Below are 83383 nucleotides of genomic sequence, written 5' to 3' on the forward strand. Positions count from 1 at the left end.
GCACCTCGAGCCGGCTCTTCCAGGAGGTGCGGGAGCACCGCGGCCTCGCCTACTCGGTCTACTCGTTCGCCAGCCACCACGCCGACTCCGGCCTGGTCGGGGTCTCGGTGGGCTGCCTGCCCAGCAAGCTCGACGACGTGCTTGCCGTGGTCCGTGCCGAGCTCGCGAAGGTGGCGGCCGACGGGATCAGCGCCGAGGAGCTGTCCCGGGGCAAGGGCATGCTGCGCGGCGGGCTCGTGCTGGGCCTGGAGGACTCCGGCTCCCGGATGTCACGGATCGGCAAGGCCGAGCTGGTCTACGACGAGCTGCTGAGCATCGACGAGGTGATCGCACGGATCGACGGGGTAACCCTGGAGGACATCCGCGAGATCGCCGCCGAGGTCTTCTCCCGGTCCGAGGTGCTCGCCGTGGTCGGACCCCGCTGACCGGGGGTCACACGACCAGGACGACGACGCCGGCGCAGGCGGCGGCCCAGAGGACACTGGTGAAGGTGCCGATGATGAACCGCTCGGCGGCGCCGGTGCGGACGCCGTCCTCGGCGGCCCGCAGCTCGGGGTAGCGGCCCAGGCCCTTGAGGGCCAGCACCACGGCCAGCCCCTCGGGCCAGCCGCCGACGAGCGAGGCGAAGATCGCGGCGCGCTCCAGCGCCCCGATCCAGGCCCCACCCCGGAGCACCTGGCCCGCGCGGTCCATCGACTGCGCGGCCGTCTCGCCGCGGTCGACGAGCGCGAAGACCCGGGCGGTGACCGGGCCGCCGCCGACGACGGCCAGCGCTCCGGCCACGGTCGCGAGGGCGGCGCGTCCGCCGCGGCCGTCCAGGGCCACCTCGGCCGGCACGGCGGCGACCGCGGCGGCCGCCGCGAGCAGGGCGAGGGCGGCCGGTGTCCAGACCCGGGCCCCGAGCCGCGACCAGCCCCAGGACGCCGCCACCAGGGCGGCCGCGAGGAGCGCGACCACGAGCTGCCCGTAGTTGTCGGCGCTCACGCCGGGGCCTCCGCACCGTCGAGCAGGCCGGAGGCCAGGTGCGTGACCAGCTCGCGGGCGCGCCGGCCCTCGACGATCCCGGCGGCCTGGGCGCGCTGGCTGACCGCCGACTGGCTGATGCCCAGGCGCCGACCCGCCTCCTCGTAGGACAGCCCCTGGTCGACGAGGTCGGCCACCTCCCAGCCCCGGGCGGTCCGTCTCGCCAGCACGGCCGCCCACAGCCACAGCGCCGTCTCCAGGGCCCGGACGCCCGCGGCGTCACCGACCACGCGCAAGCGCCAGGGGCTGTTCTTGGCTGCGGTCACCGCGTCGCGGGCCCGGAGGTACGCCGCGCCGCGGCCCGCCCGGGCATGGGCCGGCAGCGGCTCCTCGACCTCGCCGACGCCGATGCCGATGTTCCAGGCGTCCTCGCGCAGCAGCGCCTCCACGACCGGGGCCAGGGCTCCCGGCTCGGCCAGGACGCCCTGGAACTCGTCGCCGGCCGTGCGCTCGAAGGGGCGCAGCAGCGTGGCGCCGGCGAGCGCCTCGAGGGTGGCCGGGACCCGGTCGTCGCTGGTGCGGCTGCCGCGCTGGTCCACGGTCAGGACGGCAACGGGCACGGCGGTCTCCTCGGTCTCGATCTGATGCCGACCGTACATTAGGGAATGGCCTAATGCAATCCCGACCTAAGGGAATAGCCTCAGCGTCGGCCGATGATGCCGACCACGGCCGGGGCCTTCTGCTCCACGACCGAGACCCGGAAGCCGCCACCGGAGAGGGCCGCGGAGGCCTTCTGGACGATCGTGGGGACGAGCTCGGCGCGGTTGGCCTCGTAGAACAGGAAGACCGCACCGCCCGGCAGCACCCGCTCGTGCAGGAGGGCGATCTCGTCGGGGCACTCGCGGACCCAGAACAGGTTCACGTTGAAGGCGAACACCTTGTTCAGGCGCTTCACGGGCACCCGCAGCGTGGCCAGGTCGATCTGGCGCACCGTCAGCCGGCCGGCCTCGACGAACTTCGCGTTGCGCCGCTTGGTCCGGTCCACGCCGGACTCCGAGCGGTCGATCGCGAACATCTTGCCGGTCTGCAGCCGGCTGCAGATCAGCTCCGCGCCGGCCCCGGGGCCACACCCGATCTCGAGCACGTGGTCCGCGGGCTGGACGTCCATGAGATCGACTGCCCAGCGGATCCGTGCCGGAATCGTCTGCACCACCATGGGTCACAGCCTGCCAGAAGGTCCGCGGCGCAGTCACCGACCCTCGCCGCGACGGGGGATGGCCTAGGTTGTGGCGGGTGAGTGCGAAGCAGAACGTGGCGAAGGTGGGCGTGCTGGGCGCCCGCGGCAAGGTGGGCTCCGAGGTGTGCCGGGCGGTCGAGGCCGCCGAGGACCTCGAGCTGGTGGCGCGGATCGACGCGGACGACGCGATCGAGGACCTGGTCTCCGCGGGTGCCGACGCCGTCGTCGACTTCACCCATCCCGACGTGGTGATGGACAACCTGGAGTTCTGCGTGCGGCACGGAGTCCACGCGGTGGTCGGCACCACCGGCTTCGACGACGGGCGACTCGACACCCTGCGCGGCTGGCTCGCGGACTCCCCGGGGACCGGCGTGCTGATCGCCCCCAACTTCTCCATCGGCGCGATCCTGATGATGCGCTTCGCCGCCGTCGCGGCCCCGTTCTACGAGTCCGTGGAGGTCGTCGAGCTCCACCACCCGGACAAGGCCGACGCGCCCTCCGGCACCGCGCGGCGTACGGCGGAGCTCATCGCCGCGGCCCGGGCCGCGGCGGGCTGCGGCCCGGTCCCCGACGCGACGAGCACGGCCCTGGACGGCGCCCGGGGCGCGGACGTCGCGGGCATCCGGGTGCACGGCCTGCGGATCCGCGGCCTGGTGGCCCACCAGGAGGTCATCCTCGGTGGCGTGGGGGAGACCCTCACCATCCGGCACGACTCGATGGACCGCGCCTCCTTCACCCCCGGCGTGCTGACCGGGCTGCGCGCGATCGCGGCGCACCCCGGCCTCACGGTCGGCCTCGAGAACTTCTTGGATCTGGGCTGAGCCTCGACCTGGACTGATCGCCCCTCGGTACCTGCAGGTTCCTGCGTTGCACGAACCTGCAGGTGACGCTTCGTTCCCTCCGTCGTTGTGCCCTTGCAAGGCTCTGCAGGCCCTTCGCCCCCCGGGGGCGGGGCCAGTCAACTTCGGGTACGACGAGAGGGATCTACATGCGCAGGACTTTGGGGCTCGCCACCGCCGCGGTGCTGGCCGCCGGCACCATCGGGGTGCAGGCCGGGACCGCCAGCGGTGAGACCGCCCGCACGCCGGGAACGGCGGCGGAGGCGGTCGCGGCACTCCAGCAGCACCCCGTGGCCGCCCGAGACACCGCGGGGCAGGACTTCCGGGTCACCGACACCATCACCGACCCCGACGGCAGCACGCACGTGCGGATGCAGCGCACGCTGGACGGCGTGCCGGTGCTCGGCGGGGACCTCGTCGTCCACCGTGGCGCCCAGGCAGGCTGGCGGGGCGTCAGCCAGACGCTGCCGGCCCCGCTGCACCTCTCCACGACCCCGGCCGTGACCGCCGTCCGGGCCTCCGCGGTGGCCCTCGCCCCGGCGAGGGCCACGCGGACGATCGCGAACATGCGGGCCGCCGGCGACCCGCGGCTCGTGGTCGACGCGACCGGCGGCACCCCCCGGCTCGCCTGGGAGGTGCTCACCGGTGGCGTGCAGGAGGACGGCACGCCCAGCCGGCTCGCCACCTACGTCGACGCGCGCACCGGCTCGGTCCTGGGTCGTGAGGAGCAGATCGAGACCGTCGACGGCTCCGGGCAGTCGCTGTACGGCGGCACGGTGCCGCTGCAGCTGACGCTCTCGGGCTCGACGTACCAGCTCAAGGACCCGACCCGGGGCAACACCTACACGACCGACATGAACAACAAGTCCGACTCCTACCTGTGCCAGCTCTTCGGCAGCGGCTGCGCCACCGGCACCCTGTTCACCAGCCCCGACAACCAGTTCGGCAACGGCGCCACGAGCAGCCGGGAGTCCGCCGCGGTCGACGCGCAGTACGGCACCGACATGACGTGGGACTTCTACAAGTCCACCTACGGTCGCAACGGGATCTTCGGCAACGGCACCGGCTCCTACAACCGGGTCCACTACGGCTCGGGCTACGTCAACGCCTTCTGGGACGGCACCAAGATGACCTACGGCGATGGTGACGGCGTCGACTACGGCCCGCTCACCTCGCTCGACGTGGCCGGCCACGAGATGTCGCACGGCGTCACCGAGAACACCGCCGGCCTGACCTACTCGGGCGAGTCCGGCGGCCTCAACGAGTCCACCTCCGACATCTTCGGCACGATGGTCGAGTTCTACGCCGCCAACAGCAACGACCCCGGCGACTACCTGATCGGCGAGGAGTTCGACCTCACGAACCACTCCGGCTTCCGCCGGATGGACAAGCCGAGCAGTGACGGTGCGTCGTACGACTGCTGGTCCACGCTGGTCGGCCAGGACGACGTGCACTACTCCTCCGGGGTGGGCAACCACTTCTTCTACCTGCTCGCCGAGGGGTCGGGGGCGAAGACCCTCAACGGGGTGTCCTACAACAGCCCGACCTGCAACGGCTTGACGGTGACCGGGATCGGCCGCACCGCCGCATCGGACATCTGGTACCGCGCGCTGACGGTCTACATGACCTCCAGCACCGACTACTCCGGGGCTCGCACCGCGACCCTGAATGCGGCCAAGGACCTGTACGGCGCCGGCAGCACGCAGTACAACGCGGTCGCCGCCGCATGGAGTGCGGTCAACGTCAGCTGACCCGCTCCACCCCACGAACGGGGGGAGGGCCCGCACCCGCCACACGGGTGCGGGCCCTCGTCCTTGCCCGGGGCGCTCAGAGCCGCAGCAGGGCGGCCGTGAGGGCGGCCCCGAAGACCACCACGAGGAACGGTGCCCGCAGCACCAGCAGCCCCACCGCGACCGCGAGCCCGGCGGCCCGGGCGTCGAGCACCAGGTGCGGGCCCTGCGCGAAGACCTGGACGGCCACCAGCGCGGCCAGCAGCGCCACCGGGATCAGGTCGGCGACCCGCTCGGCCGCCGGCCGCTGGAGGACGCGCGGGGGCACCGACAGTCCGGCGAGCTTGAGCAGGTAGCACCCGGCGCCGGCGAGCAGGATGGCAGCCCAGGTCATCGTGGCGGCTCCGGGAACTCGGTCGGGTCCGGCTGACGGGTCAGCACCCCGGCCAGCAGCGCCACCCCGGCCGCGGCCAGCACCGGCACGCCGGCGGGGGAGACCGGGACGATGCCGAGGGCGACAGCGGCCGCCGCGAGGGCGACGAGGCGGTTGCGCAGATCGGTGAGACGGGGCCAGAGCAGGGCGAGGAACGCCGCACCGACGGCTGCGTCGAGGCCGTAGCTGCGGGGGTCACCCAGCGTGCGGCCGGCGATGGCGCCGAGGAAGGTCGCGAGGTTCCAGAGCACGAAGATCGACACCCCGGTGCCGAGGAAGCCGACCCGGGCCGCGGCGGTCGTCGGCCGGGTCATCGACATCGCGGTCGACTCGTCGATCAGCACCTGGGCGGCCAGCAGGCGGCGGACGCCTCGCCAGCGGAGCAGGGGAGCGAGCCGCAGGCCGTAGAGCGTGTTGCGGGTGCCGAGCAGCAGGGCGGTGAGCCCGCCGGACAACGGCGTCCCCCCGGCGGCGAGCACGCCGACGAAGGCGAACTGGGAGGCCCCGGTGAACATCACCAGTGAGAGCGCGCAGGTCTGCGCGACCGAGAGCCCGGCGGCGACCGAGACGGCGCCGAAGGACACGCCGTACGCGCCGGTGGCGAGCCCGACGCCGAGGCTGTCGCGGAGGATCGCCGTGCGCTCGGCGGCGCTCAGGGTCTCCTCGGACACGGGCCGACCGTAACAACGCCCCGCGCCGGTGGCGGCGCCGGCGTCAGTGCCGGCGCACCCGGAGCGGCCGTGCGCGGGCGTGGAAGTCGTGGACCAGCGCGTAGGCGAGCAGGACCCCGGCGACGGCGCCCACCAGCGCGCCGACGGACGCCGCGACCGGCAGCGGCGTGAAGTGCGCGACCCAGGCGCCGGACGCGATGCCGACCAGGAGCGCGGCGGCGACCAGCAGGAGTCGGTGGAGCTGTGGCAGTGGACCGAACACGAGAACCCCGTTCCAGGCGGGCCGCGGCGCCCTGGGATGGGTGCCGCGGCGGCCGACCTCCATCGTCGCCCCCGGCGCCGAAAAATCAAGGGGCAGAATGGGGGAAATCGCCGTGGTTCAGTCCAGGGCCGTGTGCAGACGCACCTCGCGGACGAGGGTGGCCCCGTCGCCGTCGAGGTCCAGCTCGCGGTGCGCCCCGTCGGCGGCCCAACCGGCACCGGTGAGGAATCCCCTCAGCGCGTCGTCCGTGGAGATCGCCCACAGGACCGACCGGGTGAAGCGGTCGGCCCGCATGGTGTCGACGGCCGCCTGGAGCAGCCGCGAGCCGTGGCCACGGCCGCGCTCCGTCGGGTCGACGGTCAGCTCCTGGATCTCGGCGTCGGCGACGGGGTCGCAGTCCGGGTCGCCCGCGGGGGAGGTGATCGCGAACCCGACGACCCGGTTGCGCTCCAGCGCTACCAGCACCCGGTTGCGGGCGTCGCCGGGCTTCGACATCGACGCGCGCCACGCGGCCGCGGCGGCCTCCACGTCGTCCGGCAGGGCCTCGGGGGGCACCAGCCCGGCGTACTTGTGGCGCCAGGCGCGCAGCTGCAGCTCGGCGATCGCGGGGGCGTCGTCGGCCCAGGCCACGCGCACGGAGACGTCGGAGGTCGGGCTGCTCATGGGGCCATCCAACCAGCGCCCGGCACCCTGCCGGTCGAGCGGGTTCCCGGCATTGGGGACGCGACCTAGGGTCGGGGCCATGGAGATTCGCAACCTCGGAGCGAGCGGCCTGAAGATCTCGGCCATCGCCTACGGCAACTGGCTCACCCACGGTTCCCAGGTCGAGGAGGATGCCGCGACGGCGTGCGTTCGACAGGCCCTGGACGAAGGCATCACGACGTTCGACACCGCGGACGTCTACGCCAACACCAAGGCCGAGAGCGTCCTGGGCAAGGCGCTGGCGGGAGAACGCCGCGAGGGCCTGGAGATCTTCACGAAGGTCTACTGGCCGACCGGCCCGGGCCGGCACAACGACCACGGCCTGTCCCGCAAGCACATCATGGAGTCGATCGACGGCTCGCTCTCGCGGCTCGGCACCGACTACGTCGACCTCTACCAGGCGCATCGCTACGACTACGAGACCCCGCTCGAGGAGACGATGGAGGCCTTCGCCGACGTCGTGCGGCAGGGCAAGGCGCTCTACATCGGCGTCTCGGAGTGGCGGGCGGAAGAGATCCGCGCCGCGCACGCCCTGGCCCGCGAGCTCCGGATCCCGCTGGTCTCGAACCAGCCGCAGTACAACATGCTGTGGCGGGTGATCGAGGCCGAGGTGGTGCCCACCTGCGAGGACCTCGGCATCGGCCAGATCGTCTGGTCGCCGATCGCCCAGGGCGTGCTCACCGGCAAGTACCGGCCGGGGGAGCAGCCGCCGGCCGGCTCGCGCGCCACCGACGCGAGCGGCGGCGCCGACATGATCAAGCGGTGGATGTCCGACGACGTGCTGGAGCGCGTCCAGCGGCTCCGGCCGATCGCGGACGAGGCCGGGCTCGGCCTGGCCGAGCTCGCGGTGGCGTGGGTGCTGCAGAACCACAACGTCTCCGCCGCGATCATCGGGGCCAGCCGGCCCGAGCAGGTCACGCAGAACGTGAAGGCCGCCGGGGTGCGGCTCGACGCCGCCACGCTCACGGCCATCGACGACGTGCTCGGCGGGGCCGTCGAGCGCGACCCGGCCAGGACGCAGTCGCCGAGGCACCGCGACTTCTGAGCGGTCCGGCAGACGAGTGAGGGCCACCCCGTCCGGGGTGGCCCTCACTGTCAGGCTCGCGGCGTCACCTGTACTGCTCGGGCAGCTTCTGACCGATCTTGACCTTGGACTTCGGCAGCCGCATGAACTTCATCTGCAGCGCGCGGGTGACGGCGTAGTACGTCGTGCCCTTCACCGACTCGTCGGGGAAGCGTCGGGCGAGCTCGCGACGCAGCCGGAAGCGGAGGTACAGCATGTCGCCGATGACGAGCAGGATCGTGCCCATCAGGATCGTGTTGCCGATCGCCGCCAGCTTCGAGTTGCCGGAGTAGCCCAGGATCATGGTGACCACGAGCAGGGGCACCATCAGCTCGATGAACGAGAACCTGCTGTCGACGAAGTCGCGGACGAAGCGGCGGACCGGCCCCTGGTCGCGGGGGAGGTAGTAGCGCTCGTCGCCTGCCTTCATGGCCGCCCGCACGTGCTGGCTGGACTCGGCGCGGGTGGAGCGCTGGGCGCGGGCCAGCTCCTTGCGGGTGCGGGGTGCCTTGGCGCGCGCCTTCGCGGCGGCCTCGGCCTCGCGGCGCGACGGCGTGGGACGCCCCTTGCCCCCGTTCTGGGCGGGCGTCGGCTCGGTGGTCGGGGTGGCGGACTCGGTCTTGCTGCGACGGAACAACGCGGGGCCTTCTCGGGTGCTTCGAAACGGGTCGGACCAACCCTACCGGCGTTCGTGCGCCACCTTGCGTTTGCGCCTAGGGTTGACGCACACCGTGAACCGAAGCTGGGAGAGGGACCGCACCCCATGAGCCTCATGAAGCGCATCAGCCTGATCTTCCGGTCGAAGGCCAACAAGGCCCTCGACCGCGCCGAGGACCCCCGCGAGACCCTCGACTACTCCTACCAGCGCCAGCTCGACCTGCTCTCCAAGGTACGCCGGGGCGTCGCCGACGTCGCGACCAGCCGCAAGCGCGTCGAGCTCCAGGTCAACCAGCTCGAGCAGCAGTCCGCGAAGCTGAGCGACCAGGCCCAGAAGGCGATCTCGATGGGCCGCGAGGACCTCGCCCGCGAGGCGCTGACCCGCAAGTCCGGGCTGACCAGCCAGATCGGCGACCTCAAGGCCCAGCACGCCCAGCTCCAGGGCGAGGAGGAGAAGCTCACCCTCGCCCAGCAGCGGCTGCAGGCCAAGGTCGAGTCCTTCCGCACGCGCAAGGAGACGATCAAGGCGACCTACACCGCCGCCGAGGCGCAGACCCGCATCAACGAGGCGATGTCCGGCATCGGCGAGGAGATGGGCGACGTCGGGATGGCCATCCAGCGCGCGGAGGACAAGACCGCGCAGATGCAGGCGCGGGCCGGCGCCATCGACGAGCTGATCGCCTCCGGCGCGCTCGAGGACGTCAGCGCCCCCCAGGGCGGTGACGACATCGCCCGCGAGCTCGACTCCATGAGCTCCCAGGCCGACGTCGAGGCCGAGCTGGCGCGGCTGAAGGCCGGCGCGCAGCCCCAGGCCATCGAGCCGGGGGAGGACGGCGGCGAGATCCTCAGGGCCGAGGCGCAGAAGAACACCACCGAGGGCGGTGCCCAGTGATCATCCGCATCCTCGGTGAGGGGCAGTACGACCTCTCCGAGGACGCGCTGCCCCGGCTCAACGAGCTCGACTCCGCGGTCGAGGCAGCCGTCGAGAGCGGCGACGAGCAGGCCTTCGCCACCGCCCTGGCGGACCTCCTCGACGGCGTCCGCACCGCCGGCGTACCCCATGCCGCGGACGCGCTGGACGAGTCCGACCTGATCCTGCCGCCGGCTGACGCGAGCCTCGAGGAGGTCCGCGAGCTGCTCTCCGACGAGGGCCTGATCCCGGGCTGACCACGTCGGTTGGCACCCCCTGCTTGACTTTGTGACATGGCGCATTCGCGGTTCATCAAGGACACCGGCCTCACGGCCCGGATGACGCTGGTCATGTTCCTGCTGGGAGCCCTGTTCGTCTCGCTGATCGTGGTGCTCATGGGTGTCTTCGCCCAGAGCTCGCCCGGCATCGCGGTGCTGATCGGGGTCGCCGGCCTCGGCATCGCCTGGTGGCAGTGGTACTCCTCCGACAAGCTGGCCATGCGCGCCATGCGCGCCCGCGAGGTCTCGCCGCAGGAGGCGCCGGAGCTGCACGGCATGATCGACCGGCTCTGTGCGTTGGCGGACATGCCCAAGCCCCGGGTCGGGATCGCCGACATGGCGATCCCCAACGCGTTCGCGACCGGTCGCTCCCCGGACCGGTCGGTCGTCTGCGTCACCACCGGCATCCTGCACACGCTCGACGCCGAGGAGCTCGAGGCGGTGCTCGCGCACGAGCTCTCGCACGTGGCCCACCGCGACGTGCTGGTGATGACCGTGGCCTCCTCGGCGGGCATCGTGGCCGGCATGGTGACGCGGGGCGCCCAGTACGGCGGCCTCGGGCTCTTCGGCGGCCGCCGCAGCAACGACAACAACGGGCTGCCGGTCTGGCTGGTCGTCCTGGTGGTCAGCCTGGTCGTCTACGCCATCAGCTTCTTCCTGCTCAAGCTGCTGTCGCGCTACCGCGAGCTGTCCGCCGACCGGGCGGGCGCCTACCTGACCATGAAGCCCGCGGCGCTGGCCTCGGCGCTGCAGAAGATCACCGGCGAGATGAACACCATCCCGCAGCGTGACCTGCGCGCCTCCAACGCCATGAACGCGTTCTTCATCGCCCCCGCCGTCCGTGGCGTCTCGCTGAGGACGCTGACCTCGACGCACCCGACCCTGGAGCAGCGCCTCGAGCAGCTCGCCCGCATCCAGGCAGAGCTCGGGCGCCCCGAGGCATGAGCCCCGGGGCAAGGCGCTGATGGGGTTCTGGGACGTCGTGACCGGTCGGTCACGGCCGAAGGCCGCCAACCTCGACTCGCTGTTCCTGGTGCCGAGCGCGGCCGTCACGCTGCAGACCTCGCTCGGCCTCACGCCCACCGGCGAGGGGTCCGTCTGCTACCGCGCCGCGGCGGGCGCGGCGTTCCAGCAGACCCAGGACGAGGTCGTCACGCTGCTCAACGAGGACCCGACCGCCCCCGACGTGGCCGTCTCGCGCGACGAGTTCGGCTTCACCTGGCTGGTGGCGCACCGGGACCCGGCCGACACCGGCGGGCTGTGCACCGACCTGCACGCGGTGAACACCGCCCTCGAGGCCCAGGGCTTCGGCGCCGGGCTGCTCTGCTCCGTGGTGCCGTTCGCGGACCCCTCCGGTCGACGGGTCGGCCTGGTCTACCTCTACAAGCAGGGCACGTTCTACCCGTTTGCGCCCACCAGCCGTCAGGCCCGCGACAACCTGCTGGAGATCCAGGTGCGCGACCAGCTGGCCGACGAGCTGCCGATGGAGCGCGACCTCGGTCGCTGGCTGGCACTCTGGGGCGCGCCCGGCCTGTGAGCCGGACGAGCGGGCCGGCGCTGCTGTCCTCGCGGGCGACCGCCGCGCCAGGACGTGCTCGAGCTGGAGCTGCGCACCCGTGAGCTGAGCGCCACCCTGGCCGAGCGGGAGCGGCTGCCCGGGGTGGACCGCATGGAGGCGCTCATCGACGGTCTGCTCGCCTACGCCCGGCTCGGCGGCGAGCTCTCCCGGGCGTCGGTCGACCTGTCCGCGGCGATGGCCGAGGTCACCGAGGACCTCGCACCCGCGCTCGCGGGGGCCACCCTCACCGTGGGCCCGCTGCCGACCGTGGGCGACCCGCAGGATGGCGGGTCGAGGTCGTCGACCACGGCCTGGGCGTCCCGGCCGACCAGCGGCAGCGGGTCTTCGAGCCGTTCATGCGCGTGCACGCGAAGGTCCCCGGCTCCGGGATCGGCCTCGCGACAGTTCGCCGTCGTCGAGGCCCACGAGGCCTGGCGGAGACCGACGGCGGCGGCACCACCGCGTGGTTCGAGCTGCCGGACTGAGCCTGGTTCGGGCTGAGGCCCGCGGTCAGTCCTTGTGGGACCGGCCCGGCAGGTCCAGCATCCGCTGCAGCGCCACCTTGGCCTGCACCTCGGTCTCGGGGTCGACCTCGATCCGGTTGACCACCGTCCCGTCGACCAGCGACTCCAGCGCCCACACGAGGTGCGGCAGGTCGATCCGGTTCATGGTGGAGCAGTAGCAGACCGTCTTGTCGAGGAAGGCGATGTGCTTGTCGGGATGGGCGGCCGCCAGCCGCTTGACGAGGTTCAGCTCGGTGCCGATGGCCCAGCTCGACCCGGACGGGGCCGCCTCGATGGTCTTGATGATGAACTCCGTCGAGCCCACCAGGTCGGCCTTCAGCACGACCTCGTGCTGGCACTCGGGGTGCACCAGGATCTGCACGCCGGGGATGGTCTCCCGCAGCTCGTCGACCACCGCGGGGGAGAAGCGGCCGTGCACCGAGCAGTGGCCCTTCCACAGGATCACCCGGGCGTCCCGGAGCTCCTCGTCCGTGAGCCCGCCGTTGGGCCGGCGGGGGTCCCACACGACGCAGTCGTCCAGCGTCATGCCCATCTTCAGCACCGCGGTGTTGCGGCCGAGGTGCTGGTCGGGGAGGAACAGGACCTTGGCGTCCGGCTTCTGCCCGAACGCCCACTCCAGGGCCACCTCGGCGTTGGAGGAGGTGCACACCGCGCCACCGTGGCGGCCGCAGAACGCCTTGATGTCGGCCGAGGAGTTCATGTAGGTCACGGGGACGACCGAGTCGGCGACGCCCGCCTCGGCGAGGGCGTCCCAGGCGTCCTCGACCTGCGCCAGCCGCGCCATGTCGGCCATCGAGCACCCGGCGGCCAGGTCCGGGAGGACCACCTGCTGCTCGGGGCCGGTGAGGATGTCGGCCGACTCGGCCATGAAGTGCACGCCGCAGAAGACGATGTACTCGGCCTCGGGCCGCGCCGCGGCGTCGCGCGCCAGCTTGAAGGAGTCACCGGTGACGTCGGCGAACTGGATGACCTCGTCGCGCTGGTAGTGGTGGCCCAGGACGAACACCTTGTCGCCGAGCGCCTCCTTGGCTGCGCGCGCCCGCGCCACCAGCGCCGGGTCGGAGGCGGCAGGCAGCTCGCCGGGGCACTCGACGCCACGCTCGGCGGAGAGGTCGCGGCCGTGTCCGAGCGGCAGCAGCGGGAGGTCGACAGTGGTCATGGCCACAGTCTAGTGAGCGTCACAGGAGCGCCCCGTTGTGGAGGTAGGGCGTGGGCAACGCCATGTTGCGCAGGCCGAGGTAGCCGTCCTGGTGCAGGTCCAGCCGGGCGGCCATGCCCACGTCGATCGCCCACTCATTGGCAGCGGTGACGTGGTGGATCCCGACCTCGACGTCCGCGTCGGCCAGGGCGGCCCACAGCAGCCGCGTCGCGGTACGCCGGTTGTCGGCGGCCAGCAGCGCGACGTTGCCCCTCTGGTCGACGTAGGCGTAGCCCGAACCGGTCGTGGTGTCGGAGACCAGCAACCGCCAGAAGCCCAGCATCACCTCGTGGTCGGCGCCGTGCGCGGCACCGCGGGTGCGCCGGTCGATCGAGTCCATCAGGTCGATGTCGCCGGCGCTGCCCTCGCGCACCTTCTCGACGACCGGCAGGGCGGAGCGGTCGACGGTGCCGGACAGGAACATCTGCGGGTGCAGCGAGAACCCCGCCAACCGGTAGCGCCGCGCTGCCCTCGGGTCCGAGGACGAGGAGAGCATCCCGCGCAGGGATCCGCGGCCGTGGTGCAGCGCGGCCACGAGCAGCGACTTGCCGATGCCCCGGCCCTGCAGCCCCGGCCGTACGGCGTACGTCGCCAGGCACCACAGCTTCTCGCGGTTGAAGGAGGTGACGATGCCCAGCATCCCGGTCTGGTCCTCGGCCACCCAGCAGCCGTCCGGGTCGGTGGCGAGGAAGTGCCGCGTCCGGGCGATCCAGTGGGCCCCCCGGTCGGCCGGACGCAGCTGGGGCTCCGGCCACGACCGGCGGAACATGCGGGTGTCGAGCTCGTGGAAGCCCTCGGCGCTCAGCCGCTCGGCGACCGGCAGGTCCGCGGCGCACATCCGCCGGATCACCACGTCGGGGGTCGACTCGTCCACGGGAGAACCGTAGACGTGCGCGACAATGCCCCGCATGCGCATCCTCGTGGCCCCCGACAAGTTCGCCGGCACGCTCACCGCGGTCGAGGCTGCCGACGCCGTCGCGGCGGGCTGGCGTCGCCGGTCGCCCGACGACGAGCTCGACCTGGCGCCGATGTCCGACGGTGGGCCGGGCTTCGTCGACGTGCTGCACGCCGCCCTCGGTGGCGAGCTGCTCGCCGTCACGGTCTCGGGCCCCTTCGGCGGACCGGTCCCGGCGTCGGTCCTGCTGGCCGGGGACACGGCGTACGTCGAGAGCGCACAGGCGTGCGGCATCCACCTGACCGGCGCCGAGGGCGCCGACCTGGCGACCACGCTCGGGGTGGGGGAGCTGGTGGCGGCCGCGCTCGACACCGGGGCGAGGACCGTGGTGGTCGGGCTGGGTGGCAGCGGCACCAACGACGGTGGGGCCGGCCTGCTCGCGGCGCTGGGCGCCACCTCCGACGCGCGGCTCGACGTCGGTGCGGCCGGGCTGGACGGGATCCGCGAGGTCGACCTGACGGCGGCCCGGGCCCGGGTCGGCGACGTCCGGCTGGTGGCCGCCAGCGACGTCGACAACCCGCTGACCGGGCTGTTCGGCGCGACCAAGGTCTTCGGCCCGCAAAAGGGCCTCGCCGAGGACGCGCTGATGACGGTCGACGGGTGGCTGGAACAGCTCGCCGTGGCCGTGGACCGGCGCACCGCCCTGGAGAAGGGGGCCGGCGCCGCCGGCGGGCTCGGGTTCGCGCTGCTCGCCCTGGGAGCCACGCGCGAGCCCGGGATCGGGCTGGTGGCCGACGCGGTGCGGCTCGACGAGCGCGCCCGCGCGGCAGACCTCGTGATCACCGGGGAGGGTGCCTTCGACTACTCCAGCCGGGCCGGCAAGGTGCCGTACGGCGTGGCCTCGGTGGCGGGGGAGGCGCTGCGGCCGTGCATCGCCCTGGCCGGGAGGGTGCTGGTCGGGGCCCGAGAGATGCGCGCGCTAGGCGTGGAGTCGGCGTACTCCCTGGTCGACATGGTGGGCGAGGAGCGTGCCCTCGGCGACCCCGCGGGGGCGTTGGCCGACGTGGCGGAGCGGGTCGCCCGCACCTGGTCGCGCCCGGATGGTCGCTGAGCGAGAGGAATATCCGGCGGTGTGCGACCATTGAAGCCAGTACCAACCCCTCAGCCAACTTGGGAGCACGCGACATGACCGAGCAGGTCGAGACCAGCACCGAGCGCCGTACCGACCAGATCAACCTGAGCCCGGTCGCCGCCGCCAAGGTGAAGAACCTCCTCGAGCAGGAAGGCCGTGACGACCTTTCCCTGCGCATCTCCGTGCAGCCGGGCGGTTGCTCCGGTCTGCGCTACCAGCTCTTCTTCGACGAGCGCAGCCTCGACGGTGACGTCGTCACCGACTTCGACGGCGTGTCCGTCGTCGTGGACCGGATGAGCGTCCCCTACCTCAACGGCGCGATGATCGACTTCGTCGACTCCATCGAGAAGCAGGGCTTCACGATCGACAACCCCAACGCCACGGGCTCCTGCGCCTGCGGAGACAGCTTCCACTGATCTGCCGCGCGGAGCCGAGCCTGCGAGGCTCCGCTCAGCGGCGAGGTCGAGCAAGGCCCGCGACCGACGAGGTCGCGACGGCCGCGTCGAGACCCGGTGACCCGACAAGCAGCACGCGGCGAGCCGACAAGCAGTCAGAATCACGAAGGCCCCCGCCAACCGGCGGGGGCCTTCGTGTGTGTCGAGGGACGCGATCAGTCGAGGTGCAGGTGCAGCGCGTCGGCCAACCGGGCGGCGGCCTCGGAGATCTCGATCTCGCCGCGCTTGCCGACCTCGCGCGGGTAGTCCTCGAAGTGCAGGCTGGGCGCCGGCGCCACGGCGGCCCGGGCCGCGCGCTCGAGGTGCAGGTTCTTCCCCGCGGCACGGCAGTCTGCGGACATCTCGGCGGGCGTGGAGGCGTCGTCGTAGGCGAGACGGTGCGAAGGCTTGGCAGCGGTCATGTCTTCGAAGGTATTGGCTACTGCCGGGTACTCCTAGGAGTACGCACGGGTAGGGTTCCGTGGCATGTCGCTGCTGATCGCCGGCTCCATCGCCACCGACCACCTGATGACCTTCGGGGGCAAGTTCGCCGACTCGCTGGTCGTCGAGCAGCTGGACAAGCTGTCGGTGTCGTTCCTCGTCGAGGATCTCGAGATCCGGCGCGGGGGAGTGGCCCCGAACATGTGCTTCGGCCTCGGCCGGCTGGGCCTGCGCCCGGTGCTCGTCGGGGCGGCCGGCGAGGACTTCGCCGACTACCGCTCCTGGCTCGAGCGGCACGGGGTCGACTGCGAGTCGGTGCACATCTCCGAGAACCGGCACACCGCCCGGTTCGTGTGCACCAGCGACTCCACGATGGCGCAGTTCGCGTCGTTCTACCCCGGCGCGATGAGCGAGGCCCGGCTGATCGAGCTGGCCCCGATCGTGGCGCGGGTCGGCGACCCGACCTACGTCCTCGTCGGCGCCGACGACCCCGACGCGATGCTGAGCCACACCGAGGAGTGCCGCCAGCGCGGGTACCCCTTCATCGCCGACCCCAGCCAGCAGCTGGCCTTCGGCGAGGGCGACCTGATCCGCAAGCTGATCGACGGCGCCGCGATCCTGTTCTCGAACGAGTACGAGTCGCACATGATCCAGTCGAAGACCGGCTGGACGCAGGACGACATCCTGGCCCGGGTGGGCATCCAGGTGACCACGCTCGGAGCGGACGGGGTGCGCATCCACCAGCGGGGCGAGGAGACCATCGAGCTGCCGGCGGCCAAGAACGTCGCGGCGCTGGAGCCGACCGGGGTCGGCGACGCGTTCCGGGCCGGTTTCCTCGGTGCGATGACCTGGGGCGTGGGCCTGGAGCGGTCCGCGCAGGTCGGCTGCGTCCTCGCGGCGTACGTCGTGGAGACGGTCGGCACGCAGGAGTACTCCTTCACCGCCGCGCAGTTCGTCGCCCGGGTCGAGGAGTCGTACGGCACCGACGCCGCGGCCGACATCGAGCCGCACCTCGCGGGTGTCCGCTGACCTCTCCGCTCGCTGGTCGAGCCGGTCGGGATCAGGACACCCGGCGCACCACGTAGCGGGGCGTGCCGTCCTCGGCGACGCCCTCCCCGACGTACTCCTGCTCGCGCATCCGGCACCAGGCCGGCACGTCGACCCGCGCGGCCACGTCCGTCGCCACGACCGCGATGGTCCCGCCGACCGCGACGTCGGTGAGGCGGCGGCCGAGCTCGATGACCGGCAGCGGGCACAGCATCCCGCGGCAGTCGAGCTCGAGGTTGACGTCCGGGGTGCTCATGCGGGGTCCCCGGGCGAAGCGGAGCGAAGCGAGCATTCGTCTGGGGCGTTCATAGCCCGATCTCCGCGCGGATGCCGCGCACCACGTCGGGCAGCTCGGCCAGGAACCGCTCCACGTCGGCCGCGGTCGTGTCCCGGGTCAGCGAGACCCGGACGTTGCCGTGGGTGAGCACGCCCATGGCGGTCAGCACGTGGCTCGGCTCCAGCGTCGAGGCGGTGCAGGCCGAGCCGCTGGCGACGCCGAGGCCGCGCCGGTCGAGCTCGGTGACCAGCGCCTCGCCGTCGACGTAGAGGCACGAGAACGTGACCAGGTGGGGGAGCCGGTCCTCCGTGTCGCCCACCACCTCGACGTCGGGGACCGCCGCCACGCCGGCGCGGATCCGGTCGATCAGCGCGGACTGCCGCGCGCCGACCATGTCGTGCTCGGCGACCACCGCCTGCAGGGCGGCCGCGGCCGCCAGGGCGGCGGGCACGTTCTCGAAGCCGGAGGCCCGCTCGTCGACCCGGTCGTCCGCGGGGAACGGGTTGCGCCACCGGGCGCCCTTGCGCACCAGGAGCACGCCCACGCCGGCCGGCCCGCCCCACTTGTGCGCCGAGGCGGCGGCGGCCGCCCAGCCCCCGGGGAGGGGGACCCGCCCCGTGGAGGCGCAGGCGTCGACGAAGAGCGGGACCTCGCCCAGCGCCTCCGCCACCGCGGCCACCGGCTGCACGGTGCCGACCTCGTGGTTGGCCGACTGGACGGCGGCCACCGTGGCCCCGCCCGGGGCCCGGTGGCACGCCCGGGCGACCTCGTCGGGCGCGACCCGGCCCAGCCGGTCCACGGCCACGGCCACGGGCTCGCCCGCGGTCCAGTGGGCGGCGTGGAGGACCGCGGAGTGCTCGACCGCGGTGTGGACGATCGTGGCGCCCCGGCGGGCTCGTCCCGCGTGCAGCCCCAGGAGGCCCCGGTGCACGGCGTCCGTGCCCGAGGCCGTGAACGTGACCTCGTCCGGCCGCACGGCCAGGCAGCCGGCGACCGCCTCGCGGGCGTTGTCGAGCAGCAGCCGCGCCGACCGCGCCGGGCCGTGCAGGCGCCGCGGATCGGCGTACCCCTGGTCGAGCGCAGCGAGCAGGACCTCGCGCGCAGCGGGGTGCAGCGGCTCCGAGGAGGCGGAGTCGAGGTAGACGGGAGACGCCGCTCCCGGGCCCGGGTGGGGCGTCCCCGAGGCATTTGTCACAGGCCGAACCTAGTCCACGCATCGGAGCACGCGCCCCGGGTGACCCACCCGTTTGCCCAGGGTCCGATTCCGATAGTGTTCGGCCTATCCGTGATCGTTGAGAGAGAGGCTCGTTCGTGGGTCTGCAACTCCCCAAGCGTGCGGCCGGGAACCTTCGTCGGGTGGCCCTGCCGGCGGCGCTGGGCACCAGCCTTTTGTTGCTGAGCAGCTGCTCGTCCGAGACCAGGGGTGAGTGGGAGCGCGGCGCCATGCCGGACCCCGCCTCCACGCAGGGTGAGCACATCCTGAACCTGTGGCAGGGAGCCTGGATCGCCGCGCTCATCACCGGCGTCGTGGTCTGGGGCCTGATCTTCTACGCCGTGTTCCGCTACCGGCGACGCAGCGAGGACGAGGTCCCGATCCAGACCCGGTACAACCTGCCGCTCGAGATCTTCTACACGATCGCCCCCATCATCATGGTGATCGTCTTCTTCCAGCACACCGTGAACGTCCAGAACACCGTCCTGGACGACGACCTGCCGGTGGACAACACCATCGAGGTCACCGGCCAGCAGTGGTCGTGGACGTTCAACTACGGCGTCGGTGAGATGGATGCGGCGGCCAACGACGACGCCGCGGACACGGAGTACCCGTACTCGTCGTACGTCTACGAGGCCGGCACCGGGTCGCACATCCCGACGCTGGTGCTGCCGGTCGACCTGACCACCCGGTTCAACCTGCACTCACCCGACGTCATCCACGACTTCGGCGTCCCCGGCTTCCTGATGAAGATGGACGTCGTCCCCGGCCGCGTGAACCACTACGAGATCACGCCGACCCGGACCGGCGAGTACGCCGGCAAGTGCTACGAGCTCTGCGGTGTCTACCACTCGCGGATGCTCTTCAAGGTCCAGGTCGTCAGCCAGGCCGACTACGAGCAGTACGTCCAGGACCTCCAGGATGCTGGCAGGGAGTCCCAGACGCCGCTGATCGGTGCGGCCGACGCCTACACCCAGGCCGGACTGGGGTCCGGCACCGAGTCCGACGGAGGCGCGGAGTGACCGCGACAGCTGCACACCCCACGACCGTGACCGGTCGCAAGTCCCTCGGCCAGCAGGTCGTCCGGGTCCTCACCACGACCGACCACAAGCTGATCGGCAAGCTCTACCTCGGCACCTCGTTCGCGTGGTTCCTCATCGGTGGCGTCATGGCGCTGCTGATCCGGTCCGAGCTGGCCTACCCGGGCATGCAGGTCGTCAACGACGAGCTCTACAACCAGCTCTTCACCATGCACGGCACGATCATGCTGCTGCTGTTCGCGACGCCGCTGTTCTTCGGGTTCGGCAACGTGATCATGCCGCTGCAGATCGGCTCCCCGGACGTCGCGTTCCCCCGCCTGAACATGTTCAGCTACTGGCTGTTCCTGTTCGGCGGGTTGATCGCCGCCTCCGGCTTCCTGACCCCGCAGGGCGCGGCCGACTTCGGCTGGTTCGCCTACACCCCGCTCTCGGACGCCGTCCGTTCGCCGGGTGTGGGTGGTGACCTGTGGATCATGGGCCTGTGGATGGCCGGTCTGGGCACCATCCTCGGTGCGGTCAACTTCATCACCACGATCATCTGCATGCGTGCCCCCGGCATGACCATGTTCCGGATGCCGATCTTCGTCTGGAACACCCTGGTCACCAGCCTGCTGGTGCTCATCGCGTTCCCGGTGCTCGCCGGTGCGCTGCTCTCGCTCGAGGCCGACCGCCAGCTCGGCGCCCACGTCTTCGACGCGGCGCACGGCGGCGCGATCCTGTGGCAGCACCTGTTCTGGTTCTTCGGCCACCCGGAGGTGTACATCATCGCGCTGCCGTTCTTCGGCATCGTGACCGAGATCCTCCCGGTGTTCAGCCGCAAGCCGATCTTCGGGTACGTCGGCCTGGTCGGCGCGACCCTCGGCATCGCGATCCTGTCGGTGGCCGTGTGGGCCCACCACATGTTCGTGACCGGCGCCGTTGACCTGCCGTTCTTCTCCGGCATGACGTTCCTGATCGCGGTGCCGACCGGCGTGAAGTTCTTCAACTGGATCGGCACGATGTGGGGCGGGTCACTGTCGTTCGACACACCGATGCTGTGGTCGATCGGCTTCCTCACGACGTTCCTCTTCGGTGGCCTGACCGGCGTCATCCTGGCCAGCCCGCCGCTGGACTTCCACGTCTCGGACTCCTACTTCGTGGTGGCCCACTTCCACTACGTGGTGTTCGGCACCGTGGTGTTCGCGATGTTCGCCGGCTTCTACTACTGGTGGCCGAAGATGACCGGCCGGATGCTCGACGAGCGCCTCGGCAAGCTCCACTTCTGGCTGCTGTTCGTCGGCTTCCACACCACCTTCCTGGTGCAGCACTGGCTCGGCGTCGAGGGCATGCCCCGTCGCTACGCCGACTACCTGCCCGAGGACGGCTTCACCACGCTCAACCAGGTCTCCACGGTGGGCGCGTTCCTGCTCGCGTCCTCGACGCTCCCGTTCTTCTGGAACGTCTACATCTCGCGGCGCGCACCGCTGGTCGAGACCGACGACCCGTGGGGCTGGGGCCGGTCCCTGGAGTGGGCGACGTCCTGCCCGCCGCCTCGCCACAACTTCGTGACGATCCCGCGCATCCGCTCGGAGTCGCCTGCCTTCGACCTGCACCACCCGGAGATCGCGGCGATCGAGCTGGAGCAGAACGAGGCCGCCCGGGACGGTGACCTGGCCGACGCGCCCGACATGGAGGGCCGTCACGACCACGTCACCGGCCACGACACCGATCCCCGCCACTCGGGGGAGGAGAACGCCTGATGAAGTCTGAGGCCTGGATCTTCGGGATCTGCACCGCCTTCTTCCTGCTGGTGAGCCCGGCGTACTGGCTCATCACGGGGGACTGGACCGGTACCTCCGCCCTGACCATGACGCTGCTGCTGTCGGCGATGGTCACGACGTACCTCGGCTTCCACGCCAACAAGATGGACCCGCGTCCGGAGGACCGGAAGGACGCCGAGATCGCCGACGGTGCCGGCGAGCTGGGCTTCTTCCCGCCCTACTCGTGGTGGCCGCTGTGGTGCGGCGCCACCCTGGCCGTGTGTGTCTTCGGCATCGCGGCCGGCGCCTGGTGGATGTTCATCATCGGCGGCGTGCTGGGGGCCCTGGCCCTCTCCGGCTGGATCTTCGAGTACTACCGCGGCGAACACGCGCACTGACCCGTCGTTCGCCCGTCCAGACCCCGCGTGAGCGTTCACACGCCGCGCGGGGTCTGTGCATTCCGGGGTAGCGGTTACTCTGGTAACGCCATCTGATCCATCTGCACGGGGAGTTCCTGCATGTCCGAGAGTCGTTTTCGCGCCCAGAAGCGGGGGTGGCGCCTGCGCCGCACCCTGGCCGGCGCAACGACCCTGGTCCTGGCGAGTCTCGCGCTGGCGGCCTGCCAGTCCGACACGCCGTCCTCCTCCGACGCGGCTCCGGAGCCCGGCGCCGCGTCGACCTCGGCAGCGCCCGACCCGGTGGAGCTGACCACGAACGCCGGCCGCGACGGCTCCGGTCTCGCGATCGACAAGCCGGTCAGGCTGGCGGCGAGCGGCGGCAGCCTGAGCTCGGTGAAGGTCACCTCCAAGGTGGGGGAGCTGCCCGGGCAGCTGGCCAAGAACCACGAGTCCTGGACCTCGACCGGGCGCCTCGAGCCGGGCACCGTCTACCGCGTCACGGCCGAGGCGAAGCGCAGCGACGGCAAGCAGGTCACCAAGACCACGCGCTTCCGGACCGAGAACCTCACCCTCGACCAGCAGACCTACGCCTCGGTGGCGCCGCTGCAGGACGAGACCGTCGGCGTCGGCATGCCGGTCATCGTCACCTTCGACGTGCCCGTGACCGACAAGGCGTCGATCGAGAAGCACATGACCGTGACGGCCACGCCGCGCCAGCAGGGCTCGTGGCACTGGCTCAGCGACACCGAGGCCCACTGGCGTCCGAAGACCTACTGGAGGGCCGGCTCGGACGTCTCGGTCGACGTGGACATCAACTCGATCCCCGCCGGGGCGGGCATCTACGGCCAGGAGAGCCGGCACGTCGACTTCCACATCGGCGACGCCAACGTCTACAAGGTCAACGCGCAGACCGACCAGATGCAGGTCTTCCAGAACGGCACGCTGCTGCGCACCATCCCGATCACGACCGGCAAGCAGGGCTTCACGACCCGCTCGGGCACGAAGGTCATCATCGAGAAGTTCGAGACCAAGCGGATGAACTCCGAGACCATCGGCATCGGCAAGAACAACCCGGAGCACTACGACCTCGATGACGTGAAGTACGCCATGCGGGTCACCTACTCCGGCGAGTTCCTCCACGCCGCTCCGTGGTCGGTGTCCTCCCAGGGCCACGAGAACGTCTCCCACGGCTGCACCGGCATGAGCACCGCCAACGCGCAGTGGCTCTACAACATGTCCCGCCGCGGCGACGTCGTCGAGTACACCGGCACCGACCGTCCGATGACCCTCACCAACGGCTACGGCGACTGGAACGAGTCCTTCGCCGACTACAGCGCCGGCTCCGCCCTCTCCTGACGGCGACCCGTCGCTCGTTCGGGCGGCCGGTACGTCGGCCCCGTCGCTTGCTGAGCAGCGGCTCCGCCGACCGTACGTCCACAGGTGAGCCCTCGGTCGGTCCCCAGCACAGGCGCATGCCCCGGAGGGGTGCCGCCGGCGAGGCGGAGCACGCCGGTCACCATGACCAGCGAACCTGTGAGCGGTCCCTTCCTGGACAGCACGGACCGCGTACCCGACCTCGCCCCACCGGTCGATCCGAGGCTGCAGTCCTCGAGCGGTACGCCGCGGAGCACGACGGGGCGCGCTGGCACGGGCCCGAGCAACAGCTTCACGACCGCGACCGCCGGGCCTGGCTCGCCGAGACCGACGCGTGGCGCTTCGACGTCTTCGTCGGCCACCACCTCTGCGGCCCGGTCCGGTGTGTCGGGGCGCGTCTGCAGGCGGGGGTCGCCGAGGCCAGGCGGCCGGTGGGTCGCCGGGCGGGGAGCGGCCAGGACCGGGGCCCGGATCGTCGGCGATTCCTCCAGCTCGCGACGGGTCGGCGTCGGACGCGGTGACCAGGCGACGGGTCGGCGTGGGGGAGGGATGAGGGCTGCGAAATGACGCCGACCCGCCCGAGAGGACTCGGACGGGTCGGCGTCGGTGGTGCGGGTGCTCAGTGGGAGCGGAGGTGCTCCTCGTCCACGAGGTGGTGGCCGTCGAACTGGTGGCCGTCGGCCGGGTGGTCGAGGCCCGCCTGGAGCTCGTTCTCGTGCTCGACGTGGTGGTGGGCCTCCTCGAGCTCCTCGCGGGTCGGCTTCTGCACGTTGTCGGCGTACATCAGCGTCCCGAGCTTGCTGCGCAGCTTCTGCCCGCGGGTAGCCGGTGCCGGCACGCCGTTGGCGTCGGTCTCCGCCTCCAGCGCCGGCATCTCGTCACGCTCCCGGGCCGTCATCGTGTAGGCACGGGCCGGGGAGATCGGCAGGTGCCGCTCGCTGTAGCCGCCCTCGGGCGAGCGCATGATGATGCCGGTCTCGTAGCCGTGCAGCAGCGTCTCGTTGTCGTGACGCTGGAGCGAGATGCACCAGCGGCGCGTGATGAAGAACGCGATCGCAGGACCGATGAAGACCGCAGCGCGCATGAAGTACGTGATCTGGTTGATGCTGGCGTGCAGCTTGATCGCGATGATGTCGTTGCCACCCGCGGCCCACATCAGGCCGTAGAAGGTCATCAGCGACACCATCACCGCGGTGCGGGTCGGGGCGTTGCGCGGCCGCTGGAGCAGGTGGTGGTCGCGCTTGTCACCGGTGATCCAGGACTCGATGAACGGCAGCAGCATCAGGATCGTGAACATCAGGCCCGGCAGCACGATGATCGGGAGGAAGACGTTGAAGGGGAACGTGTGGCCCCAGAACGCGAACTCCCAGCCGGGCATGATGCGCAGGGCGCCGTCCGGCCAGCCCATGTACCAGTCGGGCTGCGAGCCCGCCGTCACCTTGCTCGGGTCGTAGGGCCCGAACTTCCACACCGGGTTGATCGTCAGCAGCCCACCCATGAGCGCGGTGACGCCGAAGACGATGAAGAAGAACCCGCCGGCCTTGGCGGCGTACACCGGCAGCATCGGGAAGCCGACGACGTTCTGCTCGGTGCGGCCGGGGCCAGGCCACTGCGTGTGCTTGTGGTAGACGAGCAGCAGCATGTGGGCGGCGATCAGGGCGAGGAGCAGGCCCGGGATCAGCAGCACGTGGATGGTGAACAGGCGCGGGATGATCGACTCACCCGGGAACTCGCCACCGAAGAGGAAGAACGACATGTAGGTGCCGACCAGCGGCATCGACTTCATGAAGCCGTCCGCGGCGCGGATACCGGTGCCGGAGAGCAGGTCGTCGGGCAGCGAGTAGCCGGTGAAGCCCTCGAGCGTGCCGAGGAGCAGCAGCAGGGAGCCGATGACCCAGTTCAGCTCGCGGGGCTTGCGGAACGCGCCCGTGAAGTACACCCGCAGCAGGTGGATCATCATCGAGGCGACGAACAGCATCGCGGCCCAGTGGTGCATCTGCCGCATGAGCAGACCACCACGGACGTCGAAGGACAGGTTCAGGCTCGAGGCGTAGGCCTCGGACATGGTGACGCCGCGCAGCGGGTCGTAGGAGCCTTCGTACTGGACCTCGCCCATGCTGGGTGTGAACCACAGGGTGAGGAACACGCCGCTGAGGAGGAGCACCACGAAGCTCCACAGCGCGATCTCACCGAGCATGAAGGACCAGTGGTCGGGGAAGACCTTGCGCAGGTTCTTCTTCATGGCCGTGGCCAGGCCGAGGCGGTCGTCGGCCCACGCGGCGGCAGCACCGGCCTTGCTCGGCTTGCCGGCCGTCGCGGCGGTGGTGGCGTTGGTCGTGGCGACCTTGCTCGTGTCGATGCTCACTGCGGGTCACGCTCCCAGTAACTCGGTCCCACGGGTTCGGTGAAGTCACTCTGGGCGATCAGGTAGCCCTCATCATCCACCGCCATCGGCAGCTGGGGAAGGGCGTGGCCGGCGGGCCCGAAGATCACCTTGCCGGAGTCGGTCAGGTCGAAGGTCGACTGGTGGCAGGGGCAGAGCAGGTGGTGGGTGGTCCGCTCGTTCAGCGAGATCGGACACCCCACGTGCGTGCAGATCTTGGAGTAGGCGACGATGCCGTCCACGGACCAGTTGAGGGTCTGCTCGGAGACGATGTCGTCGGGCTCCATGCGGTGCACGATCACGGCGCACTTCGACTTGGCGATCTGCACCTCGACGCCCTCGAGGACCGGCTCGCCCTCCGCGTCGGTGGCGAAGAGGATCTCCGGCTCGGCGTTGACCAGGTCGCCGATCTCGAGGTCGGACACCTTGATCGGGGTGCCGACGACGTCGCGGACGATGCGCATGCCCTTGCGCCACAGGGTGTGCTCGAGCTTGTCGCCGGGCAGCGGGCCGAGGTCGCGGAGCATCACGATGGCCGGCAGGCCGAGGATGCCCACCGCGCCGAGCAGCGAGTTGCGCACCAGCGGACGGCGGCCGATGCCGGACTCCTCGAGGCCGGCGCTCAGCGCGGCGAGGGTGGCCTCGCGGTCCTCGTCGGAGGACTTGGCCGGGTGTCGGTACTCGACCATCTCGTGGTCACCCATGAGCTTGCGGGCCCACTGGATGACGCCGATGCCGATGAAGAGCAGGGCACCGCCGAGGAAGACGCCGAGCGCGACGTTGGACGCGCCCAGGCCGCCGACGGTGTCCCACTGGTCGCCCACGTCGAAGACGAAGTAGGAGACCAGGAACAGCACGGCGCAGACCATCGACAGCCCGAACATGGCTGCCACCTGGCGCTCCGCGCGCTTCTCCGCCTTGGCGTCGACGTCGGTCGGCCGCCAGGTGTGGGCCGGCAGGCCCGGGTTGGCGACCGGCTCGTCCTCGAACGTCGAGGGGACGTGGTCGTGGTCGTGGGAGTTCTGGTCGCTCACGCTTCCACCTTCTTCTTCTGCGAGCGCGTGGTGTGGGCGGCGATCCAGACGGCGAAGCCGACCAGCGAGCCGAGCCCGACCAGCCAGGCGAACAGGCCCTCGCTCACGGGGCCGAGGCCGCCGAGACCGAAGCCGCCGTAGCCGGGGGCCTCCTCGAGCGAGCCGAGGTAGGCGATGACGTCACGCTTCTCCTCGGGGGACAGGTTGCCGTTGGAGAAGTTGTCCATGGCCTGGGGCCCGGTCAGCATCGCCTCGTAGATGTACTTGGGCTCGACGCCACGGATCTTGGGCGCGTAGCCGCCGCGGGGCATGGCTCCGCCCGAGCCCTCGAAGTTGTGGCAGGCGGTGCAGTTGGTCAGGAAGATCTGGCCGCCGCGGGTGATGGCCTCCTCGCGCTCGGAGGCGCTGAGACCCTCGATGCTGTAGTCCTCCGAGGTGGGGATGGAGGGGCCGGGGCCGAGCGAGGCGACGTACGCCGCGAGCTGGGCGATCTCCTCGTCGGTGTAGACCGGCTTCTTCCGCGGGGCCTGGGCGCCGGGCTGCGCCATCGGCATCCGGCCGGTGCCGACCTGGAAGTCGACGGCAGCGGCACCCACACCGACCAGCGAGGGGCCGATCTGGTTGCCGTTCTGGGTCTTGACGCCCTCGCCGTTCTGCCCGTGGCAGAAGGCGCAGCCGACGAGGAAGAGCTCGCGGCCCTTGGCGGCCTGGTCGGCATCACTCTCGCCCTGCTGGGCCTGGGCGGGCGCGAACGCGGCGTACAGGGTGCCGGTCATCAGCAGCCCGAGCAGCAGCACCACGAAGCCGGCGAGCGGTCCGCGTCGGTGCCGTGAGAGTCGACCTGCGGAGCGGTTCAGGAGACGCACATTGAGTCCTTGCTGGAGGTCCTGGAGGGGTCCGACGTGGGGCTACTTGATCAGGTAGATGGTCGCGAACAGACCGATCCACACGACGTCGACGAAGTGCCAGTAGTAGGAGACGACGATCGCGCTGACCGCCTGCTCGTGGGTGAACCGTCGTGCCAGGAACGTGCGCCCCAGCACGAAGAGGAACGCGATCAGGCCGCCGGTCACGTGCAGGCCGTGGAAGCCGGTGGTGAGGTAGAACATCGTGCCGTAGGCGGAGTCCTGGATCGTGACGCCCTCCTTGACCAGGGAGGCGTACTCGGTGGCCTGGCCACCGATGAAGACCGCGCCCATGACGTAGGTCAGCACGAACCACTCGCGCAGGCCCCAGCCCTTGACGTTGAGGACCGAGCCGGTGCGTCCGACCTGGCCGCGCTCCGCGGCGAAGACGCCGAGCTGGCAGGTCAGCGAGGAGAGCACGAGGATCGTCGTGTTGACGGCCGCGAACGGGATGTTGAGCTTCTCGGTGTTCGCAGCCCACAGGTCCGGGCTCACGGCCCGGATCGTGAAGTACGACGCGAACAGGGCCGCGAAGAACATCAGCTCACTGGAGAGCCAGATGATCGTCCCGACGCTGACCATGCTCGGCCGGTCGTGGTGCCCGTGCAGTCGGGATGCCGGAATCGCGGTAGTTGCTGTCGCCACGGGCGCCATTATGTCGTGACCTGTCGGGGAGGGCACCCCGACCCCCTCCTGTTGCGGCGTCATATTCTTCACAGCGTGCTGGTGTCCTCGCTCTTCGTCTCCTGGGACGCCTCCGCGACCCTCCCGAGGTTCACGCTGGGGCGGGTGTTCAGCGAGTGGTCGCTGGAGCCGATCCCCTTCGTGATCACGGTCTGGGTGGCCGGTCTCTACCTGCTCGGGGTCCACACCCTGCGCCGCCGCGGTGACCGCTGGCCGGCGGGGCGGACGCTCTCCTTCGTGGTCGTCGGGATGGGCGCCTTCTACTTCGCCACCGCCTCCGGGCTGGGCACCTACGACCTGACCCTGCTCAGCGTCCACATGGTCCAGCACATGCTGCTGTCGATGCTGGTGCCGCTCGCGCTCGCGCTCGGCGCCCCGGTCACGCTCGCGCTGCGGACCCTGCCCACCCGGCCCCGCGGCTGGCTGCTGGTGGTGCTGCACTCCCGGGTCGCCCGCGTGCTGTCCTTCCCGCCGCTGACGCTGGCGCTCTACGTCATCTCGCCCTGGGCGCTCTACTTCTCCGGCTGGTACGACGCGTCGCTGCACTCGGCGTACGTCCACGAGATGATGCACCTGCACCTGGTGCTCGTCGGTGCCCTGTTCTTCTGGCCGTTGATGGGCATCGACCCGGTGCCCGGGCGGGTCGGCTACCCGGCGCGGATGTTGCTGGTGGTGCTGACGCTGCCCTTCCACGCCTTCCTCGGCGTCACGATCATGGGCCAGGACACCCTGATCGGGCACGACTGGTACCCCTCGCTCCACGACGGGCCGATGGGCTCCTGGCTGCCCGACCCGCACGACGACCAGCACCTCGCCGGCGGGATCCTGTGGGGCTCCGGCGACCTGATCGGGCTGGTCTTCTTCGGCGTGCTGTTCGCGCAGTGGGTGCGCTCCTCGATGAAGGAGGCGGCGCGGGAGGACCGGCGGCTGGACCTGCTCGAGGCCCGTGCCGCGGCCCGGTCCGCCGGCGCGTCGGCGACCAGCCCCGGCGAGGCCGGCCGGGACGGGTAGCATCGCCGCCGTGAACGCCTCGACCTCGACCAGGACCGCGCCGCTGAAGGTGCTCGTCTACAGCGACGACGTCAACACGCGACAGCAGGTCCTCCTCGCCCTCGGCCGCCGCCCGCACCCGGACCTGCCGGAGGTGGAGTACGTCGAGGTCGCGACCGAGCCCGTCGTGCTCCAGAACATGGACGCGGGCAGCATCGACCTCGCGATCCTCGACGGCGAGGCCGTCCCCGCCGGCGGGATGGGGATCGCCAAGCAGCTCAAGGACGAGATCTACGGCTGCCCGCCGGTGCTGGTGCTCACCGGCCGGCCGCAGGACGCCTGGCTGGCGACCTGGTCGCGGGCGGACGCGGCGGTGCCGCACCCGCTGGACCCGATCCAGCTCGCCGAGACCGTGGTGACGTTGCTGCGCTCGCGCGTGCCCGCCACCGCCTGATGGCCCGACGGGCTGTCCGCGGGGCTCCGCGATGACCGGCTGGCCCGAGGTCCTCGGCGCCCTCGTCGCCCGGAGCGACCTCACGTCCGAGCAGACCGCCTGGGCGATGGAGGAGATCCTGGCCGGCGAGGCGAGCCCCGCCCAGATCGCCGGGTTCGCGGTCGCGCTGCGCGCCAAGGGCGAGACGATCGACGAGGTCTCCGGCCTCGCGGCAGCGATGCTCGCGCGCGCCAACCCCATCTCCGTGCCGGGCCGGCTGCTCGACGTCGTCGGCACCGGCGCCGACCGCTCGATGTCGGTCAACATCTCGACGATGGCCGCGATCGTGGCGGCGGGGGCCGGCGTCCGCGTCGTGAAGCACGGCGCCCGATCCGCCTCGTCGAAGTCGGGCTCCGCCGACGTACTGGAGTCGCTCGGCATCCGCCTCGACCTGCCCCCCGACCGGGTGGCCGCGGTGGCGGAGGAGGCCGGGATCACGTTCTGCTTCTCCGCTGCCTTCCACCCGGCGATGCGCCACGCCGCCGTGCCGCGCCGCGAGCTCGGCATCGGGACCACCTTCAACTTCCTGGGTCCGCTCACCAACCCCGCCCGTCCCGCGGCGCAGGCGATCGGCTGTGCCGACCTCCGGATGGCACCGGTCATGGCCGGGGTGTTCGCGCGCCGCGGAGTGGACGCCTGGGTGTTCCGGGGCGACGACGGGCTCGACGAGCTCACCACGACGACCACCTCGTCGGTGTGGGTCGTCCGTGGCGGTGAGGTCTCCACGGTGACGGTCGACCCGGCGACCTTCGGCCTCCCGCGCAGCACGACCGAGGCGCTGCGCGGTGGCGACGCGGACCACAACGCCGAGGTGGTGCGTCGGCTGCTCGACGGCCGTCAGGACGCCGTGCGCGATGCCGTGCTCCTCAACGCGGCCGCCGCGCTCGCGGTGTACGACGCGCTGCCGGTGCCCGTGGACGAGGCGCTGGCCGTCGGGCTGGAGCGGGCCCGGGACTCGATCGACTCGGGCGCGGCCAAGCAGGCGCTCGACCGCTGGGTGGCCGCGTCCTCGCGGTGAGCTACAGCTCCAGCACCCAGGACCCGCCCTCGGGACGGAACCCGAGCCGGTCGTAGTAGGCCCCGACCATCCCCGGAGGGGTCACCACCCGGGTGAACCCGTGGTCGCGCAGCAGGCCGCTGCGGCGCCACACGAACTCACCGGGGGAGAAGTCGCGGAACCGCGGCGTGACGTAGTCGAGCAGCACCCGCGCGACCCGGTCCTCGGCGCGGAGCAGGACCACGCCGACCGTCTCGTCGCCCTTCATCACCACGAAGGCGTGGCCCGCCTCGTCGCCGGGGTCCCAGACGAGGTCGGGCTGGAAGCGCAGGATGTCCGCGCCGTGGATGCGCAGCACGTGCCGGAGGTACTCGTCGGCGGTGCCGACCTCGACGGCCTCGAAGACGGCCTCGTCGTGGCGCTGGCCCACCAGCTGCACGATGAACCAGACGTTGATCACGCTGAGCACGGCGTTCATGCCGACCATCGGCCAGACGCCGATGAGGGCGTTGAAGACGATCAGGATCAGGCAGGCGAGGAGGTTGAGGGTGCGGAACCGCAGCACCCGCGCCTGCAGCAGCGAGAAGACCAGCAGGGCGCTGCCGCCCCAGCCCAGGATGTCGAGCCAGTGGTCACCGAGCCATGCCACGTTCAGTCGAGACCGAGGGAGAACGCAGACTCGAGGTCGTGCCGCGAGTAGGCACGGAACGCGATGTGGGTCTCCGTCGAGGTCACCCCGGGGATCTTGTTCAGCCGGTCGGCGACCACGCTGGCGACGTCCTCGTGGTTGCGGACCCGGACCAGCGCGATCAGGTCGATCTGCCCCGTCACGGAGTAGACCTCGCTGACGCCTTCGAGGGCGGCGATGCCCTCGGCCACCTCGGGGATCCGGGCAACGTCGGCCTTGACGAAGACGATGGCGGTGATCATGGGCAGCACCCTAACGGGCCGGCTGGTGCACCGGCGCGAGGCCGCGGCGGTCGTCGAAGGGCACCAGGGAGAGCCGCGACTGGTTGACCGCGTCGTGGATCGCGAGGTGTCGCGTGGCGCCGGCGATCGGGCAGGTCCACTCGCCGTCGACCTCGACCAGCCGGATGCCCGGGGACTCGAGCCAGCGCAGCACCTTCTCGGTCTCCTCGGCCGTCGCCGCGGGCACCGGCCCGGGAGCCGCGGCGACGGTCTCGGCGCAGGCACGCAGCTCGGCCACGAACTGGTGCGCGTCGGCCCCCGCCGGGATCGTGCCGGCGGCGGCCAGCCTGCCGAACCGGACGACGTGGACGGCCCAGCGCCCGTCGTCCTCGCGCCGGGCGGCCACCACCTCGGGGCACCGGGTCAGCGCCGAGAGCCGCTGGGTGCGGGCGGCCGCGCGGACGAAGGCGGCGAGCCGGTCGCGGTGGATGCCGGCCTCCTCGAAGCGCTCGTCGGCCGCGAGCGCGGCCATCCGGGCATTGATGGCCTCGACCACCTCGTCCGGCCGCCGCAGCAGCGAGTCGCGCAGCTGCCGCACGACCGCGGCGTACGTCGTGGCGTCGACGCTGCCGTCGCACGGGGACAGGCAGCGGCCCATCTCGGCGAGCACGCAGGCCGCGCGGGAGGGCTCGCGGGACAGCCGGTCCGAGCACTGGCGCACCGGGAACGTGTCGTGGAGGGCGGAGAGGCACTTCTCGGCCGACTTCTTCGAGGCGAACGGGCCGAGGTAGTCGGCCTCGTCGTCGAGCACCCGGCGCACCAGTGAGAGCCGCGGCCACGGCTCCCGGGTCAGCTTGACGAAGTGCACCTTCTCGGGGAACCGGGAGCGCCGGTTGTAGCGCGGCTTGTGCTCGGCGATCAACCGCAGCTCGCGGACCTCGGCCTCGAGGGCGGTGGCGCACTCGATCCCGTCCACCGTCGAGGCCAGGCCCACCATCTCGCCCATGCGGGAGCGTGTCTCCGAGGCGGTGAAGTAGGAGCGGACCCGCGTGCGCAGGTCGCGGGAGGTGCCGACGTAGAGGACACGGGAACGGTCGTCGCGGAAGAGGTAGACGCCCGGCGAGTGGGGGAGCGCCTCGGCGAGGTGCCGCTTCTTGCGCTGGGCGGTGGTGACCCTCGAGGAGAAGGTCTGCAGCTCCTCCAGGGTGTGCACCCCCAGGCCGCCGAGCCGCTCCATCAGCCCGTGCAGCACGTCGACGGTGGCCCGGGCGTCGGACAGCGCCCGGTGGTTGGGGGTGGTCGTGGAGCCGAACACGCGGGCCAGTGAGGAGAGCTTGCAGTTCGGCGCGTCGTCGCGGGTGATCACCCGGCGCGCGAGCTTGGCCGTGTCGAGCACCTCGAACCGTGGCCACGGGCGGCCCTGCTGCTCGGCGAAGTGCTTGAGGAAGCCCACGTCGAACGGGGCGTTGTGGGCGACGAGCACGGTGCCGGCCGCGAACTCGAGGAACGCCGGCAGCGCGGACTCGATCGACGGCGCGTCGGAGACCATCGTGTTGCTGATGCCGGTCAGGACCGCGATGAAGGCCGGGATCTCGGTGTGGGGGTTGACGAGGGTCTGGAACTCGGCGAGCACCTCCCCGCCACGCACCTTCACCGCTCCGATCTCGGTGATCATCGACCCGCCCTGCGCCGAGCCGCCGGTCGTCTCGAGGTCGACCACGCAGAAGGTGATGTCGCGCAGTGGACGCCCCAGCTCGTCGAAACTGCGTTGCGACTCCCATCGGGAAGGCGCACCCTGAACGGCGCTGCTCATGTCGTCGACGCTAGAGGCGAGCACCGACAATCCGGCCGCGGCGCGCGGACTAGGGTGGTCGTGAGAGCACCGCCACCCGGCGACAGACCCGACCGGACCACCGAGGAGGCCCGTGAGCACCGTGATCCCCGACGCGGGACACCGCTGGCGCTGCTCCGGCTGCGGCAACCTCACCCGCTTCGACGTGACGCGCACCCGGCGGACCCGCGAGTTCTGGCACTTCGACCTCGCCGGGGAGCACCTGGTCGAGGAGACCGAGGTCGAGTCGGAGTCGGTCGCGTCCGTGGTGTGCCGCTGGTGCGGCCGGGACGACGCGATCGAGGTCGTGGCGCGCACCGAGGCCGTCGACGAGCCGGCGAGCGGCTGACGGTGACTGCCGTGTCCCGGCCCCCGCTCACCCTCGGCGGGCTGCCCGGCGCCGTGCGCACGCGGGTCGTGGCGCTCGCCGCCGACGCGCTGCCCGACGTGGTTCGGCTGCCGCCTGCGCTGCGCCGGGTCGCCGGATTCGCGCCGCAGCGCCGTGCCCGCCTGGGTGGCTCGGCGATCGCCGCCGCCCTCGAGGCCGACGACGAGCTCCGCGAGCGCGTGGGCACCCAGGTCGCCGCCCGCACGTCGTACGACGCGGACGCGCTGCCGGGGCTCGCCGGCGGCGACGAGGGCGCCGACCCCGCCGAGGTCGCGGCTGCCGCCTGGCTGGTGCGCCCCGAGGGCTGGGAGGAGGTGCTCCACGCCGCGGCGGACCGGCTGCGGGAGCGGCCGGACGCCGTGGAGCGGGAGGCCGCCGAGGTCGCCCGGCTGCGGGACAAGCTCGCCGACGCCGAGCAGGCCGTGCGCGACCTGCGGGCCCGCAACCGCGCCCAGGTCGACGAGTACAAGAACGAGAACGCCTCCCTGCGGCGCAAGCTGGGGGAGTCCCGCGCCGCCGAGCGTGCGGCCCGGGCCGCGCTCGAGGAGCAGCAGCGGGCGGTCGAGGAGGCGCAGCGCACGGCCTCGGCCCAGGCCGCCGGCCAGGACAAGGAGCTGCGCCGGCTGCGGGCCCAGGTGGCCCAGCTCGAGGCCGAGGCGTCGGCCGACCGACGCGCGGCCCGGTCCGACCGGGACGAGGCGTCGCTGCGCGCGCGGCTGCTGCTCGACACCGTGATCGACGCGGCGTCCGGACTGCGACGGGAGCTGGCGCTGCCGAGCGTCGAGGGGGCGCCGGGCGACCGGGTCGAGGCCGACCTGGTCCGGGCGGGCGCGGCGAGGGCCGGAGCCACGGCCGCGGCGTCGAGCAGCCCCGCGCTCCTGGAGCGGGTGCTCGGCATGCCGCGCGCCCGGCTGATCGTCGACGGGTACAACGTGAGCAAGACCGCCTGGCCGACGTCGCCGCTGGAGGCGCAGCGGATCAGGCTGCTGGCCGGACTGGCGCCGCTGGTGGCCAGGCTCGGTGTCGAGACCACCGTCGTCTTCGACGCGGCCGCGGCCTCCGCGCGCACGGTCGCCCAGGCGCCACGCGGGGTCAAGGTCGTGTTCAGCCCCGAGGGTGTGATCGCCGACGACGTGATCCGCGACCTGGTGGCCGCCGAGCCGTCCGGGCGCGTGGTGGCGGTCGTGAGCAGCGACCGCGAGGTCGCCACCGACGTGGCGCGGGCGGGGGCCCGCAGCCACTCCGCCGAGGCGCTCATCGGCCTGCTCAGCTGAGCCCGGGCGGCTCCGGCGTACGTCGCGACACGCCGTGGCGGGCCGAGCCCGGCCCGGGCTGTCGGTGGCTGCTGGGAGCGTCGAGGACATGACGACACGAATCGACTGCGACAGCTGCGTGGTGCGTGGGCTGGCGTGCCACGACTGCGTGGTGACCGTGCTGCTCGGGCCGCCGCCCGAGCTGACCTTCGACGACGACGAGCGCCGCGCGCTCGACGTCCTGGCCGAGGGAGGCCTGGTGCCTCCGCTCCGGCTCGTGCAGTCCCTGCCCGGCATCGAGATCGAGTCGGCGTGACCGGAGTGACGGATGTGACATTTCCCCCGAATTGACCACGTGGGTGGCGAGAAACACCCCGAAACTTGGGGATGAAAGTTTGATGGTGGCGCTCTCGCGCCACTAGTGTGTGGCGCTCAGGTGTCCGTGAAAGTGGATCAGACCGGATCTACGCGGGCACTGCGTCGAGTTCCAGGCCGTCTCGGAGGCCTGGGAGCCGGGGAACCAACCCACCTGGGGTGAATCTCCCGCAAGGCGGCGGCACCTGTGTCGCCGAGGAGCGGGAGTAGGGCCTGTCGTGCCCGAACCCGTCAGCTCACCCGGTAGGCGTACGACACGCAAGGGAGACCGCCCGCTCGTGCTGAACGGTCGGAAGCGAATCATGGCGCGCCCATTCGGCGCCGCAGTGTCCGGACTGGCCCTCGCGGCCGTGGTCGGGGTCGTTCCCTCGTCCCCCGCGCAGGCGGAGCCGGACATCGATGACGTGAAGTCTCGGGTCGACACGCTGTACCACCAGGCCGAGCAGGCCTCGGAGCGGTACAACGACGCCAAGCTCGAGCTCAAGGACCTGCGCCACGACATGGGCTCCCTGAAGGCCGACCAGCGCCGTCAGGACGACCGCCTCGGCGCCGTCCAGGAGCAGGTCAAGGACTCGATCGTCCGCCAGTACGAGGGCGAGAGCCTCTCCGCGGTGGGTCAGGTCGTGGTCTCCGACGACCCCAAGTCCTTCCTCGCGCAGCTGTCGACGATGTCGGCCTTCGACGACCTCCAGGGCCAGCTGTTCGCGGACTACTCCACCGAGCTCAAGGCGCTGGACATCCGGCGCGAGGCCACGGAGAAGCGTGCGGCCGAGGTCGCGGCGACGAAGAAGAAGCTCGCCGACGAGAAGGCCACGATCGACGACAAGCTGGCCGAGGCGAAGTCCCTGCTCGGCAAGCTCGAGGCCGAGCAGCGCGAGGCCCTGACCTCGCGCAGCGCCGCCCCCCGGACCCCGCCGGTGGCCGCCTCCGGCAACGCCGCTGCCGCGGTCCAGTTCGCCATGGCCCAGGTCGGCGACGCGTACGTCTACGGCGCGGCCGGCCCGGATGCCTGGGACTGCTCGGGCCTGACGATGATGGCCTGGGCCCAGGCCGGCGTCGCGCTGCCGCACTCGTCCAGCGCCCAGTACAACTCCGGCCCGCACGTCGCGGAGTCCGAGCTGATGCCGGGCGACCTGGTGTTCTACTACAGCCCGATCAGCCACGTCGGCATGTACATCGGCAACGGCATGATCGTGAACGCCGAGAACCCCAGCGCCGGCGTGAAGGTCACCAGCCTGCACGCGATGCCGTACGTCGGTGCGGTCCGCCCTGGCTGACCCCGTCCGTGCGAAGGCCGGTCGCCCCCTCTGGTGGGTGGCCGGCCTTTCGCTGTCCCTGCTGCTGGTCGCCGGCCTGGTCACCTGGTCGGTGCTCGACTGCGACCCCTACGTCGCCGGCCAGCGGCGCCCGGCCGCGCCCCAGGCCCAGCCGTCGCTGGCCGCGGCTGCGCTGCACGACCTCGAGGACGCGGTCGTCGCCGGGGACGCCGGCGCCGCCCGGGCGCTCGCGCCCCGGGGCGACGAGCACGCCGGGTCGCTGCTGACCGCGGTGGTCGACAACGCCCGCGCGCTGCACGTGCGCGACTTCTCGGTGCGCTACGTCGACGAGGAGGGCGGCGTCGCCGACGACGGGTCCTGGGCGGCCGCGGTGGACGCGACCTGGCGGTTCGCGGGGTTCGACGCCCGGCCCGCGCGAGCCGAGGTCACCGTCCGGTTCGTGCCCCGCGACGGCGGGGTCGCCGTGGCCGGGTTCGGCGGCGGTGGTCGGCGGACCCCCCTGTGGCTGGCCTCCCGCCTCGAGGTCCGGCGCACCCCGGCGACGCTGGTGATGGTGGCCGGCCCGGCCGGCGAGGCGGACGCCTACGCCCGCCGCGCCCGGACCGCGGTGCCGGTGGTGCGCCGGGTGCTGCCGCGCTGGCGCTCGGGCCTGGTCGTCGAGGTCCCGGCGTCGGCCCACGACCTCGACGCCACGCTGGACGCCGATCCGGGGGAGTACGCCAACATCGCCGCCGTCACCTCCACGGTCGACGGCTCGCTGGCGCCCGGCTCGCCGGTGCACGTCTTCGTCAACCCCGACGTGTTCGACTCGCTGCGACCGCAGGGGGCCCAGGTCGTGATGAGCCACGAGGCCGTCCACGTCGCCACCGGGGCCGCCACCAGCAACCTGCCGCTGTGGCTGCTGGAGGGCTTCGCCGACTACGTGGCCCTGCGAGACGTCGACCTGCCGCTGACCACGACGGCCGGTCAGGTCATCCGGCAGGTCCGCCGCCACGGCCCGCCCGCCCGGCTCCCCGGTGCGGCCGAGTTCGACACGACCACCACCCACCTCGGGGCGACGTACGAGAGCGCGTGGTTCGCCTGCCGGCTGCTCGCCGCCAGCGGCGGCGAGGCGGCACTGGTGCGGCTCTACGAGCGGGTCGACCACGGGGCGGCCCTCGGACCGGCGCTGCGCTCGACGTTCGGGCTGGGCGTGGGGCAGCTGACCCAGCAGTGGCGGCAGGGGCTGTCAGACTTGGCGTCGTGAACCACGCTGACCGGCGGACGTCGCTCGCCGTCCTCCTCGTCGGCGCGGTCGCGTTCGTGGCGCTGGCCGTGTGGCTGGTGCCCTGGCAGCCGGTCCCCGGCGGCACCCCGCCCCCGGCGCCGCCCCGGTCGGTCTTCTCCGCCGAGGAGGTCAGCGCCGCCCAGGACTTCGCCACCTGGGTGCGCGTCTGGGGCTGGGGCTCGCTGGTCGTGTCGCTGCTGGTGGCGTGCTGGTTCGGGTTCACCCGCCACGGGATCCGGCTCGTGGAGCGGATGCGGGGGCCGTGGTGGTGGCGCGTCGTGCTCGCGGTGACCGCGCTGGAGCTGATCGGTCGGGTCCTGACGCTGCCCTTCGCCGTGCTGATGCGTCGGCACCTGCTGGACTACGGGCTCACCCGGCAGGCCTGGAGCGGGTTCGCCGCCGACATGGTCCGGACCGAGCTGGTCACGATCCTGACGACGTCGGTGGGACTGGTGGTGCTGGTCGGCTGCGCCCGCCGCTGGCCGCGCGGGTGGCCGGCGGTGGCCGGCGGCCTGCTGTCCGGCCTGGTCCTGGTCGGCTCGTTCGTCTACCCGTTGGTCGTGGAGCCGCTCTTCAACTCCTTCACGCCCCTGCCCGACGGGGCGCTGCGCAGCCAGATCCTGCGGCTCGCCGACCGCGAGGGCGTGCACGTCGACGACGTCCTGGTCTCCGACGCCTCGCGTCGTACGACGACGCTGAACGCCTACGTGTCCGGCTTCGGGAGCACCCGCCGGGTGGTCGTCTACGACAACCTGGTGCACGACCTGCCCGACGACCAGGCCCTGGCTGTCGTGGCGCACGAGCTCGCCCACGCGCGCCACGACGACGTCGTGACCGGCTCCGTGCTGGGCGCGTCCGCGGCGCTGGTCGGCGTGGGGCTGCTCGGGCTCGCGGTGGGTGCGCTGGGCCGGCGTCGGCCGATGGGGGACCCGGCCCTCGTGCCGCTGGTGCTGGCGCTGCTCGCCGTCGGCACGCTGCTCGCAAGCCCGCTCGAGAACGCCGTGAGCCGAGAGATCGAGACCAGGGCCGACGTCGACGCGCTGCGGGCGACGCACGACCCGGACGCGTTCATCCGGATGCAGCGCGAGCTGGCGGTGCGCTCGCTGGCCGATCCCACGCCGCCTGCGTGGTCCCAGTTCTGGTTCGGCAGCCACCCGACCACGCTCACCCGGGTCGCGATCGCCCGGACGCTCTACCCGGAGGTGCCCCCGCTCTACCGGAAGGTCCCCAGGGTCCGCTGAACGGGTCCGCCGGGTCAGCCGTAGAGCTCGGCCACCTCGTCGCGGAACTCGCGCATCACCACGTTGCGCTTGAGCTTGAGGCTCGGCGTGAGCTGCCCGCCCTCCTCGGTCCAGTCGTCGGGGAGGATCGTGAACTTGCGGATCGACTCGGCCTTCGACACGGCCTTGTTCGCCTCGTCGACCGCCGTCTGGACCTCCGCCCGCAGGTCCGGGTCGTCGACCAGGTCCGCGACGGAGCCCGTCTTGTGGTGCGCCTCCGCCCAGGCCGGCACGGCCTCGGGGTCGAGGGTGATGAGCGCGGCGATGAACGGCTGGCCGTCGCCGACGACCATGCACTGGTCCACCAGGAGGTGCGCACGGAGCCGGTCCTCGAGCACCGCGGGCGCGACGTTCTTGCCGCCCGCCGTCACCAGGATCTCCTTCTTGCGGCCGGTGATCCGCACGAAGCCCTCGTCGTCGACCTCGCCCACGTCGCCGGTGTGGAACCACCCGTCGCGCTGCAGGGTCTCGCGGGTCGCCTCCTCGTTGCCCCAGTAGCCCGCGAAGACCTGGCCGCCCTTGAACAGCAGCTCGCCGTCGTCGGCGACCCGGACCGCGGTGCCCGGGAAGGGCCGGCCCACGGTGCCGATCTTGACCGCGCCCGGCACGTTCGCGGTCAGGGCCGCGGTGGTCTCGGTGAGCCCGTAGCCCTCCAGCACGGTCAGGCCGATGCCCCGGTAGAAGTGGCCGAGACGGTCGCCCAGCGGCGCGCCGCCGGACACGGCGTACTCGCACCGGCCGCCGAGCGCGTCGCGGAGCTTGCCGTAGACGAGCCGCGAGAAGACGGCGTGCCGCGCGCGCACGGCCAGGGACGGCCGGCCCCTGTCGAGGCCGCGGGACCAGGCGATCGCCGTCTCGGCGGCGTGGTCGAAGATCTTGCCGCGGCCGTCCGCGGTCGCCTTCTGCGAGGCGGTGTTGAAGACCTTCTCGAAGACCCGCGGCACCGCGAGGATGAACGTCGGCCGGAACTCCTGCAGGTCGGCCAGCAGGTTCTTGATGTCGGCGCTGTGGCCGAGTCGGGTCCGGGACTTCACCGCGCCGACCTGGATGATCCGGGCGAACACGTGCGCCAGCGGCAGGAACAGCAGCGTCGAGGCGCCCTCGGTGGTGAACAGCCGCTCCATCTCCTCGACGGCCACGCCGAGCTCGAACATGAAGTTGCCGTGGGTGAGCATGCAGCCCTTGGGGCGCCCGGTGGTGCCCGAGGTGTAGATCAGCGTCGCCAGGTCCAGCGGGGTGGCGGTGCGCCGGCGCTCCTCGAGTGCCTCGTCGCTGATGTCCGCACCGAGCCGGGTGAGCACGTCCACAGCGTTGTCGGCGAGGGACCAGACGTGGTTGAGCTCCTCGAGCCCGGCCCGCGCCTCGGCGACCCGCGCGACGTGGTCGGAGCTCTCGGCAACCACGGCCCGGGCGCCGGAGTCCCGCAGGATCCAGGAGATCTGCTCGGCCGAGGAGGTCTCGTAGACGGGCACGGTGACGGCGCCGGCGAACCAGATGGCGTAGTCGACCAGGGTCCACTCGTAGCGGGTCTTGGAGATCAGGGCGACCCGGTCGCCCGCCTCCACGCCCGCGGCGATCAGGCCCTTGGCGACCGCGCTCACCTCGGCCAGGAAGGTCGCCGCGGTGACGTCCTCCCAGCCCTCGGCGGTGTGGCGGCTGAAGACCACCGTGTCGGGAGCCTCGTGGGCGTTGGTCACCACGTCGTCTGTGAGGTTGCCCGTGGCCGGGACCTCGATCGTCAGGGGCGTGGAGAACTCACGCACGGTGCCTCCTCGGGGCGGTTCCTGGAGGGGCCGTCACGGGACGACGGCTCGTCTGCTGCACTCCGGAACGAGGGTCAACGACGGAGGTTACCGCTGAGGAGCGGGGTACCCGCATCCGGTACGCTCGCTCCCCGACGCGACCATGCAGCACGGGCACCGGCCCCGGGCGGCACCGAACCGACAGGGGAGTCCCATGGCCGAGCAGACGACGTCCTCGATCGAGATCGAGGCCGCCCCGGCTGACGTCATGGCCGTGATCGCGGACTTCGAGGCCTACCCCCTGTGGGCGAAGGGCGTCCGGACCGCCGACGTGGTCTCCTCCTACGAGGCCGGCGAGGCGCGGGGCCGCGCCGAGCAGGTGTTCTTCGAGCTCGACGTCTCGCCGATCAAGGACGAGTACACCCTCGCCTACGAGTGGGACGCCGACCGCACCGTCACGTGGACCCTCGTCGAGGGCAAGATGCTGCGCGCGCTGGACGGTGCCTACATCCTGCGCGAGCGCGCCAGCGGGCTGACCGAGGTGACCTACCGTCTCGCCCTCGACGTCTCGATCCCGCTGATCGGCATGCTCAAGCGCAAGGGCGAGAAGATCCTGATCGACACCGCGCTCAAGGGCCTGAAGAAGCGCGTCGAGACCCTCGCCTGAGGCGGGCGACGAACGGCTCACCGTGCGCATCCTCCTGTTCACCGGCAAGGGCGGCGTCGGCAAGTCGACCGTCGCTGCCGGCACGGCGGCGCTCGCCGCGGCCGAGGGACGCCGCACGCTGGTGCTCTCGACCGACCCGGCGCACTCGCTGGCCGACGCCTTCGGCGCCGACGTCGGCCCCGAGCCGACCCCCGTGGCCGAGTGCCTCTTCGTGCAGCAGGTCGACGCGCAGCTGCGCTTCGAGCAGTCCTGGTCGGAGATCCAGCGGTACCTGCTCTCGGTGCTCGACGTCGCGGGCGTGGACCCGCTGGCTGCCGAGGAGCTGACCGTGATCCCCGGCGCGGAGGAGGTGCTGGCGCTGCTCGAGCTGCGCCTGCACGCGCTGTCCGGCGAGTGGGACGTGATCGTCGTGGACTGTGCGCCGACCGCGGAGACGCTGCGGCTGCTGGCGCTCCCCGAGGCGCTCGGGTGGTACATGAACCGGGTGCTGCCCGTGGAGCGGCGGGTCGTGAAGGCGCTCAAGCCGGTGCTCACCCGGGCGGCCGGCGTACCCATGCCCGGCGACAGCGTCTTCGACGCCGTGGAGCGGCTGCACGCCGAGCTGGACGAGGTGCAGTCGCTGCTGTCGGGCGAAGGCGCGAGCGTCCGGCTGGTGCTGACGCCCGAGAACGTCGTGCTCGCCGAGGCCCGGCGTTCCTACACCACGCTGTCCCTGTACGGCTACCGCCTCGACGGGGTGGTGGCCAACCGGGTGTTCCCGGCCGGCGGGGGCGACGACTGGCGCCGCGGCTGGGTGACCGCCCAGGACCGGGTGCTGGCCGAGGCCGCGCAGTCCTTCGCCGGCCTGCCGATCTGGCGCTCGGTCTACCGCACCGGCGAGCCGGTCGGGGTGCCGGCGCTCACCGAGCTCGCCAAGGAGCTGTACGACGGCGCCGACCCGCTCGCCGCGCCCCGGGGCAGCGGCCCGTTCCGGGTGAGCCGGAACGAGCGCGGCGCCGTCCTCCGGCTGGCCCTGCCCAACGTGACCCGGGCCGAGGTCGATCTCGCCAGGCACGGCGACGACCTCGTGGTGACCGTGGGGTCGTATCGTCGTCTCCTCACCCTGCCCGCCGGACTCTCGCGGCACCGCATCGCCGGGGCCCGCGTGGACGACGGTGAGCTGCAGGTGAGGTTCGAGGTGACGGGATCAGGAGCAGGGACGTGAGTGAGCCAGGGGACCCGGGGAGCCGGGACCACGTGGGCAGCGTGTCCGAGGAGGCGCTGAAGCTCTTCGGCGCGCTCTCGGACTGGGCACGCGACCACGGCCCGGACCTCGGCCACGGGCTGTCCGGGCTCGCGGACCAGGCCGCAGCGTCGGTGCACGAGGTCAACGAGCACCTGGCCACCGGCGCGCCCGAGTGCACCTACTGCCCGGTCTGCCGCGCGGTGCACGTCGTACGCCAGACGAGCCCGGAGGTGCGCGCGCACCTGGCCGTGGCGGCCTCCTCGCTGCTGCAGGCGGCCGCCGGGATGCTGGCGACGGCCGTGCCGGACGACGCCCGCGGCCGGGCCGGAGGGGTCGAGCGGATCGACCTGGATGACGACATCGACGGGGCCTGGCCCGAGGAGGACGACGAATGACGCTGGCCTGTGGGATCGACGTGGGCGGCACCAAGATCGCGGGTGGCGTGGTCGACGAGGACGGCAAGATCCTCGAGGAGCTGCGCGTGGAGTCGCCGGCGACGGACGCAGAGGAGATCGAGGCGGCGATCGCCGACCTGGTCTCGCAGCTCGCGTCCCGGCACTCGATCGGGTCGGTGGGCGTCGGCGCCGCCGGCTACATCGACAAGGCCCGGGCGGTGGTGCTGTTCGCGCCCAACCTCGCCTGGCGCAACGTGGACCTCAGGTCCGACCTCGAGAAGCGCGTGGACCTGCCGGTCGTCATCGAGAACGACGCCAACGCCGCCGCGTGGGGCGAGTTCCGCTTCGGCGCCGGCCACGACATCGACGACCTGCTGCTGGTCACCGTCGGCACCGGCGTCGGCGGCGGCCTGGTGCTCGACGGCGCGCTCTACCGGGGTGCGTTCGGCGTCGGCGCCGAGATCGGCCACATGCGGGTCGTCCCGGACGGGATCCTGTGCGGCTGCGGCAAGCACGGGTGCTTCGAGCAGTACGCCAGCGGCTCGGCGCTGGTCCGCGAGGTCCGGGCCGCCGCCGACCGCGGCTCGGCCGGGGCGCGGAACCTGCTGGAGCGGGCCGGTGGAGACCCGCAGCGGATCACCGGACCGCTGGTGACGGAGGCCGCCCGAGACGGCGACCCGTTCGCGCTCGAGCAGCTCGCGGCGGTCGGCACCTGGCTGGGCGAGGGCATCGCCTCGCTCACCGAGATCCTGGACCCGGCCGTGGTGGTCATCGGCGGCGGCGTCAGCGAGGCGGACGAGCTGCTGCTCGACCCGGTCCGCACCGCGTTCGCCGCGCAGATGCCCGACCGGGACTTCCGGCCCACCCTCGAGATCCGCAAGGCGCGGCTCGGCAACCATGCCGGCCTCATCGGCGCCGCCGACCTGTCGCGGCGGTAGCGGTGCCGCTCTTCATCGGGGTCGACGTCGGGGGCACCAAGGTGCTCGCCGCCGCCGTGTCGTCCTCGGGCCGGTTGGTGCGCACCGCGCGCCGCTCGACGCCGGGCCGGAGCGTGGACGCCGCGGTCGTGGAGGACGCGCTGACCGAGGCCGTGCGCGACGTGGCGCGTGGGCGCCGCGTCGACGGGGTGGGCATCGCGGCGGCCGGCTTCGTGGACGCCGCGGGGGAGCGGGTGATGTTCGCCCCCCACCTGCCGTTCCGCGGCGAGGAGGTCCGGGCCCGGCTGATGGAACGCTGGGGCACCACGGTCGTGCTCGACAACGACGCCAACTGCACGGCCCGGGCCGAGTGCGCGTACGGCGCGGCCCGGGGCGCGAGCGACGTCATCGTCGTGACGCTGGGCACGGGCATCGGCGGCGCGGTCGTCATCGACGGCCGGGTGCACCGCGGGAGCAACGGCATGGCCGGGGAGTTCGGCCACATGCAGGTCGTCCCGGACGGGCTGGCCTGCGAGTGCGGTGGCCGCGGCTGCTGGGAGCAGTACTCCAGCGGCAACGCCCTGGCCCGGTACGCACGGGTCCGGCTCGACGGCTCCGTGACGTTGCGCGAGCTCTGTGAGGGCGACCCGGACCGGCTGACCGGCCCGATGGTCACCAGCGCCGCCGAGGCGGGGGACCCGCTGGCGCTGGAGGCGTTCGGCTCCGTGGGCCGCTGGCTGGGTGTGGGGCTGGCCAACCTGGTGGCGGCGTTCGACCCCGACGTGATGGTCGTCGGCGGGGGAGTCTCGGCGGCCGGGGACCTGCTCCTCGAGCCGGCGCGGGCCGCGCTGGGTGAGTCGCTGGTCGGAGCCGGCCACCGGGTCGTCCCACCGGTGCTGCGGGCAACCCTCGGACCCGAGGCGGGCGCCGTGGGGGCCGCCGACCTCGCCCGCACCGTCGTACGGGGCGAGGGACGCTGGGTCAGGAGCGCCGGTACTCGGGGACGAGCTCGACGGCGAGCTGCTCGAGGAACAGCCCCACATCGGTGACGATGCCGCGGGCCTGCGAGGAGCCGCGGTCGGCGAGCTTGGTCACGGTCGCCGGGTTGATGTCCACGCACACCAGCGGGATCGAGGCGGGCAGGATGTTCCCGGTCGCCACCGAGTGCAGCATGGTCGCGACCATCAGGCAGAAGCCGACGTCGGTGAGGTGCGCCCGCATCGCGCGCTGGCCCTCGAGGACGTCGGTGTGGACGTCGGGGAGCGGGCCGTCGTCGCGGACCGAGCCGACCAGCACGAACTCCTTGTCGTGGGTGACCAGGGCGTGCATGATCCCGCCGGTGAGGACGCCGGACTCGACCGCCGCGCGGATCGAGCCCTCCTTGCGGATGGTGTTCAGGGCCCGGATGTGGTGCTCGTGGCCGTGCTCGACGCCGCTGCCCATCGCCAGGTCCACGCCCAGGCTGGTGCCGTAGAGCGAGGCCTCGATGTCGTGGGTCGCCAGGGCGTTGCCGGCGAACAGGACGTCGACGAAGCCGGCGTCCACCATCGCGACCATGGCGGGGGCCGCGCCGGTGTGCACGACACCGGGGCCGCCGACCCAGAGGACCTTCTTGCCCGCGGCCTTGGCCTCGCGCATGCCGTTGGCGACCTGACGGACCAGCACGGCCTGGGGCTTCTCGGAGGAGACGTCGGACTCCATGAAGCCGAAGCTCCCGGCGGTCCGGTCCGGCTTGGGGATGCTCACCTGCACGCCGGCGGCACCGCAGACGACGAGCATGCCGGCGCGGACGTCGGACATCGGGAGCGTGTAGACCCGGCTCGGGGTGCCGTGGGGGTCGCGCTCGAGGATGAGCCCGCAGTCCATCTCGGGGTTGCCGACGTTGAGCCAGCGGCCGTCGACCCGGACCCGGGTCTCGAGGTTGGTGGTGGAGTAGAACCCGTCGGGGAAGACCCCGTCGGTGACGGTGGCGGCCACCTCGGCCTCGCCCGGGTGGACCATGTTCACCCCGCGGGTCTGCAGCCGCATCAGCAGCCGCTGGAGGCCCTCGTCGTCGTCGGCGGTGACGGTGATGACCGCGTGCGAGGTGTCGTCGGTCTCCCGTCCGACGTCGAACCGGTCGATCGTGTAGTCCCCGCTGTACTCGCGGATGTCGTCCAGCACCCGGGACAGGATGCCGTGGTCCATCAGGTGGCCGCTGATCTCGACGGTCTCGCTCTCACTCACGGGGGCGAGCCTATCCACACCGCGTGCCCTAGAGGCGCGCGCCGTCGTCTCCGGGGTCGCGTGGTCCGCGGGGCATCTGCACGACGAGGTAGACGAAGCCGCCGACGAAGGAGGCCACGAGGAGGTAGCCGAGCCAGGCCGGGAGGTGGATCCCGAAGAGCAGGGCCACGAGCAGGACGGTCGGTGCGCCGAAGACCCCGCTCCAGGCGGCGAGGCGGTCCGGTGCGACGTGCGGGAGCGGGGGAGGCGGCGGCGGGACGTACCGCTCCTCGTCGCCGGCCTCGGCGTCCTCGCTCGCCGGCTCCGGGACCGGTTGCGGGGCCGGCTCCGGGGCCTCCTCGGGGCCGAGCTCAGGGCGGGCCCCGTAGTTCTCGACGATCGAGCGCCAGGCGTCGTCCTCGCTGTCGGGCTGCACGGGTCGAGGGTAGGTGGTCCGCGGTCGCGGGACCACCGGCGGCGCCCCGGTTCGTCAGGTTGCGGTAACCCGGGCGACGAACTCCGCGCTCTCCTCGAAGATCCGTGGCGCGTCGTTGTCGATCGTCGCGACGTGGTAGCTCTCGGTCAGGATCCGCTCCTCCACGTCGCGGGAGCTGACGGCACCGAGGACGGTCCGGCTCGAGGAGTCGTCGATGACGTGGTCGATCGAGGACCGGAAGTAGAGGAGCGGCTGGGTGACCTTCGGCAGGTCGGGCACCACCGCCCGCCACAGGTCCGTCACCGCCGCCAGCCCCTTGAGCGGGAGCCGCGGGTAGCCGACCTCGTCCTGGCCGGGCTTCTTGATGTCGTTGATGACCCCCTTCATCGACGGCACCACGAGCTTGAGCAGCGGCAGCGCCTTCAGCTCCCTGCGGGTGCTGGAGACGAACGGGTTGACCAGGACTATCCCGGCCACGTCGGCACCGCGTTCCTCGGCGAGCCGCAGGGCCACCGAGCCGCCCATCGAGAGCGCACCCACCACGACGGCGTCGGTGCTGGCCAGGAGCCGGTCCAGCGCGCGCTCGGCCTCGGCGTACCAGTCGGTCCACGCGACCCGGTTGAGGTCCTGCCAGCGGGTGCCGTGGCCGGGCAGCCGTGGCACCTCCACGGCGTACCCCTTCTCGGCGAGCGCGTGGGCCCACGGCTTCATCGAGGCGGGCGAGCCGCTGAAGCCGTGCAGCAGCAGCACACCCAGCGGGCGCCCGCCGGTGAGCTCGGGGCGGGCCGGGAGCGAGAGCGGGGTGGCGAGGGGGTGCACCGTCATGCGCGGCATTGTGCCCCAGGCCACGCCCTCGCGCGCGGGAGAGCGTGGGATGCGGACTCGGCAGTAGGCTTCGTGCATCGGTCCGGTCGGGTAGCGACATCTGGAGTCTTGGGGAGGGTTCAACGGTGTTCTACTGGTTCCTGAAGTGGGTTGCCCTCGGGCCCTGGCTGCGGCTGGTCTTCCGGCCGCGGGTCTCCGGTGCCGAGAACGTGCCCGCCGAGGGGCCGGCCATCCTCGCCAGCAACCACCTCTCGTACGCCGACTGGCTCTTCATGCCGCTGACGCTGCCGCGACGGGTGACTTTCGTGGCCAAGGCGGAGTACTTCACCGGCCGGGGCGTCAAGGGCTGGCTGAAGAAGACCTTCTTCTCCGGCTCCGGGCAGGTGCCGATCGACCGCTCGGGCGCCGACGCCGCGGCGGGTGCGCTGCTCTCGGCCAAGCGGGTCCTCGGCGAAGGCAGCCTCTTCGGGATCTACCCCGAGGGCACCCGCTCCCACGACGGCCGGCTCTACCGCGGCAAGACCGGAGTCGCACGGCTGGCGCTGGAGACCGGCGTCCCAGTCATCCCCGTCGCCGTGGTCGGCACCGACGTCGTGGCCCCGCCGGGCAAGAAGTTCGGCACCTTCACCCGCCCGGTGGTGCGCTTCGGCAAGCCCCTGGACTTCTCGCGGTACGAGGGCATGGAGAACGACCGCTACATCCTGCGCTCGATCACCGACGAGATCATGTACGAGATCATGCGGCTCTCCGGCCAGGAGTACGTCGACATGTACGCCAGCCGCGCCAAGGAGGAGTCCAAGCGGCTCGAGAAGGAGGCCGCCGAGGCCGCCGCTGCGGACGAGCAGAAGAAGGCGTCCTGACCGCGACCCCCGCCGGGGCCGGGCCGGCGGCCGTCGCCGTCGAGAGCCGCCTCTTCCGGGCGCTGGCGGTGCTCCGCGTCCTGGTGCTGGTAAACGCGGTCGCCCTCAACCTCTACCGTGCCGAGAACTTCCGGCACCCGGTGGCCGGGGCCGCCTGCGTGGGCCTGATGGCGACGTGGACCGGCGTCGCGATCTGGGCGTACGCCGCGCCCGCACGGCGTACGGCCCTGCTGCTCGTGCTCGACCTGGCCGTCGCCGTGGCGCTGGTCCTGGTCTCGCCGCTGGTCAAGGGGCCGGGGATGGAGGCGACCATCCCGGGTTTTTGGGTGATGGGCGCCCTGCTCGCGTGGGCGCTGCACTGGCGATGGGCGGGCGGGCTGGCCGCCGGTGCGGTCCTCGCCGCGGCCGACCTGGCCGTGCGCAGCCACCTGACCCAGGCCAACTACGGCAACGTCTTCCTGCTCCTGGTCGGCGGACCGGTGGTCGGGTTCATGAGCGCCTCGCTGCAGCAGATGGCCGACGAGCGGGACGTGGCCGAACGCACCGCGGCGGCGGCCGCGGAGCGGGCCCGCCTGGCGCGGGCGGTGCACGACGGGGTGCTCCAGGTCCTCGCCCTGGTCCAGCGGCGCGGCGCCGAGCTCGGCGGCGAGTCGGCCGAGCTCGGCCGGCTGGCCGGGGAGCAGGAGGCCGCGCTGCGCACGCTCATCCGGCGCCAGGACGCCGTCACGGCGCCGTCGCCGTCGGCAGCCGGCTCGGCGGACCTGGTCGCGGCGCTCGGCCGGCTGGAGTCGGTACGACGCATCAGCGTCGCCACGCCCGGGGAACCGGTCCGCCTGCCGGCGCCCGTGGTGGCCGAGCTGGTCGCGGTGGTCGAGGCGTGCCTGGACAACGTGGCCCGCCACGTCGGGCCCGACGCGCCCGCGTGGGTGCTGCTCGAGGCGTTCCCCGACCGGCTCGAGCTGAGCGTCCGCGACGAGGGGCCGGGGATCCCCGTGGGGCGCCTCGTCGAGGCGGAGCGCGAGGGGCGGCTCGGCGTCCTGGAGTCGATCCGGGGACGGATCGCCGACCTGGGCGGGACGGCCACGCTCAGCACCGGCTCCTTCGGCACCGAGTGGGAGCTGTGCGTGCCGCGACCAGGCTCGGCGGCCCCGCCGCGCGCCGTACGCTCGCCTGCGTGACCATCCACAGCGAGCACCCGTTCCTCGACCCCGAGCCGGACCCGGTGCGGCGCTGGCGCGGCCGGCTCGGCGGCGCGGTCACCCTCTGGACGGCCGGTGACGAGACCGGCCGCGCCGGCCTGACCGTGACCTCCTTGATGGTGGCGAACGGCGAGCCGCCGCGCGTGCTGGGCCTGCTCGACCCCGACTCCGACCTCGCCGACACCCTCGTCCGCACCGGCCGGGCGGTGGTCCAGCTCCTCGGCTGGGAGCACCGGGGGCTCGCCGACGCGTTCGCGGGCACGGCGCCCGCGCCGGGCGGGCCGTTCCGCACCGGCGAGTTCGAGTCCACGCCCTGGGGCCCGCGGCTGCTCGGCGCGGACACGTGGGCGGGCGTCGCACTGGAGTCCACCGCCGAGGTCGGCTGGTCGAGCCTGGTCACCTGCACCCTCGAGCGCGTCGAGGTGGGGGAGGCCGATGTCCCCCTCGTGCACCGCCGGGGTCGCTACAGTCGCGGCGAGTGACAGGCGGAAGGGGGGACGGGTGGACGAGCCGGTGCGGGTGATGGTCGTCGACGACCACCCGATGTGGCGCGACGCGGTGGAGCGGGACCTGGCGGCGGCCGGGTTCGAGGTGGTGGCGGTCGCGGCGAGCGGAGGTGAGGCGCTCGTGCGCTTCCACGCCACCCGGCCGCGGGTGGTCGTGCTGGACCTGCAGATCCCGGCGCCCACCGGCGTCGAGGTGACCGCCGAGGTGATCCGCCAGGATCCGGCGGCCCGGGTGCTGATCCTCTCGGCGTCGGGGGAGCAGGACGACGTGCTCGCCGCCGTCAAGGCCGGGGCCACCGGCTACCTGGTCAAGTCCGCGTCCCGCGAGGAGCTCCTCGCGGCGGTCCGCCGGGTGGCCGCGGGCGACACCGTCTTCACCCCGGGCCTGGCCGGGCTGGTGCTGGGGGAGTTCCGGCGGCTCGCCGGCGGGGCGCCCGAGGACTCGCCGGCCGACGCCGTCCACCGCCCCGAGCTCACCGAGCGCGAGACCGAGGTGCTGCGGATGGTGGCCAAGGGCATGTCCTACAAGCAGATCGCCGACCGCCTGGTGCTCTCCCACCGCACCGTCCAGAACCACGTGCAGAACACGCTGCGCAAGCTCCAGATGCACAACCGGGTCGAGCTCACCCGCTACGCCATCGAGCAGGGCCTCGACGAGCCGGCCGAGGAGCCCGGCCGTGGCTGAGCCGGACCGCGCCGCGCTGCTCGAGGTCGCCGACGAGCTCTACGGCCTGGCCCTGCCGGAGTTCACCCCGGCGCGCGACGCCCGGGCCCGCGAGCTGAAGAAACCCGACCCCGAGCTGTCCGCCGCGGTCAAGGCACTGCGCAAGCCCTCGGTCGCGGCCTGGGTGGTCAACCTGCTGGTGCGCCGGGAGGCCGAGCAGGTCGGCCAGGTGCTGGACGTCGGGGCCGCGCTGCGCGAGGCCCAGGCGAACCTCGCCGGCGACGAGCTGCGGGCGCTGACCCGCCAGCGGCGCCAGCTCACGGCGGCTGTGACGGCGCGTGCCCGCGCCGTGGCCGCCGAGAACGGGCAGAAGGTCACCCCGGCCGTGGCCGACCAGGTGGAGGCCACGCTCACCGCCGCGATCCTCGACGCGGAGTGCGCCCGGGCGGTCCGCAGCGGGCTGCTCGTCACGTCGCTGGCCAGCACCGGTGTCGACGCCGTGGACCTCGGGTCGGCGGTCGCCGTCCCCGAGGCGCTGGGCTTCGCGGCGACCCCTCGCGAGGACGGCTCCGCGCCGCGGCCGGAGCTGCACGTCGTACCCGATCCCGAGGCGGACCGGAAGGCCCGGGAGGCCGCGCGCCGGCGGGTCGAACAGGCCGAGGCCGCGCTCGAGTCGGCCCGGGAGGCGCTGACGGCGGCGGCCGCCCGGGTCGAGGAGCTCGAGGCCCGGGGGCTCCAGGTCCAGGGCGAGCTCGACGAGCTCCGGCGCAGGCTGGCGGAGCTCGAGGAGGAGGCCGACGAGGTCGACGAGGAGCTCGAGGAGGCCGAGGACGCCCGCACCGAGGCCGAGACCGCGGTCACCGAGGCGACCCGGGAGCGGGACGCGGCCGCGGCGGCCGAGGCCAGGGCTGCGGAGAAGGAGGGATAGTCCGTGACGCTTTGGTTGTGGAAAATGCGTCGTCCACAACCAAAGCGTCACGGACTACCGCTCAACGCGCCCAGTCCTTCGAGCGGCTGACCGCCTCGAGCCACCGACCGTGCGCCTCGTCCGGGCCCGAGCGGTCGCCGGAGGGCTCGAACCGGCGGTCCAGGCGCCAGGTCTCGCGGAGCTCGTCGGTGGAGGACCAGACGCCGGTGCCGAGCCCGGCCAGGAACGCCGCGCCGAGGGCGGTGGTCTCGACGATGGCGGGCCGCTCGACGGGTACGCCGATCTGGTCGGCCTGGATCTGGCAGAGCAGGTCGTTGGCGGAGGCCCCGCCGTCGACGCGGAGCGCGGCGCGGGCCGGCAGTGTCTCCAGCACGTCGCGCACCTCGAAGGCGATCGCCTCCAGCGTCGCGCGGACGATGTGGGCGCGGGTGGTGCCGCGGGTCAGGCCGATGATCAGGCCGCGCGCGTGCGGGTCCCAGTGCGGGGCGCCGAGACCGGTCAGGGCAGGCACGAACACCACGCCCTGGCTGTCGGGGACGGTGGCCGCGATGGCGGCCGTCTCGGCGGCCGAGCCGACGATCTGGAGGCCGTCCCGCAGCCACTGGACGGCCGCGCCGGTCACGAAGATGGCGCCCTCGAGCGCGTAGGTGAGGTCACCGTCGGGGGAGCGCCAGGCCGCGGTGGACAGGAGGCCGGCCTCGGACCGCTCGAGGGTGCCGCCGGTGTTGGTGAGGATGAACGAGCCGGTGCCGTAGGTGCACTTGGAGTCGCCCTCGTCGAAGCAGGTCTGCCCGAAGAGCGCCGACTGCTGGTCGCCCGCCATCCCCGCGACGGGCAGCGACAGGTCCAGGAAGGAGCGGGGGTCGGTCGTCGCGATCTCGCCCCAGTTCGGCACCAGCTCGGGCAGGGCGTCGCGGGGCACGCCGAAGAGCCGGCACAGCTCGTCGGACCAGTCGCCCTTCGCGAGGTCGAAGAGCAGGGTCCGGCAGGCGTTGGACACGTCGGTGACGTGGTAGGTGCCGCGGGTCATCCGCGCGACCAGGTAGGAGTCGACGGTGCCGACGGCGTACCGGCCGGACTCCACGAGGGCCCAGGTGTGCGGCTCGTGCTCGGCCAGCCACATCAGCTTGGTCCCCGAGAAGTACGGGTCGAGCCGCAGGCCGGTCAGCTCGGTGACCCGCTCCTCGTGGCCCTCGTCGCGCAGGCGGGTGCAGATGTCGGCGGTACGCCGGTCCTGCCAGACGATCGCGCGCCGGGGGGAGCCGAGGGTCTCCCGGTCCCACAGCAGGATCGTCTCGCGCTGGTTGGTGATGCCGATGGCCCGGAGCCGGCTCGCGTCGTACTTCTTCAGGACCGCGCGGGTGGCCTCGAGGGTGGCCTGCCAGATCTCCTCGGGCGCGTGCTCGACCCAGCCGGGGTGCGGGAAGTGCTGGGCGAACTCCTGGTAGCCGGTGGCCGCGATGGTGCCGTCGTCCTCGACGACGACCGCGGTGACGCCGGTCGTGCCGGCGTCGATGGCCAGGACGCTCACGGCGCCGGGGTCCCGCGGACGAGGTCGAGGATCCGCCGGTCGATCCACGCCAGGTCGGGCGCGACCCGCATCTCGTAGTTCTCGGTGCCGACCCAGGCATGGAAGTCCCGGTGCCCGCCCGCCTGGGCGAACGCCTCCAGCTCCTGCTCGATCTCCGGGGTCAGCGGCACCTTCTCCTCCTCGGTCGAGGCGGTCAGGTAGAGATCGTTGAGGTCGAGCAACCGGGCCAGCTCGGCGAGCGGGTCGGCGGCGTCGTCGACGCGCAGGTCGACCGCGATGTCGTCCAGGCCGCCGTACCCCGCCCCGTCGCGGACCACCAGCAGCGCGGCCGACTGCCGGCCCCGGCTGTCGCCGCCGGCGGCGTCACCGGCGGCCAGGGCGGCGAGCAGCCGCCGGGCCAGCGGGGCATCCTCACCGGAGTCCCGCCAGGCCTGCTCCATCGCCTCCACGACCTGCTCGCCGACCAGGATGTTCCCCTGGATCGCGAAGCCGTCACCGGTGACGCTGCCCGCCCAGTCGAGGCAGGCGTGCCCGGTGTGCGACGCGGCGCCGCCGTCGACGTCGACGATGCCGACCTGGCGGTGGTCGCGGCCCTCGTCGTCCTCGAGCAGGCGTTGGAGCGCGACCGAGGCGGTGGCCCCGTCGTCGAGGTGGGCGAGGGCCTGACCCTTGTACGCGACGTTGGCGTCGGCCTGGGTGGCGATGGCGCCGACCCCGGCCACGGCGGCCGGTACGGCGGAGCCCACGGCCAGGAACTTCGAGGCGACGGCCACCCCCCACGACTCTCCGTCGGCGGAACGGGCCACGATCGAGAAGGTCATGTCGCGACCCTAGTGCCGAGTCGGCGCAGTCTGACGACCAGAGCAGCTCGAGTCGGCGCAGTTTCACGCCCGCGCCGGTACAACTGCGCCGACTCGACGAATTCCAGTTGCCTTCAAGCGGGGTTGAGGCCGGAGGATGTGCGCGTGCTGCACCGACTCGGCTTCCCGTCCATCGGCGACCACCGTCGCTTCGTCACCGCCATCGCCGTGGACGCGGTGGGGAGTGGCGTGTTCATGCCGGTCTGCGTGCTCTACTTCCTGGTCACCACCGACCTGGGCCTGGTGCAGGTCGGGGGTGCGATCTCGCTGGCCTCCGCGGTGGCGCTGCCGGTCGGTCCGCTCATCGGCGGTGTGGTCGACCGGTACGGCGCCAAGCACGTGCTGCTCGCCGGCAACGCCCTGCAGGCGGTGGGCTACGCGGCGTACCTGCTCACCGACTCCTTCGTCGCACTCACGCTCTGGACGATCGTGGTGACCGTCGGGCGGACCGCCTTCTGGGGCTCCTACGGCAACATCGTCGCGGCGATCTCGGTGCCGGGGGAGCGCGAGAAGTGGTTCGGCTTCCTCGGGGCCCTGCGCAACGTCGGCTTCGCGCTGGGCGGCCTGCTGTCGGGGCTCGCGATCACCATCGGCACCGACACGGCGTACGCCGCCGTGGTCGTCGCCAACGCCGCGTCGTTCGTGCTGGCCTTCGGGCTGCTGCTGGCCGTGCCGCCCACCGCCCGGAGCGGCCACCGCAGCCCCGAGGGCGCCTGGGGCGTGGTGCTGCGCGACCGGCCGTACCGCCTGCTGTGGGCCGCGCAGCTGGCCTACTCGACCTCGATGATGGTGCTCAACTTCGCGATGCCGGTCTACGCCACCACCGTGCTCGGGCTTCCCGGCTGGGTCACCGGCGCGGTGTTCACCATGAACACCGTCATGGTCGGCTTCGGGCAGGGGCTCGTGGTGCGGGCGATGACCGGCGCCCGGCGCTGGCGGGTCCTGATGCTCACCAACGCCGTGTTCGCCGCGTCGTTCGTCATCCTGCTGGGCGCCAGCCGGCTGTCCGTGGGGCTGGCAACCGCCGTGGTGCTGGTGGGCGCGGTCGTCTACACCGGCGCGGAGGTCCTCGGCGGCCCGGTGCACGGAGCCCTCTCCGCCGAGGCGGCGCCGGAGCAGCTCCGCGGCCGCTACCTCTCGCTGATCCAGCTGGCGTGGAACCTCGCGAGCACGATCGCGCCGGTGGCCTTCGCCTGGCTGCTGGACCGCGGGGCCGCTCCGATCTGGATCGGCCTCCTCGCCGTGGCTGGGGCCGGCGCGCTGCTCGCCGCCCGGTTGGGTACGACGCTCCCGGAGGCCGCCCTGCGGGTCACCAACCGTGCCGAGGAGCCGGTGGCCGCCGAGGTCGCACCGACCTGACCGTGGGATGGTCGACTCTGGCCCTCGCGCCCCTTGCGCCACTAGAGTCGTGGGCCGGTTGTGAACGATCCAATCCCAGGAGTAGGCATGCGCGTCGGAGTGCTCACCGGAGGCGGGGACTGCCCCGGACTGAACGCCGTGATCCGGGCGGTGGTCCGCAAGGGCGTGCGCCAGCACGGCTTCGAGTTCGTGGGCTACCGGGACGGCTGGCGGGGTCCCCTCGAGGGCGTCACCATGGAGCTCGGCATCCAGCAGTGCCGCGGCATCCTGCCGCGCGGCGGCACCATCCTCGGCTCCTCGCGCACCAACCCGTTCAAGATCGACAACGGCGTGGAGAAGATCAAGGACAACCTCGCCAACGACGGGGTCGACGCCCTGATCGCGATCGGCGGCGAGGACACCCTGGGCGTGGCCACCCAGCTGGCCGACCTCGGCGTGAACGTGGTGGGCGTGCCGAAGACGATCGACAACGACCTGTCCGGCACCGACTTCACCTTCGGCTTCGACACGGCGGTCAACATCGCGACCGAGGCCATCGACCGCCTGCACACCACGGCGGAGTCCCACCACCGGGTCCTGGTCGTCGAGGTGATGGGCCGGCACGCCGGCTGGATCGCCCTGCACTCCGGGATCGCCGGCGGGGCCAACGTCGTGCTCATCCCCGAGCAGCCCTTCGACATCCAGGCCGTGTGCCGCCTGGTGGAGGAGCGCTTCGAGACCCGCTACTCGCCGATCATCGTGGTCTCGGAGGGCGCGGTTCCCGCCGAGGGTGGCGACATGACCCTGGTGTCGGGGGAGAAGGACGCCTTCGGGCACGTCCGCCTCGGCGGCATCGGCGACCGCCTCGCCAGCGAGATCGAGGGGCGCACCGGCAAGGAGGCCCGCGCGGTCGTGCTCGGGCACATCCAGCGTGGGGGCACGCCGACGGCGTTCGACCGCTGGCTGGCGACCCGCTTCGGGCTGCAGGCGATCGACGCGGTGGCCGACGGCGACTTCGGCACGATGATGGCGCTGCGGGGCACGAAGATCGTGCGGGTGCCCCTGATCGAGGGCACCGGCGAGCTGAAGCTGGTCAGCCCCGAGGAGTACGCCGAGGCGGAGGTCTTCTTCGGCTGACGGCCCCGTCTCGCCGGCGCCCGCGGGTTCGGGCGGACCGCCCGGCCGCGCGTACGCTGGTGCGGTGAGCATCCCCGACCTCGAGGCCCTGCACGCCCTCGGCCCGGCCCAACAGCCGACGTACCCCGACAAGGGCGCCGTCGACGCTGCCGTGGCCCGGCTGCGCACTATGCCGCCGCTGGTCTTCGCCGGTGAGTGCGACGACCTCACGGCGAAGATCGCCGCGGTCACCCGCGGCGAGGCCTTCCTGCTGCAGGGCGGTGACTGCGCCGAGACCTTTGCCGGCGTGACGGCCGACAACGTCCGCAACAAGCTCCGGGTGCTGCTGCAGATGGCGGTCGTGCTGACCTACGCCGCGTCGGTGCCGGTCGTGAAGGTCGGCCGGCTGGCCGGCCAGTACGCCAAGCCGCGCTCCTCGGACTTCGAGACCCGCGACGGCGTGACCCTGCCGGCCTACCGCGGTGACGCGGTCAACGGCTTCGACTTCACCTCCGAGGCCCGGATCCCCGACCCGCAGCGGCTCGTCGACGTCTACAACTCCTCGGCCGCGACGCTGAACCTCGTGCGCGCCTTCGTCACCGGCGGCTACGCCGACCTGCGCCAGGTCCACACCTGGAACACCGACTTCGTCCGTGAGTCCCCGGTCGGCCAGCAGTACGAGGCGATGGCCAACGAGATCGAGCGCGCGCTGACCTTCATGAAGGCGATCGGCGCCGATCCCGACGAGTTCCACCGGGTCGACTTCCACTCCAGCCACGAGGCGCTGGTGCTGGAGTACGAGCACGCCCTGACCCGCATCGACTCCCGCACCGACCTGCCGTACGACGTGTCCGGGCACTTCGTGTGGATCGGCGAGCGGACCCGCCAGCTCGACAACGCCCACGTGGAGCTGCTCAGCCACATCCGCAACCCGATCGGTGTGAAGCTGGGCCCGACCACCACTCCCGACGACGCGCTCGCGCTCGCCGCGAAGCTCAACCCCCAGAACGAGCCCGGTCGGCTGACCTTCATCACGCGCTTCGGGGCCGGCAGGATCCGCGACGGCCTGCCGAACCTGGTCGAGAAGGTCACCGCGGCCGGCGTCGAGGTGGCGTGGGTCTGCGACCCGATGCACGGCAACACCTTCGAGGCCAGCTCGGGCTACAAGACCCGGCGCTTCGACGACGTGATCGACGAGGTCCAGGGCTTCTTCGACGTGCACCGCTCGCTCGGCACCTGGCCCGGCGGCATCCACGTCGAGTTGACCGGTGACGACGTGACCGAGTGCGTCGGTGGCGGTGAGGAGCTGCTGGAGGTCGACCTCGGCCACCGGTACGAGTCGGTCTGCGACCCGCGGCTCAACCGGGTGCAGTCCCTCGAGCTGGCGTTCCTCGTTGCGGAGATGCTCCGGAAGGCCTGATCGTCCGAGTCGTGCGGGCAGGAGTGCGCCCGAGCGCACCCTCCACCGCACGACTCGTTAGGTTGGGCCCGTGATCGACCTGCGCAGCGACACCCTGACCCGACCGACCGACGCGATGCGCCGGGCGATGGCCACCGCCGAGGTCGGTGACGACGTGTACGGCGAGGACCCGACGGTCGCGCGCCTCGAGGAGCGCGTGGCCGGCCTGTTCGGGCACGAGGCGGCGCTCTTCATGCCGACCGGCTCGATGGCCAACGTGCTCGCGGTGCGCTCGGTCGTCGCCGTCGGCCAGGAGGTGCTCTGCGAGGCCAGCGCGCACATCGCGCGCGCCGAGCTCGGTGCCCACGGCGCCTACACCGGGCTGACCATGCGCACCTGGATCCACCCGCGTGGCCAGGTCGACCTGACGACGATCGAGTCGATGCACGCTCCCGACATGGGGCCGTTCTTCGTGCCCACCGCCGCCATCTCGGTCGAGAACACCCACAACTTCGCCGGGGGTGCGGTGCTGCCGCTCCAGGACCTCCGGGACCTGCGGGAGCTCGCCACCGGGGTCGGTGCGCGCATCCACATGGACGGTGCCCGGATCTGGAACGCGCACGTCGCCACCGGGACACCGCTGGCGGAGTACGGCGCGGTCGCCGACGTGATGGCGGTGTGCCTGTCCAAGGGCCTCGGCGCCCCGGTGGGCTCGCTGATGATCGGCTCCGCCGACGCGATCGCCGAGGCCCGGGTGTGGCGCAAGCGGATGGGGGGCGGGATGCGGCAGGTCGGCATTCTCGCCGCCGCCGGGCTGCACGCCCTCGACCACCACGTCGACCGGCTGGCCGAGGACCACACCCACGCCCGGCTGCTGGCGGAGGCCTGCGGTGTCGACCCCGACGGCGTCGACACCAACGTCGTCGTGGTGCCGCGCCCGGACGCCGTCGAGTTCGTGTCGGCCGCGCGCGCGGAGGGTGTCCTGCTCTCGGCCGTCGGCCCCACGACGGTGCGGATGGTCACCCACCTCGACGTCAGCCGGGACGACACCGAGAAGGCCGCCGCGGTGCTCGGCCGGCTGGTCTGAGGTCGCTGTCCCGCCAGCCGGCCGCTGCGGCGGCTACTCCTGTCCCGGCGGCGGGGTCATCGGCCGGATCCGGGTGCCGTCGTCCGCGGTGGGGTGATCCGGCGCCGGGGGCGGCATCGTCGGCCGGCCCCAGATCTCCTGCTCCGTGGCTCCGGGCTGCCAGGACGGCGGCGGGCCCGTCGGTGCGGCCGGAGGTGTGGCCGGCGGACGGCCCGGGTTGGACTGCATCCGCCCGGCGAGCGCCGAGGCCTGCGCCCGCACCGCGGCAGGGTTGATGCTCCGGCTCATCAGCGCGACCAGACCGGCGCACACCAGGCCAGTCAGGGCCAGCAGCAGCGTGGCCTGCCAGCCGACCTGGCCGATGTAGTAGCTGCCCTCGAGGTCCTCGCCGTCCAGCCGCGCACCCGCATGCATCGAGGTGAGGCGCGACATCAGCGGCAGCGCCACCAGCAGCAGGGCGACGAAGACGCCGAGGTTGCCGAGGATCCGCTGCGGGGCCGCGGTCTTGCGGGCGACGGTGAACGCGGCGAGGAAGAGCACCACCAGCATCACGACCGGGGCCGCCCACAGGCCGGGGGTGTCCTGGGCGTAGTGGGCCAGGTGGTGCAGGTCAGTCGTGTCGCTGGAGCCCGAGCCGCTCTCGACGCTCCCGTACGCCGCGCCTGCGCCCAGCGAGATGAGCCAGAAGCCACCGCTCGCGACCAGGCCCACGATCAGTGCGATGCCGGCCGACAGGTCGTCGTCGGTCGGGTCGTTGTCGCCCAAGGTGTCGCCGGTGAAGATGAGCAGCAGCAGGCCGACGACGCCGGCCACGGGCAGCATCGCGAAGATCGTGCCCACGCCGTACAGGGGTGCGGCGGTCCAGTCGTGCACCCGCTTCACGGGGGCCGGCCACCAGTCACGGCGGGTGGCGAACAGGACCGCGACGAGGGTCACGAAGAGCACGAGGAAGGCGAGGAAGAACGCGCCCGCGATGCTGGCGCCCCACTCGGCGTCGACGCCGGTGCGGCCACGGCTGAGCACGGCACCCCAGCCGCGTCCCATCTCGTTGTTGTCGGCGCGGAACACGACTGCGAGCACCATCACGCCCAGTCCGAGCAGCAGCGCCGCTCGGGCGGCGTCGGCGACCGCGTCGAGCGCCCGGGGATAGCGTGCCGTCACCCGGCGGAAGACGAACGCGGCCGCGACCAGGGCCAGGATGGTGACGGTGAGCGGGAACATGCCCACGTTGGCGTGGGCGGTGTCGCCGCCGGTGTCGAGGTCGAGGACCAGGTCGGCCCCGAACGTCGCGGCCAGCAGGATGGTGACCAGCGTGAGCCCGTTGTCGACGCCGAAGTCGACCGGCTTGGACATCAGGCCAAGCACGGTCGAGAGCACCCCGGCCGCGACCAGGGCGGTGGCCGCGGTCAGGCCGGCGCCCAGCCAGTTGCCGACGAGCAGTCGCTGCCAGCTGACCGACGGCAGGCGTGGCGTCGCGGGCCCGGCGGTCGGCGGCGGTCCCGCCGGCGGGGGAGGGAGCACCGGGGGTGAGGCCGGCGGCGCGGTGGGAGCCGCCGCCATCGGGGCCGTGGGTGGCGGCGCGGCGGCCATGGTTGCCGTGGGTGGCGGCGGGGGAGTCGTGCCCGGTGCGGCCGCCGGTGGCGCCGCGAGCGGTCGGCCGCAGCTGCCGCAGAAGCGGCTCGTCCCAGGGTTCTCGGAGGCGCAATGGGCGCACGTCAGCATGGGGTTCCCCGTCAATCCGGTGTGGAGTGTCGCGCGACAGGGTAGCCGCGCACTCCGACGCCCGGGCCGGGAACGGAGCAGCCGGGTGCGGTACGGCGGGTTCAGCCGGCGGTGCCCTGCAGGGTCACGTCGCTGATCGGCGTGTAGTCGCGGGCGGCGGGCCCCTTGCCGGGTGGTGACACCGACACGAGCGTGAGCCGCACGTGCTGCGTGGTCACCGGGTCGACGTCGAGCGTCTGCATCTTCCTGCTGTCGCGGAGGTCCTGGGTGACCGTCGTACCGTCGTCGAAGGCCCACTCGACCGCGAGCACGCGGCGGTTGCCGTGGTACCAGTCCAGCTCGTGGCCCCGCCCGTCGGTCGCGGTCTTGGCGTAGCCGTTGACCAGGCCGACCGTGGTCAGCGTCGTCGTCGCGGCCAGGTCGAAGGTGATCTGCTGGCCGCTGCCGTCGCCGGCCATCCGCCAGCAGGTGGTCGGGACCCCGTCGAGCATGTTGCGGGACTCGTAGCGGACCATGTTGCCGTCGACGTCCTGGTTGGGCGGCGCGGTCGCCGGCACCTGTGCCGTGGCCTCCCGGGCCACGTCCGCGGCACCGCCGGACGCCTTCGCGCCGTGGCCCCCGTTGCCCGCCGACGCGGGGTCGGTGGCCTGCGCCGGAGACTCGGGGGCTCCTCCCGCGAGCATCCAGACGCCGAGCACGACGACCAGGAGGAGCACCGTGGCCGCCGCGGCCCACGGGAGCCAGCGCCGGGGCGCGGGCCGGTGCCGCTGCTCGTCGACGGCCGTGTCGTTCAGCGCGTCGACCTGGGCGTCGATCGGGGCGTCGACCGGCGCTGCCTGGTCGGCGTACAGGGGGAAGCGCGGGCCGTCGCCGGGGACCAGCGGCGCCGGCGGCGGAGGCGGAGGCGGAGGCAGCGCGCTCGGCCGGGCAGCGTGACGGGCGACGGGCCGCTCGGCGGTGTCGGAGCGCCAGTCGTCGGGCTCCCCGGCGAAGGGGGCGACCGGGGCACTGACCGCAGGCAGCTGCCGGGTCGCCTCCACACCCTCATCGGTGGGTGCGGACTCCCGCAGCCGACCGCAGTTGGTGCAGAAGCGACCCACGACGAGCTCGTGGCCGCAGCTCGCGCACGTGTCCATCCACTCTCCTTCGGGTCGTCAGGTCCGTCCGCCAGCGTAGGCAGGGAGCCGGGGGCGGGGGAAATCGAGCGCCGGCGCTCAGGCCCGGACCTGGCCGGCGGCGTCCGCGCGCCCGACCATCGGGGGGAGGCGTCGCACCGCCCGCGCGAGCTCGCGCAGCTCGACGCCCCGGAGGGCCTGGGGGCCGTCGCACAACGCGGTCTCCGGGTCCGGGTGGACGTCGACGATGACCCCGTCGGCGCCGACCGCGATCGCCGCGCGGGAGAGCGGCACCACCAGGTCCCTGCGTCCTGCGGCGTGCGAGGGGTCGACGATCACCGGCAGGTGGCTGGCGGCCTGCACGACCGGCACTGCGGAGATGTCGAGCGTGTTGCGGGTGGCCGGCTCGAAGGTCCGGATCCCGCGCTCGCAGAGGACCACGTCGAGGTTGCCGCGCTGCGCGATGTACTCCGCGGCCATCAGCCACTCCTCGATGGTGGCGGTCATGCCGCGCTTGAACAGCACCGGCTTCCCGGCCTCGCCGACGGCCTGCAGCAGGCCGAAGTTGGCCATGTTGCGGGTGCCGATCTGGAGCATGTCGGCGTGCTCGGCGACCACCGGCACGTCGCGGGCGTCGACCACCTCGGTGACGATCGGCAGCCCGGTCGCCTCCCGCGCGCTGCTGAGGATGCGCAGCCCGGCGACGCCGAGGCCCTGGAACGCGTACGGCGAGGTCCGCGGCTTGAAGGCGCCGCCGCGCAGGATCGTGGCCCCGGCGGACCGGGCCATCCGGGCGGTCTCGATGGTCTGCTCGGCGGTCTCGACCGCGCACGGTCCGGCGATCAACGTGAAGGTGCCGGGACCGATCGGGACCTGGTGCCCGGCGGGGCCGACCCAGACCGTCGAGCGGTCCGGGTGGTGCTGGCGGCTGACCAGCTTGTAGGGATCGGAGATGCGGTGCACGTCGGCGACGCCGGGCAGCGTGCGCAGGTTGAGGTGGTGGAAGGAGTCGATGTCCCCGACCAGGCCGATGATCGTGCGCACGACGCCGGTGGACACGAAGGCCTCGCCGCCGACACCCTCGACCCGGGCCACGACGCGCGCGACGTCCTCGGGGGTGGCGTCCGGAGACATGACGACGACCATGGCGGTTCCTCTCCTGCAGGAGTGACCACGTCGTCGGGGTCGCGAGGGCACCGACGCTAGGGCAACCCGGGCCCGCGGGGCGGGTTGCCCGCGATGTGGACCGGTGCGGTCACACCGCCAGGTGCTGCACCTCGGCCTCGACCTTGCGTCGCGGGGCCAGCTCGACGACGAGCATGGCGGCCAGCACCATCAGCCCGCCGGTGACCATCCGCAGGGTGAAGGACTCGCCGCCGAGCAGCACCGCGAACAGGGCGGCGAACACCGGCTCCATGCTCATGATGATGGCGCTGCGCGTCGGTGGCAGGTGGGCCTGCGCCCAGGTCTGGCCGACCAGCGCCAACGCACCGGCGAACAGGGCCATGTAGACGACCGAGAGCCAGTCCTGCGGGGTCGAGGGCAGTACGATCCCGTCCGGGGCGGTGGCCGCGAGGCAGACCAGCGTGATGACCACGAGCTGCACGATCGACATGCCCAGCGCCTCGTGCGGGGTGGACCAGGCCCCCAGCCCCACGATGTGCAGGGCGTAGAGCATCGCGGCGACCAGGGTGATCGCCTCGCCGTACCCGACGGAGAGGCCGTTGAGGGTCAGCACCGCGAGCCCGGCGGTGGCGAGCAGCACGGCGCCCCAGGTCATCGCGGTGATCCGAGTGCGCAGCAGCACGGCGGCGAAGACCGGTGTGAGCACGACGTACATCCCGGTGATGAACCCGGAGACGCTGGCCGCGGTGTGGGCCAGACCGGCGGTCTGCAGGATCTGGGCCACGCCGTACAGCAGCCCCAGGACGACCGCCCCGCGCCGCGCCGCGGGGGAGAGTCGGGCCACCGCACGCGGCGCAACCACCAGCAGGGCGACGCTGGCGATGGCGAACCGCACCGCCAGGAAGTCCAGGGTCGGCACCCGGTCCAGCAGGTCCCGGATCAGGAAGAACGTCGACCCCCACATGGCGGTGATGCCGAGCAGGGCGCCCGCCGCGAGCAGGCCGGAGCGACGGCTCATCCGGCGGGCGCGGCGGCGTCGGCCCGGGCGTCCGCCCGCAGCTGCTTGAGCAGCGGGATGTCGACGTTGTCCGCGCCGCGGGACCCCGGGGTCTCCAGCACGAACGGGACCCCGTCGGTGGCCGGGTGGGCGAAGAGCTCGCGGAACGCGTGGGTGCCGATGTGGCCCTGGCCGATCAGCTGGTGGCGGTCCTTGAAGGCACCGCGCACGTCCATCGAGTCGTTGGCGTGCACCAGGCGCAGCCTCCCGGGACCACCGATCTCGACGATCCGGTCCACGGTCGCGGTCGCACCCCCGGGCTCGTCCAGCGGGGCGCCGGCCGCGAAGACGTGGCAGGTGTCGAGGCAGATGCCGGCCTTGGGGTGGAAGTCGAGGGCAGCGAGGTACGGCTCGAGGTCCTCCACGCCGGCGCACAGCGAGCGGCCCTGCCCCGCGGTCGGCTCGAGCAGCAGCCAGGGCGCGTCGTCCCCGGCCACCACGTCCAGCAGCGGCAGCAGGCCCTCGCGCACCTGCCGCATCGCCGCGGCGTACCTCGCCTCGCCCTCGGCCGGGTCGGTGGAGGGGTCCACGAAGGAGCCGGTGTGGACCACGACCCCCTCGGCGCCGATCTCGGCGGCCCGACGCAGGTTGTGGGCCACCGACGCGACGGACTTCTCGTACGTCGCCGGCGTGGGACTGCCGAGGTTCACCAGGTAGGGGGAGTGGATGAAGGCCCGCATCCCGCGGCGTTCGATCTCCGCGCGGAAGCGGGCGTCGTCGGCCGGCTTCCCGGGCGAGAGCGCCCAGCCGCGCGGGTTCCCCACGAAGACCTGGATCGTCTCGCAGCGCAGCAGGTCGGCGTGGGCGAGCGCCCCGTCGACGAGGCCCTTGCCCACGAGCACGTGCGTCCCGATCGGGTTGCGGGCAGCGTGGTCCACGGTCGGGTCGAGGGGCATGCGAGCAGGTTAGGCGGGCTCGGGCGACCCGTGCGAACCGGGGACGGTCACAGGATGGAGAGCGTCACCGTGGAGCCCTTGGGCGCCATCGACCCCGATCCGGGGTCGACCGAGTAGACGTAGCCGACACCGATGTAGTGGTCGTTCTTGCGCACCTCGACCTGGAACCCGAGCGCCTCGAGCTTGGCCGTGGCGTCGTCCACGCCGGAGGCGACGAGCCCGCCCGGGATCTCCACCAGCTCCGGTCCCCTGGACACGACGAGGCGGACGCTGTCGCCGCGGTAGAGCGTGCCGGTGGTGGGGGACTGCGAGATCACGTCGCCCTCGGGGACGGTGTCGGAGTACTCCTCGGTGCTGCGGTCGACGGTCAGGCCCTTGGCCTCGAGCGCCGCCTGGGCCTTGTCGGCGTCCTTGTCGGTCCAGTCGCGCACGTGGATCGGCCGGGGGCCCTTGCTGACCACCAGGTCGACCGCCGAGTCGGGCCGCAGGGTCGTGCCGGCCTTGGGATCGCTGCCGAGGACGGTGCCCTCGGCCACGGTCTCGGAGTACTTCCCGACGGAGTGGCCGAAGGACAGGTGGGTGTTCAGCAGGGCATCCTGGGCCTGGTCCTCGCTCATCCCCTTCGTGCGGGGTACGTCGTACCGCTCCTTGCCCAGCGACAGCACGACCGTGACCGTGCCGCCGTCGAGGACCCGCGAGCCCGCGCCGGGATCGGTGTCGATGACCCGGCCGGCCGGGACCGTCTCGGAGTAGGCCCTCTCGCCCATCTCGGCCTCCAGGCCGGCGGCCTCGATCTTCTCGATCGCGGCGGCCTTGCCCAGGCCGATGACGCCGGGCGTGGGGGTGTAGCGGGCCCAGCCGAACCAGTAGGCGCCGAAGCCCGCGGCCGCGACGAGCAGCAGCACCAGGACCAGCAGGATCGGGCCGCGGCGTGAACGGCGTGGCCGGCGCGGCGGCCGCGACGGCGATCCGGGGGACCGGGCCGGTGGAGCCGGCGGGGCTGCCGCGGACCGGGGGATCAGGCTGGTGCGCTCGTGGGTCTCCTCGGCGGCCGGGGCCAGCATCGTCGCGATGACGGCGCCGTCGAACGGGTCGGGCGCGGTGTCGTGGCGGTCCCGCGGCGGCACCTCGACGGCCACGGTCTCGCCCGTGTCGGGGTGCAGCAGGACCGGGGCGAGGTCGGCGGTGAGCTCGGGGTCGTCCAGCACGCCGTCGGCGAGGGCGTGGCTGACCCGGCGCAGCTGGTGCAGCAGCACGCCGGCGTCGGCCGGCCGCAGGTGCTGGTCGCGCGCCGTGGCGCGGGCGACCAGGGCGTCGACGTACGCCGGGATGCCGGGGACCGACTCCGACGGCGGCGGGACGTCCTCGTGGACGTGCTTGTAGGCCACCTGGATCGGCGACTCGCCCTCGTGGGGCTTGGTGCCGGTCAGGAGCTCGTAGAGCATCACGCCGGCCGCGTAGACGTCGGCGCGCGTGTCGGCGCGCCCGTCGAGGACCAGCTCGGGAGCGAGGTAGGACACGGTGCCGATGAGCACGCCGGAGGTCGCGGTGTGCTGGGTGTCGGTGCTGACGGCCTTGGCGAGGCCGAAGTCGGCGACCTTGACCTGGCTCGCCCCGGTGCTGGGATCCGTGGCGATGAGGACGTTCTCGGGCTTGACGTCGCGGTGGATGAGCCCGGCGCGGTGCGCGGTGGCGAGGGCGGAGAGGATCGGCTCGAGCAGGGTCAGCGCGCGGGCCGGCGCCATCGGGCTCTCCGTGCGGATCACGTCGCGCAGGGTGTGCCCGGGCACGAGCTCCATCGCCAGGTAGGCGGTGCCGGCGTCCTCGCCCTGGTCGTAGACCGCGACCACGTTGGGGTGGGAGAGCCGGGCGGCGGCGCGGGCCTCGCGCACGAAGCGGGCCGCGAACTCCTCGTCGTCACCGAGGCCGGGGTGCATCACCTTGACCGCGACGGTCCGGTCCAGGCGGATGTCGGTGGCCTCGTAGACGCTGGCCATGCCGCCGCGAGCGATCCGCGGCCCGATCCGGTAGCGGCCGTCCAGGAGCCGCCCGGTCATGGGGTCGCCCGTGACAGCGTCGGCGCCCGTGCGGGCGTGCCGATCTGGCTGTCGACGTGACTGCACTGCGACCCTCCTGCGGCCGGACGGGGAAGGATCCGGGACCCCAATCGTACGGACGTTCCCGCCGCGGCCCGTGCTGAGGCCTCACCGGCGTGGCGCAGGCGACACCCGTCAGCCCTCGCCGGGTCGCCTCAGGCGGGTGGGCGACCCGCCTCGAGCCGGGTCCTGATGGCCAGCACGTTGTCCACGTAGTGACGGGTCTCGCCGTAGAGCCCGTGCGACCGCACCGCACCGAGTCCCTGGTAGTAGGCGCCCACCAGGTGCCGTCGCGAGCCGGTCTCGTCACCCAGCACCCGCAGCAGCCGCACCCCGGCGGTGGCGTTGTCGGCCAGCCGGTGCAGGTGCAGGCGTCGGCCCTCGTAGAGCGACATCCAGGCGCCGGTGCTGGGCAGCACCTGCATGGCGCCGATCGCGCCCGCGTCCGAGCGCCGGCCCATCTGCCAGCCCGACTCCTGCCACGACACCGCCAGTGCCAGCTGCGGGTCCACCCCGTGCCGGAGCGCGGTGCGGGCGACCGTCCGCCGCACGCTGGCGGTACCGGGCGGTGCGGGCGCCGGCGCAGCGTGGTGCTGGGGCGCGTGCTGCTGGGGTGCGTGGTGCTGGGGTGCGGAGTGGTGCCGCGGACCGTGCTGTGCCGACTGGTGGCGGGGCAGGGCGGAGAGCACCACCGGGATCTCGAGGTGCTGGCCCACCCGGATCGCGCCGCCCGCGCCGAGGTGGTTGTGGGCGATCAGCTCGGCGGTCCAGGCGTGGTAGCGGACGGCCAGCCCGGTCACCGTCTCGCCGGGATGCACCCGGTGGTCCAGGATCCGCCGGCCGGACGGCAGGTCGCCGTCGGTGGCCTGCGCGGGGGCGGGCAGGAAGCACATCGCGAGGCCGGCCAGGCCGGCCGTGATCAGTCGTCTCGTGGGGGACATCGGGTCGACTCCCTTCGTGCCGGCGCGGCACCCGGGTCCCGAGCGAACCCGGCGGGGAGAGCCGCGGACGACGCTCGACCGTAACCCGCGGACCGGTGTGGCTCAAGTGACTGCTGTTACGTAGGAGGCCGCGCATGGGCCACGGTTTCGTCCGCGGCGGAGCGAGTGGAAGAGTGGAACCCATGACTGAACCCAGACTTGCCGACGCCGACCTGGGCGCGCTGGTTCCCGCGTGGATCGACTGGGCGGAGACCGCCCGTCAGCTCGGGGTGACCGTGGGCAAGGTCCGCACCATGATCCGTGAGCACGAGCTCGCGGCCGCCGTGCCCGCGCCGGGCGCGGGCCAGCAGGTCCCCGCCGACTTCGTCCAGGACGGCCTGGTCGTCAAGGGACTGCCCGGGCTGCTGACGGTGCTGCACGACGGCGGGTACGACGACCGCGAGTGCATCGCGTGGCTGTTCACCGACGCCGCACTGCCCGGCCGCCCCATCGACGCGCTGCGCGAGAACCGCGGCTCGGAGGTGAAGCGCCGGGCCCAGGCGATGGCGTTCTGACGCCCCACCCGTCCCGGTCGCAGGTCAGACCGCCCGGTCGGTCGCCGCGGAGGCGAGGTCGCGCAGGACGGCGCGGGCCCGGTCGTCGACCTCGGCCCGCTCCAGCGCGGTCACCGCACGCCCGGCCAGCTCGGTGATCACCGACTCGACCTGGTGGTGGGCGCCCGAGCCGTCGATGATGCCGCGCAGCTGCTCCACGGCCGCCTCGCCGAGCGGGGTGCCGAGCGAGGTGTGCAGGAGCTTCGCGTCCTCGGGTTCCGCGGCGTCGAGGGCGAGCGCGACGAGCACCGTGCGCTTGCCCTCGATCAGGTCGTCGCCCGCCGGCTTGCCGGTGGCCGCCGGGTCGCCGAAGACGCCGAGCAGGTCGTCGCGCAGCTGGAACGCCTCGCCCAGCGGCAGCCCGAACGCCGTCAGCTCGGACATCGTCCGCGGGCCGGCGCCGGCGAGCGCGGCGCCGATGTGGAGCGGGCGCTCGATGGAGTACTTCGCGGACTTGTAGCGCAGCACGGTCATCGCCGCGTCGACGTCGGCGAGGCCCCGGGCCTGCACCGAGACGTCCAGGAACTGGCCCGCGATCACCTCGGAGCGGCAGTGGTCGAAGACGTCGAGCGCCGGGGCGACCTGCGCCAGCGGCAGGCCGCAGCGGCGCAGCATCTCGTCGGCCCAGGTCAGCAGCAGGTCGCCGAGCAGGATCGCCGCGGCCGCGCCGTACTGCTCGGGGACACCGCGCCAGCGCGCCTCCCGGTGGTCGGTCTCGAACTGGCGGTGCGTCGCGGCCCGACCGCGACGGGTGTCGGAGGCGTCCATCAGGTCGTCGTGGACCAGCGCGCTGGCGTGCAGCAGCTCGAGCGAGGCGCAGGCGCGGATGAGCGCGTCGTCCTCCTCGGGGCGCGTCGCCAGGTCGGGAGCGAGCGCGAGGGCCCCCCAGTAGCAGAACGCCGCGCGGAACCGCTTCCCGCCGGAGACCGCGGCGCGCGCCTCGTCCAGGAGGCGGGAGGCGTCCGGGCCCAGCGGGGCCAGCCGTTCGGCCTGCTCGTCGAGGAACGCGTCGAGCGCGGCCTGGACGCGATCGCGGAAATCTGCGCTGTCCCACCCGCTGCTCGTCACGAAAAGAGGGTAGAGGGGGCTCTTGTCCCGTGGACAACGGGCCCGGAGGCTCCCGTGGCTACCTACACTCGACGCCATGAACGACGACCGCGCCCAGAGCATCGGGGAGCTCATCCGTGGCGGAGGGCGCTCGTTCTCCTTCGAGTTCTTCCCGCCCAAGGACGAGGCGGGGGAGGACCAGCTGTGGCGAGCGATCAGCGCGCTGGAACCAGCCGGGCCCACCTTCGTGTCGGTCACCTACGGCGCCGGGGGCAGCACCCGCGACAAGACCGTCCGACTCACCTCCCGCATCGTCCGCGAGACCTCGATGACGCCGATGGCGCACCTGACGTGCGTCGGGCACACGCGCGCCGAGCTCGAGTCGATCCTGGACTCCTACGCCGAGGCCGGCGTGCGCCACGTGATGGCCCTGCGCGGGGACCCGGCCGACGGCCCCCGGGCCCCCTGGGCGGCCACGCCTGGCGGGCTGAACTACGCGACCGAGCTCGTGGAGCTGGTCAAGGGGCGCGGCGAGTTCACGGTGGGCGTCGCCGCCTTCCCCGAGGGGCACCCCTGCGCGGAGTCCCTGGACCACGACGCGGACGTCCTCGTCGCGAAGGCGCGGGCCGGGGCGGAGTTCGCGGTCACGCAGATGTTCTTCCGGGCCTCGGACTACTTCGGCCTCGTGGACCGGGTCCGCGCCCGCGGCGTGGACATCCCGATCCTGCCGGGGATCATGCCGATCCTGAACCTGAGCGCAATCCGCCGGCAGGGTGAGCTGATCGGCGCCGACGTCCCCGAGGACGTCGTGTCACGGATCTCGAAGCTCGACGGTGACGCCGCGGCGCTGCGGGCCGAGGGGATCGCGGTGGCCGTCGAGCTGTGCGAGCAGCTGCTGGCCGGGGGCGCGCCCGGGCTGCACTTCTACACGCTGAACCGGTCGAAGGCGACGCTGGAGATGTTCGAGGCGCTGCGCCTGTCGGCGTAGGCAGGGACGGACCCGAACGCCGTGGCCGGCCGTCGTCAGGCGGGCCCGACCGCCTGTGCCACCAGCGAGGCGGACAGCCCCACGAACGGCAACCCCGCCCCCGGGGTCGCGTGGGCACCGGCGGCGAAGACGCCGGGCACCGGCGTCGCGGGCCCGAGCCGCTGCCGCACCGTGCCGCGGCCCTGCCAGAGCACCCCGAGCGGCGAGCCGCCCCAGCGCTCGACCAGGTCGCGGGGGGAGCGGTCGACGCGGGCCACGACCTGGTGGCGGACGTCGATCCCGTGTCGCGCCAGCGCGCGCAGCACGTCCTCGGCCAGCCGGCCGCGCCCGTGCACCGTCCAGCCGGTGTGACCGTCCGGCGCCCGGCCGCCGGTGCGCACCACCAGCATCGGGTCGCCGTGCAGGACCGTCTCGTGCGGCAGGGCCGGCACCTCGCCCTCCAGCCCGAGGTGGACGACCACCGGCGGGATCGCCGGCATCGTCCGCTGCACGAAGCCCGCCAGTGCGGGGAGCCGGCGCGGGTCCACCGCGCAGACCACGACCTCGGCGTCCACCTCGCCCGCGTCGGTCGCGACAGCCACGACCCGGCCCTCACGCAGGACCAGGTCGGTCACCTCGGTCGAGGTCCGCACGTCCACCTTGCGGGTGGCCAGCCGCTGCTCCAGGGCGGCACCGAGCGCGGCCATGCCGCCGGTCACCGTCCACGCGCCGAACCGCTGCTCGACGTACGCCGTCACCCCCAGCCACGCGGGCACGTTGCGCAGGTCGTGCCCCTCGGCGACGAACGGGTGACCGGCGACCAGCCGCAGGCGCTCGTCCTTGAACGTCCTGCGCAGGCGTTTGTGCAGCACCTCACGGCTGTCCAGCCGGGCCGCCAGCTCGCGGGGCAGCGCGTCGGGCTGCCAGGGGTGCTCGAGGTAGTCGCGGCGCAGCACCTCCCAGTCGTCGGCGTAGGAGGCCACGTGGTCCACCCAGCGTCGGCCGAGCCCGGGCGCGAGGCCGTCGAAGGCGGCGATCTGGGCGGCCCGGGAGCCGCCGGGGACGGCGACCGCGGTGCCGTCCTCGAAGCGGTGCTCGCGGACCAGGTCGAGCTGGACCAGCTCCAGCTCACGCTCGACCGGGCGCCCGGACTTGCGGAACAGGTCGCGGACCACCGCGGGGAGCAGGGTGTACGTCGGCCCGGCGTCCCAGGCGAAGCCGTCCTCCGACTCCTCCACCAGCGCCCCGCCGAGGCTCGCCGACCGCTCGAGCAGGGTCACGGCGTGGCCGAGCTTGGCCAGCCGCGCCGCCGAGGCCAGGCCGCCGAAACCGCCACCGACCACCACGACGCGCGCCATGGCGCCACACCCTACGGCCCGGTCCTACTGCGCGGCGGCGGCTCCCGCGCCTCGCAGGTCGGGCGCGGCCTCGAGGGCGCCGAAGTCCGAGCCGTACTCCCGGTCGACGAAGGCCAGCAGGGCGACGTTGAGGTCGGCCAGGCGCTCGCCCGGGGCCAGCGCCACGCAGGGATCGACCTTGGCGAAGAACCCGGCCGCGGTGTCGGCCACGACGAGGGTGTTGCCGGTCTCGACCGTCGAGCGGGTGAACGAGCGGCCGTCCCAGGTGACCGGGAAGCTGAAGTCCCCGCCCACCTTGGGCCCCTCGGCGACGGCGACCGCCTTGCCGGCCCGCTGGGCGTCCATCAGCCCGACCAGGCTCTCGAGGTCGTCCACGCCGAGGTCCGGGTCGACCCCTGCCACCACGGTCGCCTGCAGGAACGAGAAGAACCTCCGGTCGACCTCGGCGACGGTGGTCGCCCCGGCCGACATCCGGGTGTTGAGCTCGGTGGGCCGGAACCCGTCGGCGGTGAGGACGCCGTCGATGCCGAAGGCGCCGCGGTAGCCGTGCGCCTTGCGCAGGTGCGCGCCCACACGGCGTACGACGTCGCGCATCTCCTCGCGGTCGGCGGCCGGCGGGTCCCAGAACGTGCCGAGCCCGCCGTAGACGAAGCGCCGGGTGGCGGGTTCGCGCAGCATCGCGATCTCCACCGGCCGGAACGCCGCGGTGCCGGTGTCGAGGACGAAGCCGTGGATCGAGCACGGCACCCCGTCGAGGAACGGCATCACCCGGATCCGGTCGCAACGGGGCAGGAAGAAGGCGCGGGCCGCCGCCTGGTCGCGGCGGTCGACGACCCAGCGCACGTAGTTGCCGCCGCCGTTGAAGCCGTCGCGGGCGTCCCCGGACCACACCGCACCGAGCGGTCCCGCGACCTGCTCGGTCGCCTCGGCGAGGGCGCGCTCCTCGACCGGCACGATCAGGTACGGCGCGCAGGCGACGTCGGCGGCCGCCCAGATGTCGTCGGCCAGCATCTTGTCCTCGAGGGCGAGGAACGACGCCGGACGTCCGCCGGTGACCGGCCTGCCCAGGATCGGCTCGTCGGTGGTGACGAACGGGCTGGTGTACCAGACGCCGCGCCGGTCGGGGTCGAACGCCTCGACGGCAGCGACCGCGTGCGGGGGGAGACGCCGGGCCAGCCGGTCGTGGGCGCGCAGCTCGTCGGTGACCGATGCGGCCGCCGGTGGCGCCACCTCGACGACGACGCACTCGTCCTCGGCCGGGACGCGCCCCGCGCCCCGCGTGGTCGAGACGACCAGCACCGGGCTGCCGAGCTCGCGCACCCACTCGACGACGGGGGTGAAGCCGGCGAGCACCCCCGGACCGATGATCACCGGGCGGCCGGCGAAGAGCGCGGCCAGGCGGCCGGTCACCTCCGCCCGGGCGGCGGGGTCGGTCAGGCGGTCCGAGAGCTCCATGGCCTGACGTTAGTGAGGGCGGCCGGACGTCGCCATGGGTTTACGTCCCGGTGGCTCGCGCCGCTTCCACCTCCGCCAGCCGCGCCGGACCAGCCGCGCGAGCAGGAGCAGCAGCACCAGGCCCGCCGCGAGCAGCAGCCCGGCGACCGCCGCGGCGCCCCGGGGGTGCTCGAGGGCGAACCACACCACCGTCAGGACGGTGACGTCCTCGGCGATGCTGGCGGCGATGTTGGTGACGGGCTCCGGGGAGGAGTTGATCGCCAGCCGGCCCCCGGCCTTGGCGAGGTGGGACAGCAGCGCGGTGCCGCCACCGACGACGCCGAGCACCGCCCCGTCGAGCGAGTCGGCCTGCCCGGCGATCAGCACGCCCACGACGGCGCCCGTCGTCGGACGGATCGCCGTCGAGACGGCGTCCCACGTGGAGTCGACGTAGGGGACCTTGTCGGCGACGAACTCGAAGGAGTAGAGGACGAATGCCACCGCGAGGACGTCCCAGCGTCCGAGCACGTCAGGGACCTCGGCGAACCCGCCGACCCGGTCCGCGATGCCGAGCACCAGCACGACCAGGTAGGCGTTGACGCCGCTGGCCCAGCCGCTCGAGAACGCCAGCGCGAGGGAGTCCACGGGTCAGCGGGCCCGCTCGACGATCCCGGCGAGCGTCTCGGGGTCGCGGGCCACCACGCTGGTGCCGTCGGCGGCGGTGATGATCGGCCGCTGGATCGTGGCGGGGGAGGCCACCATCGCGGCCAGCCAGGCGTCGCGGTGGGCCGGCTCACGTGGCAGGTCGATGCCGGCCTCGGCGGTCTCCTTCGGGCGCGCGACGTCCCAGGGCTCGAGGCCCAGCCGGGCGACCACCTCGCCGAGCTCGGCCGCCGTCGGCGGGTCGTCGAGGTAGCGGCGCACGGTGTAGTCCACGCCGGCGGCGTCGAGCTCCGCGGTCGCCGCGCGGCACTTCGAGCAGGCGGGGTTCAGCCAGATCTCCATCAGTCGACCTCGATCCCGGTGGCGCCGGTGAGGGACAGCAGCTCGTCGTACGACGTGGAGAACACCGCCGCGGGGTGGCCGGCGGCGGCCCACACCACGTCGTACTTGCGCAGCCAGGAGTCGAGGTACGTCGGCACCGGTGCCGGGTGGCCGATGGGGGAGACCCCGCCGATCACCTGGCCGGTGTGCTCGCGCACGAACTCCGGCTTCGCCCGCTCCAGGCCGGCGACCCCGAGGCGCTCGGCGGTCGCGACGGTGTCGACCCGGTGGGCGCCGGAGGTGAGGATGAGCACGGGGGAGCCGGCCGCGTCGAAGAGCAGGCTGTTGGCGATCGCACCGACCTCGCAGCCCAGCGCCTCGGCGGCCAGTGCGGCGGTGTGGACCGAGTCGGGGAGAATGACGACCTCACCGGTCCCTCCACGTCGGCGGTGCTCGTCTCGAAAGCGGCTGATCGTGGGGTGCTCGGTCGACATACTGCGACCCTAGCCAGAGGCGGGGTCGTCCGTCCGTCCCGGTTTGCGTGGCGCGTCGTGTCGGGCGGGGAGCCCGGACGCGCGTGAGAGGAGAGTGCATGAGTCGGCAGCAGCCGCGCTCGGTGAGCGGTGCGACCTGGACCCTGGGAGGGCTGGTGGCCCTGAGCGGCCTGACGGCCCTGCTGACGGTCCTCATGCGCGACGACCTGGTGCGTGCGTGGGCGACCGGTCACCCCGACGAGACGGGGGTCAAGCCGCCGTCGTTCGTCCCGGTCGCGATCGTCCTCTTCGTGGTGTTCGCCCTGCTCGCGGGCGTGCTGCTGATGTTCTTCCGCAACGGGCACAACTGGGCCCGGCTGTCGTTGACGGGCCTGGTCGCCTTCATGGCGGTCGCGACGCTCGCCGGGCTGCGGACCGGCCCGCCGGCGCTGTTCCTGGCGGTCTCGGTGGTCTCGGTGGTGCTGGACGTCGCGCTGCTGTTCTTCCTGTGGCACCGCGACACCAACGCCTACATCCGGAACGCCTGGCTGGCCTCGCACTCCGACACGTCGGGCTCGCGACCCTCCTGACGTCGCCGACCGGGCGGCTGCGCCCGTCCCGGTCCTTTCTCCGGTCGGTCCCGACCGGCTCTTGACGCACTGTCCGTGCCGAGGTGTAGCGTTCGTGGTGTTCGAACACGCGTTCGAACGCCGCTCGGCGGGGACGACCTCGACCCCCGTCCCCGCCGGGGCCGGCCCTCGGGCCGGCCGGGGCGAGAGGGGTCGGTGTCCGGGGTCGAGGCGAGGGTGCGGCAGGAAGGCGGCCAGATGAGGCGGTACGAGGACCCCGTGGAGGTGCGCAGGGGCTGGGTGACGGGTGTGGAGGGCCCGGAGCAGTTCCTGTGGCGCGGACGGTTGTGGAAGGTGCGCGCGGTGGTCGCGCACTGGGTGGAGACGGCGCCGTGGTGGCAGTCGTCGGGCGTGCGGGCGGTGGTCGGCTCCGAGGAGGCCGTGACCGACCCGTCCGGGGTGGCGGCTCCGGCCGGTGACCTGCTGGTCGAGCGCGAGCTGTGGCGGGTCGAGGCCGGGCGGGGCGCGGGGCCGGCCGCCGGGTCCGAGCCCGACGGGGGCGGGGTCTTCGACCTCTCCTTCGACTGGAGCGACGGTCGCTGGCAGCTCGTCGGCTGTGTGGACTGAGGGGGAGGGATGAGCGTTCCGAACCCCTATGCCCTGCCGGCCACGACGCACTCCTACCTCGCCCGCGCGGCCGAGTCGCTGAGCGAGGCGATGGCTGCGACCGAGGTGCCGGAGCGCTACGCCTGTGCGCACGTCGCCGCGCTGCGGGCTGCGGCGGCGCTGCTGGCCGCGCGTGCGCACCCGGCGCCGGCGCGTCGGCGGGCGCAGAAGAACGCCTGGGTGCTGCTGGCCGAGGTGGCGCCCGAGCTGGCCGAGTGGGCCCGCTTCTTCGCGGCCGGTGCGAGCAAGCGCGCCGCGGCCGAGGCCGGCTCGTCCCGTGCGGTCAGTGAGCGGGAGGCCGACGACCTGGTCCGCGACGCCGACCGCTTCCTCGCGGTCGTCGAGCAGGCCCTCGGGCTGGTGCCGCACGCGCCGGCGCGGGCCCAGGTCGTGCGGCACGTGAGCTGAGCTGGCGCCCGGTGGGGGCGCGAGGTAGAGTGGAATCGTTCGAACAGATGTTCGAGCAAGCAGTCAGGGGTCGAGCCGGCTGAACGCGCAGGAGGCGACCCGTGTCCGATCCCTTCCCCCATCTCCACGTGGCCTCGGGCTACTCCCTGCAGTACGGCGCGTCCCACCCGCACACGCTCGTCGAGCGGGCCGTCGAGCACGAGATGGACACCCTGGCGCTGACCGACCGGGACGGCACCTACGGCGCGGTGAAGTTCGCCAAGGCCTGCCTGGCCGCCGGCGTGCGCCCGGTGCTGGGGGTGGACCTGGCCTACCGGCCGGCACTCACGCCCGCCGCTCACGAGGTGCGCCCCACCCGCACCCCGGTGCGCGGCGGCGCCTTCCGCGACCCACGGCTGCCGCGCGTGACGCTGCTCGCTGCGGGCCGGGCAGGGTGGGCGGCGGTCTGCCGGCTCGTCTCGGCCACCCACCTGGCGGGGGAGCGCGGGACCCCCGTGCTCGACCCGGGCTCCCCGATGGTCGCCGAGCTGCTCGGCTCGGGCGACCTGCTGGTGCTGCTCGGCCCGGCCTCCGAGCTGGGGGCGGCCGTCACCCGGCGCCGCGACGACCTGGCCCACGCCGCGCTCGCGCCTTGGCGCTCCCTCGTGCCGAGGGAGGACCTCCTCGTCGAGCTGGTCTCCCACCGGCTGGGCGCGGCGGGCGGCAGCTGGGGGCCCGGGACCACCCCCCACGCCGCCCGGATGGCCGGGGTGGCCCGGCAGGCCGGCCTCGAGACGGTGCTCACCAACGCCGTCCGCTACGCCGACCGCCGCGACGCCCCCACCGTCGACGTCCTCGACGCCGCCCGTCGGCTGGTCGCCCTGGGCTCTGCTGACCTGCGCCACGTCGGCCCCTCCCACTCCAGGGGAAACGCGGAGGGGTTCCTCAAGTCCGGCAAGGAGATGGCCGAGGTCGCCGAGGAGATCTGCCGGCTCGCCGGACTGGCCACCGACCCGGTCCGGGAGGCCCGACGGCTGCTGGCCCGCACCCGTGCCGTGGCTGACCGGTGCGCGCTCGACCCCCGCGCCGACCTCGGCCTGGGGGAGGTGCACTTCCCGGAGTTCCAGCTCTCCACCGGTCACGGGGCCGGCCACGTGGGCGAGGGGTCGAGCGCCGACGGCCTGCTCCGGGCCCGCTGCGAGGGCGCGATCGGGGACCGCTACGGCTCGGCGCCCCGGCAGGTCGTCTGGAAGCGGCTCGACGACGAGCTGGAGATGATCCGCGAGCTCGGCTACGCGTCGTACTTCCTCACCGTCGGCGACGTCACCGACCTGGTCCGGGAGATGGGGGTGCGCTGCGCGGCGCGCGGGTCGGGCGCGGGGAGCCTGGTCAACTACCTGCTCGGCGTCTCCGGCGTCGACCCGATCCGGTACGGGCTGCTGATGGAGCGGTTCCTCTCGCCGCTGCGACAGGCGCTGCCCGACATCGACGTCGACGTCGAGTCGGCCCGCCGGCTGGAGGTCTACGAGCGGATCCTCGACCGGTACGGCGGGGAGCGGTGCGTGTGCGTCTCGATGATGGACACCTACCGGGTCCGGCACGCCGTCCGCGACGTCGGTGCCGCGCTCGGCATGCCGCCGGGGGAGATCGACGCGATCGCCAAGGCGTTCCCGCACATCCGGGCCCGCGACGCCCGGGTGGCGCTGCGCGAGCTGCCGGAGCTGCGGGCGAGCGGCCTGGGCGAGGAGCGGCTCGACCTGATGTTCCGGCTCGTGGAGCGGCTCGACGGACTGCCGCGGCACATCGCGGTGCACCCGTGCGGGGTGCTGCTCTCCGACGCCACGCTGCTCGACCGGACGCCCGTGGAGGCCAGCTACGCGGGGTTCCCGATGAGCCAGTTCGACAAGGACGACGTCGAGGACCTCGGCCTGCTCAAGCTCGACGTGCTCGGCATCCGGATGCAGTCCTCGATGGCCCACGCCCTCACCGAGATCCGGCGGGTCGACGGCGTGGAGATCGATCTCGACGACGAGGCCCAGGTGCCCTTCGACGACCCGGCGACCTACGCGATGATCTCGTCCGCGAAGACCCTCGGCGTCTTCCAGATCGAGTCGCCCGGCCAGCGCGAGCTGGTCGGGAAGTCCGGCATCGAGAGCTTCGAGGAGATCATCACCGACATCTCGCTGTTCCGGCCCGGCCCGGTCAAGAGCGACATGATCACGCCGTACCTCGACGTCAAGCAGGGCTGGAGGGCGCCGTCCTACCTCCACGAGGACCTGCGCCCGATCCTCGAGCAGACCCACGGCGTGGTGGTCTTCCACGAGCAGGTCATCGAGATCATCGCCCGGTTCGCGCGCATCACCAACGCCGAGGCCGACGAGAAGCGGCGCGCCCTCGGTGACGTCGAGGGGATGGCCGACACGAAGCTGTGGTTCTTCCCCCGCGCCCTCGCCCACGGCTATCCGCTGCCGGTGGTCGAGGGGGTGTGGAAGGTCCTCGAGGCGTTCGCGTCCTTCGGCTTCTGCAAGGCCCACGCCGCGGCGTTCGCGCTGCCGACCTACCAGTCGGCCTGGCTCAAGGCGCACTGGCCGGCGCACTTCCTCGCGGGCGTGCTCACCCACGACCCGGGCATGTACCCCAAGCGGCTGATCCTCGAGGACGCCCGCCAGCTCGGCATCACCGTCCTCGGCCTCGACGTGAACGCCTCGGCGAAGGAGTACTCCGTGGAGGAGATCGGCGACGAGGACGCGTGGAGCGACGACGACGCCGCCGGCGGGCGCCCGGGCGGCGCGTACGGGATCCGGCTGGCGTTGGCGGAGGTGAAGGGGATCAGCGAGGCGGAGGTCGAGCGGATCACCGCCGCCCGCCCCTACTCCTCGCTCTCCGACTTCTGGCACCGCGCCCAGGTGTCCCGGCCGATCGCGGAGCGGCTGGTGCTGGCCGGTGGGTTCGACTCGATCTACGGCATCGGGTCGGCGCTGGTCGACGGCGTCCGCCGCCGGGGCCGGGTCACCCGCCGCGACCTGCTGCTCCAGGTGGCCGAGCTGGACCGGCACGCCCGCGCCCTCGAGCGGGCCGGCCGCGGGCGCGGCCTGACGGGGCGGAGGTCGCCGGTCGTGCGGGGTGGGGCCGCCGCGGCGCAGGCACGCGCCGAGGAGGCCGCGGCCCGCAACAGCACCGACCCCGGCACCCGGGACGCGGCGCCCGCGCTGGAGCGGCACCCGCTGGCCGAGGCGGGGGTGTGGGCGAGGGCCACCGCCCAGTCCCGGGCCACGCCGCCACCGCGCCCGGTGACCTCGGTGCAGCTCGCGCTCGACCTCGGGGACGCGCCCGGCGAGGGCGGTGAGGCGGTGAGCGGGCTGCCGGAGATGGACGCCGAGGAGAAGATGCGGGCCGAGCTCGAGATCCTCGGCCTCGACGCCAGCCGGCACGTCGTCGCCACCTACGCCCGGTTCCTCGACGAGCTCGGGGTGACCCGCAGCCAGGACCTGCTCTCCCGCAGGAGCAAGGCCGAGCTGCTGGTCGCCGGGGTCAAGGTCGCGACCCAGACCCCGCCGATCCGCTCCGGGCGCCGGGTCATCTTCCTGACCCTCGACGACGCGACCGGCCCGGTCGACGCGACGTTCTTCGAGGACGCCCAGGGGCCCTACGCCGCCACCGTCTTCCACTCCTGGCTGCTGGTGGTCCGCGGCGAGCTGCGTCGCACCGGCCGGCGCGGCGTCTCGCTGCGGGCGACCGGCTGCTGGGAGCTGCCCGAGCTGTTCGCCCTGTGGCGTTCCCGCGGGGGCGGCGACGCCGGGCTGGACGCCGTCCGCGAGGCGATGGCCGTGGTCCCGGAGGGTTTCGCCGGGGTCGGAGAGGCCGCCGTCGCCGGGGCCGCGGAGAGCCGGGCCACCCGGCCGGTGATGGCGCGCCCGCAGACGTTCGACTCCGAGGAGTCCCCGCACCACAGTGCTGCCGGCGGCATGGGCCGGCGGCGGGTGCTGGTGCACTCCAGCGGCTTCAAGCTCTCTCCGTACGCCGACATCAAGCCGGCCGGCGACTCCAGCAAGGACGTGGCGCGCAAGCTGTGGCACCGCAGCCCCGGGAGCGCAGGATGATTCCTCTCCGGGACGCCCTAGGGTGTGGGGCATGCCAGCCACCGATCGGCCCAGCGACCGGCCCAGCGACCGGCCCAGCGAGCGTCGGGGCGCCGCCCGGACCGCCGTCGTGTGGGACGCCCTGCTCCCGGTCCTCGGTGACGAACCCCGCGACGTCCTCGACATCGGCGGCGGCACCGGCGGCTTCGCGGTGCGGGTCGCCGAGCTCGGCCACCGGGTCACGGTGGTCGACCCCAGCCCCGACGCGCTCGCCGCGCTGGCCCGCCGCGCCCGCGAGCAGGACGTGGAGGTCGCCGGACAGCAGGGCGACCTGTCGACCCTGCTCGGCCTCACCGGCGGCGACAGCGCCGACGTGGTGCTCTGCCACGGGGTGCTCGAGGTCGTCGAGGACCCTGCCGCCGCCCTGGCCACGATCCGCGAGGTGCTGCGCCCCGGCGGGACCCTCAGCCTCCTGGTCGCCCAGCGGCACGCCGCCGTGGTCGCCCGGGCGATGGCCGGCCACTTCCAGCAGGCCCTGGCCCTGCTCGACCCGGCCGCGCACCGCGACGTCGCCCACGGCCGGGCCGGACGCCGCTTCAGCCACGACGAGGCCGTCGCGCTGCTGGAGGGTGCCGGTTTCGAGGTCGTCTCGGTGCACGGGGTGCGCGTCTTCGCCGACCTCGTGCCCGGCTCCCTGCTCGACCTCGAGCCCGGTGCCACCGCGGCCCTGGTCGAGCTCGAGCACGCCGTCTCCGAGCGGTCCGAGTACCTCCCGCTCGCCACGCAGCTGCACCTGCTCGCGCGCTGACGCGGGAGCCGCCGAGTCGGCGGTGACGGGAGGATCGACGTGACCTCCGCCAGCGCTCCGGCCACGCCGATCCTGCACGTCGACATGGACGCGTTCTACGCGTCCGTGGCCACCCGCGACCGGCCGGACCTGTGGGGAGTCCCCGTCATCGTGGGCGGGGGGTCTCGCGGGGTGGTGCTCTCGGCCAGCTACGCCGCGCGCCAGTACGACGTGCGCTCGGCGATGCCGATGACCAGAGCCCGCCGGCTGTGCCCGCAGGCCGTGGTGGTGGCACCGGACTTCGAGCTGTTCGGGCAGGTCTCCTCCTCGGTGATGGAGAGCTTCCGGCGGGTCACCCCGCTGGTGGAGGCGCTCTCGCTGGACGAGGCGTTCCTCGACGTGCGCGGGTCGACCCGGCGGCTCGGGTCGCCGCTGGAGATCGCCGAGCAGCTGCGCGCGACGATCCACGACGAGCAGGGCATCACCTGCTCGGTCGGGGTGGCGGCCGCGGTGTCGGTGGCCAAGCTCGCCAGTCGGCGGGCCAAGCCCGACGGGGTGGTGGTCGTCCCGCCCGAGGAGATCACCTCCTTCCTGCACCCGCTCGACGTCGGTGAGCTGTGGGGCGTGGGGGAGAAGACCCGCGCGATGCTCCACCGCCTCGGCCTCGTCACGGTCGGCGACGTCGCCCACACCCCGCTGCGCACCCTGCAGCGCGCGGTCGGTGCCGGCCTCGGCAGCCATCTCCACGAGCTGGCCTGGGGAGCCGACCGACGGGCGATCACGCCACGTCGCGGCCCCGACGAGCCCGACCGGTCGATGGGGGCCGACGAGACGTTCGGGCGCGACACCGACGACCGCGAGACGATCCTGCGCGAGCTGCTGCGGCTCTCGACGAAGGTCGCCGGCCGGATGCGGGTCGCGGGGGTCGCGGGACGCACCGTCACGATCAAGGTGCGGTTCGCCGACTTCACCACGATCACCCGTTCCCGCACGTTGCCCGAGGCCACCGACGTGACCCAGGACGTCTACCGCGCCGCCAGCCGCCTGTACGACGCCCTCGGGCTGCAACGTGCCCGGCTCCGGCTGGTGGGGGTCCGGGTCGAGGGGCTGGTCCCGCGGGAGACGGTTCACCGGCAGCTGGTCCTCGGCGAGAGGGAGCACGGCTGGTCCGACGCCGACCGGGCGGTGGACCGTGCGACGTTGCGGTTCGGGACCGCCGCGGTGCGTCCCGCGAGCCTGCTGTCCTGAGCCCGAGGCCGTCGCCCGAGACTCCCGGCACAGATCGGTCACGAATTTCTTCAACCCGGCTACCGCGATCACCACCGGCTGCCTAGACTTGAGGCACCCCAAGGCCGTGCACATCGACTGGCTTGAGTTCGACCCGTGGAGGAACCGGTGCCGCTCTCGGAAGAGGAGCTCCGACTGCTCGAGCAGATGGAACGCGCCCTCGTCGAGGAGGACCCCAAGCTCGCCTCGACCCTTCGCGGCACCTCGCTGCGTCGCTCGGCACGACGCCGCGCGATCATCGCGGCCGTCTGCTTCGTGATCGGCGTCGTCGTGCTGATGACCGGGGCGATCGCCCGGATCACCCCGGTGGGCATCGCCGGCTTCGTGATCATGCTCGGCTCGGCCACGATCGCGGTCGCCGCGGTGCGTGGCCAGCAGGGCGGCTCCGCCGAGCCCCGCTCCACCGGCCACCCCGCCCACGGCTTCACCGTCATCGACGGCGGCCGCTCCGGACGGATCCGCCGCCCGCGCCGCTCCCGCTCCAACGGCTCCTTCATGGAGCGCATGGAGAGCCGCTGGCGCCGCCGCCGCGAGGAGAACGGCGGCTGGTGACCGCTCGGCCTCACCGACCCGTCGCTTCTTGACGCTCAGCTCGCCGACCCGTCGTCACTTCCGGGCCGTCCCGGGTCCGGTCGGCTGAGCCCGCGACGGCTCGACGTCGTACGCCCCCGAACAAGCGACGGGTCGGCGAGGGGTCAGACGCTATGGCGTGGACCGCACGTCTTCGGTGAGCGTGGGCTCCGCGTGGTTCATCCCTCGATAGTTCATGGTCAAGCCGGCGTGCGGGCCGGCGTCAACGTCGTTCATGCTCGCTGCGCT

At 72.9% G+C, this 83383-nt stretch carries 87 protein-coding genes and 1 riboswitch (1 of these 88 only partly in view); of the genes, 48 read left to right on the forward strand and 39 right to left on the reverse strand.

All coding sequences use genetic code 11. From position 1 onward, the window contains the following. Positions 1 to 425, forward strand: the final stretch of a protein-coding gene (locus ABD268_RS13010; protein ID WP_344152605.1) for a M16 family metallopeptidase. The gene continues 955 nt to the left of window position 1, outside the view; the window shows 425 of its 1380 coding nt (coding positions 956–1380); its start codon lies off the left edge, out of view; it ends in the stop codon at positions 423 to 425. Between the two features lie 7 nt (positions 426 to 432). Here ABD268_RS13010 and ABD268_RS13015 read toward each other — a convergent pair whose 3' ends face one another. The 3 genes from ABD268_RS13015 to ABD268_RS13025 form a co-directional block, all read right to left on the reverse strand. Beyond that, positions 433 to 984, reverse strand: coding sequence for a hypothetical protein (locus ABD268_RS13015; protein ID WP_344152608.1), 552 nt, complete (start codon positions 982 to 984; stop codon positions 433 to 435). Next, positions 981 to 1583: a transposase gene (locus ABD268_RS13020; RefSeq protein ID WP_344152611.1), complete on the reverse strand. Its 603-nt coding sequence runs from the start codon at positions 1581 to 1583 to the stop codon at positions 981 to 983. Before ABD268_RS13020 ends, ABD268_RS13015 begins: the two co-directional genes overlap by 4 nt. Before the next feature lie 80 nt (positions 1584 to 1663). Next, positions 1664 to 2179, reverse strand: coding sequence for a class I SAM-dependent methyltransferase (locus ABD268_RS13025; protein WP_344152614.1), 516 nt, complete (start codon positions 2177 to 2179; stop codon positions 1664 to 1666). 95 nt (positions 2180 to 2274) lie between these two features. On the opposite strand from ABD268_RS13025, the gene dapB reads away from it, so the two are divergent. Both dapB and ABD268_RS13035 read left to right on the forward strand, forming a co-directional pair. Next, on the forward strand, positions 2275 to 3021 hold the full coding sequence (dapB, locus tag ABD268_RS13030; protein WP_344152869.1) for a 4-hydroxy-tetrahydrodipicolinate reductase: 747 nt from the start codon (positions 2275 to 2277) through the stop codon (positions 3019 to 3021). A 167-nt stretch (positions 3022 to 3188) separates the two neighbouring features. Then, complete coding sequence (locus tag ABD268_RS13035; RefSeq protein WP_344152617.1) at positions 3189 to 4790, forward strand: M4 family metallopeptidase; 1602 nt, start codon at positions 3189 to 3191, stop codon at positions 4788 to 4790. A gap of 76 nt (positions 4791 to 4866) precedes the next feature. Here ABD268_RS13035 and ABD268_RS13040 read toward each other — a convergent pair whose 3' ends face one another. The 4 genes from ABD268_RS13040 to ABD268_RS13055 form a co-directional block, all read right to left on the reverse strand. Continuing rightward, positions 4867 to 5163 carry an AzlD domain-containing protein gene (locus ABD268_RS13040; protein ID WP_344152620.1) on the reverse strand — a complete coding sequence of 99 codons (297 nt, stop codon included), beginning with the start codon at positions 5161 to 5163 and terminating at the stop codon, positions 4867 to 4869. Further along, positions 5160 to 5873: an AzlC family ABC transporter permease gene (locus ABD268_RS13045; protein ID WP_344152623.1), complete on the reverse strand. Its 714-nt coding sequence runs from the start codon at positions 5871 to 5873 to the stop codon at positions 5160 to 5162. The genes ABD268_RS13040 and ABD268_RS13045 overlap by 4 nt, the downstream gene beginning before the upstream one ends. A gap of 43 nt (positions 5874 to 5916) precedes the next feature. After that, positions 5917 to 6135 carry a hypothetical protein gene (locus ABD268_RS13050; protein WP_344152626.1) on the reverse strand — a complete coding sequence of 73 codons (219 nt, stop codon included), beginning with the start codon at positions 6133 to 6135 and terminating at the stop codon, positions 5917 to 5919. 117 nt (positions 6136 to 6252) lie between these two features. Continuing rightward, a complete protein-coding gene (locus tag ABD268_RS13055; protein ID WP_344152629.1) occupies positions 6253 to 6798 on the reverse strand; it encodes a GNAT family N-acetyltransferase in 546 nt (181 codons plus the stop codon). Between the two features lie 79 nt (positions 6799 to 6877). Between ABD268_RS13055 and ABD268_RS13060 the strand changes: the two genes are divergently transcribed. Further along, the gene (locus tag ABD268_RS13060; protein WP_344152632.1) at positions 6878 to 7882 is read left to right on the forward strand and encodes an aldo/keto reductase family protein; all 1005 of its coding nucleotides are present in this window, start codon (positions 6878 to 6880) and stop codon (positions 7880 to 7882) included. Positions 7883 to 7946: 64 nt separating this feature from the next. Here the strand turns inward: ABD268_RS13060 and ABD268_RS13065 are convergent, their stop codons facing one another. Further along, positions 7947 to 8537 (reverse strand): DUF3043 domain-containing protein, encoded by a 591-nt coding sequence (locus ABD268_RS13065; protein WP_344152635.1) that lies wholly within the window; start codon positions 8535 to 8537, stop codon positions 7947 to 7949. A gap of 126 nt (positions 8538 to 8663) precedes the next feature. Between ABD268_RS13065 and ABD268_RS13070 the strand changes: the two genes are divergently transcribed. From ABD268_RS13070 to ABD268_RS13090, 5 genes are read left to right on the forward strand one after another with little or no spacing between them, the layout of a single operon-like run. Beyond that, a complete protein-coding gene (locus ABD268_RS13070; protein ID WP_344152638.1) occupies positions 8664 to 9449 on the forward strand; it encodes a PspA/IM30 family protein in 786 nt (261 codons plus the stop codon). Next, positions 9446 to 9724, forward strand: coding sequence for a PspA-associated protein PspAA (gene pspAA, locus ABD268_RS13075; RefSeq protein WP_344152641.1), 279 nt, complete (start codon positions 9446 to 9448; stop codon positions 9722 to 9724). Before ABD268_RS13070 ends, pspAA begins: the two co-directional genes overlap by 4 nt. Positions 9725 to 9760: 36 nt before the next feature. Then, positions 9761 to 10690, forward strand: coding sequence for a zinc metalloprotease HtpX (htpX, locus tag ABD268_RS13080; protein ID WP_344152644.1), 930 nt, complete (start codon positions 9761 to 9763; stop codon positions 10688 to 10690). A gap of 19 nt (positions 10691 to 10709) precedes the next feature. Beyond that, positions 10710 to 11282 carry a PspA-associated protein PspAB gene (gene pspAB / locus ABD268_RS13085; protein ID WP_344152647.1) on the forward strand — a complete coding sequence of 191 codons (573 nt, stop codon included), beginning with the start codon at positions 10710 to 10712 and terminating at the stop codon, positions 11280 to 11282. A 54-nt stretch (positions 11283 to 11336) separates the two neighbouring features. Beyond that, on the forward strand, positions 11337 to 11804 hold the full coding sequence (locus ABD268_RS13090; RefSeq protein ID WP_344152650.1) for a hypothetical protein: 468 nt from the start codon (positions 11337 to 11339) through the stop codon (positions 11802 to 11804). A 9-nt stretch (positions 11805 to 11813) separates the two neighbouring features. Here the strand turns inward: ABD268_RS13090 and nadA are convergent, their stop codons facing one another. Next, positions 11814 to 12986: a quinolinate synthase NadA gene (gene nadA, locus ABD268_RS13095; protein ID WP_344152653.1), complete on the reverse strand. Its 1173-nt coding sequence runs from the start codon at positions 12984 to 12986 to the stop codon at positions 11814 to 11816. A gap of 19 nt (positions 12987 to 13005) precedes the next feature. Then, positions 13006 to 13899, reverse strand: coding sequence for a GNAT family N-acetyltransferase (locus ABD268_RS13100; protein WP_344152656.1), 894 nt, complete (start codon positions 13897 to 13899; stop codon positions 13006 to 13008). A gap of 34 nt (positions 13900 to 13933) precedes the next feature. Here ABD268_RS13100 and ABD268_RS13105 point away from each other — a divergent pair, with 34 nt between their 5' ends. Further along, positions 13934 to 15031 carry a glycerate kinase family protein gene (locus tag ABD268_RS13105; RefSeq protein WP_344152659.1) on the forward strand — a complete coding sequence of 366 codons (1098 nt, stop codon included), beginning with the start codon at positions 13934 to 13936 and terminating at the stop codon, positions 15029 to 15031. 74 nt (positions 15032 to 15105) lie between these two features. After that, on the forward strand, positions 15106 to 15468 hold the full coding sequence (gene erpA / locus ABD268_RS13110; RefSeq protein ID WP_344152662.1) for an iron-sulfur cluster insertion protein ErpA: 363 nt from the start codon (positions 15106 to 15108) through the stop codon (positions 15466 to 15468). Positions 15469 to 15662: 194 nt separating this feature from the next. Here the strand turns inward: erpA and ABD268_RS13115 are convergent, their stop codons facing one another. Continuing rightward, complete coding sequence (locus ABD268_RS13115) at positions 15663 to 15908, reverse strand: hypothetical protein (protein WP_344152665.1); 246 nt, start codon at positions 15906 to 15908, stop codon at positions 15663 to 15665. A gap of 64 nt (positions 15909 to 15972) precedes the next feature. Here ABD268_RS13115 and ABD268_RS13120 point away from each other — a divergent pair, with 64 nt between their 5' ends. Next, the gene (locus ABD268_RS13120; RefSeq protein WP_344152668.1) at positions 15973 to 16956 is read left to right on the forward strand and encodes a carbohydrate kinase family protein; all 984 of its coding nucleotides are present in this window, start codon (positions 15973 to 15975) and stop codon (positions 16954 to 16956) included. A gap of 31 nt (positions 16957 to 16987) precedes the next feature. Here ABD268_RS13120 and ABD268_RS13125 read toward each other — a convergent pair whose 3' ends face one another. Both ABD268_RS13125 and ABD268_RS13130 read right to left on the reverse strand, forming a co-directional pair. Next, positions 16988 to 17230 carry a sulfurtransferase TusA family protein gene (locus tag ABD268_RS13125; protein ID WP_344152671.1) on the reverse strand — a complete coding sequence of 81 codons (243 nt, stop codon included), beginning with the start codon at positions 17228 to 17230 and terminating at the stop codon, positions 16988 to 16990. Between the two features lie 49 nt (positions 17231 to 17279). Then, positions 17280 to 18446, reverse strand: a complete 1167-nt coding sequence (locus ABD268_RS13130; protein ID WP_344152674.1) for a cysteine desulfurase family protein — start codon at positions 18444 to 18446, stop codon at positions 17280 to 17282. Between the two features lie 116 nt (positions 18447 to 18562). On the opposite strand from ABD268_RS13130, the gene ctaC reads away from it, so the two are divergent. From ctaC to ABD268_RS13150, 4 genes are all read left to right on the forward strand, one after another. Next, positions 18563 to 19486 (forward strand): aa3-type cytochrome oxidase subunit II, encoded by a 924-nt coding sequence (gene ctaC / locus ABD268_RS13135; RefSeq protein ID WP_344152677.1) that lies wholly within the window; start codon positions 18563 to 18565, stop codon positions 19484 to 19486. Continuing rightward, positions 19483 to 21243 (forward strand): aa3-type cytochrome oxidase subunit I, encoded by a 1761-nt coding sequence (gene ctaD / locus ABD268_RS13140; RefSeq protein ID WP_344152680.1) that lies wholly within the window; start codon positions 19483 to 19485, stop codon positions 21241 to 21243. Before ctaC ends, ctaD begins: the two co-directional genes overlap by 4 nt. Then, positions 21243 to 21641 (forward strand): cytochrome c oxidase subunit 4, encoded by a 399-nt coding sequence (locus ABD268_RS13145; RefSeq protein ID WP_344152683.1) that lies wholly within the window; start codon positions 21243 to 21245, stop codon positions 21639 to 21641. Before ctaD ends, ABD268_RS13145 begins: the two co-directional genes overlap by 1 nt. A 120-nt stretch (positions 21642 to 21761) precedes the next feature. Continuing rightward, positions 21762 to 22997 (forward strand): L,D-transpeptidase, encoded by a 1236-nt coding sequence (locus ABD268_RS13150; RefSeq protein WP_344152686.1) that lies wholly within the window; start codon positions 21762 to 21764, stop codon positions 22995 to 22997. 637 nt (positions 22998 to 23634) lie between these two features. Here ABD268_RS13150 and qcrB read toward each other — a convergent pair. The 4 genes from qcrB to ctaE are packed head-to-tail and all read right to left on the reverse strand — an operon-like array spanning position 23635 to position 27991. Continuing rightward, positions 23635 to 25380: a cytochrome bc1 complex cytochrome b subunit gene (gene qcrB, locus ABD268_RS13155; RefSeq protein ID WP_344152689.1), complete on the reverse strand. Its 1746-nt coding sequence runs from the start codon at positions 25378 to 25380 to the stop codon at positions 23635 to 23637. Beyond that, positions 25377 to 26432: a cytochrome bc1 complex Rieske iron-sulfur subunit gene (qcrA, locus tag ABD268_RS13160; RefSeq protein WP_344152692.1), complete on the reverse strand. Its 1056-nt coding sequence runs from the start codon at positions 26430 to 26432 to the stop codon at positions 25377 to 25379. The genes qcrB and qcrA overlap by 4 nt, the downstream gene beginning before the upstream one ends. Further along, on the reverse strand, positions 26429 to 27298 hold the full coding sequence (gene qcrC / locus ABD268_RS13165; protein ID WP_344152695.1) for a cytochrome bc1 complex diheme cytochrome c subunit: 870 nt from the start codon (positions 27296 to 27298) through the stop codon (positions 26429 to 26431). Before qcrC ends, qcrA begins: the two co-directional genes overlap by 4 nt. A 42-nt stretch (positions 27299 to 27340) precedes the next feature. Further along, positions 27341 to 27991 carry an aa3-type cytochrome oxidase subunit III gene (gene ctaE / locus ABD268_RS13170; RefSeq protein ID WP_344152872.1) on the reverse strand — a complete coding sequence of 217 codons (651 nt, stop codon included), beginning with the start codon at positions 27989 to 27991 and terminating at the stop codon, positions 27341 to 27343. Positions 27992 to 28057: 66 nt separating this feature from the next. On the opposite strand from ctaE, the gene ABD268_RS13175 reads away from it, so the two are divergent. Genes ABD268_RS13175 through trpD form a run of 3 tightly spaced genes read left to right on the forward strand, consistent with a single transcriptional unit; the run spans position 28058 to position 30522 of the window. Next, the gene (locus ABD268_RS13175; protein WP_344152698.1) at positions 28058 to 29032 is read left to right on the forward strand and encodes a cytochrome c oxidase assembly protein; all 975 of its coding nucleotides are present in this window, start codon (positions 28058 to 28060) and stop codon (positions 29030 to 29032) included. A gap of 10 nt (positions 29033 to 29042) precedes the next feature. Then, positions 29043 to 29465, forward strand: a complete 423-nt coding sequence (locus ABD268_RS13180; RefSeq protein ID WP_344152701.1) for an Rv3143 family two-component system response regulator — start codon at positions 29043 to 29045, stop codon at positions 29463 to 29465. Positions 29466 to 29496: 31 nt separating this feature from the next. Beyond that, the gene (gene trpD / locus ABD268_RS13185) at positions 29497 to 30522 is read left to right on the forward strand and encodes an anthranilate phosphoribosyltransferase (RefSeq protein WP_344152704.1); all 1026 of its coding nucleotides are present in this window, start codon (positions 29497 to 29499) and stop codon (positions 30520 to 30522) included. 1 nt (position 30523) lies between these two features. Here the strand turns inward: trpD and ABD268_RS13190 are convergent, their stop codons facing one another. Genes ABD268_RS13190 through ABD268_RS13200 form a run of 3 tightly spaced genes read right to left on the reverse strand, consistent with a single transcriptional unit; the run spans position 30524 to position 33223 of the window. Beyond that, positions 30524 to 31150: a hypothetical protein gene (locus ABD268_RS13190; protein WP_344152707.1), complete on the reverse strand. Its 627-nt coding sequence runs from the start codon at positions 31148 to 31150 to the stop codon at positions 30524 to 30526. Positions 31151 to 31152: 2 nt separating this feature from the next. Next, positions 31153 to 31431, reverse strand: a complete 279-nt coding sequence (locus ABD268_RS13195; RefSeq protein WP_344152710.1) for an Lrp/AsnC family transcriptional regulator — start codon at positions 31429 to 31431, stop codon at positions 31153 to 31155. A gap of 10 nt (positions 31432 to 31441) precedes the next feature. Continuing rightward, positions 31442 to 33223 carry a DEDD exonuclease domain-containing protein gene (locus tag ABD268_RS13200; protein ID WP_344152712.1) on the reverse strand — a complete coding sequence of 594 codons (1782 nt, stop codon included), beginning with the start codon at positions 33221 to 33223 and terminating at the stop codon, positions 31442 to 31444. Positions 33224 to 33335: 112 nt separating this feature from the next. Here ABD268_RS13200 and ABD268_RS13205 point away from each other — a divergent pair, with 112 nt between their 5' ends. The 6 genes from ABD268_RS13205 to ABD268_RS13230 all read left to right on the forward strand — a co-directional run bounded on the left by ABD268_RS13205 (position 33336) and on the right by ABD268_RS13230 (position 39042). Further along, positions 33336 to 33590 (forward strand): hypothetical protein, encoded by a 255-nt coding sequence (locus ABD268_RS13205; RefSeq protein ID WP_344152715.1) that lies wholly within the window; start codon positions 33336 to 33338, stop codon positions 33588 to 33590. Positions 33591 to 33592: 2 nt separating this feature from the next. After that, positions 33593 to 34903 (forward strand): NYN domain-containing protein, encoded by a 1311-nt coding sequence (locus ABD268_RS13210; protein WP_344152718.1) that lies wholly within the window; start codon positions 33593 to 33595, stop codon positions 34901 to 34903. Between the two features lie 88 nt (positions 34904 to 34991). Next, entirely contained in the window at positions 34992 to 35198 is a 207-nt protein-coding gene (locus tag ABD268_RS13215) for a hypothetical protein (protein WP_344152721.1), read from the forward strand. A 164-nt stretch (positions 35199 to 35362) separates the two neighbouring features. Further along, positions 35363 to 35522: riboswitch (cyclic di-AMP (ydaO/yuaA leader) on the forward strand. A 37-nt stretch (positions 35523 to 35559) separates the two neighbouring features. After that, positions 35560 to 36534 carry a C40 family peptidase gene (locus ABD268_RS13220; protein ID WP_344152724.1) on the forward strand — a complete coding sequence of 325 codons (975 nt, stop codon included), beginning with the start codon at positions 35560 to 35562 and terminating at the stop codon, positions 36532 to 36534. A 37-nt stretch (positions 36535 to 36571) separates the two neighbouring features. Then, positions 36572 to 37780: a hypothetical protein gene (locus tag ABD268_RS13225; RefSeq protein ID WP_344152727.1), complete on the forward strand. Its 1209-nt coding sequence runs from the start codon at positions 36572 to 36574 to the stop codon at positions 37778 to 37780. After that, complete coding sequence (locus ABD268_RS13230) at positions 37777 to 39042, forward strand: M48 family metallopeptidase (protein WP_344152730.1); 1266 nt, start codon at positions 37777 to 37779, stop codon at positions 39040 to 39042. The genes ABD268_RS13225 and ABD268_RS13230 overlap by 4 nt, the downstream gene beginning before the upstream one ends. A 14-nt stretch (positions 39043 to 39056) precedes the next feature. Here ABD268_RS13230 and ABD268_RS13235 read toward each other — a convergent pair whose 3' ends face one another. Further along, complete coding sequence (locus ABD268_RS13235; protein ID WP_344152733.1) at positions 39057 to 40844, reverse strand: AMP-dependent synthetase/ligase; 1788 nt, start codon at positions 40842 to 40844, stop codon at positions 39057 to 39059. Between the two features lie 193 nt (positions 40845 to 41037). Here ABD268_RS13235 and ABD268_RS13240 point away from each other — a divergent pair, with 193 nt between their 5' ends. The 5 genes from ABD268_RS13240 to ABD268_RS13260 are packed head-to-tail and all read left to right on the forward strand — an operon-like array spanning position 41038 to position 45076. Beyond that, complete coding sequence (locus tag ABD268_RS13240; protein WP_344152736.1) at positions 41038 to 41490, forward strand: SRPBCC family protein; 453 nt, start codon at positions 41038 to 41040, stop codon at positions 41488 to 41490. Between the two features lie 22 nt (positions 41491 to 41512). Further along, positions 41513 to 42694 carry an ArsA family ATPase gene (locus ABD268_RS13245; RefSeq protein ID WP_344152740.1) on the forward strand — a complete coding sequence of 394 codons (1182 nt, stop codon included), beginning with the start codon at positions 41513 to 41515 and terminating at the stop codon, positions 42692 to 42694. Further along, the gene (locus tag ABD268_RS13250) at positions 42691 to 43110 is read left to right on the forward strand and encodes a hypothetical protein (protein ID WP_344152743.1); all 420 of its coding nucleotides are present in this window, start codon (positions 42691 to 42693) and stop codon (positions 43108 to 43110) included. Before ABD268_RS13245 ends, ABD268_RS13250 begins: the two co-directional genes overlap by 4 nt. Beyond that, on the forward strand, positions 43107 to 44048 hold the full coding sequence (locus ABD268_RS13255) for an ROK family glucokinase (protein ID WP_344152746.1): 942 nt from the start codon (positions 43107 to 43109) through the stop codon (positions 44046 to 44048). The genes ABD268_RS13250 and ABD268_RS13255 overlap by 4 nt, the downstream gene beginning before the upstream one ends. Before the next feature lie 2 nt (positions 44049 to 44050). Continuing rightward, a complete protein-coding gene (locus tag ABD268_RS13260) occupies positions 44051 to 45076 on the forward strand; it encodes an ROK family protein (protein WP_344152749.1) in 1026 nt (341 codons plus the stop codon). On the opposite strand, the gene ABD268_RS13265 is transcribed toward ABD268_RS13260, so the two are convergent. From ABD268_RS13265 to ABD268_RS13275, 3 genes are read right to left on the reverse strand one after another with little or no spacing between them, the layout of a single operon-like run. Then, a complete protein-coding gene (locus ABD268_RS13265; RefSeq protein WP_344152752.1) occupies positions 45009 to 46253 on the reverse strand; it encodes an ornithine cyclodeaminase, nickel-pincer nucleotide-dependent in 1245 nt (414 codons plus the stop codon). The two genes, ABD268_RS13260 and ABD268_RS13265, sit on opposite strands and share 68 nt — an antisense overlap. 28 nt (positions 46254 to 46281) lie before the next feature. Further along, a complete protein-coding gene (locus tag ABD268_RS13270) occupies positions 46282 to 46668 on the reverse strand; it encodes a hypothetical protein (protein ID WP_344152755.1) in 387 nt (128 codons plus the stop codon). A gap of 54 nt (positions 46669 to 46722) precedes the next feature. Continuing rightward, on the reverse strand, positions 46723 to 47493 hold the full coding sequence (locus tag ABD268_RS13275; protein ID WP_344152758.1) for an alpha/beta hydrolase: 771 nt from the start codon (positions 47491 to 47493) through the stop codon (positions 46723 to 46725). A gap of 125 nt (positions 47494 to 47618) precedes the next feature. Here ABD268_RS13275 and ABD268_RS13280 point away from each other — a divergent pair, with 125 nt between their 5' ends. The 5 genes from ABD268_RS13280 (at position 47619) to ABD268_RS13300 (ending at position 51650) form a co-directional block, all read left to right on the forward strand. After that, positions 47619 to 48353, forward strand: a complete 735-nt coding sequence (locus ABD268_RS13280) for a lysophospholipid acyltransferase family protein (RefSeq protein ID WP_344152761.1) — start codon at positions 47619 to 47621, stop codon at positions 48351 to 48353. 68 nt (positions 48354 to 48421) lie between these two features. Beyond that, positions 48422 to 49531, forward strand: a complete 1110-nt coding sequence (macS, locus tag ABD268_RS13285; RefSeq protein ID WP_425573721.1) for a MacS family sensor histidine kinase — start codon at positions 48422 to 48424, stop codon at positions 49529 to 49531. Continuing rightward, the gene (locus ABD268_RS13290) at positions 49528 to 50034 is read left to right on the forward strand and encodes a flavin reductase family protein (protein WP_344152764.1); all 507 of its coding nucleotides are present in this window, start codon (positions 49528 to 49530) and stop codon (positions 50032 to 50034) included. The genes macS and ABD268_RS13290 overlap by 4 nt, the downstream gene beginning before the upstream one ends. 40 nt (positions 50035 to 50074) lie before the next feature. Further along, on the forward strand, positions 50075 to 50743 hold the full coding sequence (locus ABD268_RS13295; protein ID WP_344152878.1) for a response regulator: 669 nt from the start codon (positions 50075 to 50077) through the stop codon (positions 50741 to 50743). Next, entirely contained in the window at positions 50736 to 51650 is a 915-nt protein-coding gene (locus ABD268_RS13300) for a hypothetical protein (protein WP_344152767.1), read from the forward strand. The genes ABD268_RS13295 and ABD268_RS13300 overlap by 8 nt, the downstream gene beginning before the upstream one ends. Positions 51651 to 51711: 61 nt before the next feature. On the opposite strand, the gene glpK is transcribed toward ABD268_RS13300, so the two are convergent. Further along, complete coding sequence (gene glpK, locus ABD268_RS13305) at positions 51712 to 53181, reverse strand: glycerol kinase GlpK (RefSeq protein WP_344152770.1); 1470 nt, start codon at positions 53179 to 53181, stop codon at positions 51712 to 51714. Continuing rightward, positions 53178 to 54002, reverse strand: coding sequence for a DUF1028 domain-containing protein (locus tag ABD268_RS13310; RefSeq protein WP_344152773.1), 825 nt, complete (start codon positions 54000 to 54002; stop codon positions 53178 to 53180). Before ABD268_RS13310 ends, glpK begins: the two co-directional genes overlap by 4 nt. Positions 54003 to 54146: 144 nt before the next feature. Between ABD268_RS13310 and ABD268_RS13315 the strand changes: the two genes are divergently transcribed. From ABD268_RS13315 to ABD268_RS13330, 4 genes are all read left to right on the forward strand, one after another. After that, positions 54147 to 55400, forward strand: coding sequence for an MFS transporter (locus tag ABD268_RS13315; RefSeq protein ID WP_344152776.1), 1254 nt, complete (start codon positions 54147 to 54149; stop codon positions 55398 to 55400). 87 nt (positions 55401 to 55487) lie between these two features. Then, entirely contained in the window at positions 55488 to 56516 is a 1029-nt protein-coding gene (locus ABD268_RS13320; RefSeq protein WP_344152779.1) for a 6-phosphofructokinase, read from the forward strand. 64 nt (positions 56517 to 56580) lie between these two features. Beyond that, positions 56581 to 57915 (forward strand): class II 3-deoxy-7-phosphoheptulonate synthase, encoded by a 1335-nt coding sequence (locus ABD268_RS13325; protein ID WP_344152782.1) that lies wholly within the window; start codon positions 56581 to 56583, stop codon positions 57913 to 57915. Positions 57916 to 57985: 70 nt separating this feature from the next. Next, positions 57986 to 58981 carry a threonine aldolase family protein gene (locus ABD268_RS13330; RefSeq protein ID WP_344152785.1) on the forward strand — a complete coding sequence of 332 codons (996 nt, stop codon included), beginning with the start codon at positions 57986 to 57988 and terminating at the stop codon, positions 58979 to 58981. Positions 58982 to 59014: 33 nt separating this feature from the next. Here the strand turns inward: ABD268_RS13330 and ABD268_RS13335 are convergent, their stop codons facing one another. The 7 genes from ABD268_RS13335 to ABD268_RS13365 all read right to left on the reverse strand — a co-directional run bounded on the left by ABD268_RS13335 (position 59015) and on the right by ABD268_RS13365 (position 67933). Continuing rightward, positions 59015 to 60571, reverse strand: a complete 1557-nt coding sequence (locus tag ABD268_RS13335; protein ID WP_344152788.1) for a hypothetical protein — start codon at positions 60569 to 60571, stop codon at positions 59015 to 59017. Between the two features lie 233 nt (positions 60572 to 60804). Next, on the reverse strand, positions 60805 to 61839 hold the full coding sequence (locus tag ABD268_RS13340; protein WP_344152793.1) for an NADase-type glycan-binding domain-containing protein: 1035 nt from the start codon (positions 61837 to 61839) through the stop codon (positions 60805 to 60807). A gap of 78 nt (positions 61840 to 61917) precedes the next feature. Beyond that, positions 61918 to 62952, reverse strand: coding sequence for a 3-deoxy-7-phosphoheptulonate synthase (gene aroF / locus ABD268_RS13345; protein WP_344152796.1), 1035 nt, complete (start codon positions 62950 to 62952; stop codon positions 61918 to 61920). Positions 62953 to 63073: 121 nt separating this feature from the next. After that, entirely contained in the window at positions 63074 to 63961 is an 888-nt protein-coding gene (locus tag ABD268_RS13350; protein ID WP_344152799.1) for a DMT family transporter, read from the reverse strand. Then, on the reverse strand, positions 63958 to 64896 hold the full coding sequence (locus ABD268_RS13355) for a deoxyribonuclease IV (RefSeq protein WP_344152802.1): 939 nt from the start codon (positions 64894 to 64896) through the stop codon (positions 63958 to 63960). The genes ABD268_RS13350 and ABD268_RS13355 overlap by 4 nt, the downstream gene beginning before the upstream one ends. A gap of 47 nt (positions 64897 to 64943) precedes the next feature. Continuing rightward, the gene (gene pknB / locus ABD268_RS13360; RefSeq protein ID WP_344152805.1) at positions 64944 to 66953 is read right to left on the reverse strand and encodes a Stk1 family PASTA domain-containing Ser/Thr kinase; all 2010 of its coding nucleotides are present in this window, start codon (positions 66951 to 66953) and stop codon (positions 64944 to 64946) included. Between the two features lie 194 nt (positions 66954 to 67147). Continuing rightward, positions 67148 to 67933, reverse strand: a complete 786-nt coding sequence (locus tag ABD268_RS13365) for a lytic transglycosylase (RefSeq protein ID WP_344152808.1) — start codon at positions 67931 to 67933, stop codon at positions 67148 to 67150. 182 nt (positions 67934 to 68115) lie between these two features. Here ABD268_RS13365 and ABD268_RS13370 point away from each other — a divergent pair, with 182 nt between their 5' ends. Next, complete coding sequence (locus ABD268_RS13370) at positions 68116 to 68487, forward strand: Rv2175c family DNA-binding protein (protein WP_344152811.1); 372 nt, start codon at positions 68116 to 68118, stop codon at positions 68485 to 68487. Between the two features lie 24 nt (positions 68488 to 68511). Here the strand turns inward: ABD268_RS13370 and ABD268_RS13375 are convergent, their stop codons facing one another. Further along, complete coding sequence (locus ABD268_RS13375; RefSeq protein WP_344152814.1) at positions 68512 to 69594, reverse strand: polyprenyl synthetase family protein; 1083 nt, start codon at positions 69592 to 69594, stop codon at positions 68512 to 68514. A gap of 76 nt (positions 69595 to 69670) precedes the next feature. Between ABD268_RS13375 and metF the strand changes: the two genes are divergently transcribed. Beyond that, the gene (metF, locus tag ABD268_RS13380; RefSeq protein ID WP_344152817.1) at positions 69671 to 70561 is read left to right on the forward strand and encodes a methylenetetrahydrofolate reductase [NAD(P)H]; all 891 of its coding nucleotides are present in this window, start codon (positions 69671 to 69673) and stop codon (positions 70559 to 70561) included. A 35-nt stretch (positions 70562 to 70596) separates the two neighbouring features. On the opposite strand, the gene ABD268_RS13385 is transcribed toward metF, so the two are convergent. From ABD268_RS13385 to ABD268_RS13405, 5 genes are read right to left on the reverse strand one after another with little or no spacing between them, the layout of a single operon-like run. Beyond that, positions 70597 to 71898 (reverse strand): phytoene desaturase family protein, encoded by a 1302-nt coding sequence (locus ABD268_RS13385; protein WP_344152820.1) that lies wholly within the window; start codon positions 71896 to 71898, stop codon positions 70597 to 70599. Positions 71899 to 71922: 24 nt separating this feature from the next. Then, positions 71923 to 73353, reverse strand: a complete 1431-nt coding sequence (locus tag ABD268_RS13390) for a hypothetical protein (RefSeq protein WP_344152823.1) — start codon at positions 73351 to 73353, stop codon at positions 71923 to 71925. A gap of 9 nt (positions 73354 to 73362) precedes the next feature. After that, positions 73363 to 73977 carry a DUF4126 domain-containing protein gene (locus ABD268_RS13395; protein WP_344152826.1) on the reverse strand — a complete coding sequence of 205 codons (615 nt, stop codon included), beginning with the start codon at positions 73975 to 73977 and terminating at the stop codon, positions 73363 to 73365. Between the two features lie 3 nt (positions 73978 to 73980). After that, on the reverse strand, positions 73981 to 74337 hold the full coding sequence (locus tag ABD268_RS13400) for an ArsC/Spx/MgsR family protein (RefSeq protein ID WP_344152829.1): 357 nt from the start codon (positions 74335 to 74337) through the stop codon (positions 73981 to 73983). Next, positions 74337 to 74810, reverse strand: a complete 474-nt coding sequence (locus ABD268_RS13405) for a YbaK/EbsC family protein (RefSeq protein WP_344152832.1) — start codon at positions 74808 to 74810, stop codon at positions 74337 to 74339. The genes ABD268_RS13400 and ABD268_RS13405 overlap by 1 nt, the downstream gene beginning before the upstream one ends. A gap of 98 nt (positions 74811 to 74908) precedes the next feature. Between ABD268_RS13405 and ABD268_RS13410 the strand changes: the two genes are divergently transcribed. The 7 genes from ABD268_RS13410 (at position 74909) to ABD268_RS13440 (ending at position 83116) form a co-directional block, all read left to right on the forward strand. After that, positions 74909 to 75379, forward strand: a complete 471-nt coding sequence (locus tag ABD268_RS13410; protein WP_344152835.1) for a hypothetical protein — start codon at positions 74909 to 74911, stop codon at positions 75377 to 75379. Positions 75380 to 75616: 237 nt separating this feature from the next. Further along, positions 75617 to 75985 (forward strand): DUF6504 family protein, encoded by a 369-nt coding sequence (locus tag ABD268_RS13415; protein WP_344152838.1) that lies wholly within the window; start codon positions 75617 to 75619, stop codon positions 75983 to 75985. Positions 75986 to 75994: 9 nt separating this feature from the next. Next, positions 75995 to 76432 carry an SAV_6107 family HEPN domain-containing protein gene (locus ABD268_RS13420; RefSeq protein ID WP_344152840.1) on the forward strand — a complete coding sequence of 146 codons (438 nt, stop codon included), beginning with the start codon at positions 75995 to 75997 and terminating at the stop codon, positions 76430 to 76432. A gap of 101 nt (positions 76433 to 76533) precedes the next feature. Beyond that, complete coding sequence (locus ABD268_RS13425) at positions 76534 to 80511, forward strand: DNA polymerase III subunit alpha (protein ID WP_344152843.1); 3978 nt, start codon at positions 76534 to 76536, stop codon at positions 80509 to 80511. A gap of 31 nt (positions 80512 to 80542) precedes the next feature. After that, the gene (locus tag ABD268_RS13430) at positions 80543 to 81298 is read left to right on the forward strand and encodes a methyltransferase (RefSeq protein ID WP_344152846.1); all 756 of its coding nucleotides are present in this window, start codon (positions 80543 to 80545) and stop codon (positions 81296 to 81298) included. 39 nt (positions 81299 to 81337) lie between these two features. After that, positions 81338 to 82525, forward strand: a complete 1188-nt coding sequence (gene dinB / locus ABD268_RS13435) for a DNA polymerase IV (protein WP_344152849.1) — start codon at positions 81338 to 81340, stop codon at positions 82523 to 82525. A 147-nt stretch (positions 82526 to 82672) separates the two neighbouring features. Beyond that, the gene (locus ABD268_RS13440) at positions 82673 to 83116 is read left to right on the forward strand and encodes a DUF3040 domain-containing protein (protein WP_344152852.1); all 444 of its coding nucleotides are present in this window, start codon (positions 82673 to 82675) and stop codon (positions 83114 to 83116) included. The last annotated feature ends 267 nt before the right edge of the window (positions 83117 to 83383 follow it).

This window comes from Nocardioides koreensis (assembly GCF_039531775.1).
Taxonomy (GTDB): Bacteria; Actinomycetota; Actinomycetes; order Propionibacteriales; family Nocardioidaceae; genus Nocardioides; species Nocardioides koreensis.

Excerpts from the sequence above, each read along its gene's own strand:
- ABD268_RS13025 (WP_344152614.1), bottom strand. The coding sequence starts at position 2,179 with ATGGTGGTGCAGACGATTCCGGCACGGATCCGCTGGGCAGTCGATCTC.
- ABD268_RS13035 (WP_344152617.1), top strand. The coding sequence starts at position 3,189 with ATGCGCAGGACTTTGGGGCTCGCCACCGCCGCGGTGCTGGCCGCCGGC.
- ABD268_RS13040 (WP_344152620.1), bottom strand. The coding sequence starts at position 5,163 with ATGACCTGGGCTGCCATCCTGCTCGCCGGCGCCGGGTGCTACCTGCTC.
- ABD268_RS13055 (WP_344152629.1), bottom strand. The coding sequence starts at position 6,798 with ATGAGCAGCCCGACCTCCGACGTCTCCGTGCGCGTGGCCTGGGCCGAC.
- ABD268_RS13060 (WP_344152632.1), top strand. The coding sequence starts at position 6,878 with ATGGAGATTCGCAACCTCGGAGCGAGCGGCCTGAAGATCTCGGCCATC.
- ABD268_RS13070 (WP_344152638.1), top strand. The coding sequence starts at position 8,664 with ATGAGCCTCATGAAGCGCATCAGCCTGATCTTCCGGTCGAAGGCCAAC.
- htpX (WP_344152644.1), top strand. The coding sequence starts at position 9,761 with ATGGCGCATTCGCGGTTCATCAAGGACACCGGCCTCACGGCCCGGATG.
- pspAB (WP_344152647.1), top strand. The coding sequence starts at position 10,710 with ATGGGGTTCTGGGACGTCGTGACCGGTCGGTCACGGCCGAAGGCCGCC.
- nadA (WP_344152653.1), bottom strand. The coding sequence starts at position 12,986 with ATGACCACTGTCGACCTCCCGCTGCTGCCGCTCGGACACGGCCGCGAC.
- ABD268_RS13105 (WP_344152659.1), top strand. The coding sequence starts at position 13,934 with ATGCGCATCCTCGTGGCCCCCGACAAGTTCGCCGGCACGCTCACCGCG.
- erpA (WP_344152662.1), top strand. The coding sequence starts at position 15,106 with ATGACCGAGCAGGTCGAGACCAGCACCGAGCGCCGTACCGACCAGATC.
- ABD268_RS13115 (WP_344152665.1), bottom strand. The coding sequence starts at position 15,908 with ATGACCGCTGCCAAGCCTTCGCACCGTCTCGCCTACGACGACGCCTCC.
- ABD268_RS13120 (WP_344152668.1), top strand. The coding sequence starts at position 15,973 with ATGTCGCTGCTGATCGCCGGCTCCATCGCCACCGACCACCTGATGACC.
- ABD268_RS13125 (WP_344152671.1), bottom strand. The coding sequence starts at position 17,230 with ATGAGCACCCCGGACGTCAACCTCGAGCTCGACTGCCGCGGGATGCTG.
- ABD268_RS13145 (WP_344152683.1), top strand. The coding sequence starts at position 21,243 with ATGAAGTCTGAGGCCTGGATCTTCGGGATCTGCACCGCCTTCTTCCTG.
- ABD268_RS13150 (WP_344152686.1), top strand. The coding sequence starts at position 21,762 with ATGTCCGAGAGTCGTTTTCGCGCCCAGAAGCGGGGGTGGCGCCTGCGC.
- ctaE (WP_344152872.1), bottom strand. The coding sequence starts at position 27,991 with ATGGCGCCCGTGGCGACAGCAACTACCGCGATTCCGGCATCCCGACTG.
- trpD (WP_344152704.1), top strand. The coding sequence starts at position 29,497 with ATGACCGGCTGGCCCGAGGTCCTCGGCGCCCTCGTCGCCCGGAGCGAC.
- ABD268_RS13195 (WP_344152710.1), bottom strand. The coding sequence starts at position 31,431 with ATGATCACCGCCATCGTCTTCGTCAAGGCCGACGTTGCCCGGATCCCC.
- ABD268_RS13200 (WP_344152712.1), bottom strand. The coding sequence starts at position 33,223 with ATGAGCAGCGCCGTTCAGGGTGCGCCTTCCCGATGGGAGTCGCAACGC.
- ABD268_RS13215 (WP_344152721.1), top strand. The coding sequence starts at position 34,992 with ATGACGACACGAATCGACTGCGACAGCTGCGTGGTGCGTGGGCTGGCG.
- ABD268_RS13220 (WP_344152724.1), top strand. The coding sequence starts at position 35,560 with ATGGCGCGCCCATTCGGCGCCGCAGTGTCCGGACTGGCCCTCGCGGCC.
- ABD268_RS13240 (WP_344152736.1), top strand. The coding sequence starts at position 41,038 with ATGGCCGAGCAGACGACGTCCTCGATCGAGATCGAGGCCGCCCCGGCT.
- ABD268_RS13255 (WP_344152746.1), top strand. The coding sequence starts at position 43,107 with ATGACGCTGGCCTGTGGGATCGACGTGGGCGGCACCAAGATCGCGGGT.
- ABD268_RS13275 (WP_344152758.1), bottom strand. The coding sequence starts at position 47,493 with ATGACGGTGCACCCCCTCGCCACCCCGCTCTCGCTCCCGGCCCGCCCC.
- ABD268_RS13295 (WP_344152878.1), top strand. The coding sequence starts at position 50,075 with ATGGTCGTCGACGACCACCCGATGTGGCGCGACGCGGTGGAGCGGGAC.
- ABD268_RS13310 (WP_344152773.1), bottom strand. The coding sequence starts at position 54,002 with ATGACCTTCTCGATCGTGGCCCGTTCCGCCGACGGAGAGTCGTGGGGG.
- ABD268_RS13320 (WP_344152779.1), top strand. The coding sequence starts at position 55,488 with ATGCGCGTCGGAGTGCTCACCGGAGGCGGGGACTGCCCCGGACTGAAC.
- ABD268_RS13335 (WP_344152788.1), bottom strand. The coding sequence starts at position 60,571 with ATGGCCGCCGCGCCGCCACCCACGGCCCCGATGGCGGCGGCTCCCACC.
- ABD268_RS13340 (WP_344152793.1), bottom strand. The coding sequence starts at position 61,839 with ATGGACACGTGCGCGAGCTGCGGCCACGAGCTCGTCGTGGGTCGCTTC.
- aroF (WP_344152796.1), bottom strand. The coding sequence starts at position 62,952 with ATGTCTCCGGACGCCACCCCCGAGGACGTCGCGCGCGTCGTGGCCCGG.
- ABD268_RS13350 (WP_344152799.1), bottom strand. The coding sequence starts at position 63,961 with ATGAGCCGTCGCTCCGGCCTGCTCGCGGCGGGCGCCCTGCTCGGCATC.
- ABD268_RS13355 (WP_344152802.1), bottom strand. The coding sequence starts at position 64,896 with ATGCCCCTCGACCCGACCGTGGACCACGCTGCCCGCAACCCGATCGGG.
- pknB (WP_344152805.1), bottom strand. The coding sequence starts at position 66,953 with ATGACCGGGCGGCTCCTGGACGGCCGCTACCGGATCGGGCCGCGGATC.
- ABD268_RS13365 (WP_344152808.1), bottom strand. The coding sequence starts at position 67,933 with ATGTCCCCCACGAGACGACTGATCACGGCCGGCCTGGCCGGCCTCGCG.
- ABD268_RS13370 (WP_344152811.1), top strand. The coding sequence starts at position 68,116 with ATGACTGAACCCAGACTTGCCGACGCCGACCTGGGCGCGCTGGTTCCC.
- metF (WP_344152817.1), top strand. The coding sequence starts at position 69,671 with ATGAACGACGACCGCGCCCAGAGCATCGGGGAGCTCATCCGTGGCGGA.
- ABD268_RS13385 (WP_344152820.1), bottom strand. The coding sequence starts at position 71,898 with ATGGCGCGCGTCGTGGTGGTCGGTGGCGGTTTCGGCGGCCTGGCCTCG.
- ABD268_RS13390 (WP_344152823.1), bottom strand. The coding sequence starts at position 73,353 with ATGGAGCTCTCGGACCGCCTGACCGACCCCGCCGCCCGGGCGGAGGTG.
- ABD268_RS13400 (WP_344152829.1), bottom strand. The coding sequence starts at position 74,337 with ATGGAGATCTGGCTGAACCCCGCCTGCTCGAAGTGCCGCGCGGCGACC.
- ABD268_RS13405 (WP_344152832.1), bottom strand. The coding sequence starts at position 74,810 with ATGTCGACCGAGCACCCCACGATCAGCCGCTTTCGAGACGAGCACCGC.
- ABD268_RS13410 (WP_344152835.1), top strand. The coding sequence starts at position 74,909 with ATGAGTCGGCAGCAGCCGCGCTCGGTGAGCGGTGCGACCTGGACCCTG.
- ABD268_RS13415 (WP_344152838.1), top strand. The coding sequence starts at position 75,617 with ATGAGGCGGTACGAGGACCCCGTGGAGGTGCGCAGGGGCTGGGTGACG.
- ABD268_RS13420 (WP_344152840.1), top strand. The coding sequence starts at position 75,995 with ATGAGCGTTCCGAACCCCTATGCCCTGCCGGCCACGACGCACTCCTAC.
- ABD268_RS13430 (WP_344152846.1), top strand. The coding sequence starts at position 80,543 with ATGCCAGCCACCGATCGGCCCAGCGACCGGCCCAGCGACCGGCCCAGC.